This window comes from Vitiosangium sp. GDMCC 1.1324 (genome assembly GCF_003044305.1).
Classification (GTDB): Bacteria; Myxococcota; Myxococcia; order Myxococcales; family Myxococcaceae; genus Archangium.
Window position 1 is genome coordinate 1 of the sequence record NZ_PZOX01000031.1, and the last position, 113648, is coordinate 113648.

The 113648-nt window shown below is 68.1% G+C and carries 95 protein-coding genes (1 of these 95 running past the window's edge); 45 read left to right on the plus strand and 50 right to left on the minus strand.

The window, feature by feature from the left end; translation table 11 throughout:
• Window positions 1–123: 123 nt before the first annotated feature.
• Window positions 124–1113, minus strand: coding sequence for an IS4 family transposase (locus DAT35_RS51435; RefSeq protein WP_233262207.1), 990 nt, complete (start codon window positions 1111–1113; stop codon window positions 124–126).
• A 136-nt stretch (window positions 1114–1249) separates the two neighbouring features.
• Between DAT35_RS51435 and DAT35_RS51440 the strand changes: the two genes are divergently transcribed.
• A complete protein-coding gene (locus DAT35_RS51440; protein ID WP_108076839.1) occupies window positions 1250–2059 on the plus strand; it encodes an isocitrate lyase/phosphoenolpyruvate mutase family protein in 810 nt (269 codons plus the stop codon).
• Here DAT35_RS51440 and DAT35_RS51445 read toward each other — a convergent pair.
• Window positions 2051–3856 carry a hypothetical protein gene (locus DAT35_RS51445; RefSeq protein ID WP_108076840.1) on the minus strand — a complete coding sequence of 602 codons (1806 nt, stop codon included), beginning with the start codon at window positions 3854–3856 and terminating at the stop codon, window positions 2051–2053. The two genes, DAT35_RS51440 and DAT35_RS51445, sit on opposite strands and share 9 nt — an antisense overlap.
• 230 nt (window positions 3857–4086) lie before the next feature.
• On the opposite strand from DAT35_RS51445, the gene DAT35_RS51450 reads away from it, so the two are divergent.
• From DAT35_RS51450 to DAT35_RS51470, 5 genes are all read left to right on the plus strand, one after another.
• Window positions 4087–4875, plus strand: coding sequence for a serine protease (locus DAT35_RS51450; RefSeq protein ID WP_108076841.1), 789 nt, complete (start codon window positions 4087–4089; stop codon window positions 4873–4875).
• Window positions 4876–5020: 145 nt separating this feature from the next.
• Window positions 5021–5305, plus strand: a complete 285-nt coding sequence (locus DAT35_RS51455) for a hypothetical protein (protein ID WP_108076842.1) — start codon at window positions 5021–5023, stop codon at window positions 5303–5305.
• Between the two features lie 248 nt (window positions 5306–5553).
• Window positions 5554–7740 carry a TonB-dependent siderophore myxochelin receptor MxcH gene (mxcH, locus tag DAT35_RS51460; protein WP_233262208.1) on the plus strand — a complete coding sequence of 729 codons (2187 nt, stop codon included), beginning with the start codon at window positions 5554–5556 and terminating at the stop codon, window positions 7738–7740.
• Window positions 7741–7773: 33 nt separating this feature from the next.
• A complete protein-coding gene (locus DAT35_RS51465) occupies window positions 7774–9000 on the plus strand; it encodes an MxcI protein (protein ID WP_108076844.1) in 1227 nt (408 codons plus the stop codon).
• A gap of 25 nt (window positions 9001–9025) precedes the next feature.
• The gene (locus DAT35_RS51470) at window positions 9026–9676 is read left to right on the plus strand and encodes an MXAN_6652 family MXYO-CTERM-anchored protein (RefSeq protein ID WP_108076845.1); all 651 of its coding nucleotides are present in this window, start codon (window positions 9026–9028) and stop codon (window positions 9674–9676) included.
• Window positions 9677–9867: 191 nt separating this feature from the next.
• On the opposite strand, the gene DAT35_RS51475 is transcribed toward DAT35_RS51470, so the two are convergent.
• The 4 genes from DAT35_RS51475 to DAT35_RS51490 form a co-directional block, all read right to left on the minus strand.
• Window positions 9868–11532 (minus strand): triacylglycerol lipase, encoded by a 1665-nt coding sequence (locus DAT35_RS51475; protein ID WP_108076846.1) that lies wholly within the window; start codon window positions 11530–11532, stop codon window positions 9868–9870.
• Window positions 11533–11549: 17 nt separating this feature from the next.
• The gene (locus DAT35_RS51480; RefSeq protein WP_108076847.1) at window positions 11550–12227 is read right to left on the minus strand and encodes an FKBP-type peptidyl-prolyl cis-trans isomerase; all 678 of its coding nucleotides are present in this window, start codon (window positions 12225–12227) and stop codon (window positions 11550–11552) included.
• A gap of 321 nt (window positions 12228–12548) precedes the next feature.
• Window positions 12549–13883: an extracellular solute-binding protein gene (locus DAT35_RS51485; protein ID WP_158502229.1), complete on the minus strand. Its 1335-nt coding sequence runs from the start codon at window positions 13881–13883 to the stop codon at window positions 12549–12551.
• A gap of 436 nt (window positions 13884–14319) precedes the next feature.
• Entirely contained in the window at window positions 14320–14970 is a 651-nt protein-coding gene (locus DAT35_RS51490; RefSeq protein ID WP_146210222.1) for a S9 family peptidase, read from the minus strand.
• A gap of 97 nt (window positions 14971–15067) precedes the next feature.
• Between DAT35_RS51490 and DAT35_RS51495 the strand changes: the two genes are divergently transcribed.
• Complete coding sequence (locus tag DAT35_RS51495; protein ID WP_108076850.1) at window positions 15068–16363, plus strand: M20/M25/M40 family metallo-hydrolase; 1296 nt, start codon at window positions 15068–15070, stop codon at window positions 16361–16363.
• A gap of 42 nt (window positions 16364–16405) precedes the next feature.
• Here DAT35_RS51495 and DAT35_RS51500 read toward each other — a convergent pair whose 3' ends face one another.
• A complete protein-coding gene (locus DAT35_RS51500; RefSeq protein ID WP_108076851.1) occupies window positions 16406–16993 on the minus strand; it encodes a hypothetical protein in 588 nt (195 codons plus the stop codon).
• A 263-nt stretch (window positions 16994–17256) separates the two neighbouring features.
• Between DAT35_RS51500 and DAT35_RS51505 the strand changes: the two genes are divergently transcribed.
• Both DAT35_RS51505 and DAT35_RS51510 read left to right on the plus strand, forming a co-directional pair.
• Window positions 17257–17715, plus strand: coding sequence for an STAS/SEC14 domain-containing protein (locus tag DAT35_RS51505; protein WP_108076852.1), 459 nt, complete (start codon window positions 17257–17259; stop codon window positions 17713–17715).
• A 284-nt stretch (window positions 17716–17999) separates the two neighbouring features.
• Window positions 18000–20030: a hypothetical protein gene (locus tag DAT35_RS51510; RefSeq protein WP_108076853.1), complete on the plus strand. Its 2031-nt coding sequence runs from the start codon at window positions 18000–18002 to the stop codon at window positions 20028–20030.
• Between the two features lie 87 nt (window positions 20031–20117).
• Here DAT35_RS51510 and DAT35_RS51515 read toward each other — a convergent pair whose 3' ends face one another.
• The 3 genes from DAT35_RS51515 to DAT35_RS51525 all read right to left on the minus strand — a co-directional run bounded on the left by DAT35_RS51515 (window position 20118) and on the right by DAT35_RS51525 (window position 23217).
• Window positions 20118–20891 carry an SDR family NAD(P)-dependent oxidoreductase gene (locus DAT35_RS51515; protein ID WP_108076945.1) on the minus strand — a complete coding sequence of 258 codons (774 nt, stop codon included), beginning with the start codon at window positions 20889–20891 and terminating at the stop codon, window positions 20118–20120.
• A 26-nt stretch (window positions 20892–20917) separates the two neighbouring features.
• Window positions 20918–21940: a phosphotransferase gene (locus DAT35_RS51520; RefSeq protein ID WP_108076854.1), complete on the minus strand. Its 1023-nt coding sequence runs from the start codon at window positions 21938–21940 to the stop codon at window positions 20918–20920.
• A 65-nt stretch (window positions 21941–22005) separates the two neighbouring features.
• Entirely contained in the window at window positions 22006–23217 is a 1212-nt protein-coding gene (locus DAT35_RS51525; RefSeq protein ID WP_108076855.1) for an acyl-CoA dehydrogenase family protein, read from the minus strand.
• A gap of 320 nt (window positions 23218–23537) precedes the next feature.
• Here DAT35_RS51525 and DAT35_RS51530 point away from each other — a divergent pair, with 320 nt between their 5' ends.
• The 9 genes from DAT35_RS51530 to DAT35_RS51570 are packed head-to-tail and all read left to right on the plus strand — an operon-like array spanning window position 23538 to window position 35023.
• Complete coding sequence (locus tag DAT35_RS51530; protein WP_108076856.1) at window positions 23538–24380, plus strand: enoyl-CoA hydratase-related protein; 843 nt, start codon at window positions 23538–23540, stop codon at window positions 24378–24380.
• Window positions 24377–25060: a TetR/AcrR family transcriptional regulator gene (locus DAT35_RS51535; RefSeq protein ID WP_108076857.1), complete on the plus strand. Its 684-nt coding sequence runs from the start codon at window positions 24377–24379 to the stop codon at window positions 25058–25060. The genes DAT35_RS51530 and DAT35_RS51535 overlap by 4 nt, the downstream gene beginning before the upstream one ends.
• Window positions 25060–25887 carry an NAD(P)-dependent oxidoreductase gene (locus DAT35_RS51540; RefSeq protein ID WP_108076858.1) on the plus strand — a complete coding sequence of 276 codons (828 nt, stop codon included), beginning with the start codon at window positions 25060–25062 and terminating at the stop codon, window positions 25885–25887. The genes DAT35_RS51535 and DAT35_RS51540 overlap by 1 nt, the downstream gene beginning before the upstream one ends.
• A 46-nt stretch (window positions 25888–25933) precedes the next feature.
• Entirely contained in the window at window positions 25934–27772 is a 1839-nt protein-coding gene (locus DAT35_RS51545) for a long-chain fatty acid--CoA ligase (protein WP_108076859.1), read from the plus strand.
• 38 nt (window positions 27773–27810) lie between these two features.
• Window positions 27811–28950, plus strand: a complete 1140-nt coding sequence (locus DAT35_RS51550; RefSeq protein WP_108076860.1) for an acyl-CoA dehydrogenase family protein — start codon at window positions 27811–27813, stop codon at window positions 28948–28950.
• Window positions 28951–28978: 28 nt separating this feature from the next.
• Window positions 28979–30127, plus strand: a complete 1149-nt coding sequence (locus DAT35_RS51555; RefSeq protein WP_108076861.1) for an acyl-CoA dehydrogenase family protein — start codon at window positions 28979–28981, stop codon at window positions 30125–30127.
• Window positions 30128–30159: 32 nt separating this feature from the next.
• Entirely contained in the window at window positions 30160–31371 is a 1212-nt protein-coding gene (locus tag DAT35_RS51560) for an acetyl-CoA C-acetyltransferase (protein WP_108076862.1), read from the plus strand.
• A gap of 41 nt (window positions 31372–31412) precedes the next feature.
• Window positions 31413–33590, plus strand: a complete 2178-nt coding sequence (locus tag DAT35_RS51565) for a 3-hydroxyacyl-CoA dehydrogenase NAD-binding domain-containing protein (RefSeq protein ID WP_108076863.1) — start codon at window positions 31413–31415, stop codon at window positions 33588–33590.
• A gap of 26 nt (window positions 33591–33616) precedes the next feature.
• Entirely contained in the window at window positions 33617–35023 is a 1407-nt protein-coding gene (locus DAT35_RS51570; protein ID WP_108076864.1) for an aldehyde dehydrogenase family protein, read from the plus strand.
• Window positions 35024–35053: 30 nt separating this feature from the next.
• Here DAT35_RS51570 and DAT35_RS51575 read toward each other — a convergent pair whose 3' ends face one another.
• From DAT35_RS51575 to DAT35_RS51585, 3 genes are all read right to left on the minus strand, one after another.
• Entirely contained in the window at window positions 35054–35587 is a 534-nt protein-coding gene (locus tag DAT35_RS51575) for a DUF4334 domain-containing protein (RefSeq protein ID WP_108076865.1), read from the minus strand.
• The gene (locus DAT35_RS51580) at window positions 35584–36702 is read right to left on the minus strand and encodes an NAD(P)-dependent alcohol dehydrogenase (protein ID WP_108076866.1); all 1119 of its coding nucleotides are present in this window, start codon (window positions 36700–36702) and stop codon (window positions 35584–35586) included. The genes DAT35_RS51575 and DAT35_RS51580 overlap by 4 nt, the downstream gene beginning before the upstream one ends.
• A gap of 78 nt (window positions 36703–36780) precedes the next feature.
• Window positions 36781–37950 (minus strand): pectin acetylesterase-family hydrolase, encoded by a 1170-nt coding sequence (locus DAT35_RS51585; RefSeq protein WP_158502230.1) that lies wholly within the window; start codon window positions 37948–37950, stop codon window positions 36781–36783.
• Window positions 37951–38182: 232 nt separating this feature from the next.
• Here DAT35_RS51585 and DAT35_RS51590 point away from each other — a divergent pair, with 232 nt between their 5' ends.
• The 4 genes from DAT35_RS51590 (at window position 38183) to DAT35_RS51605 (ending at window position 41105) form a co-directional block, all read left to right on the plus strand.
• Complete coding sequence (locus tag DAT35_RS51590; RefSeq protein WP_199243257.1) at window positions 38183–38731, plus strand: helix-turn-helix domain-containing protein; 549 nt, start codon at window positions 38183–38185, stop codon at window positions 38729–38731.
• Between the two features lie 20 nt (window positions 38732–38751).
• Window positions 38752–39246, plus strand: a complete 495-nt coding sequence (locus DAT35_RS51595; protein ID WP_199243258.1) for a GNAT family N-acetyltransferase — start codon at window positions 38752–38754, stop codon at window positions 39244–39246.
• A 189-nt stretch (window positions 39247–39435) separates the two neighbouring features.
• On the plus strand, window positions 39436–40218 hold the full coding sequence (locus tag DAT35_RS51600; RefSeq protein WP_108076869.1) for an alpha/beta fold hydrolase: 783 nt from the start codon (window positions 39436–39438) through the stop codon (window positions 40216–40218).
• A gap of 182 nt (window positions 40219–40400) precedes the next feature.
• Window positions 40401–41105, plus strand: coding sequence for a hypothetical protein (locus DAT35_RS51605; RefSeq protein ID WP_146210224.1), 705 nt, complete (start codon window positions 40401–40403; stop codon window positions 41103–41105).
• 28 nt (window positions 41106–41133) lie between these two features.
• Here the strand turns inward: DAT35_RS51605 and DAT35_RS51610 are convergent, their stop codons facing one another.
• From DAT35_RS51610 to DAT35_RS51625, 4 genes are all read right to left on the minus strand, one after another.
• On the minus strand, window positions 41134–41673 hold the full coding sequence (locus DAT35_RS51610) for a hypothetical protein (RefSeq protein WP_108076871.1): 540 nt from the start codon (window positions 41671–41673) through the stop codon (window positions 41134–41136).
• A 145-nt stretch (window positions 41674–41818) separates the two neighbouring features.
• On the minus strand, window positions 41819–42910 hold the full coding sequence (locus DAT35_RS51615; RefSeq protein ID WP_108076872.1) for a peptidylprolyl isomerase: 1092 nt from the start codon (window positions 42908–42910) through the stop codon (window positions 41819–41821).
• A gap of 94 nt (window positions 42911–43004) precedes the next feature.
• Window positions 43005–44174, minus strand: a complete 1170-nt coding sequence (locus DAT35_RS60300) for a hypothetical protein (RefSeq protein ID WP_199243259.1) — start codon at window positions 44172–44174, stop codon at window positions 43005–43007.
• Window positions 44175–44480: 306 nt separating this feature from the next.
• Entirely contained in the window at window positions 44481–45182 is a 702-nt protein-coding gene (locus DAT35_RS51625; protein ID WP_158502231.1) for a sigma-70 family RNA polymerase sigma factor, read from the minus strand.
• Window positions 45183–45213: 31 nt separating this feature from the next.
• Between DAT35_RS51625 and DAT35_RS51630 the strand changes: the two genes are divergently transcribed.
• Window positions 45214–48099, plus strand: coding sequence for a serine/threonine-protein kinase (locus tag DAT35_RS51630; RefSeq protein ID WP_158502232.1), 2886 nt, complete (start codon window positions 45214–45216; stop codon window positions 48097–48099).
• A gap of 31 nt (window positions 48100–48130) precedes the next feature.
• Here the strand turns inward: DAT35_RS51630 and thiE are convergent, their stop codons facing one another.
• Genes thiE through DAT35_RS51645 form a run of 3 tightly spaced genes read right to left on the minus strand, consistent with a single transcriptional unit; the run spans window position 48131 to window position 50622 of the window.
• On the minus strand, window positions 48131–48781 hold the full coding sequence (thiE, locus tag DAT35_RS51635; RefSeq protein ID WP_108076874.1) for a thiamine phosphate synthase: 651 nt from the start codon (window positions 48779–48781) through the stop codon (window positions 48131–48133).
• A 13-nt stretch (window positions 48782–48794) separates the two neighbouring features.
• Entirely contained in the window at window positions 48795–49613 is an 819-nt protein-coding gene (gene thiM, locus DAT35_RS51640) for a hydroxyethylthiazole kinase (RefSeq protein WP_108076875.1), read from the minus strand.
• Between the two features lie 40 nt (window positions 49614–49653).
• Window positions 49654–50622, minus strand: coding sequence for a D-2-hydroxyacid dehydrogenase (locus DAT35_RS51645; protein ID WP_108076948.1), 969 nt, complete (start codon window positions 50620–50622; stop codon window positions 49654–49656).
• Window positions 50623–50719: 97 nt separating this feature from the next.
• Between DAT35_RS51645 and DAT35_RS51650 the strand changes: the two genes are divergently transcribed.
• Window positions 50720–51556, plus strand: coding sequence for an alpha/beta hydrolase (locus DAT35_RS51650; RefSeq protein WP_108076876.1), 837 nt, complete (start codon window positions 50720–50722; stop codon window positions 51554–51556).
• A 128-nt stretch (window positions 51557–51684) separates the two neighbouring features.
• The gene (locus DAT35_RS51655) at window positions 51685–53346 is read left to right on the plus strand and encodes a M14 family metallopeptidase (protein ID WP_108076877.1); all 1662 of its coding nucleotides are present in this window, start codon (window positions 51685–51687) and stop codon (window positions 53344–53346) included.
• A gap of 60 nt (window positions 53347–53406) precedes the next feature.
• Here the strand turns inward: DAT35_RS51655 and DAT35_RS51660 are convergent, their stop codons facing one another.
• Window positions 53407–53859 (minus strand): hypothetical protein, encoded by a 453-nt coding sequence (locus tag DAT35_RS51660; protein WP_108076878.1) that lies wholly within the window; start codon window positions 53857–53859, stop codon window positions 53407–53409.
• Between the two features lie 161 nt (window positions 53860–54020).
• On the opposite strand from DAT35_RS51660, the gene DAT35_RS51665 reads away from it, so the two are divergent.
• A complete protein-coding gene (locus DAT35_RS51665) occupies window positions 54021–55232 on the plus strand; it encodes an ABC transporter substrate-binding protein (protein WP_108076879.1) in 1212 nt (403 codons plus the stop codon).
• Window positions 55216–57213, plus strand: a complete 1998-nt coding sequence (locus DAT35_RS51670; RefSeq protein ID WP_108076880.1) for an ATP-binding protein — start codon at window positions 55216–55218, stop codon at window positions 57211–57213. The genes DAT35_RS51665 and DAT35_RS51670 overlap by 17 nt, the downstream gene beginning before the upstream one ends.
• Window positions 57214–57222: 9 nt before the next feature.
• Here the strand turns inward: DAT35_RS51670 and DAT35_RS51675 are convergent, their stop codons facing one another.
• On the minus strand, window positions 57223–58107 hold the full coding sequence (locus DAT35_RS51675; protein ID WP_108076881.1) for a LysR substrate-binding domain-containing protein: 885 nt from the start codon (window positions 58105–58107) through the stop codon (window positions 57223–57225).
• 135 nt (window positions 58108–58242) lie between these two features.
• Here DAT35_RS51675 and DAT35_RS51680 point away from each other — a divergent pair, with 135 nt between their 5' ends.
• Both DAT35_RS51680 and DAT35_RS51685 read left to right on the plus strand, forming a co-directional pair.
• On the plus strand, window positions 58243–59139 hold the full coding sequence (locus tag DAT35_RS51680) for a DMT family transporter (protein WP_108076882.1): 897 nt from the start codon (window positions 58243–58245) through the stop codon (window positions 59137–59139).
• A gap of 157 nt (window positions 59140–59296) precedes the next feature.
• Window positions 59297–60847, plus strand: a complete 1551-nt coding sequence (locus tag DAT35_RS51685) for an IMP dehydrogenase (RefSeq protein WP_108076883.1) — start codon at window positions 59297–59299, stop codon at window positions 60845–60847.
• A gap of 81 nt (window positions 60848–60928) precedes the next feature.
• Here the strand turns inward: DAT35_RS51685 and DAT35_RS51690 are convergent, their stop codons facing one another.
• Entirely contained in the window at window positions 60929–62143 is a 1215-nt protein-coding gene (locus DAT35_RS51690) for a serine hydrolase (protein ID WP_108076884.1), read from the minus strand.
• Between the two features lie 220 nt (window positions 62144–62363).
• Between DAT35_RS51690 and DAT35_RS51695 the strand changes: the two genes are divergently transcribed.
• Window positions 62364–62948 (plus strand): DUF2378 family protein, encoded by a 585-nt coding sequence (locus tag DAT35_RS51695; RefSeq protein ID WP_158502233.1) that lies wholly within the window; start codon window positions 62364–62366, stop codon window positions 62946–62948.
• Window positions 62949–63040: 92 nt separating this feature from the next.
• Entirely contained in the window at window positions 63041–63670 is a 630-nt protein-coding gene (locus DAT35_RS51700; protein ID WP_108076886.1) for a DUF2267 domain-containing protein, read from the plus strand.
• A gap of 1 nt (window position 63671) precedes the next feature.
• Here DAT35_RS51700 and DAT35_RS51705 read toward each other — a convergent pair whose 3' ends face one another.
• Window positions 63672–64604 carry an efflux RND transporter periplasmic adaptor subunit gene (locus DAT35_RS51705; protein WP_158502234.1) on the minus strand — a complete coding sequence of 311 codons (933 nt, stop codon included), beginning with the start codon at window positions 64602–64604 and terminating at the stop codon, window positions 63672–63674.
• 217 nt (window positions 64605–64821) lie between these two features.
• Here DAT35_RS51705 and DAT35_RS51710 point away from each other — a divergent pair, with 217 nt between their 5' ends.
• The 3 genes from DAT35_RS51710 to DAT35_RS51720 all read left to right on the plus strand — a co-directional run bounded on the left by DAT35_RS51710 (window position 64822) and on the right by DAT35_RS51720 (window position 68466).
• On the plus strand, window positions 64822–66066 hold the full coding sequence (locus DAT35_RS51710; RefSeq protein ID WP_158502235.1) for a type IV pilus twitching motility protein PilT: 1245 nt from the start codon (window positions 64822–64824) through the stop codon (window positions 66064–66066).
• A gap of 128 nt (window positions 66067–66194) precedes the next feature.
• On the plus strand, window positions 66195–68258 hold the full coding sequence (locus tag DAT35_RS51715; RefSeq protein WP_108076888.1) for a carbon starvation CstA family protein: 2064 nt from the start codon (window positions 66195–66197) through the stop codon (window positions 68256–68258).
• A gap of 28 nt (window positions 68259–68286) precedes the next feature.
• Window positions 68287–68466, plus strand: coding sequence for a YbdD/YjiX family protein (locus DAT35_RS51720; RefSeq protein ID WP_108076950.1), 180 nt, complete (start codon window positions 68287–68289; stop codon window positions 68464–68466).
• A 78-nt stretch (window positions 68467–68544) separates the two neighbouring features.
• Here the strand turns inward: DAT35_RS51720 and DAT35_RS51725 are convergent, their stop codons facing one another.
• The 5 genes from DAT35_RS51725 to DAT35_RS51745 all read right to left on the minus strand — a co-directional run bounded on the left by DAT35_RS51725 (window position 68545) and on the right by DAT35_RS51745 (window position 72235).
• The gene (locus DAT35_RS51725; RefSeq protein WP_108076889.1) at window positions 68545–69384 is read right to left on the minus strand and encodes a hypothetical protein; all 840 of its coding nucleotides are present in this window, start codon (window positions 69382–69384) and stop codon (window positions 68545–68547) included.
• A 140-nt stretch (window positions 69385–69524) separates the two neighbouring features.
• Window positions 69525–70058, minus strand: coding sequence for a thioredoxin family protein (locus DAT35_RS51730; protein WP_108076890.1), 534 nt, complete (start codon window positions 70056–70058; stop codon window positions 69525–69527).
• A complete protein-coding gene (locus tag DAT35_RS51735) occupies window positions 70045–70785 on the minus strand; it encodes a hypothetical protein (RefSeq protein WP_108076891.1) in 741 nt (246 codons plus the stop codon). The genes DAT35_RS51730 and DAT35_RS51735 overlap by 14 nt, the downstream gene beginning before the upstream one ends.
• Window positions 70782–71780, minus strand: a complete 999-nt coding sequence (locus DAT35_RS51740; protein ID WP_108076892.1) for an ABC transporter ATP-binding protein — start codon at window positions 71778–71780, stop codon at window positions 70782–70784. Before DAT35_RS51740 ends, DAT35_RS51735 begins: the two co-directional genes overlap by 4 nt.
• 56 nt (window positions 71781–71836) lie before the next feature.
• Window positions 71837–72235, minus strand: a complete 399-nt coding sequence (locus DAT35_RS51745) for a nuclear transport factor 2 family protein (RefSeq protein ID WP_108076893.1) — start codon at window positions 72233–72235, stop codon at window positions 71837–71839.
• Between the two features lie 80 nt (window positions 72236–72315).
• Here DAT35_RS51745 and DAT35_RS51750 point away from each other — a divergent pair, with 80 nt between their 5' ends.
• Window positions 72316–72816, plus strand: a complete 501-nt coding sequence (locus tag DAT35_RS51750; protein ID WP_233262209.1) for a MarR family winged helix-turn-helix transcriptional regulator — start codon at window positions 72316–72318, stop codon at window positions 72814–72816.
• A gap of 104 nt (window positions 72817–72920) precedes the next feature.
• Window positions 72921–73835, plus strand: a complete 915-nt coding sequence (locus DAT35_RS51755) for an SEL1-like repeat protein (RefSeq protein WP_108076894.1) — start codon at window positions 72921–72923, stop codon at window positions 73833–73835.
• A 5-nt stretch (window positions 73836–73840) separates the two neighbouring features.
• Here the strand turns inward: DAT35_RS51755 and DAT35_RS51760 are convergent, their stop codons facing one another.
• From DAT35_RS51760 to DAT35_RS51780, 5 genes are all read right to left on the minus strand, one after another.
• Window positions 73841–75148 (minus strand): hypothetical protein, encoded by a 1308-nt coding sequence (locus tag DAT35_RS51760; protein ID WP_108076895.1) that lies wholly within the window; start codon window positions 75146–75148, stop codon window positions 73841–73843.
• A 36-nt stretch (window positions 75149–75184) separates the two neighbouring features.
• Window positions 75185–76408 (minus strand): BMP family protein, encoded by a 1224-nt coding sequence (locus DAT35_RS51765; protein ID WP_108076896.1) that lies wholly within the window; start codon window positions 76406–76408, stop codon window positions 75185–75187.
• 42 nt (window positions 76409–76450) lie between these two features.
• Complete coding sequence (locus DAT35_RS59565) at window positions 76451–77185, minus strand: alpha/beta fold hydrolase (protein ID WP_158502237.1); 735 nt, start codon at window positions 77183–77185, stop codon at window positions 76451–76453.
• Between the two features lie 128 nt (window positions 77186–77313).
• Window positions 77314–78405, minus strand: a complete 1092-nt coding sequence (locus DAT35_RS51775) for an isopenicillin N synthase family oxygenase (protein WP_233262210.1) — start codon at window positions 78403–78405, stop codon at window positions 77314–77316.
• Between the two features lie 61 nt (window positions 78406–78466).
• Window positions 78467–78946, minus strand: a complete 480-nt coding sequence (locus DAT35_RS51780) for a hypothetical protein (protein ID WP_108076899.1) — start codon at window positions 78944–78946, stop codon at window positions 78467–78469.
• 126 nt (window positions 78947–79072) lie between these two features.
• On the opposite strand from DAT35_RS51780, the gene DAT35_RS51785 reads away from it, so the two are divergent.
• Window positions 79073–80059 carry an acyl-CoA desaturase gene (locus DAT35_RS51785; protein ID WP_108076900.1) on the plus strand — a complete coding sequence of 329 codons (987 nt, stop codon included), beginning with the start codon at window positions 79073–79075 and terminating at the stop codon, window positions 80057–80059.
• Here the strand turns inward: DAT35_RS51785 and DAT35_RS51790 are convergent.
• The 3 genes from DAT35_RS51790 to DAT35_RS51800 all read right to left on the minus strand — a co-directional run bounded on the left by DAT35_RS51790 (window position 79956) and on the right by DAT35_RS51800 (window position 83134).
• Window positions 79956–81017 (minus strand): hypothetical protein, encoded by a 1062-nt coding sequence (locus tag DAT35_RS51790; protein ID WP_233262211.1) that lies wholly within the window; start codon window positions 81015–81017, stop codon window positions 79956–79958. The genes DAT35_RS51785 and DAT35_RS51790 overlap by 104 nt on opposite strands.
• Before the next feature lie 38 nt (window positions 81018–81055).
• On the minus strand, window positions 81056–81799 hold the full coding sequence (locus tag DAT35_RS51795) for a polysaccharide lyase (protein ID WP_108076902.1): 744 nt from the start codon (window positions 81797–81799) through the stop codon (window positions 81056–81058).
• Window positions 81800–81946: 147 nt separating this feature from the next.
• The gene (locus DAT35_RS51800; protein WP_108076903.1) at window positions 81947–83134 is read right to left on the minus strand and encodes a hypothetical protein; all 1188 of its coding nucleotides are present in this window, start codon (window positions 83132–83134) and stop codon (window positions 81947–81949) included.
• Between the two features lie 157 nt (window positions 83135–83291).
• On the opposite strand from DAT35_RS51800, the gene DAT35_RS51805 reads away from it, so the two are divergent.
• A complete protein-coding gene (locus DAT35_RS51805) occupies window positions 83292–84440 on the plus strand; it encodes a glycoside hydrolase family 5 protein (RefSeq protein WP_108076904.1) in 1149 nt (382 codons plus the stop codon).
• 133 nt (window positions 84441–84573) lie between these two features.
• On the plus strand, window positions 84574–87735 hold the full coding sequence (locus tag DAT35_RS51810; protein ID WP_108076905.1) for an FAD-binding and (Fe-S)-binding domain-containing protein: 3162 nt from the start codon (window positions 84574–84576) through the stop codon (window positions 87733–87735).
• Window positions 87736–87811: 76 nt separating this feature from the next.
• Here DAT35_RS51810 and DAT35_RS51815 read toward each other — a convergent pair whose 3' ends face one another.
• Genes DAT35_RS51815 through DAT35_RS51830 form a run of 4 tightly spaced genes read right to left on the minus strand, consistent with a single transcriptional unit; the run spans window position 87812 to window position 95814 of the window.
• Window positions 87812–89347, minus strand: coding sequence for a NuoM family protein (locus DAT35_RS51815; RefSeq protein WP_108076906.1), 1536 nt, complete (start codon window positions 89345–89347; stop codon window positions 87812–87814).
• The gene (locus tag DAT35_RS51820; RefSeq protein ID WP_108076907.1) at window positions 89347–90768 is read right to left on the minus strand and encodes an NADH-quinone oxidoreductase subunit L; all 1422 of its coding nucleotides are present in this window, start codon (window positions 90766–90768) and stop codon (window positions 89347–89349) included. The genes DAT35_RS51815 and DAT35_RS51820 overlap by 1 nt, the downstream gene beginning before the upstream one ends.
• Window positions 90755–94141, minus strand: coding sequence for a YbcC family protein (locus DAT35_RS51825; protein WP_108076908.1), 3387 nt, complete (start codon window positions 94139–94141; stop codon window positions 90755–90757). Before DAT35_RS51825 ends, DAT35_RS51820 begins: the two co-directional genes overlap by 14 nt.
• Before the next feature lie 26 nt (window positions 94142–94167).
• Window positions 94168–95814 (minus strand): SulP family inorganic anion transporter, encoded by a 1647-nt coding sequence (locus DAT35_RS51830; RefSeq protein WP_108076909.1) that lies wholly within the window; start codon window positions 95812–95814, stop codon window positions 94168–94170.
• 351 nt (window positions 95815–96165) lie between these two features.
• On the opposite strand from DAT35_RS51830, the gene DAT35_RS51835 reads away from it, so the two are divergent.
• Together DAT35_RS51835 and DAT35_RS51840 are read left to right on the plus strand one after the other, a co-directional pair.
• Window positions 96166–96774 carry an RNA polymerase sigma factor gene (locus DAT35_RS51835; RefSeq protein WP_108076910.1) on the plus strand — a complete coding sequence of 203 codons (609 nt, stop codon included), beginning with the start codon at window positions 96166–96168 and terminating at the stop codon, window positions 96772–96774.
• Window positions 96771–97430 carry a hypothetical protein gene (locus DAT35_RS51840; protein ID WP_108076911.1) on the plus strand — a complete coding sequence of 220 codons (660 nt, stop codon included), beginning with the start codon at window positions 96771–96773 and terminating at the stop codon, window positions 97428–97430. The genes DAT35_RS51835 and DAT35_RS51840 overlap by 4 nt, the downstream gene beginning before the upstream one ends.
• 18 nt (window positions 97431–97448) lie before the next feature.
• Here DAT35_RS51840 and DAT35_RS51845 read toward each other — a convergent pair whose 3' ends face one another.
• Both DAT35_RS51845 and DAT35_RS51850 read right to left on the minus strand, forming a co-directional pair.
• On the minus strand, window positions 97449–98324 hold the full coding sequence (locus DAT35_RS51845; RefSeq protein WP_199243260.1) for an alpha/beta hydrolase: 876 nt from the start codon (window positions 98322–98324) through the stop codon (window positions 97449–97451).
• A 42-nt stretch (window positions 98325–98366) separates the two neighbouring features.
• On the minus strand, window positions 98367–99188 hold the full coding sequence (locus DAT35_RS51850) for a methyltransferase domain-containing protein (RefSeq protein ID WP_108076912.1): 822 nt from the start codon (window positions 99186–99188) through the stop codon (window positions 98367–98369).
• A gap of 268 nt (window positions 99189–99456) precedes the next feature.
• Here DAT35_RS51850 and DAT35_RS51855 point away from each other — a divergent pair, with 268 nt between their 5' ends.
• Entirely contained in the window at window positions 99457–100335 is an 879-nt protein-coding gene (locus DAT35_RS51855; RefSeq protein WP_108076913.1) for an alpha-ketoglutarate-dependent dioxygenase AlkB, read from the plus strand.
• A gap of 1 nt (window position 100336) precedes the next feature.
• Here DAT35_RS51855 and DAT35_RS51860 read toward each other — a convergent pair whose 3' ends face one another.
• Window positions 100337–101626, minus strand: coding sequence for an ATP-binding protein (locus tag DAT35_RS51860; RefSeq protein ID WP_199243261.1), 1290 nt, complete (start codon window positions 101624–101626; stop codon window positions 100337–100339).
• Window positions 101627–101840: 214 nt separating this feature from the next.
• Here DAT35_RS51860 and DAT35_RS51865 point away from each other — a divergent pair, with 214 nt between their 5' ends.
• On the plus strand, window positions 101841–104054 hold the full coding sequence (locus DAT35_RS51865) for a M4 family metallopeptidase (RefSeq protein WP_369946501.1): 2214 nt from the start codon (window positions 101841–101843) through the stop codon (window positions 104052–104054).
• Window positions 104055–104117: 63 nt separating this feature from the next.
• On the opposite strand, the gene DAT35_RS51870 is transcribed toward DAT35_RS51865, so the two are convergent.
• Window positions 104118–105098, minus strand: a complete 981-nt coding sequence (locus DAT35_RS51870; RefSeq protein ID WP_233262212.1) for a hypothetical protein — start codon at window positions 105096–105098, stop codon at window positions 104118–104120.
• A 112-nt stretch (window positions 105099–105210) separates the two neighbouring features.
• On the minus strand, window positions 105211–105975 hold the full coding sequence (locus DAT35_RS51875; protein WP_108076915.1) for a thioesterase II family protein: 765 nt from the start codon (window positions 105973–105975) through the stop codon (window positions 105211–105213).
• 164 nt (window positions 105976–106139) lie between these two features.
• On the opposite strand from DAT35_RS51875, the gene DAT35_RS51880 reads away from it, so the two are divergent.
• Window positions 106140–106934: a glucose 1-dehydrogenase gene (locus DAT35_RS51880; protein WP_108076916.1), complete on the plus strand. Its 795-nt coding sequence runs from the start codon at window positions 106140–106142 to the stop codon at window positions 106932–106934.
• A gap of 270 nt (window positions 106935–107204) precedes the next feature.
• Window positions 107205–107663, plus strand: coding sequence for an Imm26 family immunity protein (locus tag DAT35_RS51890; protein WP_108076918.1), 459 nt, complete (start codon window positions 107205–107207; stop codon window positions 107661–107663).
• A 103-nt stretch (window positions 107664–107766) separates the two neighbouring features.
• Here the strand turns inward: DAT35_RS51890 and DAT35_RS51895 are convergent, their stop codons facing one another.
• The 4 genes from DAT35_RS51895 to DAT35_RS51910 form a co-directional block, all read right to left on the minus strand.
• Entirely contained in the window at window positions 107767–108285 is a 519-nt protein-coding gene (locus DAT35_RS51895) for a hypothetical protein (RefSeq protein ID WP_146210227.1), read from the minus strand.
• A gap of 404 nt (window positions 108286–108689) precedes the next feature.
• On the minus strand, window positions 108690–109844 hold the full coding sequence (locus DAT35_RS51900) for an MFS transporter (protein ID WP_233262213.1): 1155 nt from the start codon (window positions 109842–109844) through the stop codon (window positions 108690–108692).
• Between the two features lie 64 nt (window positions 109845–109908).
• The gene (gene pbpC, locus DAT35_RS51905) at window positions 109909–112272 is read right to left on the minus strand and encodes a penicillin-binding protein 1C (protein ID WP_108076920.1); all 2364 of its coding nucleotides are present in this window, start codon (window positions 112270–112272) and stop codon (window positions 109909–109911) included.
• Window positions 112262–113648, minus strand: partial view of an MG2 domain-containing protein gene (locus DAT35_RS51910; RefSeq protein ID WP_108076921.1) — the 3' end only. Its footprint extends 4364 nt past the window's final position; only the last 1387 of its 5751 coding nucleotides appear in the window; its start codon lies beyond the right edge, outside the window; it ends in the stop codon at window positions 112262–112264. Before DAT35_RS51910 ends, pbpC begins: the two co-directional genes overlap by 11 nt.

Below are 113648 nucleotides of genomic sequence, written 5' to 3' on the forward strand. Positions count from 1 at the left end.
TATTACCAGGCTCTTCCCAACATGCCCGAAACCCGGTTGCGCCCTCTCATTGAACGCTTCGCCCAACTCGTCTACGAGCAGCTCGTTTTCCGTGAAGCCTTTGGCCTTTTATGAGGGGATGCCTCAGAACCCGGCCACCTCGCTTTGAAACACTGACTCCAGCCGGCCGAACATGCCCTCTATGCTCCAGCGGCGTCGGTAAAGTCTGGCCACGTCCTGCGCCGCCATGCGCTCCACCGGAACATTCGTCAACAGGCGGATGATTGTTTCTCCGTCCTCGGTGGGCTCATCCAAATGCAACTCCACGCGCCGCAGTGCCAACTGTCGCCCTGTCTCCTCCTCAATCCGGACATCTTGCTGGAAGACGAAGCCCGTCTCCACTCGCCCCACCTCCCGCGGGGGCCCCAACACTGTCGGATTGGGCGAGACTCCATGCTCACGGATGATGAAGGCTGCCTGCTTGTCATGCAAGGCAAAGAGGATGCCCGTGGTGGAGAAATTCCTGTCAGCCAACCACAGCTCTCCCTTACGCACCTGCTCAAGCACGGGCCCCATCAGGGCGCGCTCCTGTGCGTGAGCATCCTCGGCGGGCACCATATCCAGCACCAGGTCCAATTCCGGCGCATACACCACCAGCGACTGCCCAGGCAGGGCCGCACCACGGAAGCCTCGCAACGGCTTCAGTCGCTTTTCACTCGCCGCCAGGTGGTTGCCATCCAGCACTCGCATCCGATAGCCCGCGGCCCACGGTGTCTGCTGCGCCTTCATGAACTGGACCACCGGCGTCAGTTTCTCGGCTCCCCCGCGCACCAGCGCGCGTACAATCTCCGGCTCGGTGTGATTGACCTTGTCGTACAGGGCCGTGAGCGACACCCCCAGCTCAGAGCTCGCCTGGGCCGCCGCATGCAGCGACGGCCTGAGTCCCAGGGCCACCAACGCCATGAGGTCCACCACAGTGGAGAAGAACAACTCGCGCGTGTACTGCTTGTCGCGATGCAGCTCGAACAGCTCGTCCAGCCACTCACGGCTCAGTGCCTGCTGCATCAGCAGGCGCGCCATGACCGTCAACGGGCTTTTCTTCGTGAAACGCTCGAATACAGCTTCTAGGGCCATGGTCCTTCCCTCCGGAGTAGTCCCTGAAAGATGACCTCGGCGGTAGCCCGGTGCTGCTCCCTCGCTTTCCCGCCTGCTCCCTCGCTAGCTTTCCTTGCCGGGTAGCATCACCCGCTCGACCTTGAAAGTGGTGCCCATGAGAACCCGTCACGACGAGATATTCCATGCCCTGCATGCGGAAGGTTTGCTGATGCTGTCCAACTGCTGGGATGCGGGGAGCGCCCGCATTGCCGAAGCGGCTGGTAGCAAGGCGCTTGCCACGAGCAGCGCCGCCGTGGCGTGGTCGCATGGCTTTGCGGACGGCAGCCGGCTACCGACCGACTTGCTGCTGGCGACCGTGAAGGGCATCAAGCGCGTGAGCGAACTGCCCCTGAGTGTCGATATCGAGGACGGCTATGCGTCGGACCCGGAACGCGTTGCCGCGCTGGTGACGGAGCTGGTGCAGGCGGGCGTGGTCGGCATCAACATCGAAGACGGCGCCGAAGCGCCTGAGCTGCTGTGCCGGAAGATCGCTGCCGCGCGCCGGGCCGCAGCGGCTGCTGGGGTGAACCTGTACATCAACGCCCGCACCGATGTTTATCTGCGCTCGCTGGTCGATGCCGGTGCACGGGTGGTGGAAACGCTGCGTCGCGCCCAGCTCTACAAGGAAGCTGGCGCGAGCGGCCTGTTCGTGCCGGGTGTGCGCGAGGAAGCCGACATGTCCGCCATTGCCGCCGGCTGCACGCTGCCGTTGAACGTGCTGGTACGGCCGGGCTTCCCATCGCCAGAACGGCTCGCGCAACTGGGCGTACGGCGCCTCAGTGCGGGATCCGATATCTCGGAGACGATGTTCAGCTTTGTCTCGAACTCCATGCGGCACTTCCTGCAAAGTGGCGAAATCCTCGCGCCACCGGCGCCGACGCTGAACTATCCCAGCCTGAATGCGCTGATGTCGCGCTCAGTGTGACGCGCCCGCGAACACCTCGGACGTGACCTGATGGATGCCCAGGGCGCGCGCGTAGCCGTCGGGAGCGGCGGAGCCCGTGGTCGTCGCGGTACCCCGGGTGAGTGCCCCACAGCCTGGGGCGCGGAGCTCCACCGTCCCCTTCTTGATGCGGCCCGAGGGGCAGGACCACTCGATGGTGGCCGTGTACCACGTGGTGGAGTCACAGCCGAGCGGCGTCTCCTGACGGGTCGCCGCCGCCACCAGCTCACGGACGATGCGCTCCCCTTCACCGCGGGAGATCGTCCTCCGCTCGAGCTCGAAAGGTTTTTCCACGGTCCGCTCTCCCGAGAGCTCGGCTCTGTCCGGAGACAGCTTCACGGAGATCACGCCCGTGTAGGAATCGAAGCAGCCTTGGATGTCGAAGCGGACCTTCATCGATGCGGGCGAGGTGGTGAGCACGCAATCGAAGGGAGACTCGGCGGACGCGGTACGGCCCGAGGCGAGCGCGAAGTCGTAGGCATCCAGAGGACTCGTGCTCGGTGCCCAGGTGCGCCCGAAGTCGTCCGAGCGCAGCAGCGTTCCCGCGCCGCTCTCGGCCAGGACCGTGTCCTCTTTCAGGAAGGCGAGTGCCCGGAGGGGTGATTGGGGAACGCGGCCCACCCGGAACCAGGTCCGGCCCTCATCGTGAGAGGCGACAATCTGCTCGCCGACCCATCCCAGCCATGCATCGGGAGCCTTCCGGGCGATGCCTTCGAGTGGGGTGAGGACGTCTGAACCCTTGCCGACGGGGGGACCCGCGCGCAGCAATTGGCCCGAGACAAAGGTGGACAGTCCCCTCTGGCCCAGGGCCACGACGGTGTTCTCACCCAGCGGGGCCACACCTTCACTCTCACCGAGAAAGGGAACCCATTGCTCCACCGGAACGCCATCGCCGGCGGGCCCGACGGTGACGACCTGCTGGCCACCGGGAGTACGCGAAACCGCCAGGACAGCGTCCTTCTCGCTCTGGGCCGTGGGCTTGGAGTGCCAGGTCTTCCCACCGTCGGTCGTGAGGAACCGCCCGCCCGAGCCCTGGACCCAGGCGACCAGGGCCGTGAGGCGCACCACGTGGCGTAATTCTGGCGGGAGCGAGGAGGGGTCATCCCGGAGCGGTGCCTGCTCGGGAGCAGACAGGCGCTGCCAGCTCGTTCCGCCGTCCTCCGTGGCCCAGAGGGACCCATGCATTCCCACGGCCCATCCGCTCTCCGGGGAGAGAAAGGACATCTCCATGCAGCGGTCATCGCTATTGAATGGCGAGCCCTTCAGCTCCTGCCAGCTCGCCCCGGCGTCGTCACTGCGGAGGATGTGCCCGGACGAGCCACAGAGCCAGACCCGTTTGCCCGCGCGCTCCACTTCGTACACCCAGGGGTTGTCCGTGAGTGGAATGGCCTGCCAGGAGAGCCCCGCATCTGTCGTTCGTAGAACCCGCGCACCGAGGTAACCGGCGGCAATGCCAATCTCGGGTGTAACCCAGACGAGGTGGTCGATGGTGACATGCGAACTGGCGATGAGGGCACGCTCCAGGGCTCTGCTCGCCTTCGTGTCCACCTGCCACGAACGGCCGGCGTCCGCACTCCGTAGCACCTGGGAGGAGGAGCCCCTGCCGCTTGCGATGAGCCACACGTCCTCGTCTGTCCGGCTGGAGACGAGTTGGGCACGCAAGCCGAGCTCCCGGACGCCCAGGTCCACCCAGGTCAGCGGCGGTGGAACCTGAGACGACGCGGGAAGTGCCAGCAGAAGCGCGGCGAGTACGACGGGCATCCACGACACATGTCGCATGGCGAGACCCTCCAGGCCCCAGGATAGCGCTACCCATGGAGAAGTCAGCCCTGGTCGTGCCGTTGACGCGTCACCGCCTCGCTTGACACGTCACTGACACGCCACACCCCTGGCCGCCGCTGTTTCGTCCGCGAGCCTTCGCTGGGACGACGGCTCGTTTCGGGCGGCATGCTGCCTGCATACGCATCCCCGGGCACTTCAGGTGAACACGAGGAAGGGAGAAACACCGCATGCGTTTCATGTTTGGAATGGTTGTCGCGATGGGTCTGCTGGGTTGCGGTGGGGCGGACACGGACGACGTCAGCGGGCTCGAGAGTGTTGGAAGCGTGGGTGAAGAAATCGTCGGTGGGTATACGTCCCCAGCAGGCGAGGCTCCCTATCAGGTTTCCCTGCGGACGACTTCTCACATGTGTGGAGGTGTGATCTATAATTCCAGAACGGTGATCACGGCTGCCCACTGCGTGAGCGGAAAGCAACCTTCGTCGCTCTCGGTCAGATATAGCAGTCTGCAGCATGGGTCCGGGGGAACGCTCGTTTCCGTCAGCTCGATCGTTGTGCATAATTCCTACAATTCATCAACCATCGACAACGACATCGCGGTGGTCAGACTCTCCGCTCCTATGACCTTGGGCTCAACCCAAGCAAAGGCCGTCAATCTGCCTACTCAAGGTTCGGATCCTGCGGTGGGCGTGCTCGCACTGGCCTCGGGTTGGGGAGTGACCTCGTCAGGCAGTTCGTCGATACCGGCCAATCTGATGAGTGTAAAGGTCCCCATCGTCGCGCGTGCGACCGCGAGGGCGTCTTACGGAGCTTCGGCCATCACGGACAACATGATCGCTGCGGGGCTGACGGAGGGAGGCAAGGACACTTGCCAGGGAGACAGTGGAGGCCCCCTGGTCATCAATGGCGTGCTCGTGGGGATCTCGAGCTGGGGCCGGGGTTGCGCGCTGCCGAATTATCCGGGCATCTACACCCGGGTCGGCAACTACGTCGACTGGATCAAGAACAACGCTGGGTAGGGAAGGGGAGACGGTTGCTCTCCCCAGAGCGCCGGGTCTCCCCCCTGCCGGCTCCTGGGCCGGGAGCCCTCCGTACTTTCTCCTGAGTTCTGGATATACTCCTCGATTTACCGTATAACCACGGATTCCACTTCCAGGAGGATGTATGCGAGTGCCAATCATTGGCGGGCTGATGTTGGTGGCTGGGCTGCTCTCTGTCGGGTGCGGAGGCACCGAGGCCGCGAGTGTGGAGGAGCAGTCCAGCTTCGACACCCGAGCGGACGCGCTCCCGCCGCCGTGCGACACGTCGTATGACCTTCGGTTCTACAGCGAGCCGGAGATGATCAACCAGGTCGGCAGGGACCTTTGTAACTGCGGCGCTCCCTTTGTTCATCAAGGCACGCGGACCGTCTATTCCAAGTACATCCGCCCCGAAACCGAGTGCTTCTGAGCGCGTAACGGCAGCGCGCGGCCTGCTTCGGGACCGGAGCAGGCCGCTGTAGATGTTGTCGCGAATCCTGAAGACTGTTCCAAGGTCGAGCCAGGCCGTATCGGCTCCCGCCTGCTTCGAGGCAAAGCGGTTTGCTTCGCGGGCATGAGGCCGGACTTCGAAGTGCCTCTCCCACCATCTCCGGCTCCGAACGCTTCGTGCCGCTTGACAGCGGGCTCCTATGAGCATAAAGCGTTTTGAAAATGATAATGGTTATCATTTTCATGTTCCGGCGCTGGGCCGGAGGCGCCCGTCACGGGGTTGGCGCCCGCTGGGCGGTAGCCGCGCTGGTGGGGGGTCTCCTGGCCAGCCCGGTGCTGGCGCAAGAGCCGTCCGAGCCCACCCTGGAGGGGGAAGAGGCCATCGAGATCACCGTCGAGGGCACCTCCGAGGGACAGCGCCGGCGCCAGTCGGCCGAGTCGGTCCAGGTGCTCGACACGGAGCATGTGCGGCGCGAGGCGGCAGATCTGGGCGAGACCCTGGCGCGTACCGAGGGCGTAGGGGTGCGCCGCTCGGGAGGGCTCGGCAGCGCCACGCGCTTCTCGCTCGCCGGACTCACGGACGAGCAGATCCGCTTCTTCGTGGACGGCGTGCCGCTCGAGCTGGCCGGCTTCGGGCCCGAGCTCTCCAACGTGCCCGTGAACCTCGTGCAGGGGGTGGAGCTCTACCAGGGGGTGGTGCCCATCCGCTTCGGAACGGATGCCCTGGGCGGCGCGGTGCAACTGCTCACCGACTCACGGGTGCAGGGCACGGGCGCCGCCGTGTCCTACCAGTTGGGCTCCTTCGACACGCACCGCCTCACCGCGAGCGCGCGCCACCTGGATGAGCCGAGTGGACTGCTCCTGCGGGCCCAGGCCTTCCTCGACGACACCCGGAACGACTACCCCATCGACGTCGAGGTGGCCGACGAGTCTGGACGGCTCGTCCCGGCGCGCGTCCACCGCTTCCACGATGCCTACCGGGCGTGGGGTGGAGGCTTCGAGGCGGGCTTCCTGGACAAGCCCTGGGCACGGCGGCTGCTGCTGCGCGTCTTCGCGAACGCGTACGAGAAGGAGTTGCAGCACAACATCACCATGGATGTGCCCTATGGGGCCGTGACCACGGGGGCGCTCTCGGCTGGCGCCACGCTCCGCTATGGATTGCGCCTGTCCCGAGAGAGCTCGGCCGAGCTGCTGGCGGGCTACACCTTCCGGCACACGCGCTTCGACGACCTCGGCACGTGCGCCTACGACTGGTTTGGCCGCTGTGTCCGGCGGCGTCCCCAGCCCGGGGAGATCGAATCACGGGCGGTGGAGCGGCGGGTGGATCAGGGCACCGGCTTCGCCCGGCTCCATCTGGAGTGGGTGCCCTCGGATGCCCAGACACTGCGCGTCACGCTCGCGCCGACGTCCGTGACCCGCACGGGGGAGGATCTGCAGCTGCGCGCGCTGGGGCAGACGGATCCCCTCACTCCCGGGCGCGGGCTGTTCTCGCTCGTCACGGGCCTGGAGTACACGCTCGCCGCCCTCCAGGGTCGGCTGGAGAACGTCGTCTTCCTCAAGGACTACCTCCAGCTGGCGAGCGCTCGGAAGCTGCTCCCCGAGGGGATCTTCACGCCAGTCGACCGGGATCTGCATGGCGTGGGAGTAGGGGACGGGGTGCGCGTGCGGCTGGGGCACGAGCTGTACGCGAAGGCTTCCTATGAGCTCGCCACGCGCCTGCCCCGTCCGGACGAAATCTTCGGAGATGGGCTCCTCGTCAATGACAACCTCGACCTGAAGCCCGAGCACAGTCACAACCTCAATCTGGAGCTCGCCTTCGATGGCACGCCGGGCCGCGCGGGGACGATGAGCGCCAGCGTGGTGGGCTTCGGGCGGTTCGCCGACCAACTCATCGTCCTCATCGGCCGCGAGAACTTCTTCACCTACCAGAATGTCTTCATGGCCCGCTGTCTGGGCGTCGCGGGCATGGGGCGCTGGACATCTCCGGGGCAGTACCTTGCCCTGGAGGGCAACATCACCTGGCAGGACTTCCGCAACACCTCGAGCGAGGGGGCCTTCGGTTTCTTCGAGGGCCAGCGCATCCCCAACCGGCCCTACTTCCATGCCAATGGCTCCGCCCGGCTCCAGGCCAGCGGCCTGCTGAGCTCCCAGGACGAGCTGTCCCTGACCTGGCACGTGCGCTACGTGCATGCCTTCTTCCGCTCCTGGGAGGGCGTGGGCCAGAAGGACACCAAACAGGTGATTCCCTCCCAATTGCTGCACTCGCTGGCGCTCTCCTACGTCATCCGGGGAGCGGCCATGACCCTGGGCTGGACGGTCGACGTGGAGAACCTGACCGACGCGCCCGCGTACGACTTCTTCGGTGTGCAACGCCCCGGCCGGGGCGTCTTCGCCAAGCTCCTGTTGGAGCACTGACCCCGTTTCCCCCCCAGCAGAAAGGCAGTCCACATGAAGCGTCCTGTTTCGTTGCTTTCCTTCCAGCTCACCTCCGCGGCGCTCGCGCTCTCCCTGCTCGCCGGTTGCGGTGAGAAGGAAGACCCAATCAAGCAGTGCAACGCTGGCACCGGGCCGCTGTACGCCGTCACCACGCAGTTGCTCACCACGGACACGCCCCAGAGCTACGTCATCCTGACGGACAAGGCGGAGCAGGCGGGAACGCTCTCCCTGGACAACGCCACCGAGGTGCCCGGCCGCGCGCTCGGCGTGGGCATTCCCAAGTCCGGCTCCCTCTACGTGGTGAGCGACGAGAACGCGACGGTCACCCGCTACACCCTGACGAGTGGCGGATGCCTGGAGGAGTCCGGCACGGTGAGCTTCTCGGGCAAGGGCATCTCGTCGCTCGGCGAGTACCAGAACAACTTCCAGTTCGTCTCGGCGACCAAGGCGTACTACTTCGATGGGACCACGGCGCAGGTCGTCATCTGGAACCCCACCGAGATGAAGGTCACGGGCAGCATCGCTCTCGACGAGCTGACCATTCCGGGGACGACCATGGCCTTCTCGGGGGCGCCCCTGGTGCTCGATAACCAGATCATCATGCCCGTGGGTTGGCGTCCGACCTCGGGCGTGGGCATCACCAAGAAGGCGGCCGTCGTCACCATCGACACGCGGACCGATGAGGCCTTCATCACGACGGATAACCGGTGTGGCTACACGCACGATGCCGCCGTCGGTCCCGATGGGAAGGTCTACATCGCGACGGAGGTCTATGGCGCGGCGGTATACCGGGTGGCGGGCGGAGACACGCCGGTGCCGTGCCTGCTCAAGTTCGATCCCCAGTCGCACACCTTCGATGCCTCCTTCTACAAGGAGCTCAGTGCGCTGGTGGGCGGAGGCACCGCGGGCGCGCTGATTCCCGGCCCCCAGGGGACGGCGTATGTGCGCGTGCTCGACGAGTCCATCGCCCCAGTGTCCGAGGGCACCCATCCGCGCATCGTGGCGAGCGGGACCGGCTGGCAGTGGTGGCAATTGAAGCTCGACACCCTGGCCGCGACGCGGATGACCGACTTCCCGTCCACCACGGGCAGCGTCTTCCTCTATGAGTCGGAGAATCAGACGCTCTACACCGAGTTCGCCGCGGGCGCCGCGTCGACGACCCTGCACGTGCTGGGCGAGAGCGGCAAGGCCACCGTGTCCACGCAGGGCCTCTCCTTCTCCTTCCTCCAACTGCGCTAGCCAGAGCCAAGCTCCTGGAGGTCCCATGCGTTCTGATTTCCATCTCGCGGGGGTGGTCGCCCTCTCGTTGCTGGCGGCTCCGGCCTTCGCCACCAGCACGGGCATCACCGGTCAGTCCGGCAAGGACGGGCTGACGTGCAACACCTGTCATTCGGGGGGCGCGGCGCCCACGGTCGAGTTCTCCGGCCCCGCGACGCTCGCTCCGGGTGAGACGGGCCAGTACTCGTTCATCATCCGGGGGGGCGCCGCGAAGAAGGGCGGCGTGAACATCGCCGTGAGCCATGCGGCGGCGCTCCTCCAGGCCGGCGTGGGCACGAAGAAGCTGGGCGCCGAGCTCTCCCACTTCGAGCCCAGGGACTTCGTCGGCGACGAGCTGCGCTTCGACTTCTCCCTGGTCGCCCCCTCCACCGACGTCACCCTCACGCTCTTCGGCGCTGGCAACTCCACCAACGCGGACCTGGGCAGCAGTGGCGACAGGTCCTCGACCGCCCGGTGGAGCGTGGTCGTGGGCAACGGCTCGCCCGATGCGGGCACGGGCTCACCCGACGCGGGCACGGGCGGCGATCACGAGGAGGATGAGCCCGGTGGAGGCTGCTCCACCGCGGGGGGCGTGCCCGTGTGGCTCCTCGCGATGACCGGAGCCTTCCTGCCCTTGCTCCGCCGTCGTCAGGGCTGAGGCTCACGCCAGGAGCGCCGTCTCCTGTCCCGCCCATCAGGAGGAGGGCGGGACCCGGGGGGACGAGTGGACGTCAGTGCGAGGTGGCGTCCGTCTGGCCGGCCGCCTCGCGCACCGCCGTCGCCTGGATGTGACTCGGCTGCCAGGAGCAGCCGGGACAATCATTTCTTGTCACTCATGGCCATATCCTCTCAGAGCGCCGAGCAATCGAGCTTGATGGGCTGGCGGTTCAGGGCCTGACGGACGCCGCTGTAGACGACGCCATTCGACGCGAGCCCGACATGCTCGACGAGGTTGCCCGGGCAGTCCTCCTGCACGGTCACGTTGCACTTCAGGGTCTGGCCCTGCGCGTTCGTGCGGTCGCAGTTGTCCATGCGGCCGTTGGTGTAACCGTCCGTGAACACGTCGAGCGCCTTCACGCTGTTGATGTTGGTGTAGGCGATGTCATCGTCGGAGGCTCGCTTGTTGATCTCATCCAGGAAGGGGCCGGCGCGCAGCTGGGTGCAGATGGGCTTGTCCGTGGGCTGGCCCACGCACCCGACCAGCAGCGCGGCCAGCAGGGGGTCCGCGTGGGTGCCCTTGTGGGGCGTGCCCAGGCTGATGAGATTGTCGACCAGGCGCCAGCCGTAGTCGTGCACGTAGGTCCGGGCCGTGATGCCACCCTGGCTGTGGCCGATGAGGTTGACCTTCTCCGCGCCCGTCTTCAGCAGCACGTCCGCTATCCGGTACTTGAGCGCCTGCGCGCCCTCGCGGATGTCGATCAGCCCGCCTCCGGGCAGCTCGAAGAACTCGACGTAGTAGCCGTCCGCCCGGAGCCGTCCCTCGAGGACCCAGTAGATGATCTCGCTCGCCAGGGTGCCCCCGACGATGATGATCGGGTTCTTGCGCGTCGTCGGCACGGTCACTGGCGGTGGCAGGGTGCTGGTGGTGAGGTTGCAGCTCACCGCGCTGGCCTTCGCGGTGCCGGGGTTGGAGATGAGCGGGGGATCCGCGGCGAGACAGGCCCAGCTGCCGTCTGCCTGGGGCCCCTGCTGCACCATGAACTCCGCGTGGGCGGAGCCGTTGCCGGCGTAGGACAGCTCGCAGCCGCCGCCCAGCGCCTTGGACGCTCCCTTGGTGATGGACTTCGGATAGGCCCCCGTGCCCTGGGTGCCCTGCGTCACGGTGCACTGGAGGCTGGGCTTCGGGGTCACCGCGGTGGGGCCCACGCGGCAGGCGACGAGCGACGCCTCGACCGTGGCGTCCTGTCCGTTGTTCGGCGGATCCGCCGCCTGGCAGTACCAACCCTGGCCCCCAGGCGTGGGCCGGGAGATGACCACGTTCTCGGCATGCACGGAGCCGTTGCCGAAGTGCGAGGTGTCACAGCCTCCGGAGACCACGACGTAGCCGTCGGAGACGAGGGCCGGCGTGAGCGTCACCTCGACGGTGGGGTTGCGCAGGAGGCCCGTCTTCTTGGTGAGCGTCGTGCATTGCAACGGCAGCGTGGCGCCGCTCGCATCGGAGGCCCGGCAGTAGGTGACGGACGCACGCGCCCAGGCCGGATTGGAGACGAGCGCCGGATCCGCGCCCTTGCACCGCCAGCCGAAGTCCCCGTCCGGCGCGTTCTGGACCATCACCGCGGCGTGCACGGACTCGAAGCCGAAGCGGGACACCTCGCACCCGCCGCCCACCCGGACGTAGCCCGCCTTCTGCTTGTCGAGCGGCACCGTCGCCACTGACTTCGGATTGGGGGTCAGCCCCGAGGCGGGCATCCGCTCCTGGGTGGTCTGGCAGTCGAGCGTCTGTGCGGCGGCTGCCGTGCCCATCAACAGCAGCGCGGCGACCAGCCCGATGTATCTGTTCTGGAGGAAGGTCATGGAAGGTCTCCGTCCGCTCACTTCGCGATCTCGCGCAGCGTGATTTCGTAGACGACCGTCGCGTTCGGCGGGACCTTGCCGGGGATTCCTTGGGCGCCGTAGGCCAGCTGCGGCGGCACGGCGAAGCGGTACGTGCTGCCCACGGGCATGAGCTGGAAGGCCTCCGTCCATCCCTTGATGCCGTCGCTGACGCCCAGGGTGGCGGGCTTGCCACGGGAGATGGAGCTGTCGAACTCCGCGCCGCCGACCACCGAGGCCTTGTAGTCGAATACCACCCGGCTCGTGGGGCCGGGCTTCGCGCCTGTGGCGGGGGTCAGCACCAGGTACTGGAGACCGCTGGCGGTGGTGACCACGCCTTTCTCCGCCTTGTTCTTCGCGAGGAAGTCCTGGCCCGCCTTGCTGAACTTCGCCGAGTCCGCGTCGCGCTTCTTCTTGCGGTTCTGGAGCATCGAGTTCTGGACCCGGTCACGGGCCAGGGTGAGGTCCGCCGCGCTCACCTGCGGGGCCTTCCCTTCCAGGCTGTCGCGCAGGCCCTGGACCAGCGCGTTGACGTCCACGTCCACTTCGAGCTGCTTGACCGAGCTCGCGAGGTCCTGGCCGATGGAGTAGCTGTCCCGCTCCTTGTCGGTCGCGAACGGCGTTGCGGCATGCGCGGTCGCCGCGGTGAAAAGAAGGATGAACACGAAGTGTTTCATGGGGTCGGACTCCCTGGGGTGATGGAGGATGGAGGCAACAGCTCGCCCTGTGGCAGCGGCGAACCCATGCTCAATCAATCCCCGTGCCAGTGTCCGCGGTGGCCTCCGGGTGAGGTTCTCCCTCGGCGCCGCTCCGGGATCGGCGGCACGCGCGAGGCTCCTGACACGTCAGGGGTGGGCATGAACACGTCAGGGGTGGGAATGGACGTGTCAGGGGGGCCGGGAGGGCTCTGGCTTGCGGCCAATCGTTGGTGCTGAGAGGAGTTGGCGTGGTGTCTGTGATTGAGGCGAATGTTTTACCTCAAAGCGCTCACGGCAGGCTCACTCCTGAAACTGCTTGGGGCGCTGTCTCCGTTCCTCGAAGACGGCCATGATGAGAGCCATCTTGTCCAGGGTCACCTGCGCGGACTGCTGCCCTGTCGTCATCTTGCCCAGCTCGACTGTGAGCTCCGGGACGATGGAGGTCCAGGTCTCCATGTGCGGCTCCGAACCCATCCGATGGAGGATGGCGTCCAACGTGACGTCGAAGCACCGGGTGGAGCCGGGCATGACCTTCTTGCGCTCCAGGATGCGTGGGTCGCTGTAGTTGCTGCGGCGGATGGGGCTGCCGCCGCCGCCGAGAGTGGAGGCGCGGGTGGTGACATCCGCGCTGGTGGCCCATTGGAGGAAGACCCACGCTGCGTCGATGTTCTTGCTGTAGCGCGAGATGGCCAGACAGGAGCCACCCTGCCGGCTGCTTCCTGGCTTCTCGTCGAAGCTGCATTCCTCCTGGGGCCGGAGGGAAAACTCTCGAGGACAGGGCGCGGCCTCGACCAGGCCGACGACCTTGGAGTGGGCGGGGTCATCGAAGAGCGCAACCCACTCGCCGGCATGGATGAGCAGGGCGGACTGCCCCTGGGCGAAGCTCTGGACTTCGCCATACCAGTCCCAGGTGGTGACCTCCGGAGGCATGTAATGGCCGAGCTCGAGCATGTACTCCGCGGCGGCCAGCGCGTGCGCATCGTTCACCGCGGACTTGCCCTCGCGACCGTAGAAGGAGCCGCCATGAACCCAGAGGTAGGTGCTGAAGTCGATCAGGAGCGAATAGTGACCTGATTTCCACATTCCGGTGGTGCCATGCAGGCGCGGTGCGGACTTCGAGTCGATGATCTTCGCCACCTCCATGTACTCCGCCATGGTCCTGGGCAGCGGCAGCCTCATCTTCTCGAAGATGTCCCGCCGGTAGAGCATGATGTGAATGGGAATATCGAACGGGATGCCCATCAGCCATCCCTGGTAGGAGGCCGTGTACTTGACGAGCGGCTCCAGGATGTCCCCGAAGTCATAATCGGGATAGGCGAGGTCGGAGCGCTGCAGGAGCTCCTGGATGTTGGCCGTGTCCTTGACGAAGTGGCCGAGCCAGGAGCCGTCCAGGTAGTAGATGTCATAGGCTCCGCGCTGGAGCGCGGTGTCGGTGCTCACCATCGCGAGGACGCGGTCCAGGGGCTGCTGATCCCACTGCACCTCGATGCCCGTCAGGGGGACGAACTCCTGCTGGAGGAGCTGGAGGGTTGCCTGGGCGGGCGGAGTTGCCTCGCCAACAATGGACAGACGGGTGCCCTTGAAACGCTTGCCGGCCTCCTTGAGGAAGCGGTGCTGCTCGTTCCTCGGCTCCATGGCCGACAGCGGCCCCTCACCGCGCGCTGCAGGGCCGGTGGGGGCTGTCGGGGTCCTGTCACAACGACACGCGTTGAACGCAGTCAGGCCAAACCCCGTGGCCGCGGACAGCCGGAGGAAGTCTCGGCGGCGCATCCGCCCACCGCGGTACTCCTCGATGGCACGTGCCAGTGCAAGCCGTTGATTTCGCTCACCCTCGGTCATGAGAGCTCCCCTGCCACGCGACGAAGTCGGGCATTCATGGACCCTCGACCTCTACACCACGTACCCCTGGGAGGGCCTCTGGGCCGAAGTCTCGACGCTCAAGGTCCAACATCATGGGGGCGGCCGGTTCGCCCGGCTTGCCGCTCGCGGCTTCGATTGGAAATCTCGGAGCCCCGTGCTTCGTTCACCAGTGCACAATCCTGTTCATGGCACGGATTGCCATTGGGCCACGTCACGCGGTGAGCGCGATCCATCGCTCGAAGTTCTCCGCCGTCGCGGTATTGGACAATCGGTGTTGATCATCGACTTCGATGAGCTTCGCCGCGCTGCCGCGTACGAGCGCATGCGAATGCTCGAACGGCACGGTCTCGTCCTGCCGGCCATGCACCACCACGACATGTGACGCGTCATCCGGTAGCGCCGTTTCCGGAGACCCCGAACGCTGCGCCACCAGGCGCTGCGCGGGACACAGCAACAGCGTTCGGCCCTTCCACGCCCCGAGAGCGAGGAGTTCGAGGGTGATGGCGCCGCCAAACGAGGAGCCGACCACCACATCGACGGCATGCTGTTTCAACATGGAGAGCTGCACGTCGACGCAGCGGCGGACCATGTTCCTCACGAGGAGCGGCCTCGCGAAGCGCCGCAACACGAGGACCGCGACGATGCCGATGACGAAGCCGAGCGCGCCGCCCGCCCATGTCAGTGCCCCAAGCAACCCAAGCGCCGCGAGCACCATGAAGAGGAACGCGGGGGCCCTGAGCGTCGCAGCGCGATTGCAGGGCATCTGCGCGGACACCACCGTGAAACCCGCTGCTTCGAGTGTGCGCGCCTTGTTTCCGCGCGGGCCCGACTCAAGTCCGTGAACGTAGAGGACGGTGGTCATCGCGCGCCTTATACCCGGGCGGGCCATCGGGCCGCACGGACTGAAGCATCATGGTTTCCAGTGACTTCGCCGGGGGCCTGGGTTCCAATCCGCGCCCATGCACTCGCTCTCGCTCCGTGAAGACCGCTTCCTGGAAGTGCTCAGGCGTCTCATCGCCCTGACGCCGAGGCTGCAGAACAACCCGGGCGCGGGGCTGGTGCCCGAGGAACGGCTCGCCGCGCAGGTGGTGCTGGAGACGCTCGCACCGCACCTCCAGAGCGGCTTCATCCAGGCCGAGTCGCTGGCGGCTCCGGGCAAGGAGTCTCGGCCCAGTCTGGTGCTCACCGTGAAGGGCACGGGCGAGGGGGCGCTCGGCTTCGTGGGCGCGCACTTCGACGTCGTCCCCGCGGACGAGAAGGGCGAGGGTTGGGAGCGCAACCCCTTCGCGCTGTGGGAGGGGCCCGGAGGCGTCCTCTACGGTCGCGGCGTCACCGACTGCTTGGGCCACGTGGCGGTGCTGACGGACCTGCTGGCGCAGCTCGCCGAGCGTGGGGCGCGCCCGCGCCGGACATTGAAGGTGGTGCTCATCTCCAATGAGGAGTCCTCGGACCTGCCAGGCCTGGGCCTGGGCTACGTGGCCGAGCAGGGGCGGCTGAAGGACCTGGCCGGCGAGCCGGTGTATTGGCTGGACAGCGCCAACTTCGGCCCCACGCTGGGCACCGGCGGCATCTCGCTGTGGGAGTTGAAGGTGACGGGAGTGGGCGGGCACTCGGGGATGCCGCAGAACTGCGTCAACGCGCTGGAGCTGGGCATGGCCGCGTCGCTGGAGCTGGCCCGCTGGTTCCACGCGCGCTTCCCACCCACGGAGGATGAGAAGACATGGGGCTTTCTGTCCTCGTCCAGCCTCAAGGCCACCGTGGTGGAAGGCTCCAACACCAAGGAGACGAAGATTCCCGCCGACGTCACCCTGCGCGGTGACCTCCGCCTCACGCCCTTCTACGACATGAATGAAGTGCGCAAGGCGGTGACGGACTTCATGCGCGAGCTGGATGCCCGCCTCGAGCGCGACGAGGCCATCCCCGGCTTCCCGCGCACCCGCACGGCGGCGGGGAAGCGCGGCTCGCTCGAGTTCCGCTTCCAGGGCAGCGGCATGGAAGGCATTGCCTGCCGGCTGGACTCGCCGGGCCTCCGGGCGCTGAAGGAGGCGATGCAGGCGGTGCGCGGCGTGGCGCCCACGCCGTTCTCTCTCACCGGCTCGTTGCCGCTGGTGAGGGATCTGCAACGCCAGGGCTGCGACGTGCAGATCACCGGCTTCGGGGAGATGGCGTACTACCACGCGCCCAACGAGCAGGCCCGGCTGGAGGACTTCCGGCAGGGCTTCTCCATCCTCCGCGAGCTGCTCGTGCGGCTGTGAGCCGGTTCATTCGACGTCGGCGAGCTGGATGTTGTAGGCCACTCACGGGTGCGCCGGAGGCTGCTCCTCGGCGGATGCGCTGGTGATCTTCCGGGATCGCTCCAGGAAGTCGCGCCAGACCTGCTCGAACTGCGCCTTGGTCTCATCCCAGTTCTTGCTGCCCTCGGTGTGCCTCAATCGGGCGAGGAATTGCCGGACGGTGTTGAGCGAGCCCCGGATGAGCTCGAACTCCTGGCCCGTAAGCAGCAGGTCCTCGGCCGAGTTCCGCTTGAGCAGGGACGAGATCTGGTCAACCTGTGCATCGAACTGCCGGAGCTCGGCTTCGCGCTTCTGGGAGGAAACCTCCCGCCGCTGAGCGCTCCGTTGACGCTCTTTCTCGAGGGCACGAGCGTAGTCCTGGACGGCCGCGTCGACGTCTGCTTTCACCCCCTGCCAATATTCCTGGCCCTGAGCCCGGAACTCCTCGAGCTTCTTGGCGAAGGCCTCCCGCTTCTCCCGGGCCACCCGCAGGTCGTACAGCTTCTCATCGGCGGCATCGACGTCCTTCTGGGCCTCCATCTCGGCGAGTCGCGCATCCAGCGCTTGCTTCTCCCCTTCCAACTTCTGAGCGTAGAGTTCCTTCTCCGTCATGATGGCTCGCTCCTCGGGCTGGCGGCCACTCGGTGAGTGGCACGCAGGGCCCTGGCAATCCTTCCAGGGAAAGATACGGAGCGCAGGCGGACGACACTGGGAGTGGGCCGCGTCTGACAGAGGTGGGAGTGGGGTGGGAATCGCCTGCTTCCCGGGACACCTTCCCGGAGGGGGCTGCCATTGCAGGGAAGGCCGGGGGCAGTCAGAGTGCAGTGTGACACCGCGATACGGGGAGGCCCTCGTGCACCCTGGGGAGGTAGGGCATGGCTGGCCGTGTCGACTTCGATGACGAGTCGCTGTGGCCGCTGCTCCTGGTGCGCTACGTGGGCACTCCCTCGCCGGAGCAACAGGAGGAGTACCAGGCCCGTTTGAGCGCGTGCCTTCGGCGTGGGCAGAAGTACGTCAGCATCATCGACACCCGCTCCTTTGCTGGCATCCCCGCCGCGCAACGCCAGCGCATGGCGGAGTTCCTGCGGGAGCATGAGGAACTCTTCCGGCAGGTGACGCTCGGCACCTGCCTCCTCATCACCTCGCCCATGGTCCGGCTGGTCGTGAGTGTCGTCTTCCACCTCAAGCCCATGCCCACCCCGTACTTCATCGCTCCCTCCATGCAGGCGGCGCTGGACTGGGTCATCGGACGCCTGGAGGCCGCGGGGCTCACCGCGGAGGCCGCTCGCATCCGGCAGCACTCCGAGCGGCTCGTCCTCGGGCGGACGGGCTGAGGCCGCCCGTCTCCCTCTCAAAGCAGGGTCATGCAGGTTGTTTGCCATTGCCCTGCTCTCCAATGCCGCGTGAATCCAAGACATTTGCCGTGGCGATACGCATGAATCCAACCTGGCAGTGCCTTTTCTTCGGCCAACTGCATGGGTCGGCTTTCTCTGTTGTCCACCGGATGATGCGGTAAGCGATGGCGCTCGTTGACGCGCTGCGCATTGTGGACGCCCACCCCAGCGGCCTAAAGAACGCCTTGTTGGCACTGTGCCAATACGTAATGGAGGGCTGCGCCATGAGATTGCGGTGGAACCGTGAGTTGGCGTTTTCGAGTTTTCTGATCTTCGCCCTGAGCGCCCTGAGCGCCTCTCGGGCGGCTGCGGACCCGTTGCCGTTGTTGGAGTCGACAGCCATCCGGTCGCCGTTCGCGGCGGCATGTGCTGGGCAACCGGATTCCACTCCGTTGCCGGTGGATCCGCGCACCCTGGTGGTGCCCGGCGTCAACAAGCCTGGGGCCGCGGTGCAGTTCAATGCCTACTGGGTGGACCTGCACACGCCGCCGGCGCCGTTCGTCTCGAACCTGGCTCCGAATCCGAAGACCTGCGGCGAATTTCGCGCGAGCGTCGCTCGGGGCCGGACGAACATCGAGACCCGTGCCTACTTCCAGCCCTTCACCACCTCGCTCGCCTACTACAACCTCTATCTGCTCTGGGGCTACCTCATCCGCCCCGCCGACTTCGATGATCAGATCATCAAGCGCTATGGGCTCGCGAAGGCGCCATTCCGCAACCCCTACCCGCTGCCGTGGGAGAACCCCAACCTCACCAATGGCGGCAGCGGGCAGCTTCCGCTGGGAATCGTGCAGGAGCGGGACGAGAACGGGTTCTACACGGGAAAAATCAGCTCCGGCTGCTCGGGCTGCCACGATTCGCGGCTCGGGACCGAGCAGGAGGCCAGCTTCGTGTGGGGCCGTTCGAACGACGCGATCGATCCCGGCTTGATCCAGTCCGACTTCTTCCGGTCCACGGGCGTGGGGACGGTGCTCCAACTCGCGCCCGTGCCCTGGAGCGTGGGCCGCGGCACGAGTGACGCCATTGGCATCGTCGACCTCCTGCCCGCCCTCTTCGACATGGACTCGCTCGCCCTGGCACCGAGCCTGCTCGAGTATTTCCCGACCCATGCGGGAGGCATGTCCCGTGCGCCCAACTGGTGGTACCGCGCGTTCAAGACGCGCCAGTTCTGGGATGGGGCGCTCACCTCGGACAACGTCCGTTCGGAGATGGCATTTGGAATCGCGAACCTGGGCCGCACGCCCGCGCAGCGCCGCGCGCTGACCGCCGAGTTCGAGGACAACGACAACTTCTTCATCTCGCTCTCGCCCCCCGTCTATCCCAAGACGATCAACACCGCGCTCGCCGAGCAAGGAGCCGTGCTCTTTCACGAGCGTGACCTCTGGGCGAACGGCGCCAATGCCAACATCCCGAAGGCTGCAGGCAATGGCTCCTGCGCGAGCTGCCATGGCGTCTACTCGCCACGCTACGCCGCCAACCCCGCGTACCTGCCCGATCCCCGTCTCAAGGGCATTGCCGGCGTCATCACGCCCATCGAAACCATCCGGACGGATCCGGCGCGCGAGCAACTGATGGCCGACGAGCGTAAGCGCAGAGCCTGGAACACGTCCTTCCTCGCCTACAACGACCAGGCCCCAAACCACGGTCCCTTCTACGACGACCTCATCTCGAGCGCCCTGCGCCGCGTGCCGCGCAGCGCGTACGACAACGGCCTCGGGCCCGTCTACTCACCCGAAGGGCCGAACACGTGGATCGAGCCGTTCGGCTACATGGCGCCGCCGCTCTACGGCTCGTGGGCCTCCGCGCCTTATTTCCACAACGGAAGCGTGCCCACCATCTGGGAGGTGCTGAAGCCGTCGGATCGCCGGTCGGTGTGGAAGCGCCAGCAGACCTCCGCCAACGTGCTGGGAACCAACGCGGGTTACGACCCGAGCCATGCCTCGTATGACTTCGCGAAGCTCGGCTGGAAGGTGACGGCACTTGCCTGCGGAGATGTCCCGAGCAACGATCCGTTCATCCCCTGCAGCCAGGAGATGGCGACGGCCGACATCCTCTTCGCGAACATCGCCAACCTCGTCGCCAACTACAACTCGCTCGCATACCAGTCACCGCCGCCCGTCACCCAGAAGCAGATTCGCTCGCGGATGATCTTCAATTCGCATCTCTATGGGCTTGACAACGGCGGGCATGACTTCACGCAGTCGCTCACGGACGACGAGCGTTGGGCCGTCATCGAGTACCTGAAGACGCTCTAGAGCTCCGGGATGACGCCTTCCAGGCCAACTGGAACCCCTGAAGAGAGCCGCTGCCTCCGGCTCAATCCGGGCCAGAGGCAGCGGTGGTTATAGCGAGTGCAGCAGATGACCGCCATCGACGGGGAGTGCGACACCGGTGATGAAGGCGCCGGCGCCGCTGGCCAACAGCAGCAGTGCGCCTGAGAGGTCTTCCATCGAACCCAGCTTCTTCGACGGGATATTGTTCTTGAGGTAGGTCTGACCCCGCTCTGACTTGAAGTAGTCGGAATTGAGCTCGGTTTCGATGTAGCCGGGGCAGAGTGCGTTGACGCGGATGTTGTTGCGCATCAACTCCAGCGCCATGTGCCTGGTGAGCTGGATCAGGCCCGCCTTGGACGTGGCATACAGCGATTCGCCATAGCCGACACCGAGGCCGAGGATGGACGAGATGTTGACGATGCTGCCGGGCCTACCGGCCATGCTCAGTTGATCGACAAACGCACGGGCGACGCGCCACGCCGCTTTCAGGTTGGTGTCGACGACGTAGTCCCAGTCTTCTTCCTGCGTCTTCGCGAAGAGCATCGATCGGGCGACGCCGGCGTTGTTGATCAGCACATCGATGGGGCCGAAGAACCTGCCCGCCTCCGCGAACGCGGCGTTCACGCTGTCGCGATCGGTGACATCCATCGTCACGGTCGCGGCATCACCACCGGCAGTCTTGATGCGATCGGCCAGCTGCCGCAGGCGATCGACACGGCGCGCGGCGACGACCACCTTGGCGCCGGCTTCGGCCAGTACCTGCGCGAAATGCTCGCCGAGACCGCTCGACGCGCCGGTCACCATCGCCACGTGGCCCGTCAGATCAAAACGATTCTTGTTCATGGAGTCCTCCTTCGTGTCGGCTGGTGTCATTTGATCATCGCCGCGGCCATCTCCGCGATCGGACCGGCCAGCGCGCCGTAGTCCATCGCCTTCTTGCTCGACGCATTGCCGTCGAGGGCACGCTTGTAGACGCCCTGCAGAATCGCGGCGATGCGGAAGAAGCTGAAGATGATGTAGAAGTCCCAGTTCGGGATGGCCTTGATGCCGGTCAGCTCGCAATAGCGCGCGACATACTCTTCTTCCGAGGGAATGCCGAGTGCCTGGCGGTCGAGACCGCCGAGACCAGGGATCGCCGCATCCGGTGGCAGGCGCAAATGCATGCATTGATACGCGAGATCCGCCCACGGGTGGCCGAGCGTCGACAGCTCCCAGTCGAGCACCGCGACGATGCGCGGCTCGGCGGGATGGAACATGACATTGTCCATGCGGTAGTCGCCGTGGTTCAGCGCGACCTGTCCGTCGTCGGCCGGCATGTTGCGGGGCAGCCACTCCATCAGCTTTTCCATTGCCGGCAGGGTGCCGGTCTGGCTGGCTCGGTATTGTTCGGTCCAACGCTTGATCTGCCGCTCGAAATAGTTGCCGGGGCGGCCGTAGTCGGTGAGCCCGACCTGCTCCAGGTTGACCGTATGCATCGCGGCGAGTACGCGCACCATCTCATCGTAGATGGCGCGGCGTTCGGCCGGTGTCTGTTCCGGCAGCGCGCTGTTCCAGAAAATGCGGCCCTCGACGAATTCCATCACATAGAACATCGAGCCGATGACGCTGTCGTCGTCGCACAGTGCGAACATCCTCGGCACCGGCACCCGGGTCGCAGCCAGCGCCTTCATCACGCGGTATTCGCGGTCGACCGCATGCGCCGATTTCAGCAGCAATCCGGGCGGCTTCCGGCGCAGCACGTATCTGCTCTTCTCGGTGCGCACCATGAAGGTCGGATTGGACTGACCGTCCGCGAATTTGGTGCATTCCTGAATCGTGCCGAAATCGGCAATCCGCGCAGCCAGATACTTCTGCAGATTTTCGACATTCAGCGTGTCGACTGCCTCGGACATGAATATGCCTCCTTGAAAATTCGTGAACCCACTGACTGCGATGCCGGACGAAGTCGCTTCCCTGTTCAAAGCGCCGACAGCTCCTGGATGACCTGCTTGCCGAGCGCCATCATGTGGACCTGATCGGGACCATCGGCAATGCGGCACCAGCGTGCGTAGTTGAACGCCTCGGCGAGGAAGTAGTCCCCGGTCAGACCGCCGGCTCCGTGCATCTGGATCGCCATGTCGATGACTTCGAAACCGAGCTGCGGCACCATGATTTTCGCCATCGCAATCAGGTCCTTCGCATCTTTATTGCCGACGCGATCCATCTTGTCCGCCGCGCGCAGCGTCATCAGACGGCACATTTCGACCTTGGACGCCATGACCGCGATGGCCTCGCGCACCGAGCCCTGGGTGCTCAGCTTCTTGCCGAAGGCCACGCGATTCTCCACGCGTTTGCAGGCGTATTCTAGTGCGCGCTGGGCGGCGCCGATCACGCGCATGCAGTGATGGATGCGGCCTGGGCCAAGGCGGCCCTGGGCGATCTCGAAACCGCGGCCCTCGCCGAGGAGGATGTTCGATTTCGGCACGCGCACGTTGTCGAACACGATTTCGGCGTGGCCGTGCGGCTCCTCCCAGTAACCCAGCGTCGACAGCGGACGCTTGATGCGCATGCCCGGCGTGCCGCGCTCGACCAGTACCTGGGATTGCTGCAGGTGGCGGTTCGGATTGTCCGGATCGGTCTTTCCCATGACGATGAAGATCTGGCAGTTCTCGTGCATCGCGCCGGTGGCGAACCACTTGGTGCCGTTGATGACGTACTCGTCGCCTTCCGCGCGGATCGAGAGCTCGACGTTGGTCGCGTCGCTGGAAGCCACATTCGGCTCCGTCATGACATAGGCCGAGCGGATCTTGCCTTCCAGCAGCGGTTCCAGCCATTTCTTCTGTTGCTCGGGCGTCGCGTACCGCGCGAACACTTCCATGTTGCCGGTGTCGGGCGCGGAGCAGTTGAAGACCTCGGGTGCCCAGAACACGCGGCCCATGATTTCAGCCAGCGGCGCGTACTCGAGGTTGGTCAGGCCGGCGCCGCCATGCTCGGTGCCCGGCATGAACAGGTTCCACAGCCCTTGCGCTTTCGCCTTGGCCTTCAACTCCTCGATGATCGGCGGCGACGCCCAGCGGTTCTTCTGCACCTGCTGCGCGAACGTGTGTTCGTTCGGATAGACGTGCTCTTTCATGAAGGCATTGAGCCGATTCTGCAGCTCCGTGACGCGGGGCGAATGTTGGAAGTCCATGGGGTCTCCTTTGAAAACGATCAGGTGTATGAGCGCAGGTGTTCAGCATCCGGGCCCCCAACTGCGGCAGCGCATTTCGGGGCGGCTCGACCGGGCGCTACTCCAGTGGCCCGGTCGTACTCATCCCTGGCCGCGCGTGTCCAGCCCCCGACATCCCGCCAGCACATGGGCCGTTTTACCGGCCGCAACGAGAAGAATGCGACCAGGATGACGCAACACGTCGGACACCAGGCATGGCTTCACAGGGAGTGCGTCAAAGCCTGTTGTTGTTGACACAGTGCCAACAAGCCACCATCATCACGCGGATAGAGGCCCCACTCATGAGCTACCAACACATCCGGTCTTCGGTTGCGGATCGGGTCGCTACCCTGGAGTTGCACCGTCCCGAGGCGAGGAACGGATTCACCGTGACCATGGCGGACGAGCTCAGCGACGCGCTCAGCCACGCCGACGCAAATGAAGACGTGCGCGTGGTCGTCCTCACCGGCGCCGGCAAGGATTTCTGCGTGGGCGCGGACTTGAGCGGCCGCTCGTTCGAAGTGTCGAATATCGAGCACCTGGAGCGCGGCTGGGTCGAGCCGGCGACCCGGGTGACTCGCAAGCTGTTCGCGCTGCGGAAGCCGGTCATCGCCGCCGTCCGCGGCGCCGCGGTGGGCGTGGGCTCGACGATGATCCTCCCCGCGGACTTCCGCCTCGCCGCGAAAGACAGCCGCTTCGGTTTCGTCTTCAGTCGGCGTGGCATCTATCCGGAAGCGGGCTCGTGCTGGTTCCTGCCACGTATCGTCGGAATGGGGCGTGCGCTCGATTGGATGGTGAGTGGCCGTCTGATTCCCGCGGAAGAGGCGCTCGGCGCGGGACTGATCAAGTCCCTCCACGAGCCTGAGGCTCTGCTCGATGCCGCCTATGCGCTCGCCCGCGAACTGGTCGAGACGACCGCGCCAGTGTCCGTGGCCGTCATCCGGCAGGCACTCTACCGGATGAGCGCGCTCCCTTCGCCCGAGCCCGCCTTCGCACTCGACAGCCAGCTCATCGCGAGCTGTGCCCAGAACGCGGACGCGGAGGAAGGGGTGATGTCGTTCCTGCAGAAGCGGCCCGCGAAGTTCCCTCGAACGTTGGAGCGGGACCTGCCGGCGTTCCTGCCCTGGCGGGAGCAGAAGTCATGAGCCCGGCCGCAGCTCCTCGCTGGAAACGGCTCGAGCCTGACACGCGCAGGGAGCAGATTCTGGAGTGCGCCACGCGGATGTTCGGCGAGCGCCCGTACGCGGAAGTCTCCACCACGGACATCGCCCGGGAGGCGGGCGTCGCCCGAGGATTGCTCAATCACTACTTCGGGCAGAAGCGGGATCTCTATTTGAAGGTCGTGAAGAGAATGCTGCTCATGCCCGGCCTGGACGAGAGTGTGCCCATGACGGGAACCTTGCGGCAGCGGGTGGAGCGCAGTGTCGAGTGGTACCTCGATACGGTGGCGACCCACGGAAAGACCTATGTGGCGGTTACCGGCGCGGGGGGCATCGGCGCGGATCCGGAGGTCGAGCGCATCATCTCGGAGGCGGACGACGTGGCCGCTTCGAAGACGCTCGAGTTCCTGGGTCTCAAGGTCGAGGTCGGAAGTGACGCGCGGCAGCGGGCGATGATGCGCTCCTATGGTGGTCTGGTGAAAGCCACCATCCGCGAGTGGATCCGCGGCGGGACACTCTCGCGAGAGGACGCGCACCTGCTCTTGAGCGAAGCGCTCATCACGATCGTGCGTGACGTGTTCCCCCAGCTTCATCAAGACGCCCACCCCGAGCGCGGCGATTCCCGGGGGGCAGGGGTAGGGCGCAAGCGAGGAAAGGACGAGTGATGACTTCGAGGCCTCTTGCGGGACGCACGCTGTTGATGTCCGGAGGAAGCCGCGGAATCGGGCTGGCGATCGGCGTCGCGGCGGGGCGCCTGGGGGCCAATGTCGCGCTCCTGGCGAAGACCGACACGCCGGATCCACGGCTGCCCGGGACGGTGCACACGGCGGCCGCGGAGATCGAAGCCGCGGGCGGCCAGGCGCTCGCGGTGGTGGGTGACGTGCGCGACGAAGCGGCCGTGCAGCGGGCCGTGGATGAGACCGTGGCGCGCTTTGGCGGCATCGACTTCTGCGTCAACAACGCGAGCGCCCTCGCTCCGCTCAAGACCGAAGAGCTGCCGGTCAAGCGTTTCGACCTGATGCAGCAGATCCAGCTGCGGGGGACGTTCCTCCTGACACGCGCGGCGATTCCGCACCTGCGGAGATCCCCCCACCCGCACATCCTCTCGCTCTCGCCACCGGTCAACCTCGCGCCGCGCTGGATGGGCCTGCATCCGGCGTACACACTCGCCAAGTACGGGATGACCCTGCTCACGCTCGGTTGGGCCGCGGAGCTGGCCGAGGCCGGCATCGCCGCGAATGCCCTCTGGCCCCGAACGCTCATCGCCACCGCCGCCGTGAAGAACATCCTCGGGGGCGACGCATCGATGGAGCGGGCCCGCTCGCCGGAGATCATGGCGGACGCGGCCGTGGCCATCCTCCAGCGCCCGCCGCGCGATTGCACGGGGCAGACCTTCATCGATGAGGACGTCCTCCGCTCCGAGGGCATCACCGACTTCAGCCGCTATGGGGGCGGCCCTGACGTCTTGCTCGACCTCTACGTCGACCCCTGAAGAGGAACACAACAGCACGTTTGTCCATTGACTCGAGGAGGTTCCCATGGGTCCGCCGCTCGCAGCCTTGGAAGCGCAGTGTCAATCACAGGCAAGCAAGCTCACGCTGCCGCTGCTCCTCAAACGCAATGCCGAAGAATACGCGGGCGCTCCCGCTCTCAGCTCCGGAGACAAGACGCTCTCCTGGGCACAGCTGCGCGAACAGACCGCGGCGCTCGCCCGCGGGCTCGGCGCGCTCGGGCTGACGCGAGGCGAGCGGATGATGATCATGATGTCCAGCCGGCCCGAGCACTGGCTCATCGACTTCGCCGCAGTCCACCTCGCCGCCATTCCCTGTACCGCGTACCAGACCCTGAGCACCGAGCAGGTGGGTTACGTCGCGCGGCACAGCGGGGCCACGGTGGTGGTGCTGGAGGGCGCGGAGGAGGTCGCACGGTGGCGGCCGGTGCTCGAAACGCTCCTGACGCTCAAACGGATCATCGTCCTCGATTCATCAGCCATCCCCGCCGGGGATGCGCGCTTCGTCTCCTTCGCGGAGGTCGAGGCCGAGGGACGCAGGTTGCATCAGGCGGATTCACGGGTCTTCGAGGACGGCTGGAAAACCATCCGGCCCGAGGATCCGATCGCGATGATGTACACCTCGGGCACCACGGGCGATCCCAAAGGCGTGGTGCTGAGCCACCGGAATGCCTTCTATGAGGCGATCTCGGTGGACCTCGCCGCCCCCGTCCCCATGCAGTCCCCGTCGATCGCCTATCTCCCGCTGGCGCATATCGCGGAGCGCGAGCTCGGCTTCTACCGTGCACTCTACAAGGCGCTGCATGTGCACATCTGCGCGGATCCGGCGGGCGTGGTGCCGCTGATGGCCAAGGTGTCTCCCCCCGCGTTCTTCGGAGTGCCGCGCGTCTGGGAGAAGCTCGCCGGGGGCCTGCGGGCGAAGCTGGGCACGCTCGAGTCTTCTCAGCGCGAGGCCATCCTCGCCGCTTATGCGGTGGTCCTGGAGGCCTTCCGGCTCGAAGGCGCCGGAAGAGCCGTGCCCTCGGAGCTCCAGCAGAAGGCCGCGGAGGTGGATGCCAGGGTCCTCAAGCCCCTGCGCCGGACGCTCGGATTGGACGCGCTCCAGTGGGCGAGCAGCGGCTCGGCGCCCATCCCCGTCGACATTCTCGAGTACCTCGGAGGCTTCGGGATCAAGGTGCTCGAGGTCTGGGGCATGAGCGAAACCACAGGCTGTGCCACCATCAACACGCCCGCGGACTTCCGCGTTGGTGCCGTGGGCCAGCCCATTCCCGGAATGCAGCTCCGGCTGGCCGAGGACGGTGAGATCTTCGTCCGTGGCCCCGTGGTGTTCCTCGGCTATCTCGCCGCGGAGGGCCAGATCGTCAGCGCCGTCGACGCGGACGGCTGGCTCGCCACCGGCGACATCGGCACGCTCGACGCCGACGGATTCCTCACCATCACCGACCGCAAGAAGGAGCTCCTCATCACCTCGAGCGGGAAGAACATCGCGCCATCCCGGATCGAGGGCATGCTGCGTGCCCATTCACTCGTCGGTCAGGCGATCGCGATTGGCGACCGCCGGCCCTACGTGACGGCACTCGTCTCGCTCGACCCGGACGCCGCGCCGCTCTGGGCCAAGGCCCATGGCCTCGCGCCGCGGCCGCTCGCCGACCTCTCGCGTGAGCCAGCGATTCTCGCCGAGCTCGAGTCGCTCGTTGCCTCGACCAACGCCCGGCTTTCCCGCGCGGAGCAGATCAAACGCTTCGAGGTGGTCCCCGAGGCGTGGTCTCCCACGACGGGCCAGCTCACGCCCACCCTCAAGCTCAAGCGCCGCGTCATCCTCGAGCAGTACGCCGAGCGCATCGCCACGCTCTACGCGAACGCCTGATTCCCCACCTCCTGGAACCACCACCCAAGAGACTCCCCATGCATGTGAGAACACCGGAGCAAGCCTCGTTCGCCGCCGCCATCGACGCGTTCTGCCGCGACAAGACGGGTACGCGCGCGCAGCGCGACGCCCTGACTCATCACGGCGCCGAGGCCCACAACGCCGCCCTCTATGCGCAGATGGCCGAGCTCGGCTGGCTCGGAGTGGGCATCCCGTCGACGTATGGCGGCTCGGACGGTGGCTTGTCCGACATGTGTCTCTTCGCCGAGCGGACCTCGTACGGACTCGCCCCGGTGGGTGGCTACGTCACCACGGCGGTCGCCGCCGGTCCGTACATGAAGTTCGGGACCGAGAGCCAGCGCGAGACGATCCTCGGCGGCATCATCCGCGGCCGCGTGGAGGCGATCGCCATGTCCGAACCCGGAGCCGGCTCGGACGTCGCCGCGCTCACCTGCCGCGCGACCCGGACCTCGGGAGGATTCATCATCAACGGGCAGAAGACCTGGTGCTCGAACGCGCACATCGCGGACCATATTCTGCTCGTGGCTCGCACCAACCCCTCGGGCGGGCGGCACGAGGGCTTCACCATGTTCTGTGTCCCCGCGGGCACGCCGGGGATGGAGATTCGCGGTATCCCCACCCTGGGCGGCAAGGACGTGAATGACGTCTACTTCACCGACTGCTTCCTGCCCGAGAGCGCCGTGGTCGGAGCCGTGGACCAGGCCTGGCGCCAACTGATGGCGGGGCTCAACTGCGAGCGACTCATCCTCGCCGCGGCCATGCTCGGCCGCGGCCGGCGCGCCTTCGATGACGCCGTTGCGTACGTGAAGGAGCGCAAGCAGTTCGGCCAGCCGATCGGTTCCTTCCAGGCGCTCAAGCACCGGATCGCTGACCTCGCCACCGAGCTGGATTGCTGTGAGCTGCTCATCTACCGCGTGGCCGCGATGGCGGACGAGGCGCCCGAGCGGATGCTCCCTCGCGAGGCGTCGATGGCGAAGCTGAAGACGACCGAGACGGCCAAGCGCGTGGCGCTCGAAGGCATGCAGATGATGGGGGGCTACGGCTATGCCCTCGAATACGACATGGAGTCGCATCTGCGCGCCACGGTGATCTCCACCGTCTATGGCGGCACGAGCGAAATCCAGCGCGACATCATCGGCAAGACGTTCGGGCTCTAGAGCGGAACCTGAGAGGAGGGAGGCAGACATGACGAAACGTTCCCCATGGAGCTCGGACGAGCTCGAACAGGTGCGCGGGCTCGCGGCCAGCTACTTCACGAAAGAGGTCCTTCCCAACGTGTCCAAGCACGTGGCCCAGGGTTATCCAGACAAGGCGCTCTATCGGCGAGCGGGCGAGCTTGGGCTCCTGTGCATGTCCATTCCGGAGGCCTACGGCGGAGGAGGCGGCACGTTCGCGCATGAGGCGGTCCTCATCGAGGAGCAGATCCGCGCCGGGGACCCCTCGATGGGCTTCTCGGTGCATTGCTCCATCGTCGCGCACTACATCCTCGCCTATGCGTCCGAGGCTCAGAAACAGAAGTGGCTGCCCAAGCTCGCGAGCGGCGAGTGGGTGGGAGCCATCGCCATGACCGAGCCGGGGACCGGTTCGGACCTCCAGGCCATCACCACCCGTGCGGTTCGGGACGGCGATTTCTACCGTGTGAGCGGCGCGAAGACCTTCATCTCCAACGGCCATGTCTGTGACTTCATCATCATTGCCGTGCGGACGGGGGACGCGAAGGGTCACGCCGGCATCTCGCTGTTGTGCGCCGAGGTCTCCGACACGACGCCCGGCTTCGAGCGGGGCCGTATCCTCGACAAGCTCGGCGGCAAGGGCCAGGACACGACCGAGCTCTTCTTCGATGACCTGAAGGTCCCCGCGGTCAACCTGCTCGGTGGCGAGGAGGGCCGTGGTTTCGTCCAGATGATGCAGCAGCTGCCCCAGGAGCGGCTGAGCGTGGCACTCATCGGGATGGCGAGCCTCGAGCGTGCCGTGGAGTTGACGGTCGAGTACACCAAGCAGCGTCGCGTCTTCGGCAAACCCCTCCTCGAACTGCAGAACACGCGCTTCGAGCTCGCGGAGTGCGCGACCCTGAAGCGTGTCTGCCGCACCTTCATCGATGACTGCATCCAATCCCACCTCGAGGGACAGCTCGACGTGACCACGGCGGCCATGGCCAAGTACTGGGTGACCGACCAGGCCTGCATCGTCGTGGACCGCTGCCTGCAATTGTTTGGCGGTTATGGGTACATGAAGGAATACCCCATTGCCCACCTGTTCGCCGATACCCGCGTGTTGCGGATCTTCGCCGGCGCGAATGAGATCATGAAAGAGCTCGTCGCCCGTTCCCTCTGAACCACTCCCATCGTTTCGCAAGGAGGCTCTCCGTGAGCCAGGAAGCTTTCATCTTCGACGCTGTTCGCACTCCCCGCGGCAAGGGCAAGAAGGGCGCACTGCACGGAACCAAGCCCATCTCGCTGCTCGTCGGCCTGGTGGATGCGCTCAAGAAACGCCACCCGAACCTGGATCCCCAGCGGATCGACGACGTGGTGCTCGGCGTGGTCTCTCCGGTCGGGGAGCAGGGCGCGGACATCGCCCGGACCCTGGTGCTCGCGGCCGGACTCCCGGAGACGACCGGTGGAGTCCAGCTCAACCGCTTCTGCGCCTCGGGCCTGACCGCGGTGAACATGGCCGCCCAGCAGGTGCGCTCGGGCTGGGAGCACCTGGTCATCGCGGGCGGAGTGGAGAGCATGTCGCGCGTCCCGATGGGCTCGGACGGTGGCGCCTGGGCCCAGGACCCCGCCACCAACTATGACACCTACTTCGTGCCTCAGGGCATCTCCGCGGACCTGATCGCGACGATGGAAGGCTTCACCCGCGAGGACGTGGACCGCTATGCCGTGCAGTCGCAGGAGCGAGCGGCCAAGGCCTGGGCCGCCGGATACTTCAAGAACTCCGTCATTCCGGTGGTAGACCAGAATGGACTCACCGTGCTGGAGCGCGACGAGCACATGCGCCCGGACTCCACCGTGGCCTCGCTCGGTCAGCTCAACCCGTCCTTCGTTGGGATTGGCGAGGCCGGCGGCTTCGACGCGGTGGCGCTGCAGAAGTACCACTTCGTGGAGAAGATCCACCACGTGCACACGCCGGGGAACTCGTCCGGCATTGTGGACGGCGCGGCGCTCGTGCTGCTGGGCTCGGAGAAGGTCGGCAAGGCGCTCGGACTCACGCCGCGGGCGCGCATCGCCGCCGTCGCCACGTCCGGTGCGGACCCCACCATCATGCTCACCGGCCCGATTCCGGCCACCCGCAAGCTGCTCGAGATTGCCGGCCTCTCCATCCGGGACATCGACCTCTTCGAGCTCAACGAGGCCTTCGCCTCCGTGGTCCTCAAGTACCAGAAGGACCTCGCCATCCCGAGCGAGAAGCTCAACGTCAACGGCGGTGCGATCGCCATGGGCCACCCGCTCGGGGCCACTGGCGCGATGATTCTCGGGACCGTGGTGGACGAGCTCGAGCGGCGGAAGGCGCGCCGCGCGGTCGTCACCCTGTGCGTCGGCGGCGGGATGGGCGTGGCCACCCTCGTCGAGCGCGTTTGAACCTCTTCCCCCTCTTCTTACGACAACATTCGAGCGAACCCATGAGCGAGCAGAACACCATCCGCTGGGAGCGAGACGCCGACGGCATCGTGGTCTTGACGTTGGATGATCCGGGCCAGTCCGCCAACACGATGAACGCCGCATATGTGAAGTCCATGCGCGCGACCGTGGACCGTCTGGTCAAGGAGAAGGACACCGTCACGGGCGTCATCATCACCTCGGCGAAGAAGACATTCTTCGCGGGGGGCGATCTGAACGACTTGCGCAACGTGAAGAAGGACGAGGCGAAGCCGGTCTTCGAGCTCGGACTGGAGATCAAGGCGCAGCTGCGGGCGCTGGAGACCCTGGGCAAGCCCGTGGTCGCGGCCATCAACGGCGCGGCGCTCGGAGGCGGGCTCGAGATCGCGCTCGCGTGTCACCGGCGCATCATCGCCGACGTCAAGGGCGCGCAGGTCGGGCTGCCGGAGGTGACGCTCGGGCTGCTTCCCGGAGGCGGAGGCGTGGTGCGTACGGTGCGCATGCTCGGCATCGTGGACGCGCTGATGAAGGTCCTCCTCCAGGGCCAGCGTTACCGGCCGCAGGAGGCGAAGGAGATAGGCCTCGTGCACGAGGTGGTGGAGTCGGTGGACGCACTCCTGCCCGCGGCCAGGGCCTGGGTGAAGGCGAACCCCACGGCGCAGCAGCCGTGGGAGCAGAAGGGCTACAAGATTCCGGGCGGTACCCCGTCCTCGCCCTCGCTCGCGGCGAACCTGCCCGCGTTCCCCGCCAACCTGCGCAAGCAACTCAAGGGCGCGAACATGCCCGCGCCGCGCGCCATCATGGCGACGGCCGTCGAGAGCACGCAGGTGGACATCGACACCGCGTTCACCATCGAGTCGCGCTACTTCACCGAGCTCGTCACCGGCCAGGTCGCGAAGAACATGATTCAGGCGTTCTTCTTCGACATGCAGCACATCAGCTCGGGCGGCAACCGCCCCAAGGGCTTCCCGCAGCACACGGCGAAGAAGGTCGGTGTCCTCGGCGCCGGGATGATGGGCGCCGGCATTGCCTATGTGTGCGCCAAGGCCGGCATCGACGTGGTGCTCAAGGACGTGAGCCTCGCCTCCGCCGAGAAGGGCAAGCAGTACTCCGTCAAGCTGGTGGAGAAGGCCATCCAGAAGGGCCAGTCCACGAAGGAGAAGGGCGACGCGCTCCTCGCTCGAATCCAACCCGCCGCGGATGCCGCCGCGCTCGCGGGCTGTGACCTGGTCATCGAAGCGGTCTTCGAGGACGTGAAGCTCAAGCACCAGGTCTTCCAGGAGATTCAAGGCGTGGTCGCCCCGGACGCGGTGCTTGCTTCCAACACCTCGACCCTGCCCATCACCCTGCTCGCCGAGGGCGTGAAGCGGCCGGCCGACTTCGTCGGGATGCACTTCTTCTCCCCGGTGGACAAGATGCCGCTGCTCGAGCTCATCGCGGGCAAGACGACGAGCGACGCCACGCTGGCGAAGGCCATCGACATCGCGGTCCAGATTGGAAAGACGCCCATCGTCGTCAACGACAGCCGGGGCTTCTTCACCAGCCGGGTGATTGGCACGTTCCTCAACGAGGCCATCGCCATGGTGGGCGAGGGGATTTCGCCCGCCTCCATCGAGCAGGCGGGCCTCCAGGCGGGCTACCCCGCGGCTCCGCTCCAGCTGGTGGACGAGTTGACGTTGACCCTGCCGCGAAAGATCCGCCTCGAGACCAAGGCCGCCGCCGAGGCCGCTGGCCAGCCGTGGATGGACCATGGCAGCTACGCGGTCATGGACGCGATGATCGACCAGTACCAGCGCAAGGGCCGCTCCACCGGGGGTGGCTTCTATGACTACGTGGATGGCAAGCGCACGGGCCTCTGGTCGGGGCTCGCCCAGCACTACACCAAGCCCGGTTACACCATCCCCTTCGAGGACATGAAGGAGCGGATGCTGTTCGCCGAGGCCATCGACACGGTGAAGTGCTTCGACGAAGGCGTCCTCCGCTCCGCCGCCGACGCGAACGTGGGCTCCCTCCTCGGAATCGGCTTCCCGCCGTGGACGGGAGGCGTCGTGCAATACATCAACGGCTACGAAGGGCCTACCGGCACGGGGCCGCGCGGCTTCGTCATCCGCGCACGCGAGCTCGCGGAGCGCTACGGGAAGCACTTCCTGCCGCCCGCGTCGCTCGTCGCGAAGGCCGAAAGAGGCGAGCTCCTGAAGTAGCCCCCTCCCACTGAAGGAGAAGTCCCATGGCTCGGAGTCTCAGCAACCTCGCCGCCGTTCCGCCTTCGTTCGACACGAAGGCGCTCGTCGATAAACAGCGTGCCTATTTCGAGACCCGCGTCACGCTCCCGCTCCACTGGCGGCGGGCGCAGTTGCAGGCGCTCGACCGGGCGGCGCGCAAGTACGAGGCGGAGATTCTCGCCGCCCTCAAGTCGGACCTCTCGAAGAGCCCGGAGGAGGCCTACCTCACCGAAGTCGGGAACATCTACGGCGAGATCAAGAACGCGCTCAAGAACGTGAAGGCGTGGATGGAGCCGCGGCGGGGGTCGGCGCCTCTCATCATCCAGCCGGCGCGGGCCTACCAATACGCGGATCCGCTCGGCGTGACGCTCATCATCTCGCCCTGGAACTACCCCTACCAGTTGGCGATGGCGCCGCTCATCGGAGCACTCGCCGCGGGCTGCACGGCCGTGTTGAAACCCAGCGAGCTGTCACCCGCGACTTCGGGGGTGCTCAATCGGATGCTGGGCGAGGCCTTCCCGGCGGAAGTCGTCTCGGTCGTCGAGGGGGGCGCGGAGGTGAGCAAGGCGCTCCTCGCGGAGCGCTGGGACCTCATCTTCTTCACTGGTGGAACCCAGGTGGGCCGGGTGGTGGCCGAAGCCGCTGCCAGGCACCTCACGCCCACTGTTCTCGAGCTGGGAGGAAAGAGCCCCTGCATTATCGACAGGAGCGCGGACCTCGAGGTCACCGCGCGACGCATCGCCTGGGGCAAGTACGTCAACGCCGGACAGACATGCGTCGCGCCGGACTACGTGCTCATTCCTCCCGAGCTCAAGGGCCGCTTCATCGACCTGGTCCAGAAAGCCGTCAGAAGCTTCTACGGTGCCGATGCGCTCACGAGCGGCGACTATGGCCGCATCGTCAGTCATCGCCACTTCGAGCGCATCTCCGCGCTCGCGGCCGACGGTCAGATCGCCTTCGGCGGCGAGCGCGACGCGCCCAGCCGCTACTTCGCGCCCACCGTCATCACCGATGCACCGTTGTCGAGTCCGCTGATGCAGGAGGAGATCTTCGGTCCCCTGCTCCCGCTCGTCGACTGTCCGAGCATCGACGACGCCATCCGCTTCGTGCGCTCTCGTCCGAAGCCGCTCGCCCTCTACAGCTTCGCGCGCGACGCGGCGGTGAATGAGCGCGTCCTCAAGGAGACCTCGAGCGGCGGAGCGGTCACCAACGACGTGTGCGTCCACTTCGCCGCCGAGGGGCTTCCTTTCGGGGGCGTAGGCGAGTCTGGGGTTGGCGGCTATCACGGCCAGTCCAGCTTCGATGCCTTCAGTCACAAGAAGAGTGTGGTGAAGCGGCCCTTCGCGCTCGACATGAAGCTGCGCTACCCGCCCTATGGCGGGAAGCTCGGCCTCTTCAAGCGCTTCTTGTGAATGGGCAGCGGGGGTAGGGGGGCCTGGAACCTATGCGCCGTCCCTCACCGAAAGGGGAGGGACGCCGGAATCGCGGCGCAGGACGAAGAAGTACGGCACCGCCATTCCTCGCGCGTCCATCGCGCCGAGCACCGTGTCCGCGTCGACCTTCCGGAACACGTCGAGGGTGGGCCGGTCATCGTAGATCATCGTCGCGCTGAGCTTCCCGCGGTACTCCGTCATGCGCAGCCGCGCCTTGAACTTCCCGGTCTCCACATCGGCCCGGTGCGGGCCCACGAAGCCTCGAATCCCCGGCGACGGCCACTTGCGTGGATCCACCGGGAACACCGACGCGCGGTCCTCCGTGAAGAACAGCAGCGGGTGCACGCTCTCGGTGTCGATGAACTGCTTGCCGTACCAGCCGGTCGCGCTGAGCATTCCGTCCATCGGGTGTCCCGTCTGGAGCTCGCTGCCCTTCCACCTGCCGCTCATGAAGGCGAGCTCCACCGTGGGCAGGCTGTCGAACAGCGAGAGCGCTGCTTCGGTGCTGAGCTTCCCTGCCTTCACTGCTTCGTCGAACGTCATGGCGTCCTTCCACCGTGCATGTGCAGCACCGGCTTGATTGCCGTGCGCGTCTCCATGTCGTGAACCGCGTCGTTGATGGCCTCGAAGGCGTAGGGGCGGCTCAGCTTCTCGATGGGAAACCGTCCTTCCGCGTGCAGGGAGACCAGGCGCGGAATGAAGGTCTTCGGGTCGGCATTCCCCTCCAGGATGCCCACCAGCTTCTTCCCAGAGAGGAGCGGGGTCATCGGGAGCGAGACTTCCGCGCCGCGACCCGGCAGGCCGAGCAACGCGCAGGTGCCCAGGGGCCTCGTCACGTCGAACGCCTGACGCAGCACCTGGGGTGAGCCCACGCACTCCAGCGCGAAGTCCACGCCGCCCCGGGTTCGCTTCAGAATCGTCTTCGTGAGCTCGGGCTCGTGCGCCAGGAAGGTGTCGGTGGCGCCCAGTTCGCGCGCCAACTCGAGCCGCTCCGCGTTGATGTCCACGGCGATGATGCGCGCCGCGCCGGCGACTCGCGCCGCCATGATGGCCGCGAGGCCAACGGCGCCCGCTCCGTACACCGCGAGCTGCTGCCCGGCTTCGAGCCGGAACGCCTCGAGCACCGCGCCCGCGCCGGTCTGGAACCCGCAGCCCAGCGGCGCGAGCAGCTCGAGCGGCGCGGACGCGTCGACCTTCACCGCGTTGTGCTGGTGCGCCAGCACGTGCGTGGCGAACGAGGACTGGTGGAAGAAGCTGGAGCGAATCGGCTCACCGTGCCACCGCATGGGGAAGGAGCCATCCGGCCTGGCACCGGAGAAGTTCCCCGCGTACCCGTGCTCGCAATACGCGGGATGGCGGCGTGCGCACGTGCCACACGCGCGGCACGAGAAGTAGCTGAGCACCACCGCGTCGCCGGGCGCGAAGTCCGTCACGCCGTCACCCACGGCCTCCACGATGCCCGCGCCTTCGTGGCCGAGCACGGCGGGGAGGGGGAAGCTGCCCGCGCCCGCCCGGTAGGTGAGGTCGGTGTGACAGATGCCGCTCGCCGTCACCCGTACCCGCAGCTCGCCCGTCCGCGGCGAGTCGAGCTCTACTTCGTCGATGGCGAAGGGACCATTCGCCACCTGCAACACCGCGGCACGCACCGGAAGACTCATGGGGCCATATTATTGGCAACCTGCCAATAGTGCACTGCAATGTTCTCGGCCCCGCACCGGGAGGCTCCGCAAGAGCCGCTATGGCTGCTCGATGCGCTGGAGCATCGAGTTGCACGGGTCGCGGTACCAGGCTCCGATGGCGGCCGGCAGCAGCGTGCCATTGACGATGGAGGCATTCCACTCGTCGGTGTCGTTGATGACGCCGTGTTCGGTGTCGAGCGGCGCGAAGACGGCCACCTGTTGGAGACCGGACAGCCGCGCACGCATGCTCTCCGTGAAGCGCTGCCGGTAGGCATTGGCGTTCGCGTCGTTCTCGCTCGGGGGAATCAGTCCCTTGAGCTGCACGCCATCCGCCTGGGACTGGCGGATGAAGAGGGGGCTCGAGATGTACCCGCCGCCGATGACCTTCTCCGGGCTGCGGCACATCAGCTTGGAGGTGGCGTCGGTCGCGGCCGCCTCACAGCTCCAATCGCCTCGGGCAGCCCACACCGTCGCCGTGGTCGCCAGCTCCTGCTCGCGGGTGGTGGGAATCGCGGTGCTCTCGCTGTGGGTGTCGAGGTCATACGCCGGGTAGTCGATGATGAAGCCCGCATCCATCAGTGCGACGAAGCGGACCGAGGCGGGCAGACGGGCATGGACGGCATCGACGTTGTTCATGACCCCGACGCCTCCCGCGGACGAGCCCAGGAGGAAGACCTCTTCCGCGCTGCTGAACCCCTGCGACTGGAGCTCGGTGAAGACGGCCTCGAGGATGCGGCGCCCTCGGAAGTGCCAGCGCGCCAGGTCTCCCGTGGGGAGCTGGTCATTCCCCGCGCGATCTCCGGACCACGAGTCACTCGAGCAGTAGATGAGCTGCACGAAATTCGCGTCGTAGAAGTCGGGGTTCTCGCCCGGCAGCGGTGACTTGATGCCCTCGAGCGGAGTGGTGAACGGCTGGTGATCCACGGGGTCTCCACTCGACATGAGGGAGCGCTGCTTCTTGTATCGCTCCTGGCAGTCGGCGGCCGTGCTGCAACTGCCGCCCCCCTCGAGATAGATGAGCCACCGCTTCGCGCCCGCGCCGACGCCGGGGCGGAAGAGGTAGGTCGCAGGGGTGCCGTCATTGCAGATGGCGAGCGGGTACACGGACTTGGGCACGACCCGCACCGTCACGTCATTCGTCACCGTCGAGGTATGGGTCAACTGCACGGGGGGAACAGCACACTGGGCGGTGCCGCTGACGCTCTCCTGGGCCGACACGGAGGTCACTGTTTGGTCATCGGGCCCGCCTGGTGAGAGCGAGCCAGAGCCACAGGCGCACAGACAGATTGCGCTCGAGAGGGCGAGCAGGTGAAGGGGGTTGGACGAGAAGCGGTGCACTGAGGAGGCTCCTGGAAAAAGGGATACGCCTGAGAACACGAGAGCCCTGGATTGGTTGCGCCGGTCCGTTGCGCTTGATTCGTCTCGAATTTGAGATATTCTCTCAAATGTGGGAGACGACTTGGAAGACAGGCTGGTGCAGCGGCTGGCGGCATTGCGTGAAGAGCGCGGGATGTCGCTGGAGGCACTGGCCACGGCAAGCGGTATCAGCCGCGCCACCTTGTCGCGGCTGGAGCGTGGCGAAACCAGTCCGACGGCCGCGCTGCTGGGCAAGCTGTGCTCTGTGTACGGCATGCCGATGTCGCGCCTGATCGCAGAGGTCGAGGTGCAACCCGCGCAGCTGATCCGCGCCGCGGAGCAGGCGGAGTGGAAGGATCCGGCCACCGGCTTCCGCCGCCGCATGGTGTCGCCGCCTGCCAAGGGCTTCCGCGTCGAGCTGGTCGAGGGACGTCTGCCTCCGGGCGCCGTGATCGATTACGAGCAGCCACCCGTGCGCGGCCTGGAGCAGCACATGTGGATGCTGGGCGGCGTGCTCGAATACACCGTAGATGGCGTGCGGCACCGCCTGCAGCGTGGCGACTGCCTGCGTTTCCACTTGTTCGGCGCCACGCGCTTTGTGTGTCCCGGGCCGGCAGAGGCCCATTACCTGATTGCGATATGCGAGCCATAGACGAACTGGACGGTGCGGGCTTGCGCGCCGAAGCGGACGCACTGGCGGAAGTGCTGCGCGACTGCGTGCTGAACGGCGCGAGCGTCGGCTTCGTGCTGCCGTTCCCGCACGAAGAGGCGCGGGCCTTCTGGCTTGGCCTGGTGCCGTCGCTGGAGCGCGGCGAACGCAGGCTGTTCGTGATGCGCGACAGCTCAGGCGTGGTGTGCGGCACGGTGCAGTTGGTGCTGTCCGGAATGCCGAACGGTGCGCACCGTGCGGAGATCTCCAAGATGCTCGTCCATTCGCGCGCCCGGCGTCAGGGCATCGCGCAGGCGCTGATGCTGCATGCCGAGTCTCATGCGCGCGAGCTGGGGCGCACGCTGCTGGTGCTCGATACCTGCACCGGCTACGAAGCCGAGAAGATGTACGCCAGGTTGGGCTTCAAGCTGTGCGGCACGATCCCGAACTATGCGGCGATGCCGGATGGGTCGCTGGGGTCGACCAGCGTGATGTACAAGCCCCTCGCGCCCGCGTAGCGCCACGGCAGATGCGGCGGGGCACGTGCCAGCGGCCGTGCTGTACCTGTTCGAGACGGGGCCGCGCACTCTGTTCGGCAGTGGGCGCGAGACGCCCGGCCGCAGCGCGTTCCAGGGGGGAGTCGGTCAGACTTGGGAGAAAGGCCCTGGAGTGGGCAGTGCCCGTTCCGGGGGCCGGGAGCCAGACCGATGAAGCGCAAGGACCCGACGACGGTGGCCGTCCCCGGACCCGCTGGGCGGCTGATGGCGACGGAGGAGGGCCTCGGCGGTGTGCCCGTCCTCTTCGTGCATGATCTCGCCGGTGACCGGACGCACTGGACCGAGACGCAACATGGCCTCGCGACCCGCAGCGTCGCGTTCGACCTGCGCGGGCTGGGCGAGAGCGGTGGTGCCCACGGCCCCTTCGGCGTGGAGGCTGGAGTGGAGGATGTCGCCGCCGTGGCCGACGCGCTGCTGCCCCAGCAGTTCGTCCTGGTAGGCCATGGCTTCGGGGCCGCGGTGGCCGGCGCCTTCGCCTCGTACTTCCCCGAGCGGCTCGCCGGGCTGCTCTATGTCGAGGCGGCGGGAGACATGCGCCGCTGGACGAAGTCCGACGCGGAGGCATGGCTCGAGAACTTCAGCCCGGCGAAGTACGGCGCCTTCCACGAGCACTGGTTGGCGCCGCTGCTCCTCGAGGCCCGGGAGAAGACGCGCACGCTCGTGATGAAGACGCTGCGCACCTCGCGACGGGAGGTCATCGCCGGAAACCTGGAGTCGCTCTTCGGCTACGACCCGGGCGAGGCCTTCGAGCGTTTCACCGGGCCCACCCACGCGCTGGCGGCGGCCACCGGCTCGGAGACGCTGGTGGCCCAGCGGCCCACGCTCTCCCACTCCGTGGTGCCGCACGCGAGCCACTGGCCCATGCTGGACTCGCCGCAGTGGTTCCACACCGAGCTGGTCCACTTCCTGGGCCGCTGCAAGCCCGGGCACTGAGCCGCTCCCCGGCCCGGGGTGTCGGGTGGAGGACATCCTCCCCGTCTCGCGGGGGCCCCGCCCGGGGTCTCATTGCACTGCTGGACTGGCCAACACTTCCCTTCCGGGAACCCCATCCCTACCTCTTCGCCCCATCCACGGCAGCGGGACGCGAGACCTCGCCGCACGTGAGGGAGGCGACCATGAGGGCAGTGCTGAAGCACATCCGCGTCCGGCAGTCCCGGTTCCAGGCTCACCCGCTGTTCGACGAGCTCCGGCCGGATCGGCCCCTCGGGGAGATGCTGGCGTTCGCCCCGCGTCTGTCTTTCTGGGTGATGTGCTTCCAGGACGTGCTGCGCCTCAACGCCCAGCGGGTGAAGGATCCGGAGCTCGCCCGGCTCATGCGCCGCCACCGCGCCGAGGAGCGTGGTCATGACCACTGGTTCTTCGAGGACCTCGCCCTGTTGACGGGGCGCTCCCTGACGCTCGACGAGCCCTGGGACCTGGCACACGAGTGCACCCGGGATGCGAGCTATGCCCTCCTCGCCGAGGTGCTCCGTCCGATGGATGACCGGCTGCGGGTGGTGCTGGTGCTGGCGCTGGAGTCCACCAGTCATACCTTCTTCAGCCGTGTCTCCTCCGTCACCCAGGCGCTCGGTGCCGGCAAGCGTCTCAAGTACTTCTCCGGCCACCACATGGAGGCCGAGGAGCAGCACGAGGTCTTCGAGGCGCAGATGGAGGCGATGTTGAACGGCATCGAGCTCTCACCGGCGCTGCGGGCCGAGGCCCTCGGGCTGGTGGACCGCGTCTACGCCGCCTTCCATTCCATGTTTGACGGGCTGTGCGCCGGGCCTGGCGCGCACCTTGCCGCCGTGTCGGGCAGGGCGATGCTCTCCACACACGCCTGAGCCCAGGCCCTCCGCCAGGGCCACCCGTTCACCACTTGAGCTGATAGGTGCAGGCCTCGGCTCCCGTGGACCGGCAGCCCGAGCCGTCGTGCTCGATGCGCAGCAGGATGGAGCCCTTGGGCTTGAAGCGCTTGTAGAGGGCTTCCAGCAGGCCCAGGTCGAACTCGCACGGATAGGGGTTGTCACACACCATGCGTGCGGTGCGCTCCGTTTCGGGGTGGTAGTGGTAGCCGCCGATGTCCCCGGTGCCCCGGTGGTTCAACCGGTAGGCCGCGTCGAGCCCGGCGAGCGCCGACGTGAACGAGTGGATGCCGGGAGGGAAGACGGCATTCTCGGGCACGGCATGGCCGATGGCGCGGGTGGTGTGAGGCCCCACCTGCTTGAGGATGTCCTCGAAGCTGTCGAGGACGCTCGGCAGGGGATACCACTTCTCCGGCTCGAGCGGCTCAATCCCATGGGCGGCCAGCACCCGGTGCGCCTTGAACTCGAAGAACTCCATTGCGTTGAGGAGGGCCTGGACACTTCTTCCGTACACCTCGACCTGATCCGAACGCGTACTGCGAGCCATCGCGGTTCCTTTCTGGCTGGCGCGCCGTACTCAAACACGCGACGCATCCACCCTCAAGCCACCGCTTGTCTGTCCGCTGGGAAGAGCCGCGGCCCGGGCTGTTCCACCGGGAAGTCCCTACGCCGCCGTAGCGGCGCCGGCCGCGTCATCCGACGGTGACCTCCACCTTCGAGAGGACATGGTCCAGCGTCGCCGCGTGCATGACGAGGTTCTCGAATCGCTGAAGCACCGTGGGGCTGGTGTCGAACAGCTTCTCCAACTCCTCGGAGGACACCTCCGTGCTCCCGGTGATGGCATCGTGGAACGCCTCCGCGTCCTCGAAGGTGGGCCGGACCTCGTCCCGCTCGGCGATGGCCTGGAGCGCCAGCGCCCCTCTCAGCCGCCACTCGGCGTCGAGCCGCGTGGCGATATCGGTCCGCCAGCCATCCCACGCCTCGTCCAGCTCCTCGGGGGTGAAGCCCTTGCCGACGAGCACCGGGTACTCCACCACCGCCCATTGGTGGCGGATCTCCTCGTCGATCAGACCCTGGGACAGCGCCACGTGCGTCCGCTCGATGAGCGCATCCATCACCCGCTCCTGGAGCTCCCGCTGGGCCTCCGTCTCACGCTCCTCGAAGAGCTCCTCCGCCAGCCGCTGCAGGACGTCCTCGATCGTGGCTCCAGCGTCGAGCAGGGTGAGCAACTCCGGCGAGTCCGCCTCCAGGGGCGTCACCTCGTGCGCTGCCTTCACGTCGACGATGAACCGGGCGGTGGCGCCTCGCAGGGAGGCGACGGCATACGTCTCCGGGAGAACCAGCTCCACTCCGATGGAGAGGCCTACCGTGGCTCCGACCAGCGCCTCGAAGAAGCCGGGGAGGAGTGGCTCGGGCGCCACTTCCACCGACCAGTCCGTGCGGACGGAGAAGGGGATGAGCCTGCCGTCGGCGTAGCCCAGGACGTCCAGCAGCACGTCGTCTCCCTCCGCCACCTCCTCTCCGGGCGTGCGCTCCCGGCGTGGCGCGCGTTCGCGGCACAGCGCATCGAAGCGCTCCATGATGTCGTCTTCCGTGACGGGCGCGGGGGCGGGGACCGCCACGGAGAGGCCCTCCAGGGAGGGGGCCTGGATGGAGGGGAGCCGGATCGCGGCGGTGCCGTCCAGCGCGAGGGCGCCAGTGGAGCGCTTCAACAACATCAGGCCCTGGAGGTCGCCCAGGGAGTACTCCGCACCGGCAGCGGAGGCGTCAGGTTGCGTCGGCATGGGACTTCCTTCCTGAATCGTGAGGACGTGCGGCTCGTGCGCCGGAAGCAGGGACCGGCCCTCATCGGACCCGTCCCCGCCTCATTCGGGACGCTCACCAGAACTTGAGCTTCTTGAGCGCCTTCTTCGCGCCATCGGCGATCTTCTTCGGACCGACGGCCCCCACGATGCTCGACACCGTGGAGATGGCTCCACCCACCTGGGAGACGACGGGGATGTTCGTCGCCGCCAGGACCGAGCCCGCCGCGGTGATACCCGCGGTGACCTTCTTGCCCACGGACGCGTTCTTGTCGCGCATCGTCGAGACGAACGCGGCGGTGTCGGCAGCGGCGATGGCGACGTTGGCTCCGGGGACGAAGCGGCCACCCGCCTTGCTCGCTAGCTTCGCGGCCTTGAGCCCACCGGTCGCCATCTTCTTCGAGACGCCGCCGGCGACGGCGCGTTTCATCCGCGAATCGGCGATGTGCTTGAGGTCCCGGACCGACACGTCACTGCCCGCCCGGAGGTACTTCTGGGCCATCGCCTTCGCCGTGCCGGAGGCCTTCGTCCGGATGGTGTGCCGGTTGTGCGCGGCCGTATCCCCGGCCACGTTCAGCTGCCGCGAGCCCACCTGACGGTCGATGGCGTTACGGAAGCCCTTCGTCACGTCCTTCACCTGCTTCCGGGCCTCTCGAAGCTCCGCGAAGCCCTTCGCGGTGTTAAGGCCCACGGACGCGAAGCTGGCGGTCGAGCCCAGGGCCTTGTTGGCGCGCTCCTTGTTCCACCCCTGGCGGAAGCCCGCGCGCACGTCGCTGATCATCGAGGCCCCGGCGAACGGAAGCTGGACGGCGCCGAGTCCGCCACCCAGGCCCGAGGAGAAACGCGTGAATCGGGTGTTGCGCGCCGTGACCGTCTGGCGGGGCTTGTTGTTGACGAGCGGGAGGTTCCAGTCGCCGAACTTGAGCTTCTCCGTTCGCACGTCGCGGCCGCCCTTCGCGATCATCCCAAGGTCGGCGAAGCTCTTCACGCCGTTGGCGCGGAGGCCATTCCCGTCGTTCTTGTCCGCCAGGCGGTCGATGGCGTCCTTCTTGGGCTCTTTCTTGGGCGCGGCCTTCGCCTTCGCCGGATCCCTGCGTGCGTCGTAGGCGTCCATGGCCCTCTGCTTCGCCGCCTGGGCCGCCACCGTCAGGGCGGAGGGCTTCGGCGGGGACTTGGGCTTGGGCTTCGACTCGGCCTTCTTGACAGGCTTGTGGATCTTCCTGGGGGCATCCAAGACGGGTCGCATGAGAGGCTCCGGGGGGGAGAGGTGATTTCGAAATGGATTGTCGCTTGTCGGGATTTTGAGTTGCGTAAATCCTCTCAATCCCAAGCAGCTCCACCTGGGCAGCTCATCAAAGACAATGCAAAGCCATACACTCGCGCCCGGGTACTTCCGGAAGGGGCGTGAGCGCTCGGTGCGCGGAGAGCTGTGGGGACCTCGATTCCAGGACACACGTAGGGCCCGGGTGGCGCATTTCGGCCGGAATAATTCCCGGGCCGCGTGCCAACCCCATGGAATCAGGGCACTTCTGGTGTCCGGCGCGGCCCTCCGTCAGGAGGAAGTCGGGTCGCGCATGGCGGAGCGGATGCTCAGGTCGAGCTGGCTCTGGAGCTCGAGCAGGAGGCTGCCGAGCGCGGGCGTGTCCACGCCGATGCGGGCCGCGAGGCGCACGCGGACCTCGTCGCGCAGCCACTCGCGGGACTGGGCGAGCCAGCGCTTCACCGTGGAGCGGTCCACCCGGTAGACGCGGGCAATCTGCGCCGTCCCCAGGCCGTCCACCAGGTGCAGCCGCAGCAGGGTCCGGCCCCGGGGCTCCAGGTCCTTCAGCGCCTCCTGGAACACCTCGGTGAAGTCCTTGCGGTAGCGCTCCTTGATGAAGCGCCGGTCGGCCTCGTCGAGGGGCGCGGCGGCCTCCTCGAGCCGGGTGTCGTCCAGGTCGAACGACAGCTTCCGCTCGCGCATCATGTTCAGGGCGGTGCGCAGGGCGGCCACGCGGAGCCAAGCCAGCAGCGAGCCCTGCCCGCTGTAGTCAGCGATGCGCGGGGGCCGCTCTCCGCTGGGGAGGAAGAGCTTCACGCGCAGGAGCTGGAGGGCCTCGTCCGCCGTGGCCACGTCCAGCCCCCGCTGCACCAGGGCCTTGCGGAGCGAGGGGACGAAGCGCACCTCGAACTCCGCGAGCGCCTCCGCCTCTCCCCGCGCGCATGCGTGCGAGAAGGCCCGCTCTTCCTGGTGGTTCGTGTCGCTCTTCGTCATGGCCGCCCGCGTCGGATATTGTATTCCTGGCATGGACTGCTTCGACACGCGACAACTCTTCGCCTTCGCACAAGGTGAGCTGGACGCCGAAGCCGCCGGGTCGGTGGAGAAGCACCTTGATTTCTGCTCCGTCTGTCGAGCGCTCATGGCGGAAGCCGCACGCTCGAGCGGCGGCCCGGAGTCCCAGCACTCCGAGTCCGGGCAGCCAGCGGGAGGGCCGGTGCACCCCTTGCTCGCGCGGGGCTCCCTGCTGGGGCGCTATGTGGTGCTCGACCGCATCGGGGCGGGAGGCATGGGCGTCGTCCATGCCGCGTACGACCCCGAGCTGGACAGGCGCGTCGCGCTCAAGCTGATCCGCATCGACTCGACGAGTCCCGCACGGCGGGAGCAGGCGCAGGCCCGGCTGTTGCGGGAGGCCCAGGCCACCGCCCGCGTCGTCCACCCCAACGTCATCACGATTCACGACGTGGGCCGGTTCGGCGAGCACGTGTTCCTGGCCATGGAGCTCGTGGATGGCACCACCCTCCGCGCGCACATGGCGCCCCTCAAGGAGCGGCGGGACTGGCGCGAGGTGCTGGGGCTGTTCCTCCAGGCGGGACGGGGGCTCGCTGCGGCACATGCGCAGGGGCTCGTCCACCGCGACTTCAAGCCCGACAACGTCCTGGTGGGCCGGGATGGGCGCGCCCGCATCACCGATTTCGGCCTCGCGCGCACCGCCGAGGACCTGAGTGGTCCCCACGAGTCCGCGCCCCCGCTGGCCTCGGGGGACCTCCACGAGGCATCACTCACGCGCTCGGGCGTGGTGCTGGGCACGCCGGCGTACATGGCCCCCGAGCAGAAGCGCGGGGAGCTGTCCGATGCTCGGAGCGACCAGTACAGCTACTGCGTCGCGCTCTACGAGGCGTTGTATGGGAAGCGCCCCTTCACCCCGGGCTCGGCCGTCCCGCCGCGCCCCCCGCGTGAGTCCGGAGTTCCGGCCTGGGTGCATCGGGCCATCCTCCAGGGGCTCTCGGAGTCACCGCAAGCGCGCCACGCCTCCATGGACGCGCTCCTCCGGCGGCTCAGCGACGCGCCGGGTGCGACGTGGCGCCGGGTGGGCATGGCCGCCGCCGCGGGCCTGGTGCTCGTCGCGGGGGGAGCGGCGCTGCATCGGTCCACGTCGGGAGACCCCTGCGGAGGGAGTGAGCAGTCGCTCGTCGGCGTCTGGGACGCGCCCCGGAAGAGCACGGTCCAGGCCGCCTTCACGGCGAGCCCGCTTCCCTTCGCGGCGAGTGCATGGCGCGAGGTGGAGCGCACGTTGGACTCCTACTCGCGGGACTGGGTGGAGGCGAGCCACGAGGCGTGTGTCGCCACGCGCGTGAAGGGCCACCAGCCGGAGCGGCTCCTCGATCGGCGTGTCATCTGCCTGGACCAGCGGCTCAAGGACCTGTCGGCCGTGGTCGACACGCTGGCGGCGGCGGATGCCGATGTCATCCAGAACGCGGTGCGCGCGGCCCATGGTCTGGAGAGCCTGGCTCCCTGCTCGGACATCTCGACGCTCGCCTCGCCGGAGCCGCCCTCCTCGGAGGAGGGGACGCGGCGCCGGATGGAGGAGCTTCGCGTGCGGCGCGCCGCGGTGCGGGCGAAGCTGAACGCCGGTCAGGTGAAGCCCGCGCTGGAGCTCGCCACGGCGGTGGCCCGGGAGGCCCACGACGTGGGCTATGAGCCGCTGGAGGCCGAGATCCTCGACCTCCTGGCGGAGGCGCAGGGTCAGGCTCGTCAGCCCCGGGATGCCATCCGCACGCTGCACCGGGCCATCCAGGCCGCGGAGTCGAGCCGTCACGACCGGCAGGCCGCGGAGTCATGGGCCGGGCTGGTCCGCCTGCTCAGCTTCGTGGACGCGGGCCTGGATCCTGACGAGGAGACTCCGCGTCATGCGGCGGCTGCGCTGAAGCGCCTGGGTGGAGATGCCCGCATCGAGGCCATGCTCTCCCGGAATCTCGTCAGCCTCCACCGTGCCCGGGGCAGGCTGAACGAGGCACTGGCGGAGAGCCAGCGCGCGCTCGCGATGGCTCGGAAGACCTACGGCCCGGAGGAGCCGGAGCTCGCCACCGCCCTGCTCAGCGCCGGACAGATTCTCGGGCTCCTGGGCCGTCACGAGGAAGGACTGCCCTTCCTCCGGGAAGCGGAGTCCATCTACCGGAAGACGTACGGCCCGGAGCACCCCAACCTGGCGGTCGTCCTGGACTCCCTCGCCGTGCATGAGGTGCGGTCGGGCAACGCCGCGAGCGCGTTGGCGTACGCGGGCCAGGCCCTGGCCATCTTCCGGCGGGTCCATGGCGACGAGCACCTGATGACGGCGGGCACGCTCCACAACCAGGGCGGCATCCTGCTCGAGCTGGGCCGGGCGGAGGAGTCGTTCCGGACATTCGAGCGCGCGGCCCGGATTCGAGAGAAGCAGCTGGGGCCCGCGGACCCGAAGTTCGCGTCCTCCCTGTCCGGCATGGGGCGTGCGCTCGCGAAGCAGGAGCGCTACCGGGAGGCGGCCGAGTACCACCAACGCGCGGTGTCCATCCGGGAGAAGGCCCTGGGGCCGGAGAGTTTCCAGGTGGGCATCGACCTGCTGGGGCTGGGCGGAGACTTCGTGGGGATGAACGCGCCGGCCAAGGCGTGTGCCCCGCTGGAGCGCGCGGTGGCCATCTTCGAGCGTGAGGCGGCTGGGAAGGCGGATGAGAACCTGGCGGATGCGCGGTTCGCGCTCGCCCGGGCGCTCGCGAGCGAGCCGCGAGACCTGGAGAAGGCGCGCCAGCTCGCGGGCGTCGCCCTCGAGGACTACCGAAGACTCTCCCGGACGCGCGCCTCGGACATTCAGCAGGTCGAGCAGTGGCTGGCCGAACATGGCGGCTTCCCCCGCCGCCCCATCGCGTCGCAGCGGTGACGGGCTCCTGGCGCGGGGCGGCCTCGCTTCGCTACGTCCGGCGGTGGCGCCCCTCCCGGACGGCCCTGACGAGGGCGCTCGCGGCCACCTCACAGTCATCCGCGGAACAGATGGCGGACACCACCGAGACTCCGTCCGCCCCCGCGGCGATGACGTCCGCGGCGTTGTGGGTGGTGATGCCGCCGATGGCCACGACCGGCACGGGCAGCAGGCGCCGCAGCCGGGCGAGCTCTTCCAGCCCGAGGGCCGGGGTGGCATCCGCCTTGGAGCCGGTGGGGAAGATGGGACCCACGCCGGCGTAGTCCACCACCGCCGGGTCCAGCGTGGGCAGGTCTCCTGGCCCGGTGATGGACAGGCCCACCAGCGCACCGGGTCCCAGCAGACGTCTGGCCACTTCGGGCGGCAGGTCTCCCTGGCCCACGTGCACTCCGTCCGCCCCCAGAGCCAGCGCCAGGTCCACCCTGTCATTGACGATGAGCGGCACCCCGAGCGGCCGGAGCCGTTCGAGCAGGGCCCGGCCCAGCTCCAGCGTCTCGCGCGCCGAGGCCTCCTTCTCGCGCAACTGCACCACGGTCGCCCCACCGCGCACCGCGGAGAGCACCACGTCCACCAGCTCGCGCCCCCGTGACAGCAGGCGGTCGGTGACGAGGTAGACGGACAGGTCGGGCACACGGCGGGACATGGCGGAGGTCTCCTCAGCGCACGCGGGCGCGGGCCCGCACAGTGGCCTCGTCCAGGGTGTGGAGCACGTCCAACAGGTGCATCTGCAACGAGCCCGGCCCCTTGGACTGCTCGGCGGCGAGCTCCCCGGCCAGGCCCAGCACGACGAGGGCGCGCGCGGCGGCCAGCACCGCATCGGGCTCCACCGCCAGGAAGGCGCCCACGAGCGCGGACGCCGTGCACCCCATGCCCGTCACCCGGGCCATGAGCGGATGGCCGTTGTCCACCGCCACCACGCGGGAGCCATCGGTGACGTAGTCCGTCTTGCCCGTGACGGCCACCACGGTGCCCAGGCTGGAGGCCAGCCGCCGTGCTGCCTGGAGTGAGGCCTCGGAGGACTGGGTGCTGTCCACGCCTCGCGTGGCACCGGCCTCGCCCGCCACCGCGAGCACTTCCGAGGCGTTGCCGCGGATGACCGCCGGCGCCTGTCGCGCCAGCTCGGCCGCGGTGGTGGTGCGGTAGCGCGTGGCCCCGGCGCCCACCGGATCCAACACCCAGGGTACTCGAGACTGGCGCGCGGAGTGGATGGCCAGCCGCATGCCCTCCACCCAGTCCGGCGAGAGCGTGCCGATGTTCACCACCAGTGCCTGCGAGATCGCCGCGAAGTCCGCCACCTCCTCCCGTGCATGCACCATGGCGGGCGAGGCCCCCACGGCGAGCAGGGCGTTGGCCGTGTTGTTCATCACGACGTAGTTGGTGATGTTGTGCACGAGCGGCGAGCGCTCCCGCACCGCCTTCAGCGACTCCCACACGCCTGAGATCAGATCCACCGTGAGCTCCTCATGCCGGGCCATCTACCATTCTCTCTCCTCCGGACCCAGGGCCGGGTGCTGCTCAATAACCCGCCTCCTTGTCGACGATGTTCACCAGCGGCTCTCCTTTCTCGAAGCGGTCGAGGTTGCGCAGGAAGAGCGCCATGGCGTCATCCCTCCAGGTGGGCGTTTGATCGGCACAATGGGGTGAGAGCAGGACGTTCTCGAGCCTCCAGAAGGCATGCCCCGCCGGCAGCGGTTCGGTCTCGAAGACATCCAGTGCGGCCCCTCCGAGACGTCCTTCTTCCAGGGCCTTCACCAGCGCCACTTCGTCAACGGTGCTGCCGCGGCCGATGTTGATCAGCACGGAGTGCGGCTTCATGGCCCGCAGCTCCGCTTCACCCATCAGCCGATAGGTTCCGGGCGTGTGGGGCATGGCCAGGAGCAGGTAGTCCGAGGCGGCGATCATCTCCAGCCTCCGCTCGAGGGGAAACACCTCGTCCACGAGCGGATCCCCCTCGCTCAGCGATGGCCGGCGCCGGCAGGCCAGGATGCGCATGCCGAAGGGTCTGGCCCGTTCCGCGACGGCGCGGCCGATGTCTCCGTACCCGAGGATGCCCAGTGTCCGTCCACGGAGCTCCACGGGCATGAATTGGTCCCACCGTGCCTCGGCTTGCTGGCGCACCAGGCGGCGCAGCTCCTTGGCGAAGAACAACATGGCGGCCAGGGCGAACTCGCCGAGCGAACCGCTGTAGACCCCTCTGGAATTGGTGAGGGGAAGTGGACTGTGGATGAACTCCTCGAAGAGGAGATTCTCCACACCCGCGGAGAGGGCGTGGATCCATCGAAGGGCTCTGGCCCGTGGCAGCAGCGTGCGCAGCAGATCCCTCTTCGGCGCACCTATCAAGAGGACCTGGGCTCGTTCAATGGCCGGACCCAGGCGTTCCTCGGAGAGGCCGACGGTGACCGTGGTTCCCGGCGCCAGCCGCTCGAGGTGGTTCAGATAGGGCGATGTGGGCTCCGCCAGGACCAGGAGGTGCTCGACTTTCATGTGGCCGCCGAGCATATCAACCCCACCCGTACCGGCCGCTGCATGGACGAGTAACGTCTCACCCTCACGCGCCGGTGCTCCAAGAGGAAGGGTTGTGATGCGACTGTCGATCAATCTGGCTTGTCTGTTTCTGTTCGCCGTGCTCTCCACCGGAGGGAGCGCTGCCGCCGATGAACCGGTGCCAGCGCACCAGACGTTCACGCTCAAGTCCGCGACGCTCAAGGAGACCCGGCGCATCAACGTCTACACGCCGCCCGGCTACGATGCGGCCGGTGGCACGCGCTATCCGGTGCTGTACATGCCTGACGGCGGCTTGCAGGAGGACTTTCCGCACGTCGCCAGCGACATCGACACCGCGATCCGGGCCGGCGAGATGCGGCCGGTGATCGTGGTCGGCATCGAGAACACCGAGCGGCGGCGCGACACCACCGGGCCGACCTCCGTCGATGAGGACCGGAAGATTGCCCCGCGCGTTGGAGGCTCGGCCGCGTTCCGCGCCTTCATCCGCGACGAGCTGATGCCGCAGGTGCGCCGCCGCTACCGCGTGACGAACGAGACCGGCATCATCGGCGAGTCCCTCGTGGGTCTGTTCATCGTCGAGACCTTCTTCCTGGAGCCGAAGTTGTTCGACACGTACATCGCCCTCAGCCCGAGCCTGTGGTGGAACAACGAGGAACTGGTGCGCAAGGCGAGCGAACGTCTCAAGGCCCAGCCGGGGCTGCGCAACGGCCTGTACCTGTCGTCCGCGAACGAAGACAACATCGCCCCCGCGGCGGCACGCCTGGCGGACACGCTGCGCGCGAATGCGCCGGCAGGGCTGCGCTGGCAGTACGAGCCCCGGCCCGACCTGCGCCACGACAACATCTACCGCACGGTGTCGCCCCAGGTGCTACGCCGGTGGTTCGCGCCCGAGGGAAAGGGTCGCGGTCCGTAGGCCCGGCCAGGCTGAGCGCCGTGGGTCCAGAACCCTCTCGAGGCAGGGCACGGGTCAGGATAAATAGCTGGATAAACGGAAAAACTGGAATTATCCTGCGAGCCCTCCCTTGCAGTGGAGGATCCCCCATGCCGTCGCTTGCTACTGGAGTTCTCGCAGCTGCAGCGCTTGCCCTCTCTCCGCTCGCCGCTCAGGCAGGAGCCCCGTCAGAGGGCTCCGCGCCGTCCCGCCCGTCCGTCATCGTGGCCCGGGTGCCGTTCAAGTCCCGGGCGGACCTGGATCGGCTCGCGGAGAGACTGGATCTCAGTGCCGCGGTGGACCATGAGCGGAAGACCGTGGAAGCGGTGCTGTCGCCCGAGGAGTACGACGCGCTGGTGAAAGAGGGCCGCCGCGTGGAGCTCCTCGAGGAGCCGACGCGGAGCATGAACGCGTCTCGCGAGGGGCTCGTGTCCCTGGCGGGTGGCATCCCGGGCTACTCGTGCTACCGCACCGTGGATGAGAGCTACGCCGCCATGGCGCAGCTTCCCATCACCTACCCGAACCTCGCCTCGTGGAATGACATTGGCGACACCTGGGACAAGGTGACGGCCGGCGGCAAGCCGGGGGATGACATGCGGGTGCTGGTGCTGACGAACAAGTCGCGCCCGGGCCCCAAGCCGCGCTTCTTCCTGATGGGCGGCATCCACGCCCGCGAGTACACGACGGCGGAGCTGGCCACGCGCTTCGCCGAGCAGCTCGCGAGCCGCTACGGCACGGATGCCGACGCCACCTGGCTGCTCGACTACTACGAGCTGCACGTGGTGGTGCAGTCCAACCCGGATGGCCGCCGCGTGGCCGAGACGGGTGTGTCCAAGCGCAAGAACACCAACACCAACGAGGGCTCCTGCTCCACGGCGACGTACGGCGTGGACCTCAACCGCAACAGCAGCTTCGACTGGGGTGGCGCGGGCGCGAGCACCAGCGCGTGCAACGACACCTACCGCGGGCGCTCGGCGGCCTCCGAGCCGGAGACGCAGACGCTGGAGAACTACATCCTCTCCATCTTCCCGGATCAGCGCGGTCCTGGCGCCAACGATCCCGCCCCCGCGGATGCCTCGGGCCTGATGCTCAGCCTCCACAGCTATGGCGGCTACGTGCTCTATCCCTGGTCCGCGACCACGGCGGCACCGCCGAACGCCACCCAGCTGCGCACCCTGGGGCGCAAGTTCAACTACTTCAACGGTTACCAGGCGTGCCAGGTGAGCTTGTGCCTGTACTCGGCCTCGGGCTCCACGGATGCGTTCGCCTACGGGCAGCTCGGCGTCGCGGCGTTCACCTTCGAGATGGGCGGCGCCTTCTTCGAAAGCTGCACCACCTTCGAGAACACCATCGTCCCCAAGAACATGCCGGCCCTCTACTACGCCTTCAAGGCGGCGCGGCGGCCGTATCAGGTGGCGGCGGGCCCGGACTCGATCAACCTCGCGCTGTCAGCGGCCACCGTGACGCAGGGCACTCCGGTGACGCTCACGGCTCGGGCGGATGACACCCGCTACGGCACCAATGGAGGCACCGAGGCCTCGCAAGCCATCGCCGCCGCGCGCTACTCCATCGACGCGCCGTCGTGGGAATCGGGGACACCCACGTACGCCCTGAGCGCGGTGGACGGCGGCTTCAACAGCACGGCCGAGTCGGTGCAGGCCACGGTCTTCACCTCCGGGCTGGCTCCGGGCCGGCACACGCTCTTCGTGGAGAGCCAGGACGCCAGCGGCAACTGGGGCGTGCCCACCGCCATCTTCCTGAACGTGCAGTAGTTCGCTGTCCCCTCGAGCCCGGGGAGCTTCGCGAGAGGTTCCCCGGACGCGGCCGAGGGCTCAGCCCACCCGGCTGCTGGGAGCGGCGAGGTGCCGCCGGATGCGCTCGGCTTCGGCGAGGAATCCCGCCTCCCTCAGCTTGCCGGTCACGAAGTCCACGGCCGAGTCCATGTTGGAAACCGCGACGTGCGGCATGGGCGGTGGCTTGAGGTGGAAGACGAGGCTCATCGACAGGCGGAGGGGTGCCGTGGTCACGAGGACGGCATTGCCGAGGACCCGCTCGTGTAGCGCTGCGTCATGGGTGCGGATCCACTCCGCCAGCCGGCGGCACTGCGCGAGCGGGGGAAGGCCCGCCTGGCTCACGTCCGTGATGCACACGTACTTCTCCCCGCGCTCCAGATAGGCGCTCGAGCGGGTGAGGAACTGCTCGTACTGCGGTCCCGTCATCACTCCGGTGAAGCGAAAGACGATCAGCGGCCAGAGCGAATCGTCGAAGGTGAGGGTGGCGCTCATGACGGTTCGCGCACCTTAACAGCCGAGCCCCCGCCGGACACGACTCTCTCCCGGACGCGCGGAGCTCGGATTGTGTCCGTCGATCGTCAACTCCCTTTCGGGATTCGTTTCGAGGGTTCCCGCCGCGCTACGCTCGTTTCATCACGAGGTTCTCCCTGCCTATGTCCCATCACCTCCGGCGGTTCATCGGCACCATCGTCCCGCTGCTCCTGGTCCTGGCGGGTGCGTGGGCTCATGCGGCTCCGGCGCCCGAGCGGCCCACCTCCTCCGCTCGCTCGGACAGGCCGATGCGGGTGGTCCTCCTCAATGCCATGGGGCCGCCGGAGAATCCCTGGCTGCGCGACATCCTGGGCGTCATGCGGGCCGCCGCCCATGATCTCGGCATCCACTTCGTCGACTACAGCGCCGGGTCCGGGCAATGGCCGGGATCGCTCCTCGAATTGGCGCGCCAGGTGGTGGCCGCGCCCGACAAGCCCGACTACCTCATCATCTCCATCCATCGTGGCATCGGCGTGCGCGTCCTGGAGGTGGCCGAACAGGCCGGCATTCCGGTGTTCGTCATCAACTCCGGTCTTCCGCCCGCGGAGCAGGCCCGCTATGGGGGGCCGCGCCAGCACTTCAAGCAGTGGATTGGCCAGATGTTGCCGGATGACGAGGGGGCGGGTTACCAACTGGCCTCGCGCCTGATCGACGCGGCCACCGCGTCGCGCGGAGCCTCTCCGGACGCTCCGGTGCGGCTCGTCGCGCTCGAGGGCGCCCGGGGAGACATGTCCGCGACACTTCGTCTCGAGGGCTTGAACAGAGCCCTGGCTGAGCGGAAGAACGTCGAGCTCCTCCAGAGTGTCTCCGCTTCCTGGCTGCGCGATCTGGCCCAGCGCAAGACGACGCTCCTGCTGCGCCGCTTTCCGGAGGTCCAGGTCGTCTGGGCCTCCAACGATGACATGGCCCTGGGTGCTCTGCGGGCCTTGAAGGAGTCCGGCCGCCGTCCCGGCGTGGACGTGCTGCTGGGGGGCATCGACTGGATACCCGAGTCGCTCCAGGCCCTGCGCGAGGGCGAGCTGGTGACGAGCGTCGGCGGGCACTACCTGGAGGGGGCCTGGGCGCTGGTGCTCCTGTACGACTATCACCACGGCGTGGACTTCGCGTCCGAGCGGCTCAACTGGCGCTCGGAGATGGTTCCCCTCACCCGTGTCGACGTCGAGGCGTACCTCCGCTTCCGGGAGCCGGACTGGGAAGGGCTCGACTTCCGCGCCTTCTCGAAGGTGGCCAACCCCCGCTTGAAGCACTACGACTTCTCCATCAAGACCTTGTTCGCGCAGCGGCGAGGCCGCTCGCCGGACCGCCTCCCGGACACGCATGGACAGCAACCCTGAGCGGCCTGACCACGTGCCGTGGTGGTTTCCGGGCTCGCGGTGGTTCCGCGAGCGCAACCGGCTCGGCCGTCGGCTGCTCCTCGACATCATGCTCTTCAGCGCCATCGTCAGCCTCCTCGGCACGTTGGTGCAGCTCGTCACCGACTACCGGCGCGATATCCGGGCCCTCGAGGATCAGCTCGAGGAGATCCGCTCCAGCTATGCCCAGAGCCTCGCCTCCAGCCTCTGGTCGCTCGACGAGGCCCAGCTCCAGATTCAACTCCAGGGCATCACGACCCTGCGGGGCATCACGTACGCCCGCGTGGACAGCACGCTCGACACCCACTACGAGGCCGGTTCCGCTCCCAGCTCCTCGGCGTGGATGCTCACCCGCGACTTCCCGCTGTCCTACGAGTCGCTGCACCTCGGGACGCTCCGGGTGAGCGCCACCCAGAGGGAGATCCTCGCCCACCTGCGCAGCCGGGTGCTCGTCATCCTGGCCACCCAGGCGGCCAAGACCCTGCTCGTCGCCCTGTTCGTCCTGTTCATCTTCCAGCGCCTGGTGACCCAGCACCTGACGACCATGGCGGCCTACACGCGCGGCCTGGATGTGGGGCACCTGGACTCGCCGCTGGTGCTCCATCGTCAGGCGCCGAGAGGCGGCGGCCCCGACGAGCTCGACGAGGTGACCTCGGCCATCAACGAGATGCGTGAGTCCTTACGCAAGGAGCTGGGTGAGCGCCAGCGTGCCGAGATGGCTGCCGCCTTCCTGTCCGAGGCTGGCGAGGTCCTCCTGGAATCGCTCGACCTGGGGAAGGTGCTCCCGCGCATCGCCTCCCTGTGCGTGGGCTCCCTGGCCGACTGGTGCCTCATCGACCTGGTGGAGGACGGGGAGCTGCGCCGGGTCTGCGGCGCGCACGTGGACGCGGCGAAGGTGCCCCTGCTGGACGAGCTCCAACGCCGCTACCCTCCCGGAAAGGGCTCGGCGTCCCCGGTGGTCAAGGTCGTGCTCTCCAGCAAGCCGGTGCTGGAGCCTCGGGTTTCGGAGGCCAGTCTTCGTACGATGGTCAGGGACGACGAGCACTTCCGGCTCGCGTCGGCACTCGGCACCCAGAGTCTGCTGATCGTTCCGCTGGTGGCTCGAGGGCATGTGATGGGCTCGATCTCGCTCATCTCCGCGAAGCCGGAGCGCTATGGGCCCGCCGAGCTCTCGCTGGCCCAGGAGCTGGCGCGGCGCGCGGCCATCGCCATCGACAACGCGCGGCTCTACTGGCGGGCGGATCAGGCCATCCGGCTCCGGGAGACCTTCCTGTCCGTGGCCGCGCATGAGCTCCGCACGCCCCTGCTGCCGCTCCAGCTCCGATTGCAGAGCCTGCTGCGCAGGAGCCGGGGAGGTTCCCCCGTGGAGTTGTCCATGTTGCTGGGCGAGGTCGCCGCCGCGGAGCGGCAGACGAAGCAGTTGGGACAGTTGGTGGACGAGCTGCTGGACGTGTCCAACCTCAGCGTGGGCAACCCGTTGACGCTGCGCCGCGAGCGCGTGGAGCTGTGCGAGGTGGTGGCCGGCGTGCTCGACGAGATGAAGCGGCAGCTGGACGCGAGTGGCTCGGAGGTGAGGCAGGAGCTTCATGCTCCAGCCGTGGGCTCGTGGGACCGGCGCCGGCTGGAGCAGGTCGTGAAGGGCCTGCTGCGCAACGCGCTGAAGTTCGGCGAAGGCCGCCCGATCGACGTGAGTGTGAAGCCGCGGGATGGCTCGGTGCTCCTGGTGGTGAGGGACCGGGGCATTGGCATGTCCGAGCACGACAGGGCCCATGTCTTCGACCGCTTCAGCCGCGGAGTGTCGGAGCAGCACTATGGGGGGTTGGGGCTCGGGCTCTACCTCGCGCGGCAACTGGTGGAGGCCCACGGGGGGACCATCTTCGTCGAGAGCCGTCCGGGAGAGGGCTCCACGTTCACGGTGGTGCTGCCGGTGGAGGCGCCGTCTGCACAGGGCGCCCGAGCATGACATGAGCGCTCACCGGACCGCCTGCGCGAGCAGCCAATCGACGAAGGTCCGGGCCTCCGGCCGCAGCCGCCGGTGTGCCGGATAGACCACGTAATAGCTGTAACGCGTCGGCATGGCCGGCCCGGGCAACCGGATGAGGCGGCCGCCGGAGAGGTAGGGCTCGGCGATCTGCTCGCGTGCGAGCACGGCGCCGAGGTCATGCGTCGCGGCCTTCATCGCATCGGTGGTGTCGCTGAAGCTGTAGCGCTCCTCGAACCGCGCGCCGCGCACGCCAGCGGCGCGGAACCAGTCCTGCCAGCCCTGACGCGCGAGGTCCGCGATCAGCGGTAGCTTCGTGATGTCGGCTGCTTCGTGGACGTCGCCGATACCGGCCAACGTCGGCGAGGCCACGGGGAACATCGCGTCGTCCATCAGGTGGTGCGTGGTCACTCCCGGCCAATGGCCCTGGCCGTAGCGGATGCCGACGTCGGGGCCTCCTTCATCAAAGCGGGTCAGCGCCGCTTCCGTGTCGACATGGAGGAGGATATGAGGATTCGCGGCGGTGAAGCCCGGCAGGCGCGGCAGCAGCCAGGCGTAGGTCAGGGAGTGCAGGGTGGTGATGCGCACGCGAGCGCGCTCGTCACGCGCGGTGCGCAGTCCACGCAGGACTCCTTCCATGTCGGCCATCGCACTGCCGGCGGCATCGGCGAGCTGGCGGCCTTCCGCGGTCAGCGATACGCCCCGCGCGTGCCGCTGGAACAGGGCCACGCCGAGCCGCGCTTCCAGCTTGCGCACATGGTGGCTGACCGCGCTGGCGGTCAGATGCAGCTCTTCCGCCGCGTGGGCGAAGTTCTGGTGGCGGGCGGCGGATTCGAACGCCGCCAGGGCCGGGAGCCATTCCGTCCGATGGAGCATGGCGAGCCTCAAATCACACTTGTGGCTGACCGCAAAAGGATGCGCTTGTGAGGACAGCCCGGGTGGCGACAATAGAGCCCAGACAACAGCCACATTGATGGCTCGGCTCCTCCATCCCAAGGATCTGGCACCGCCATGAGCTCTCCCGCGCTTGCCCGTACGACCTTTCCCTCCCACGCAGGTGCGTGGCTCACGCCGCTCGAGCTGGGGCTGCTGGCCGCGATCTGGGGCGCGTCCTTCATGTTCATGCGCATCGCCGCCAAGGACTTCGGGGCGCTCCCCCTGGTGGAGATCCGGCTCGCGCTCGGAGCGCTCGTGCTGTTGCCTTTCCTGTGGCGAGCACGCGCGGCCTTCACTCTGAAGTTGTGGCCGAAGCTGGCGCTGATCGGCGCGATCAACTCGGCGGTGCCGTTCGTGCTGTTCGCCTGGGCCGCGCAGCGCGCACCGGCCGGCGTCGGAGCCATCACCAACAGCATGGCGGTGCTGTTCACCGCCCTGGTGGCGTTCCTGTTCTACGGCGAGCGCATCGGCACGCGGCGTGGAGTGGCGCTGTTCGCGGGCTTCGTCGGCGTGGTGGTGCTGGCCAGCGGCAAGGTCGTGGGCGCGAGCATCGGCTGGGCGGTGGTGGCGGGCACGACGGCCGCGTTCCTGTACGGCATCGGCGCGAACATGGTGCGGCGCCATCTCACGGGCCTGCCGGCTGGCGCGGTCGCCGCGGCCACCTTGTCCTGCGGGGCGTTGCTGATGCTGCCGTTCGCAGCCGCCACATGGCCGTCGCATTCCATTCCCGTGGTGTCGTGGCTGTCGGCCTCGGCGCTCGGGGTGATCTGCTCCGGCTTCGCCTACACCGTGTACTACCGGCTGATTCAGCGCATCGGCGCGGCCCGGGCGGTCACCGTCACCTATCTCGTGCCGCTGTTCGCCGTGGCCTGGGCCTGGCTGCTGTTGAGCGAGCCGCTCACGCTCTCCATGTTGATCGCGGGCGCGTTGATTCTGGGCAGCGTGGCGCTGAGCCAGCGGCCCTCCGCGTAGGTGGGAGAAGGCCTTGCGGGCGGTGAGGGGGGAGGCCACTCGGCCGCCGACCGTGGACCGCCCGGCTGCCTGCTGGCACAACCCTCGGGAAGCCCTACGGAATCCAGGGGGCGAAAACAGGATTTGACAATCCGGTGCCGCCGCAATAGCTGCGGCCATGGCACTGATCTACGACGAACCGAGCAGGACCTTCGGCGAGTACCTGCTCATCCCGAACCTGACGACCAAGCAGTGCGTCCCGGCCAATGTGGACCTCGTCGCTCCTGTGGCCCGCTTCAAGGCGGAGCCCGGTGGAGCGCCACTAGACCCGAGGAAGTCTCCGCTCACCGTCAACATCCCCATCACGAGCGCGATGATGCAGTCGGTGTCCGGCGCGGAGCTCGGCATCGCGCTGGCGCGGGTGGGCGGGCTCAGCTTCATCTTCGGCTCGCAGTCCATCGAGTCCGAGGCGGAGATGGTCCGCCAGGTGAAGAACTACAAGGCCGGCTTCGTGGTGAGCGACTCGAACCTGCGCTCCGACGCGAGGCTCCTGGACGCCATCGCCCTCACCGAGCGCACCGGACACTCGACGGTGGCCATCACCGAGGACGGCACGCCCACCGGCAGGTTCCTGGGCATCCTCACCAGCCGAGACTACCGCATCGGACACACGCCGCTCGACACCACCGTGCGCGAGCTGATGACTCCGTTCGAGGCCATTCACGGCGGCCGCGCGGGCATCACGCTCCAGCAGGCCAACGAGCTCATCTGGAAGCACAAGCTCAACTGCCTGCCCATCATCGATGCGCAGCAGCGCCTGGTCCACCTCGTCTTCCGCAAGGACCACGACGCCCACCAGGAGTACCCGCTGGAGAACGTGGACTCGGAGAAGCGGCTCGTCATCGGCGCCGGCATCAACTCCCGCGACTTCTCGGACCGGGTGCCCGCGCTCATGGAGGCGGGCGCGGACGTTTTCTGCATCGACTCGTCCGACGGCTACTCCGAGTGGCAGCGGGACACCATCGAGTTCGTGAAGTCCCGCTATGGGGCTCGCGGCCTGGTGGGTGCTGGCAACGTGGTGGATCGCGAGGGCTTCCTCTACCTGGTGGAGGCCGGAGCGGACTTCGTCAAGGTGGGCATCGGCGGCGGCTCCATCTGCATCACCCGCGAGCAGAAGGGCATTGGCCGCGGCCAGGCCTCGTCCGTCATCGAGGTGGCGCGGGCGCGCGACGAGTACTTCCAGAAGACCGGGCACTACGTGCCCATCTGCTCGGATGGCGGAATCAGCCAGGACTACCACATCACCCTCGCGCTCGCGATGGGGGCGGACTTCGTGATGATGGGCCGCTACTTCGCCCGCTTCGACGAGGCGCCCGGCCGCAAGGTGCGCATCAACAACCAGACCATGAAGGAGTACTGGGGCGAGGGCAGCAGCCGCGCACGCAACTGGCAGCGCTACGACCACGGTGGGGCGAGTGGTGCCGGCAAGAAGCAGCTGGAGTTCGAGGAGGGCGTGGACAGCTACGTGCCGTACGCCGGCAAGCTCAAGGACAACCTGGACGTCACGCTCGCCAAGGTGCGCAGCACGATGTGCAACTGCGGCGCGCTCAACCTCCGCGAGCTCTACCAGCGCGCACGGCTCACGGTGGCCTCGGCCGTGAGCATCCACGAGGGCGGTGTGCACGACGTCATCCTCAGGGACATGCGCAGCGTCCCGCGCGAGGACTGAGCCGCTTCGTGTGTCGCTTCGGGTACGGCACCCCTCCCATGCCTCGGCGGGGGAGGGGGCCGGTTGCCCTGCGCGTCTGCTTCAGTGGGGCGCGAAGGTGGCCATGACGATCCGGTCGGCGATCTCCGGCCGATCCTGGCCCATGTGGGTGGTGTTGACCACGTAGACGATGCGGCGCCGCAGGTCCCGGGTGGCTCCCATTCCGCTGTTGTAGCCGGGCCGGTCGCCGCTCTTGGCCCACAGGACGATGCCGTTGAGGGTGTAGCGCATCAGTCCCGCGCTGTAGTAGGCGCGGCCGCCCGTGGGATCCTGGGGGGTTCCGTTCCACGTGGGCACGTCCGGAACGGTGAACATCTCCTCGAGCTGGGCGGGGGGCAGCAGCTCTCCCCTGAACAGGGCGGTGAGGAAGCGGTCCAGGTCGGCCGTGGTGGAGATCATCTCGGCCGCGGACCATCCGAGGGTCGGGTTGGCCTCGGTGATATCGACGAGCTGGGTCGTTCCATCCGGTTGCACCACGGCTTCGTAGCCACGGGCGTGCGGCCCGGGAATCGTCGTGTCGGTTCCGGGGACGGAGGTGTTCCGCAGGTGCAGGGGACGCAGGATGCGGTCGCGGACCTCCTGCCCGTAGGGGTGTCCGGTAACCTTCTCGATGAGCAGGCCCGCGACGATGTAGCCGATGTTGCCGTACTCCTGCTGGGTGCCTGGATCGAACCTGGGCCCTCGAGAGACGGACAGGGCGACCACCTCGGCCGGCGTCCAGGTGCGGAACCGGTTCTCGAAGAACCACTGGGGATCCTTCGAGTCCAGGGGCGTCTTCGGAATGCCGTGGGTGTGGTTGAGCAGATGCCGGACGGCGATGGGCTTGTAGTCCACGGGCAACAGGCCAGGCAGGTACTCCTGGATGGCCCGGTCGAGATCGACCTTGTGCTCGGCCGCGAGCTGCAGCACGACCGTGGCGGTGAACGTCTTGGTGATGCTGCCAATCCGGAACCGCGCGTCGATGGGCACCCGCGCTCCGGTGTGGATGTCGGCGACCCCGGACGTGCCGAGCCAGTGCCCATCCCTGCCGCTCACTCGCACCAGGGCCGCGGTCGTCTGTTCATCCGGCAGGTTCGCGATGGACTGGCGCAGGGCCTCGCGGTCCAGAGGGGGCAATGACTCCTGACGGACCTCCAGGGCCGTCTGACGGGGGTCCACGCCCGTCGCGGCCGGCTCCTCCGGTCCGCAGCCTCCTCCGGTAAGGCCCACCACCAGCAGCGAAGCGCCCAACCACAATCCTCGATGCAAGACATTCATGTTCCAACTCCCAGGGGGAAGGTTTCAGCGCCGGCACTGGTGGATGGAACACCGTCGCCGTCAGCCGCTGTCACTGGAATGAGGAAGCTGATTTCGTGCGACGCAGTGGGAACCTGGACCTGGAATGGCCCTGCTCTATGCTGGCGCGCTCCCCTCGAGACGGAAGACGGGACAGGCGGGTAGGGAGGACATGAGCACGAGCCGGTGGAACACGATGCCAATGGATTGGGTCAAGGCGCTGGAGCAGATGATGGAGCTGGCGACTTCCGAGGACACCGCGCGTGGGCTGTTCCTCTCCCGCACGCTGGATGCAGTCCGGGAACTCGGCGACGAGCAGTCACTGGCCCGGTGCCAGTCGGTGCTCGGCTCGCAACGGCTGCTGGATTTCGTCAATTACCCCGTCACCCTGCTCGTCCGGTTGACCATTGCCGCGGTGCAGGAGCTGGGGCCCCGGAATGGAGGCGCGGAGCAGGTGCTGCGCATGTTGGGGCAGAAGGCCGCGGTGGGCGTCATGACCTCGTCCGTGGGCTCCGCGATGCACACGCAGGCCGGCGGTGGCAACGAGCACATCGCCTCCAGCATCCAGGCCATCTACAAGGTGATCTCCAATTACGGGGAGCGCTCGGTGGAGTGGGTGGGCCCCGCTCGTGGCCGCCTCACCGTGCGGCGCAGCTTCCTGCCCATGCCGTACCACGAGGGCGCCATGCTGGAGGCCCTCGCGCGGCTGGGTGCTCAGGACGCGCGGGTCCAGGGCCGGGTGCTGGGGCCGCTCGACAGCGAGTACGACTTCTCCTGGAGGACGTGAAACCCGTCCCCGGGGGCTTGCCCGACGGGCTGGCGTGCGCATGCCGGGCGCATGTCTTGCTCCTCGTGAGCAGGTTCTCCAGGAGGACGACCATGACGTACGACGAATTCTTGTCCTATGTCGCCGAGCGCGCCGGGCTGCCTGGTGTGGAGGCGTCGGAGTGTACCATTCGCGCGGTGCTGGAGGTCATCGGCGAGCGGTTGAGCTGGCCCATCATCCAGGCACTGGCGGAGGACCTTCCCGATGCCTTGGCCGTGAGCCTGCGGAGGGTCATTCCGCATCAGGTCTTCAATCTCGCGGAGCTCCATGCGCGCGTCGCGGCCCGGACCCAGGTGCGGCTCGGGCTCGCCGTGGAGCACACGGGCGTCGTCTGCCAGGTCATCGCGGAGGCGGTGTCTGCCGGGACGTTGCACCGGCTGCGCGAGGCCCTGCCCGAGCCGATGAGCGCCCTCTTCGTTCCCCGTGAGCCCGAGGAGCTGCTCGAGCACGTCCACCTCGACCCGAGCCGTCACACGCTCGCCGAGGGCCGGCCGGGAAGTCACCACCCCTTGTCCGAGGCCCGGCCCGAGCGGGCGCACTCGCACTCCGTCATGAGGGCGGACAACCCGCACGAGGACACGAAGCTCTCCAGTGCTTCCGGGTTCACGCAGGAGCGGGAAGGGGAGACGCTCGCGGCCGGGCATCCGGGCTCGAGCCGTCCCCTGAGCGAAGGGGAGGAGTGAGCTACTCCCTCGCCGAGTGCTCCTGCCCGGCCACGGCCGACACCCGCACCACCGTGCCCGCGGGCAACGGAGTGCCCTGCGCCTCCAGTTCGGCAAGGGCGAAGATCATCAGCGAGGCGACATCCACCTCGGGCGCCACCTGCGCCACCCGTCCCCCGAGCACCACGCCTCGTTCCGGCACTTCCACCCGCACCGGGCTTCCCACGGAGAGGTGATGCTCCTGGGCCGCGGGGATCGCGAAGCGCACTTGGGGCGTCCCCCGGTGCAGCAGGTGGACGATGGCCTGTCCCGCCTGCACCAGGGCCCCCGGGTGCGCGAAGCGGCCCGCCACCACCCCGTCGAAGGGGGCGCGCAGGGTGGTCTCCTCCACCTCCTGACGGAGCTGGGCCACCCGGGCCTCCCGCTCGCGCACCTGGCTCCGGGTCATCTCCAGCTTCGCGCTCGCCATGCGGTGCTCGTAGCGCGCCGCGGACAGCTCCTCCTCGGAGATGGCACCGGTGCTCAGCTGGCCCGGCGCTTCCCGCCGCTTCAGCTTCTCTCCGGCCTCCTCCAGGGACAGCTCCGCCATCTGCTGCTCGGCCTTCCGGGAGAGCAGCTCCGCCTCCGCGATGGCGAGCGCCTGCTGGCGCGTCTTCGCGTCCAGTGTGGCCACCACGTCTCCCTTGTGAACCTCCGACCCGACCTGCACGCGGACGCTCTCCACCCGGCCCTCGAATCGCGTGGCCAGGTCCACCGACTCGTCCGAGGTGACGACGCCCAGGAAGCCGCGCTCGGTGGGGCCGGCCCGGAGCCCACTCCGCTCACCCTGCCCAGCGGGGGGCGGTGGCCGTGTGGCCCCGGTCGCCACGAGGGGTTTTTCGCGCAGGGCGGCCAGCCCGCCCACGCAGGCCAGCAGCACCAGGCCGAGACCCGCAACCAACGTTCGTGGCGCCATTCGGGGGGGCACTATACGGGCTCGCGTGCCATCGGGGGGGCCTGTTCGCCCGGTGGGGGCGCTGCCGGGCGGCACCTCGGCCCGGGACAAAGTGTCGTCGCGCTCACGCGTGCCGCGGACATCTGGGCAGCCCTGGGCGCTTCTCGCCCTACGCTGGTCCCTGGCCGGAGCACGGCATGTCGGTTGCTTGATGAGCGCCTGGCAGGAGGGGACACCCGTGGGACTCGAAGCCTTCATCCGACTCGCCCGTGAGCAGGGGGCGAGCGACATCCACCTCGAGGGAGACATGCCCATGGCGCTCCGCGTTCGCGGCGTGCTGAAGCTCGTGGGCGAAGCGGTCCCGGCGGCGACGCTCATCGCCATGGCGCGTGACGTCACCGGCGATGCCGGTTGGTCCGAGTTCATCGAGCGCGGCTCCCATGATGTCTCGCGCACGGTGGAGGGCCAGCGCTGCCGCATCAACATCCTGCGCAGCGCACGCGGTGTGGGTTTCGCCATCCGCCTGCTGTCCTCCGCCCAGGCCACGTTGAAGAAGCTCAACCTCCACCCCGAGCTGCGCCGCCTCGTCGAGTCACCTCATGGGCTCGTCCTGGTGTGTGGACCCACCGGGGTGGGCAAGACGTCCACGCTCGCGGCGCTGCTGCAGGAAATCAATCTCAGCGAGGCCCGGCACATCATCACGGTGGAGAGCCCCATCGAGTACGCGCTGGTGCCACGCCAGTCCTTCATCCGCCAGCGCGAGGTGGGCCGAGACACGCCGTCCTTCGCGCAAGCGCTCGTGGATGCACTTCGGGAGGATCCGGATGTGCTCATGGTGGGGGAGATGCGCGAGCCGGAGGTGATGCGGCTGACGCTGAACGCGGCGGAGACGGGACACCTCGTGCTCGCGACCGTGCACTCCGCGAGCGCCCCCGAGGCGCTCCAGCGTGTGGTGTCCGCCTTTCCCCCGGAGATCCAGGGCGCGGTGTGTGCCCAGCTCGCGGACTGCCTCGTCGGCGTGGTGTGTCAGCGATTGCGCCACCGCCCGGACCTCGGCATCCGCGTGCCCGAGTGCGAGGTCCTCATGGCCAGCACGCCGGTGAAGAGCCTCGTGCGCCAGGGGTTCTTCTTCAAGCTCCCCTCCGCCATCGAGACGGGGGCCGCCGATGGCTCCTGGACGTTCACTCGCTATGCGGAGTGGCTGGGCCGGAAGACGGACTGGCACCTGCCTTCCACTGCGGAGGACGTCCCCGCCGAGCCTCCTCCCACGCCTGTTCCGCAGCTCCGCGTCCCGTCTCCGGCCCATCCCGAGCCGCTCCCACGGCCGCCGCCTCCGTCCAGGCCGAAGCGTGTCGCGCAGGAGTCTGCCCCCTCCCGTCCACCTTCGGCCGAGGACGGCGTCTTCGTCATCCAGGAGGCGGACGACGATCTGTCGGACATCATCCGCGAGCTCGAGCGCGGTGGCTCCGGAACCGAGGAGTAGGGCTGCCCGCACGCGCCGAGGCCCACCCGGCGGTTGCTACCGCTGGAGCACAGGTGGACGCTCTCGGACATTGACCCGGCCCGGCTCCGAGGCGAACGTTGCCGCGATCAGCTCGAGTGGAGGGGTCCATGGGTAGCGTCGTGAGCAAACTGGGATGGGCACTGGTTGCCATTGTCGGTGCGTTCTGTCTGGGAACGGTGGCGCTGCATCGGGGCGAGACCATCAACGCCACCTGGCTGGTGGTGGCATCCGTCTGCGTCTACCTGATCGGCTATCGCTTCTATGGCCGGTTCATCGCCAACAAGGCCTTGCAGCTGGATCCCACCCGAGCGACGCCCGCGCAGCGCCGCAACGATGGCCTGGACTACGTGCCCACCGACAAGTGGGTGCTGTTCGGCCACCACTTCGCCGCCATCGCGGGTGCCGGACCCCTGGTGGGTCCGGTGCTCGCCGCGCAGATGGGTTACCTGCCGGGCACGATGTGGATCCTCTTCGGCGTGGTGCTGGGCGGCGCGGTGCAGGACTTCGTGATCCTGTTCCTGTCCATCCGCCGCGATGGCAAGTCCCTGGGCGACATGGTGCGCATGGAGATGGGGCCGGCCGCCGGAGTGGTGGCGATGATCGGCGTGCTGATGATCATGATGATCATCCTCGCGGTGCTGGCCCTGGTGGTGGTCAAGGCGCTGACCGGCAGCCCCTGGGGCACCTTCACCGTTGCCATGACCATTCCCATCGCGCTGCTGATGGGCCTCTACCTCCGCTACGTCCGTCCAGGGCGCGTGCTCGAGGTGTCCATCATCGGCTTCGTGCTGCTGATGCTGTCGATCGGGATGGGGGGCAAGGTCGCCGACATGCCGGCCCTGGCGCCGCTGTTCACCTATGACAGCCGGGCGCTGGCCTGGATGCTGATCGGCTACGGTTTCTGTGCCTCGGTGCTGCCGGTGTGGCTGCTGCTGGCGCCGCGCGACTACCTGTCCACCTTCCTGAAGATCGGCACCATCCTGGTGCTGGCGGTGGGCATCATCCTGGCCGCGCCGGAGCTGAAGATGCCGGCGGTGACCCGGTTCGTCGATGGCTCCGGCCCGGTGTTCTCCGGCAACCTGTTCCCCTTCCTGTTCATCACCATCGCGTGTGGCGCGGTGTCGGGCTGGCACTCGCTGATTGCCTCGGGCACGACGCCGAAGATGCTGGCCAACGAGCGCGAGGCCCTCATGGTGGGCTACGGCGCGATGTTGATGGAGTCCTTCGTCGCCATCATGGCGCTCATCGCCGCCACGGTGTTGCAGCCGGGGGTGTACTTCGCCATGAACTCTCCGCCGGGGCTGATTGGCACCACCGCCGAGCAGGCGGCTCGGACCATCAGCCAGTGGGGCTTCGTGATCACCCCCGAGATACTCACCCAGACCGCCCGGGAGATCGGCGAGTCGTCCATCCTGTCGCGAGCGGGTGGTGCGCCGACCCTGGCGGTGGGCATGGCGCAGATCCTCCACGGGTTGATGGGCGGAGAGGGGATGATGGCCTTCTGGTACCACTACGCCATCCTGTTCGAGGCGCTGTTCATCCTCACCACGGTGGATGCGGGCACGCGGGTGGGCCGCTTCATGATTCAGGAGCTGGCCGGCCTGGTGTACGCGCCGCTGCGGAAGACCGAGTCCTGGAGCGCCAACCTGATCGCCACGGCCATCTGCGTGGCGGGCTGGGGCTACTTCCTCTATCAGGGCGTGGTGGATCCGCTGGGCGGTATCAACACGCTGTGGCCGTTGTTCGGCATCGCCAACCAGATGCTGGCCGCCATCGCGCTGACGCTGTCCTGCGTGGTGCTCGTGAAGATGAAGCGCGAGCGCTACCTGTGGATTCCCGCGATTCCGACGGTGTGGCTGGTGTGCTGCACGCTGACCGCCGGCTGTCAGAAGGTGTTCGGCAGTGACATCAAGGTCAGCTTCGTCGCCCACGCGCGAGCGTTCGCCGCGGCGGCCGCGGAGGGCAGGGTGCTCGCACCGGCGAAGTCCGTGGAGGACATGCAGCGGGTCATCACCAACGACTACGTGGATGCCTCGCTGACGGTGCTGTTCATGCTGCTGGTCGTGACGACCCTCGTGTTCGGCCTCCGCGCCGCGCTGGCGGCCCGTCGTGCGGCGACGCCCACCGCGCAGGAGTCGCCGTATGTCCCCGTGGCGACGGCGGGCCCGTGAGATGAGCCCCACCCTGAATGACAGGTGGATGAGGCTCTGGCGCCGGGCGGTGCAGACCGCCCGCCTGCTCATCGGCGTGCCCGACTACGACACCTATGTCGAGCACATGCGCCTGCATCACCCGGAGCGGCCCGTGATGAGCTACGAGGAGTTCTTCAACGAGCGCATGCGGGCGCGCTACCGAGGCGGCGGCGGACGCTGCTGCTGAGCGGGAGCACCGGGACCGCCTGGGCCCGGGGGCACCGTGGCTCGCCTGTCGGCCGAGACGGTGCCCCGGTCACGCAACTCAGTCTTCGCCGCCGTCGCTCTCGTAGACCGGGTCGAGCACCGGCACGCTGCCGTGGATGCGGTTCTGTGCCTGGCAATCCTGGACGCACGCCGTGGCCGGCGGGGACGACTCGATCGCGTCCTCGCCGAGCACTCCGCCCATGCGGCCGCCGGACGCGACGCTCCACACCGTCTCGAACTCGTTCTGGGAGAGCTTCGCGGCCACCTGCGGGCTGTCCTTGCCGCGGATGAGGTCCGAGTTCCCGAAGTTCACCTTCCCGGTGTACGGGTTGGTGAAATAGAAGATGCCCGGCGACGCCAGCGTGTGGGTGATGACGACGTCCGCCCCGCTGTTGGTCTCCGGCTCCATCTGGAAGATGCCGCCCTGGGCACAGTCCTTGGCCTGGATCTTCATCTTGAGCGCACTCCCCTGGCGGCGGAACTCCAGGTCGGGAGCGGAGAGCGTCACCTCGAAGTCACCCGCGTCCACCTTCTGCCCGCCCAGGTTCGGCTCCTTGCGCGTGAAGAGCACCGTTCGCACCCCGCCCGTGATGTCCAGGGGGTTGGACGCACCCGTCAGCGTGTAGTTGTAGACCGCGAACGTGGAGACGTTCAGGTCGAACTCGATATAGCGGCCCCGCACGCGCACCAGGCTGTTGGTGGGCAGCGCCGAGCGGGAAATCTTGTAGCCGCTCTTCGCGGACAGCACCTGGCCGCTGGGCAGGGTGATGGTGAATCCTCCATTGGTGCACGCCGCGGAGGTGGCGGCCTGAGCGGAAGTGGGAATGCTCAGCGCGCAGAGCCCCAGGGAGAGCGCAGCGAGGAGCAGGCGGGAACGAAGCGACTGGATGATGGACATGGTTGTGGTCTCAACTGGAATTTGGCGCTAAAGCCGGATTCCAGGTGCTTCACAACTAAGCGGGCGCTTGCCCGAGCGCCAGCCAATATGCGTGTGGGACGTGGGGTGGGGTTTCACCTGAGGTCAATCCCGCGGCCCCCTCACGGAGAGCCTGGACGGCTGAGCGGTGCGGAGCGCCTGCCGCTGGACGGCGTCGGGATGCGGAGGAACTTCAGCGTCTCCGTGTAGCCGTCATAGCTTCGCTTCTGCCTCACGTTCTTTCCGTCCGGAGGCACGACGACGAGGCTGGGGAAGCCGAGGATCTGGTACTTGCGCAGGAGGGCCTGCACCGCGGGGTGGTTCTCGCCCTCCTCCTCCCTGCGGTCCGTCACCCGCACCGGGATGTAGCGCGCGTTGATGTAGCGGGCCGCGGTGGCGTCTTCGAACACCTCGCGATCCATTACCTGGCACGGCATGCACCAGTCGGCGGAGAAGTCATAGAGGATGGGCAGTCCCCGCTCGACGGAGAGGGCCTCGGCTTCCTCCAGGGGAGCCCAGACCACCAGGCTCGCGGGGTTGGAGGGGTGCGCCTTCTCGTAGAGGCCGCTGGCCACGCGGGCTCCGAGCAGCAGGGGGACGGCCACCACCAGCCAGCGGGGCAGCGCGCGGGTGGAGCCGGACTCATCGCGATGCATAGGACACCTCGCGCCGGTTGAAGACGTAGATGGCGAGCAACAAGAGCAGCGAGACGTTGGAGGCGTAGGTGGTGAGCCGGAACCAGGAGATGGGCGTGGCGGCGAACGTCCTGCGGAAGTCCAGCTCGGGCAGGAGCAGCCCCTTGAGGTACTGGCGCGCCGTGAAGGTGAACTCGAGGATGGAGGGGGTCTGTCCGAAGCCGGGCAGCACCTGATCCATCAGGTAATACAGCACGCCCCACAGAACGAGGTTGCCGAAGGCGGGCAGCCGCGAGGAGAAGCACACCAGGGTGGCGGCCATGCCGAAGCACAGCGAGACCCGGCCGAGGGCGTTGTACAGCAGCTCGATCGAGTGAGGGGGCTGGTAGGTGGCGATTTGGATGAGCCCCCACTGCAGCAGCAGATGGAGCAGGGCCCAGAAGGAGGCCACGGTGCCCAGGGCCGCCCAGTGACTGAGCACATACGAGGATCGCCGCATCGGGCGGGTGAGCAGCACGGGCAGCAGACCCTCGGAGACGTCCCGGCCGATGGTGCCCATGCCCAGGCAGAGGGGAATGAGGAAGATGTCCCCGGGCCGCAACAGCAGCGGGGGGGCATTGAACTTCGTGTACAGCAGCATCGACACGTCGACGGACAGCCACGTGAAGACGAGGGCGAGCGGCAGGCCGAGCGTGAGCAGCCGGTGGAAGCTCTGCCGGACGCGGGCCTGGTAGAGAATGAAGCTCATGGGGTCCGGGCTCCGTTCTGCTGGAAGAAGCGCTCCAGCCGCCCTTCCTCGCGGGAGGCACTGGCCACGGGGAGTCCGGCTCGCAGCAGGGCTCCCAGGAGGCGCGAGGCGCCCCAGTCATCCTCCACGGAGAAGCGCAGCGAGTCCTCCGAGGTGTCCAGCAGCGTGGCGCCCGCTTCCCGGGCCACGGAGGCGAGCGTGTCGGGCGGAAGGGGATTGTCGCCGGCCCAGCGCACCACGAGCTCATGGCGGGTGATGGTGGGGTGGGGCGAGCTCAGGTCCTCGATGGCCTCCACGCGGCCGGCGCGGAAGAGGGCCACCCGGTCGCATACGCGCTCGAGCTGCGCCAGGTCATGCGAGTTGATGATGAGGGTGACGCCGCGGGACTTGATGTCGCGCAGCAGGGCGCGCAGGTGCAGCACGCCCTCGGGGTCGATGCCCAGCGTGGGCTCGTCGAGGAAGAGGAAGCGGGGTTGTCCGACGAGCGCCTGGGCCAGGCCGAGCCGCTGGATCATGCCGCGGGAGAACTTGCGCGTGTTGCGGTCCCACACGTCCTTGTCGAGCCCCACCTGGGTGAGGAGGGCCTCCACCTCGTGGGGGCACTCCCGGGAGGGGCGGCCAGCCAGGGCGTGGTGGAAGGCGAGGAACTGCCGCGCGGTGAGCTCCCGGTCGAAGGTGAGCCGCTCGGGGAGATAGCCGGTGGCGCGGCGCACCTCGAGGTGGTCTGGCGGCAGGCCCGCGACGCGCACGGAGCCGGTGTCCGGCCACAGCAGGCCGAGCATGCACCCGAACAGGGTCGTCTTTCCGGCCCCGTTGGGCCCGATGATGCCGAAGCTCTCTCCGGCGCGGATGTGGAGATTCACGTCCGACAGCACGCGCTGGCCCCGGCGGTAGGACTTGCTGACGCCCACCACTTCGACGCCGGACGAGGCGGGGGAGAGGGGCTCCGGGGCGGCGGCGTGCGATTCGGGCCGCGGCGATCTGGCTGTGAACATGGGGCGGCTGGCTTCCTGGCGGGAGGCCAGCCTAACAGCCTTCGTCTGGGCCTTCGCTAGAACGGCTCGAAGCAGTCGTAGTTGTGCTGCTCGATGATGCGGCCGTCCCGGAAGGAGAGGAACACGCCGAACGAGGCCCGCATCGTTCCTCCGATGGGCAGCGAGCCGATCGGCACCTTGAGCGTGGCGCTCCACTCGACCCGGAGCGCCACGTGGTCGCCCTCCGCCACGGTGTGCTTCACCTCGAAGCGCTGGCTGGAGACCACCTTCTGTCCCTTCTCTCCCGACTCGATGAGTCCCCGCAGGTCCCTCGTGACCCCGGAGGGGACGAGCCGGTTGGGGTACTCCCGCTGCATCACCTCGGGGTGGAAGAAGGCGAGCATCGCGTCTCCCGTCTTCCCCTCCTCGAGGGCCCTCAGGTAGCGGCGAGCGGTCTCGAGATTCGTCTGGGACATGGCTTCCTCCTGTCTGATGCACAACCGTGGTTGTGAAATGCAATTTGCACAACCCAGGTTGTGAATGCAAGATGATCAGCATGCCGCGCCGGAAGGAAGCCGACACAGCGACCGTGGAGCTCGAGTCCCTGGACCTGGGGCACCTCGCCCTCTTCGTGGGGATGCGGGTGAACGACGTGGTCCTGGAGGAGATTCACGCGGCGGGCTTCACGGGCCTGCGCTACGCGCACGGGTTTGTCTTCCAGCACCTGCTCGGTGGCCCCCGGTCCATCAGCGAGCTGGCGGCGCTGCTGGAGGTGACGCAGCAGGCCGCGTCGAAGACGGTCGCCGAGCTCGAGAAGCTGGGCTACGTCGAGGAGACGGAATCCGACGATGCGCGCGTGCGGCGGGTGCGGCTGTCGGCGCGAGGACGTGCCGCCGTGGACAAGGGCCGGGCGGTGCGCGCCGGGCTCGAGGAGCGCTTGCGGCGCCGCCATGGGAGCCGTGCCGTGGAGGAGGCGCACAAGCTCCTGGCGGACGTGCTCGAGTCCCTGGGCGGCACGGAGGCCGTGCGGGCCCGGCGCGTCCGGTTGCCGCGCTGAGGGAATCCGGCGGAGGGAGGAACTCCCGGTCTCTTCGCGGGAGTGGGGATCCTGGGTATATCCCTCCTCCCACGACGGGCTCTCACGCCCGGGAGGACTTCCGCATGTTTCGCTCTGGAATCGAGGACGGCCGGCGCCCGTGGGTGATCGGTCTCACCCTGGCCATCACCCTGCTGGGAGCGCCCGGTGTCGCGCAGCAGGCGCCGAAAGAGGCGTCAAAGCCGGCGGCACCGACGAAGGAGGCGGAGAAGGCGGAAGGGTTCTTCGGCCATGAGGAGCTGGTCCGCCAGTTCAAGGCCCACGAGGCGGGTTGCAAGAAGGGCGACGCGATGGAGTGCTTCAACCTGGCGCTGGCGCATGCGCAGGGCGTGGGCACGGCCCGGGACGAGGCCCGCGCGGCCACCTTCTTCAAGAAGGCGTGCGACAAGGGCTATCAGGACGCATGCAACAACCTGGGCATCGCCTACGCGGAAGGCACGGGCGTGAAGAAGGATCCGAAGCAGGCCCTCGCCCTCTTCGAGAAGAGCTGCAAGGCCGAGGACGCGAAGGGGTGCTTCAACGCCGGCCAGGCCTACGAGTCGGGTCTGGGCGTGGAGAAGGATCCATCGCGCGCCGTCACCTCTTATGAGAAGGCCTGTGGCAAGGGGCACGCCGATGGGTGCTTCCGTCTCGGCATCGCCTACGCGAACGGGACCGGGGTGAACAAGGATCCGGCGCGCGCCACGACGCTTCTCTCACAGGCGTGCGATGCGGGGAACATGGCCGCGTGCAACAGTGCCGGTGTGTCCTATATGGCGGGCAATGGCGTGGCGCGGGACATGAAGCGGGCCGTCACGTTCTTCGAGAAGGCCTGCGGCGCGGAGGTGCCGGGCGGCTGTCTCAACCTCGGCATCGCCCACAAGAATGGCAATGGCGTGGCCAAGAATCCCGAGCGCGCCCGGGAGTTCATCCAGAAGGCGTGCGGGCTCGGGCTTGCTCCCGCATGCCAGGCGCTCGGGGCCGCTCCGAAGGCTCCCTGAGCCCGTCACTGAGGAGCGAAGTGCTCCCGCATCCACGGCTCGTCGAACACCTCCCGGACGCGCTGCCCGAACGCGTTGGGCCGTGGATCCGCCTTGGGGTGCGAGCGCTGGAAGCCGATCTGATAGAGCGTGGCGAGGATGTCGGGCTGGTGCCGGATGCCCCAGTCGGCGTTCGCCGTCTCCCATTGCGTCGCGTAGAGATCGAGCAGGAAGGCGCAGAGGGCGATGCCTTGCTTCGGGTCGAGCAGCGCCTGGACCACCTCGGGCTTGCGCGCAGCGCTCGAGATCACGGGGTGTTGGACCTTGCGCAGGCCCGGGGAGGGGATCCGCTGATGGGCATCTCCCTCGTCCGGCACGTCGCGATAGTGCTTGTTGGGCATGCCCGGCACCCCATCGCTCGCGCGGCGTATCCAGAGGGCCGTGAGCATCGTCTTGGGTTTGATCTGCGCCAGCCCCAGGGAGGGATCGAGCGCCTTGGAGATGAGCGCATGGCTCGTTGGATCCACCAGCCATGCTCCGGCCACGGTCTCCTCCAGCGCGGAGTGGAAGGGCGTGGTGTGCTCCCGCTGGATGACGAAGAGAATCGAAGCGACGAGGCGTGGGTCCACGTTGGCCCGGGCCGAGGCGGAGAGGATGTCGTCACGATGCGCGAGGAGCAGCTCGCGCGTGGTGCGCTCGGAGGGCCGCCAGACCGCGGCCAGACACATCAGGACCACCCCCAGCACGCCGAGCACCACGGCCACCCGGGAGAGGGCCGAGGACAGGAAGAACGCATCGGTTCTGGTCCAGCTCTCGGCATCACGCGTCCACCGGCGTTGCCGCTCGGCGATGGCGATGGGCATGAGGTAGAGCGGGAAGAGCGGGCTGAGCCCGAGGGCCGCGTACCAGGGGCCGGTCGGGTTCGAGAAGAGGTCCCGGAGGCCCATGATGAGGACGAGCCCCATGCATGCCGTGAGCAGGAGCCGGATCGGTGACCTCAGCGACTCACGCGGGATGGGAAGCAGGCGGCCGATGAGCCGAAGGCCCCAGTACCCGATGAGGAGGCTCCAGCAGAGCGCCGCCAGCCACACGGAGGACACGGAGCGGAGGAGCGCCGGCTCGAAGACGAGCAGGTACAACACCGGGTTGAGCAGCCCGTAGATCAGCTCCAGGGCGGTGTGGATCCACAAGCCCGGCTTCCGCGTGACGCTCCAGAAGTAGCCCAGGAGCAACAATACATGAGGCCCCAGGCATCCGAGCCAGAGGCCAAATGTGTAGATGAAGTAGGCGTCACCGAGGAAGTCACCCAGCTTCAACCAGAGGCTCGTGCTCATGCGCCGCGAGCATATCAACCGCTCCCCGGTTCCGGCTCAGTGGCTGCCGTTGCCCGCCTTGGCCGTCTGGAGCTGATCCGGGTGGGTGGGCACCTTGATGTCGCCGGAGATGATCTTCGCCTTCAGCTCCTCCAGCTTGCGCAGCGCCTCGTCCTTGCCGGGGAAGTCCAGCCGCACCGGGGCGTAGGCGATGCCACCTTCCTGGAGACCCAATGACAGATTGCCTCCCTGGAAGTGACCCTGCACCTGGTCGCGAATGGTCTCGTACACCACCAGGTCCACGCGCTTCACCACCGCGGACAGCACGGCCTTGGGCGCCAGGTGCGACGGGTCCGAGTCCACGCCGATGACGTAGACGGGCTTGCCCTCGTCGCGCGCCTCCTTCACCGCCTGGATGGCACCCAGGCCGTCTACGCCCGCGGCGGCGAAGACGACGTCCGTGCCCTTCACCAGCAGGTCCTGCCCCACCTGCTTGCCGAGGGCGAAGTTGGTGAAGCTCCCCGTGTAGTTGGCCACCACCGTGGCCTTGGGGTTGGTGGCGGCCACGCCCGCGCGGAAGCCCGCCTCGTAGCGCTTCACGAGCGGAATTTCCATGCCGCCCACGAAGCCCACCTTGCCCGTCTTCGTCACCAGCCCCGCCAGCGCGCCCACCAGGTAGCAGCCCTCCTCCTCGCGGAAGACGACGGTGCGCACGTTGGGCAGTGTGTACGGCTCGTTCTGGGCGGACAGCAGCGGGCTGTCCACCAGCAGGAAGTGCATCTCCGGATTGCGCTTCGCCGCCGCCTCCACCGCGTTCTCCAGCATGAAGCCCACGCCGAGCGACAGCGACACCCCCTGGTCCACCAGCAGCTGCAGGTTGGGTTCGTAGTCCTCGGCCACCCGGCTCTGGAGGACGACCGGGGTGATGCCGAGCGGAGTCACCTGGAGGTTGCGCCGCGCCTGGTCCTGCCCGAGGGAGTCCTGGATCGAAGCCTGGCGCTCCTCGGCGGAGGCGTCCTTGTACCCACCCTCCTCGTACTTCACGCCCGCGGCCCACACCTCCAGCCCGCGCAGGGCCGAGTCATTGAAGGCCTGGTCCCCGCGTCCACCGAGCCCCAGCACGAGTCCGATCTTCGGCTTCTGGGCGGCGGGCGGGGCGGTGGGGGCCGCCGCGGCGGTAGCGGGCTTCGCGGGAGCAGCGGGAGCCTCCTCCTTCTGACTCTTGCAGGCCGGCAGCAGGGACAGGGCGAGGAACAGGGCGAGCAGGGAGCGCAGGCGCATGGCCCTGTCCTAGCACGGTCCGTGCGGGTTTGCCGCCGTGCGTCAGGCCCGCGCCACGACGTCGAGCAGGGCCCGGGCGGTGAGCTCGGGCTCGGCCACCATGGCGTCGTGGCCGACGTCGATTTCACGGAAGTGGAAGCCGCGCTGGTGTGCCTTCTCGAAGAAGGGCGTCAGCGGGTCCGTGCCGAACGCCTGGATGAGCCCGTTGCGCTGGGTGCAGCGCACGTAGGTGGAGGGCAGGGGGCAGGGCCCTCGGGTCAGGTACAGGGGCTCGTTGAGGGTGCGCAGCGGATGGGGAACCCGGTGCGGTTGTGCCCAAGCCACGTCCTGGGGCCGGGTGACTCCCATGGCGTGGAGCGGGAGCGGCGGCAGGAGCCAGGCATCACCCTGGGCCTGTGAGAGCGACTGGAGCACGTCGCTGGTCCCCTCGGAGAAGGCCCCGCTGGCGGCCTGGCCGCTGTCCGGCAGGTGCGCGTCCAGATAGACCAGGTGCCGGAGCCGCTCGGGCACGCGGTCGGCCACCCCGGTGATGACCATGCCGCCGTAGCTGTGGCCCACCAGCACCACCTCGCGCAGGTCCTCGTACTCGAGCACGTTGAGGATGTCCTGGATGTGGGTGGCGAGTCCCACTTCCCGCGTGAGCAGGTGGTGGCGCTCCCCCGCGCCCGTGAGCGTGGGGGTGGCGACCTCGTGGCCGGCCTCGCACAGCAGGCGCCGGACGCGCTTCCAGCACCAGCCTCCGTAGAACGCTCCGTGGACCAGGACGAATGTGGCCAAGGTTCCCCCCTCCGGTGAGGTTGTCAGCACAGACGCCGATGCCCATCCGGGCGAAGCGTTGCGCCGGGTCGTCCATTCCCCAACTGCCGGGCTGTGGCCTCGTCCGCGGGCCCTGGAATCATTCGCCGCTATGCGCCCGCGCGCATGCGGTTGAGCCGGTCGTAGTGGCGGTAGCCGAGCTGGTCGAGTGCGCTCGTGGGCGCCAGGCCGATGTCCACCAGGGTCTTGATGTCGTACGTGCCCGCGAGCACGGGCGGCGCGTAGTTCTGGATGGCCTCGGGGGTCCGGAACTTCGAGAGCGGGAAGAGCACCGTGCTGGTGTGCACGTGCATGAAGTGGGCGGCCGACTGACGCTGCCAGCCGGGCACACCGGGCGCGGTGATGACGTGCGGCGTCGCGAGGAACGTGCCGCCCGTGAGGATCTCCAGCTGCTGGCCCACCTGCGCGACGATGCACCCCGCGGGCGCGGTGCCGCGCACCATCTGCCCCTTCGGGTCCTCGGGCGTTGCGCGCGTGCGGAGGTAGAGCCCGCTCTTGTCATCCGGCCCGCTCTTGGATGGCTGTCCCTGGGGATCCAGGAACCGGCCCCCGGGCAGGAGCGTGAGCAGGTTGAAGTCCGTGTGCTCCTCGCCCCAGAGGATGCCCGTGTTCACCTGCGATGGGCCGAGCGGCAGGTACTGCAGGGCGCGCGTGACGTGCGGACCCCGCTGGCAGGCGTCCGTGAAGGTCGTCTCCGGCAGCCCGAGCGCCACCGCGGCACCGCGCAGCAATTGGAGCCCGGCCTCGTGGAGCGACCGGCCGAGCGTGAGGAGTCCCTCCTGGAAGTACGGCGGCGCATCCGAGGGCCACACGTTCTCGGGGTAGATGTGCGGGAACTCGAGCGCCGAGCTCTCGTCGGTCGGGTAGGGCGCGGCGAAGTAGCACTCCTTGAAGTCCGGCTGGCCGTTGCTCGCGACGGCCACCTCGGTGTTCGGAGGCGTCCAGCCGCGCTGGTACCAGATGTCCGCGCGGCCGTAGGGCCGCTTGGCCTCAAGCGGCCGGGCGACGAACTCGCCAAACGCGTCGTAGTACCGGGCGAGCGCCTGGGCATCGACACCGTGGTTCTTCACGTACACGAGGCCGAAGACACCAAAGGCCTCCCGGAGGGCCGCCGCGCCGCGTTCGACGCGGGCGGGGTCGTTCGACGAGAGGTCGGTGAGGTCGACGGTGGGAATGTTCATCGGGGTCTCTGCCATGGCGACCCCAGGTGTATCGCGCCTCGCCTTTCAGAGGAACACGCTCTCAGTAGAGAGGCTCATCTCCTTCGAGAGGCAGCGGTTCGATGGGTTGCTGGAGGTAGTAGCCGCCGAAGGGGGTCTGCACGAAGTCATAGCCATAGGGCCCCCCCTGCAGGAGGTAGTAGCCGCCGGGGGGCGCCTCCTGGATGTAATAGCCCTCCGGGAGAACCTGGGCGCCATTGTCGCCACCGAGCGGCTGCTGGAGTTGGTAGGTGCCGTAGAGCGGTTGCTGGAGCTGGTAGGTGCCGTAGAGCGGTTGCTGGAGCTGGTAGGTGCCGTAGAGCGGCTGCTGGAGTTGGTAGGCGCCAGCGGGGGGCTGCTGGAGTTGATAGGCGCCAGCGGGGGGTTGCTGGAGTTGATAGGTGCCGGCGGGGGGCTGCTGGAGTTGGTAGGCGCCAGCGGGGGGTTGCTGTTGGGCGCTGGCTGTTCCCGCCACTCCCCACGACACCGCGGCGATCGTGGCTGCCAGGATGCTCTCGCGCATGTGTCCTCCCTCTTTCCGCGATGCGCACCGCGGTCACAGGTTGATCTATCCACGAGGGGGGCCACCGAGAAGCGTTCGGCCCGCAACCGCGGCCACTTCTTCCGGTACTGCCGGGCGGAGGTGGCCATGTCTGGTGCGAACACGATGGGTTCAGGAGACGGGCGGGTGCGGTGGAGCGCGGGGCGGTCGCTCTGGTTCGGACTCATCACGCTGGTGGCGCTGGTGGGGGCGGTGCCCACGTTCACCCTGTCGGCCTTCGTGCTCTTCGCGGTGAGCACGGCGCTGACGCTGTGCGTGGGGCATTCCGTGGGCATCCACCGGGGGCTCATCCACCGCTCCTACCGGGTGCCCTGGTGGCTGGAATACACGCTCACCTACCTGGGAGTGCTGGTGGGCCTGGGCGGACCTCGAGGCCTGGTGCGCATGCACAACACGCGCGACTTCCACCAGAACCAGCCCGACTGCCACGACTACTTCGCGCATCGCCAGTCCGCCTGGCGCGACTACTTCTGGAACCTGCACTGCCGCTTCGAGTTCGCCCGGCCCTTCGAGCCCCGCCTGGACGCCCGAGTGGAGGCGGATGCCTTTCACGGCTTCCTCGAGCGCACCTGGATGTTGCAGCAGTTGCCCTGGGCGGTGTTGCTGTGGGCCCTGGGGGGACTGCCCTGGCTGGTGTGGGGCAGCTTCGTGCGCGTGACGGTGAGCACCACCGGTCATTGGCTCGTGGGCTACGTCACGCATCGGAGCGGCTATCGCGACTGGCACAACGCGGGAGCGGCCGTGCAGGGATTCAACAGCCTGCTGTTCGGCGCCCTGAGCATGGGGGAGGGCTGGCACAACAACCACCACACCTTCCCGCGCTCGGCCCGGCTGGGCATCCGCTGGTGGGAGCTCGACCTGGGGTGGGGGTTCCTCGCGCTGCTGCGCGCGCTGGGGTTGGCCACAGACATCCTCCTCCCGGGTGAGGGCACGCGCGCCCACCACGCACGGCCCCATTCCGAGGGTGGACTCATTTCGGCCAGAACGTCACCGCCCGCGCGGTCTCCGAGCTCCAGACGAGCTTCCTGCCTCGGTACATGCGCGGATGTCCGCCGGAGTCCGCGAGTGACATGAGCAGGAAGGGCCCTCGGGACTGGATGCTGATCAGGTCGTTCGCGCGGTAGGTGAAGCCGGGGAGTGGGATGGCCTTTCTCTTCTCCACCCGCCGGAGCAGGCCGGTCGCCAGCAGTCCGTCGCCGAAGGGCGTGCCCCACAACGCCAGCGTGTTGCCGCCGCGCTCGAGCCTGACCCACTCACCATCGGGCTGCTCAGGGGTGAAGGCATACAACTGGTCGAGCACCGCATCGTCCTCGATCTCCTCGGGGGAGATGCGTGGATCCAACGAGCGGCTCGCGCGTTCACCGAGCTCCTTGCGGAGCGCGAGGACCCCGGTACCGCTGCTCTCGTTGGTCGCCTTCACGTCCAGCCGTGTCCACGCTCCCCCCTGCCAGGTGAAGGCGTGGGCCAGCAGCGGGTGCCCCCTGCTGTCGAGGTCGAACAGGATTCGGGTGCCATCGACCTCCACCGCGCCCGCCCGCTCCTGCTCTGGCGTGGGTTTCTGGATGCTGAGCCCGAGCAGCCGGCCTCCGGCATCGAAGCCGAACTCGATGAGCTCGCCCGAGGACGGCAGGGGAAGCTCCTCGACACCTCCCGTGACCAGGTCCACGAGGAACAAGCGGTCGCGGAAGGCGGAGGAGGGGAACTTCTCGGGGTACGTGGGCCTGCCCACCACGGGGGCACTGACACCGCCTCGCCAGAACCGCACCGCGCCGCGCTTGCCATCCCGGCTCAACGCGGTCGCTCCGCCCTGGCAGTCCACCGCGAGCTTCGCGAGGACCTGGCGCGCCGAGGAGAGGGGCTCGAAGCGGGCCCACTCGCAACCGTCGCCCGAGGGCTCGAGCAGCGAGAGGGAGGCATCCGTCACGGGGGGCGCCGGTGCCGCGGTCCCGGCGGGGCGTGTCTCCTGCGCGAGGGTCGGAGCCGCGGGAACGAGCAGGAGCGTGGCGAACAGAGAGGCGCGGAGTGTCTTCACGATGCCCGCCATCCTCTCACGAAGGCAGGCTGGACAGGTCAGTTGGTCGCGGCGGTCGTGGTGGGGGGGAGCACGTCCGCCAGATCCGTGGCCACGGTGAAGCCGTCGTGGAACACTACGCCCTCGGGCGCGATGGTCGCGTTCCGGTAGAGGCCCTGCTTCACATAGACGCCCTGGCCCGGGTACAGCGTGGCCATGGGCGTGAGCGGAACGACCAGCTGGCCATTGTGGTACAGCTCCACGAAGCCCGCGTTCGGGTCGGAGCTCCACTTCACGTGGACCACGAAGTCGTTCCAGACGCCGCGCTGCAGAGGGGTCTTCCACAAGTCCTGCGCCCGCTCCCCGCCCACGCGCATCCTCATCTCCTCGCCCATGACGTAGAACTCCATCGGCGGCGAGCCGTTCAGCCCCGTGTGGTGCCACTGGGTGAAGACCTGCCACGTGTTCTCGCTGGGGTAGCTCTCGTCGAAGAGCGTGCTCCAGCTGTAGTACCGCTCGGCCCCTTCGGCCCTGCCGTCCAGGAGCGAGTCGTCCATGTAGACCAGCTCATTGCGGTTGCCGCTGGCATGGATGGGGTTGTCGCCCTGGTTCACCTGCGCGCGCAGGGCGTAGGTGCCCTCGCGCACCCGGTCGGTCTCCACGAGGAGCCGGTTGCTGCTGACGCTCTCCTCCTTGCTCCACTGCGAAGCGTTACCCGTCTCGAAATCGCCCTTCCACAGCACACTCGCGCTCGCCATCGTGGGGAGCAGCAGGAGACCGGAGAGCATCCAGGACTTCTTCAAACGGCGTTCCTTTCGTTCGAGTTGAGTAGGGGGGACAACTCGCGGCACCGGGAGCTTCCGCCCTGCTCGTCTGTCCCCTCTCGGTGCATGCCGCCCGCCTGCCCTCCGGCGGGGGCTGGGAGCCTCGGGTTTCTCCTCCGGGGAGGCTCAGGGCCTGCCCGCGAGTGCCTTCACCTCGTACGCGTCCGGGTAGGACCGGAACGTGGCCTCCAGCTGGCCGGGCGCGAGCCGCCCATCGCGCAGCAGACCCAACAGGAAGTCCTCATATCCCTTCCAGGTGGACCAGTCCCGGACGCGCCGCAGCTCCTGGTACAGGATGAAGGCCACCACGTGGATGCCGTCGTCGTGGCGCGCGAAGAACTGTGCGCCCGTGAGGGACTCTCCGGTCTTCGTCCGCAGCAGGCCGAGCCGCTCCGCGTTGAAGACGTCGATGGCTTCGGCGCAGTCCTCCTCGGTGAGGCCCTCGGGCGTGGTGTAGCCGAAGGCCGGGTCGTGCTCCTTCACCAGCCGTTGGAAGAAGGGGTCCCGCTCCATCGCGGACAGTCCCGTGTGCAGCTCCCCCGTGCGCGTGAAGGGCGGATGGAGCAGTTCGTGGAGCGCCGTCTTCACCGTGACCTCCAGCGGATAGGTGACGTCCGTCACGAAGCGCCAGCCCGCCACCCGGATGCCGTGAGGTTTGGCGTAGCGCAGCACGTAGGCGGTGATGCCCTCGGTGGGCAGACGGCGCCCCAGCACTTCCTCGTCCAGGGCGATGACGTCGTAGGCCGAGAGCCGCGGCTGGCTCTCCTCGATGAAGCGTTGGAGGGCGGGCAGATCCTCCTGGGTCCACGTCTGGGCGAAGCCGATGTCCCGTAGGTAGCGCAGGAGGACGCGCAGGTCCTCGCGCACGTCGTTCATCTCGGAGAAGTCCTCGCCCTCACCGTAGGACGTGGCGAGATAGGCCTGCCGCAGCCGCCCCCACGCGGCATCGTCCTCCACCGTGCGCACGAGGTCCTCCAGCGTGGCCACCTGTGCGGTGGAGAAGACGAGCATCAGCTTCGCGGGCACCACCTCGCCCGCCTGTACCTTCAGACGTTGGGTGAGGTGCTCCAGGGCACGGCGCTCGGTGGGGCCGAGCCTCTCCGAGAATCGGCGCGCGGCCTCCGGGTAGCGGGTGACGTAGAACGGGTCATCGCGCAGCAGGTTGACGACGGCCAGGGCATCGAAAGCCTGGGAGGGCTCGAGCGTCCAGTGTGTCCGCGGGGCCTGGGGCGCGACAGGGCGCGTGGAGCCGATATGCCGCGCGCAGCCGGCCATACCGAGCGTCAAGGTGAGCAGCAGGAGGGGAACTCGCATGTTCCCATTCACGCATGGTGGCGGAATCGATTGCCGCGATACAGCGAGGGGAGAAGGTTCCACGAGCCCCGTCGGGAAACCCGGTTGGACAGCGCATCTCGGCGAGCACTACGGTGGTGGCCCAGGTGGGTTCCCCTCGCTCGAGGAGTGATTGCCAATGCGCCATCTGCTCATCCTGGGACTGTTGTTGAGCTCGGCCTGTACCGAGGTGTCGCGGCCGGCAGGCGATGGCTCGGGTTACCTGCACACGCAGGGCAGCCGCATCCTGGACTCCTCGGGCAAGGAGGTGCGGCTGACGGGAGTGAACTGGTTCGGGTTCGAGGGCCCCTCCCGTGTGCCCTATGGGCTGCACCAGCGCTCGTTGGGGAGCGTGCTCGATCAGGTGAAGTCGCTCGGCTACAACGTGCTGCGCATTCCCTATTCCAACGACATCCTGCGCCCGGGCGTGTCTCCGGATCCAACCTATATCAATTACAGCACCTACAACCCCGAGCTCTCCGGGCTCACCTCGCTCCAGGTGCTCGACAAGCTCATCGACGGGGCTCGGGAGCGAGGGCTGCGTGTCATCCTGGATCGCCATCGTCCGGACTCCTCGGGCCAATCCGAGCTCTGGTACCGCAGCAACCGCGCGGCCGAAGAGGCGGTGTGGATCGAGGACTGGAAGACGCTGGTCCGGCGCTACAAGGGAGACGCGACGGTGGTGGCTGTCGATCTGTACAACGAGCCGCACGGCGCGGCGACCTGGGGCGACGGCAACCTGGACACGGACTGGCGGCTGGCCGCGGAGCGTGTGGGCAATGCCATCCTCGAGGAGAACCCGCACCTGCTCATCATCGTCGGGGGCATCGAGGTCCACGAGGGGCAGTGGTACTGGTGGGGCGGCAACCAGCGAGGGGCGCGTGCTTTTCCCGTCCGGCTGAGCGTGCCTGGGCAGCTCGTCTATTCCACGCACGATTACCCCGAGAGCGTCTTCGCCCAGCCGTGGTTCAAGGACAAGGCGTCCACCGGTTACCCCGCCAACCTGCCCGGTGTCTGGGATGCCACCTGGGGTTATCTGGCGAAGGAAGACATCGCGCCCGTGTTCGTGGGCGAGTTTGGCTCGAAGCTGGAGCTGCCATCGGATGTGCAGTGGATGCAGACGCTCACGGGCTACATCCGGGACAACCGATTGAGCTTCACCTTCTGGTGCCTCAATCCGAACTCGAGCGACACCGGCGGGCTGCTGAAAGAGGATTGGGTGACGGTGGAGCAGGCCAAGCAGAACCTGGTTGCGCCCTCCCTGGCCCCGCTCCTCCCACCGCCGTGAGCGTCGCCGGTGGGACGGGCGGGCGAGCGCGCGCCCCGGGTCTCGCCTGAGCCCTTCCTGGGCGCCGGGTGCCTAGCTTCACTCCCGTGCCCGCACGTCGCGAGGCACCTGCTGGACGGGGGAGGAGCCAGGCATGCGGCCCATGGACGCCATCCAACGCACCCTTTCGAAGGTCTCACTCAAGCGGCCGGGTCCGCGCTCGCTCCCAGGCTCGCAGGGCAGTGATGTCACGGTGGATGTGCGTGGCCTGGAGGCGGAGCTGCGCCGCTCCGTGGAAGGCGAGGTCCGCTTCGACGATGGCAGCCGCGCGCTCTACGCCACCGATGCCTCCAACTACCGCCAGGTGCCCATCGGCGTCGTCATTCCGCGCAGCATCGCCGACGTCCTCCAGACCGTGCGCGTCTGCCGGCGGTACGGCGCCCCGCTGCTGTCGCGCGGCGGCGGAACCAGCCTCGCCGGACAGTGCTGCAACGTGGCCGTGGTCATCGACTGGATGAAGTACCTCGACAAGGTGCTGGAGATCGACGCGGGCACCAAGACGGCCCGCGTCCAGCCCGGCACCGTGCTCGATACCCTGCGCAACGAGGCCGAGAAGTACCACCTCACCTTCGGCCCGGACCCGGCTACCCATGACCACTGCACGCTGGGCGGCATGCTGGGCAACAACTCGTGTGGCTCGCACGCGCAGATGGCCGGGCCCGTCTCCCACAACGTGTTGGAACTGGACGTCCTTACCTATGACGGCTTGCGCCTCAAGGTGGGTCCCACCTCCGAGGCGGAGCTCCAGGCGCTCATCCGGGCCGGCGGCCATCGCGGTGACATCTACCGCAAGCTGCGCGACCTCCGGGATCGCTACGCGGATGAAATCCGGCGCCGCTACCCACGCATCCCCCGGCGCATCTCCGGCTACAACCTCGACTCGCTGCTGCCCGAGCACGGCTTCAATGTGGCGCGCGCCCTCGTGGGCTCAGAGGGCACGTGCGTCACCATCCTCGAGGCGAAGCTGAGGCTCGTCCACAGCCCGCCGCACCGGGTGGTGGTGCTGTTCGGCTACCCTGACGTCTATGAGGCGGCGGACCACGCCGCCGAGTTCTCCGAGCGGTTCAAGCCGCTCGCACTGGAGGGGCTGGACCAGAAGCTCATCCATTACGTGCTGCTCAAGGGCGACATCACCCGGATGGAGTCCCTCCACCCCAAGAGCTCGCACGCCGAGTTCGTCCGCCTGCTTCCGGAGGGCAAGGGCTACCTGATGCTCGAGCTCGGCGCGGACACGAAGGAGGAGGCGGTGGAGAAGGCGCGCGAGGTGATGGACACCGTGAAGCGGGAGCGCCTCGCGTCCACCATGAAGCTGTACTCGGAGATGAAGGACATCGAGCACGTGTGGAAGGTGCGCGAGTCCGGACTCGGAGCCACCGCGCGCGTGCCCGGTCAGCCAGACAACTGGCCCGGGTGGGAGGACTCGGCGGTGCCTCCGGAGAAGCTGGGCGATTACCTCCGGGGCGTCCGCAAGCTGTACGACAAGTATGGCTATGACGCCTCGCTCTACGGCCACTTCGGCCAGGGGTGCCTGCACACCCGCATCAACTTCGACCTCGTCTCGTCCAAGGGCTTGCGCGACTTCCGCTCCTTCATGAGCGATGCGGTGGACCTGTGCGTGTCCATGGGGGGCTCGCTGTCGGGCGAGCACGGCGACGGCCAGGCGCGTGCCGAGTTCCTCCCGCGCATGTTTGGCCCGGAGCTCGTGCGCGCCTTCCGCGAGTTCAAGAGCATCTGGGATCCGCTCGGGAAGATGAACCCGGGCAAGGTGGTGGACCCCAACCCCATCGACCAGGAGTTGCGCCTGGGCCGGGACTACAAGGCGCGGACGTGGAAGCCCCGGACGCACTTCCAGTACCCGGATGACGACGGCCGCTTGCACCGCGCCACCGAGCGCTGCGTGGGCGTGGGCAAGTGCCGGCGCGAGAGCGGCGACACCATGTGCCCCAGCTACCGGGTGACGAAGGAGGAGAAGCACACCACTCGAGGCCGGGCGCACCTGCTGTTCGAGATGTTGCAGGGCGAGGTCGTCAAGAAGGGCTGGCGCGACGAGAACGTGAAGGAATCGTTGGACCTGTGCCTGGCGTGCAAGGGCTGCAAGGGGGACTGCCCGGTGGAGGTGGACCTGGCCACGCTCAAGGCGGAGTTCCTCTCGCATTACTACCAGGGGCGCCTGCGCCCGCGGCCCGCCTACGCAATGGGCCTCATCATGTTCTGGGCCCGAGCGGCCATGTTCGCGCCGGGGGCCGTGAACTTCCTCACGCAGCATTCGCCGAGCAAGGAATGGCTCCAGAAGCTGGGCGGCATGACAACGGAGCGGAAGATGCCCCGCTTCGCCCCCGAGTCCTTCCAGCACTGGGTGGCGCGCCGGCCGGTGTCGCGCGGCAAGGGCCGGCGGCGGGTGATGCTGTGGCCGGACACCTTCAACAACCACTTCTTCCCGGAGACGGCGGCGTCGGCGCTGGAGGTGCTGGAGGACGCGGGCTTCGAGGTGGTGGTGCCCCAGGGCTTCCTGTGCTGCGGCCGGCCGCTCTACGACTTCGGCATGCTGCCCACGGCGAAGTGGTTGCTGCGGCGCACGCTGAAGAGCCTGCGCAAGGAGATAGAGGACGGGGTGCCGCTCGTGGGGCTGGAGCCGAGCTGCGTGTCCGTGTTCCGCGACGAGCTGCGCAACCTCTTCCCGGACGCGGGGCTGGCCGAGCAGCTGAGGCGGCAGACGTTCCTCTTCAGCGAGTTCCTCGACAAGTATGCCCAGGGCGCGCACCTGCCCCGCCTGGAGAAGAAGGCGGTGGTGCATGGGCACTGTCACCACAAGTCGCTCTTCCAGCTCATCGATGAGACGTCCCTGCTGGACAAGCTGGGCCTGGATTATGAGGCACCGGAGACAGGCTGCTGCGGCATGGCGGGCTCGTTCGGCTTCGAGGCGGGAGAGAAGTACGAGATCTCCCAGAAGGTGGGGGAGCGCGTGCTGCTGCCGAAGGTGCGCGAGACACCCAAGGACACGCTCCTCATCGCCGATGGCTTCAGCTGCCGGGAGCAGATCGCCCAGAACACGGATCGCCAGGCTCTGCACGTGGCGCAGGTGGTGCGGATGGCGAAGGCGTATGGGGCCTCAGGCCCCTCGGGCGAATACCCCGAGCGCGGCTGGGTGACCAATGGCCTGGGCAGGCCTCCCCCGCGCTGGGGCCTGCGCATGGCCGTAGTGGGGGTGGGACTGCTGCTCGGTGGCCTGCGCCTGCTGTCCCGGGCTCGCGAATGAAAACGGGCTGGAGACCCGAAGGACTCCAGCCCGCCATTCCATTCGAGACTTGTTCAGGGAGTCCCGCTCCGCTGCCTCACGGCTCGGCGTGGGCTCCAGCGGAGAGGCTCTCTCCGTGAGCCGCTGCGGAGGGCGGGGCCACGCGCTCCACCAGTGACTCCACCTGGGACTCGCGCAGGCGGAGCAGCGGCCCGGGCATCAGCCCGCCCAGGAACACCAGCGCGAACATTCCGAGCGCCGCCCACCGCTCGCGCGGCAGCAGGTCCTCCACCGTCTCCAGCGCGGTCGCATGTCCGTGGGCCGGCGCCCCGAGGAAGGTGCGCTGGAAGGCTCGGAAGAAGGTGATGCCATTGATGGCGGTGGCCAGCAGCATGGGGAGCGCCACCAGCGGGTGGGCCCCGAGGACTCCGTGCAGCAGCAGGTCCTCGCCCACGAAGCTCATCGTCCCCGGGAAGCCCAGGCTCGCGAAGCCCAGCAGGAAGAAGAAGGCCGCCATGCGCGGGCTGCGGCGCACCAGACCGCCCAGCCTCGTCATGTCCGTGGTGCCGGTGCGCGCCTCGATGGACCGCACCACCAGCTTCAGTCCCGTGAGCGCGATTCCGGCGGCCACGCTCTGCAGCAGTGCTCCGGCGATGCTCTGGGTGTTCCCCATCGCCAGCCCCGTCAGCAGCAGGCCCGCCTGGCTCACCAGCAGGAAGCCCACCATGCGCCGCAGGTCCACCTGCGCGAGCGCCAGCACCGCGCCGTAGAGCGCGCCGCACAGGCCCAGTGCTGCCAGCAGCGGTCCAGCGTGGGTCCACTGCGCCGGCAGCAGGGGCATCGCCACGCGCACCAGCAGGTACAGCCCCGCGTGCACGTTCACCAGCAGCAGGCTCAGTCCGAAAGGCCCTCGCGTCATGAGGACGGGCAGCCACGAGTGGAAGGGCACGGCCGCCATGCGCACGACCGCCGAAAGCAGCAGCAGCCCGAAGAGGGCCTGCTGCCATGAAGCCGGCACCCCACGCGCGACCAGCTCCGTCAGGGCGAAGGGAGTCTCCGCTCCCGCCCGCCAGCCCGCCACGCCCACCATCACCGTGGCCGCCACCAGCGGCAGCGTGCTCGCGAGCATGTAGGTCCGGAAGGTGCGCAGCGCTCGTGCCTCCGGCCGGGCCCGGGCACTGCGCGAGACGAGCACGCTTCCCGGCACCAGCGCGGCGATGAAGAAGGCGAGCATCAGCGCCAGGTCCTGCGCGCAGAAGAAGCCCAGCGTCGCGCTCTCGGTGAGCAGCAGCACGGCGAGCGTGCTCCGGTCCATCGACTGGCGCGGCCCGGCCGCCACCAGGCCCAGGGTGAGCAGCGCGGTGAGCGGCAGTGCCAGCACGCTCGCTCCGTCCACGCCCATCCGGTACACCATGCCGAGCAGCGGCACCCGGAACCACGACTCCAGCAACTGCGGCCCCGGCTGTCCGCTCCGGAAGAGGAGCACCCCGGCGGCCGTCAGGGCCAGGGTGAGTGCCGCCACGCCCGTGGTCACCTGCCGGGCCCGCGCGGGCTGACGCACCCACCGCAGCGCCACCGCGCCCAGTGCTGGCAGTGCCACCAGCATCGAGAGAAGAGGAACGGTCGTCTGCATCACACGGCTCCTGTCGACTGGCCGCCCGACGACTGCTCCGCGGGCCGCATCTCGGGCTGCTGCTGGGGAAGCGTCGGCTCGTTGCGCGGCATCCACCCGCTCAGCGCGCCCACCCAGCGCCGCTCCATCCTGTCCATCCACTGGCCGCCGCGAAGCAGCGGTCCCATCGCCCACCGCTCGTGCAGCACCTCCAGCGAGAAGCGCTCGAGCGCCAGACGGTAGAAGCGCCGCAGCAGGCCCTCGGGCAGCACCTGGTGGGCCACCGCGACGCTGGGAGGCTTCGCCGCGCGCAGGGCCGCACGCCGCGCCTGCACCTCGCGCAGGGCCGACGGCGCCCGCAGCAACTGCAGGCACCGCAGGCACGCGTGCGCCACCAGGTGCACCAGCGCCAGCCGGTACAGCCCCAGGCCCACCTCGGCGAACATCAGGCCCACCTGCGTGAGGACGCCATAGGCCAGCGAGCTCTTCACGTCCGTCTGCACGCGCCACACGAGCGTGGCGTGCACGGCCGTCAGCAGACCCACAATCACCAGCGCCGCGCGGGCCACGGGCGCGCTCTCCAGCAGGGGGGCCACGCGCAGCAGCAGGTACAGACCCGCGTGCACCGAGAGCGCACCGTAGAAGAGGGCGCTCGAGGGCGTGGGCCCCTCCATGGCTCGGGGCAGCCAGCTGCTGAAGGGCAGCTGCGCCGACTTGCCCATGGCCGCCAGCATCAGGCATAGCGCCAGCACGGTCGCTGGCACCACGCCCAGCGCCACCGCCGGTCCCGGCCAGGCCCTCTCTCCGAGCGCGTCCGCCCACTCGGCCGAGCCCGCGAAGTGGTGCAGCAGCACCGCGCCCACCAGCAGGCCCATGTCACACAGCCGGTAGATGGTGAAGGCTCTCAGCCCCGAGCGCACCGGCGTCGCCCGCTCATGGAAGAAGCCGATGAGCAGCGCCGACGTCAGGCCCACCAGCTCCCAGCCCACGAAGAGCAGGTCGATGCTGCCGCTCTCCACCAGCAACAGCATCCCCGTGGCGAACAGCGCCAGCAGCAGGAAGAAGCGCGCGAAGCCGGGCTCGCGGTGCAGGTAGTTCACCGAGAACCACCCGATGAGCAGGGTGATGGCGCTCGTCAGCACCATCATCGTCGCCGACAGCCGGTCGACGAAGAGCGACACCAGGAAGGAGTAGTCGCCAGCGGAGAACCACCGGCCCACCTCCACCTCCAGCACGTCCTCGTGGTGCAGCAGCCGGCTGGCCGCCGTCACCACCGAGCAGCCCAGCGACAGCCACAGCGCTCCCAGGACCCACCGCGCCACCGTGCGCTCGCTCGGCGTGCGATGCACGAGCATCACGCCTCCCAGCACCAGGAAGGCCAGCAGGGGCCAGAGCGGCACGGTGGCCGCGAGCCACCCCACCTCGAGTTCAGTGAACGGCATGGACGGGCTCTCCAGAATGCGAGGGGACGCGGCGCGAGGCGGCCGGGCGTCCCTGGGATTTGTCGATCAGCGCCGGAGGCAGGAAGTCCCGGTGCCCGCGGTACCACTCGGGCGAGGTGCCCACCACCGGCAGCGGCTTCTGGGACGGGGTGACCGGCTGGAAGCCCCGGGGCGTGAAGCGCTGCTGCTCGCCCGTCACCGGGTCCACGCTCACCAGTTGCACCCACTCGTTGCCGATGAGCTCGCGCAGCATCGGTTGGCGCGCGTAGATGGCCGACAGCATCGCCACGCTCGCGTCCACGACGATGAGCAGGCGCACCGGCTCGTGGATTTCGATCATCTGCCGCGGCAGCCCCGTGCGCAGGTCGCTCTCCACGCCATCCATCACCCCGAGCATGCCGGTGAGGTTGTGGGGCAGCTTGGTGCCGGAGCCGTAGCGGTCGTTGTCGACGCAGGAGAAGTAGTACTCCAGGTTGATGCCCGCACCCACCGGGCCCGCCGCGAGCAGGATTCGCTCGAGGATGGTGCCGTTGGCATCATCGCGACTCGGGTCGTACGAGACGAGGAAGGCGCGCCGATCCAGGAACAGGCCATGGGTGAGGGAGCGGCGGCCCACGATGCACGCGGCGTTGGTGACGTGGCCGAGCTCGGGACGGGCCTGGCTGAGGTCCGCCGCGCGCTCCTCCACGTGCCGCAGCGCAGCCGTGGGGGAGATGCTGAGCGGAGCGGACTCGAAGCGCCGGCAGCGCTCGTGAGCGGACAGGGTGCGCGCGGTGTCCATGACCCCGCGCAGGGCCGCGAGCTCACCGTGCAGGGCCGCGGGCAAGGTCTCGGTGTCGTAGAGCACCACCTCGTCGGTGGTGGTGTTGTGCAGGCCTCCGATGAACCACGTGGTGTCGGGGATGTGGATGCCGCGCTCGCGCAGCTTCGCCCGCACCTCGGGCCGGTTGGCCATCTCCGCGAAGAGGCGTGCATTGGGGCCACCGTGGCGCCCGCCGCAGGCCCCGCAGTCATAGGCGGACTGGTGCGGGTTGTTGACGCTCACCGCGCCGTGCCCCAGGAACACCACCAGCGGGGCGAAGCCGTCCACCAGCCCCATGTTCTCCAGCGTGGCGGCCACTCGCGCCGTCTTCTCGGCGATGGTGAAGCCTCTCGCCTTCTCGCTGACGGCGGCCGTGGCGGCCTGCTCCTGCTCGCGCAGGCTCGCGAGCCGCGTGCGTGGCGCGGGCAGCATCTTCGCGGCGAGCGCCCGGCGCATCCGGCTCACGGTGAGCGGGAAGAAGATGTGCAGGGGCAGCAGCAGCGCGGAGAGCAGGCCCAGCAGCGGTGTCAGCAGCCAGCCGAGCTCCAGCGCGTGCGTGCCGTTGTGCAGCCCGTGGTCGAAGCGGGCCCACAGGGCGCGCAGCCGCGCGCGGGCCTGGGCCAGGTGCCCGTGCTCCGGGTGGGGGTGCTCCTCCACCACGTGCGCGGGGGTGACGACCACGGGGCACAGCGAGACCAGCTTCGCGTCGTCCAGGCCCTGGTAGTCGATGGCCACGCCGAAGAAGCCCGCCACGCCGAACGTCTCGTGCCGGGGATCCAGCTCCTCGAAGTGCCGGCGGATGGCCTCCTCGCGGTCATCGATGCAGAAGATCGCCTGGAAGCGTGCGTCCTTCACCGTGCGTGCCGACTCCGGACGGAGCCGGTTCTGCGCGAGGCCCTGGAGGACGTCCATCCGGTAGTGGTGCTCGTAGGCCTCCTGCCACACACGACGGCGGGCGTGCTCGTCGAACGCCTCCAGCCAGGCGAGCAGCGCCTGACGCCGGGCCAGCGGGAAGTCCGCCACCTCCATCGCGGAGAGCCCCGCGAGCTGCAGGAGCTGGAAGAGACGCCAGCTGCCCTCCTCCGCGGCCCGCTCCAGGGCCGGAGGCTGGTGGGCGGTGGCGCGCCGTGCGTGCTCCATCAGTCCCGAGAGGGGCCCCCGGTAGTCCAGCCGCCGCCGGGCCACCGCGCGCAGCGCATGGCGCTCGAGGGTGAGGCGCACGGCGAGGAAGTCCATGAGCCGCGCGGGAGGCGCCCCGGCGGGACGATCCGCGGGGGTGTGCTCCAGCCGGTGGAACATGCCGGCCCACCCGGGCAGCGCGAGCAGCACGCGGGTGAGGTAGGGCTCCCACTGCGCCTCGGGGACGCCGAGCTCGTCGAGCGCGGCGAGCACCACGTCCCGTGCGGAGCGCTGGGCGTGCTCGGCCTGCTCCAACTCCTTCTCCAGTCCCTCGAGCCAGTCCGGCAGCACGCCGAGTCCCGTGCGCTTCAGGGCGGACCAGGCGGCGTACAGCCCGTGCTCGCGGCCGGGCATGTTCCAGTGGGACACGCCCTCGTCCAGGAAGGCCGAGCAGGCGCGGATGAGGTGCGGGTGGACCAGGTCATTCACGTCCTCCCCGGTCGCCGTCCGCAGCACCTCGCGATGGCTGCGCACCGCCCCGGGCTCCACCGTCTCCCCGGCCCCGGTCTTCGCCGGGAGCAGTGGAGCGCGGCAGGCGGCCCAGAGGGCGCTCACGGCGAAGGGCTCGGGCTGACGCTCCAGATGCTCGCGCAGTGAGCGCAGACTCCCATCTCCACCGAAGGCGGCGGCCAGGGCGTCCATGACGAGCGTCGCCTCGGCCCCGAGCCAGCCCTCCACGGTGAGCACCGTCGTCCCACCGAGGCGGGCCTTCACCCGCTCGAGGTAGGCCGCGGCGCGCGCGTCGGGGATGCCCAGACGGCGCAGCGCGGCCTCGGAGGCCATGGCCCGGTGGGGCTCGGCGGCGGCGGCGCGGACGGACGCCTCCATCGAGGGCTCCAGCAGGGCCACCGCCAGGTCGGTCATCGTCCAGTCCCGTCCCACGCGCTCCATCCACGCGCGCAGGCCCTCGGTGGAGCGCTTCAGCAGGCGCTGGCGGGCCGCCTCCGGCACGTCGGGCCGGAGCCGGTACGAGGCGGACAGCTCCGCCAGGCGCCAGCGCAGGGATGCGGCCGTCTCCTCGGGCAGGGGGTGGAGCAGGGCCAGCAGCTCCAGCTCCATGCGCGAGAGCGACACCGGCGCCATGTCCACCTGCGTCTCCCCCGCCTCACGCTCGGCCAGGGCCGCCTTCAGGTCCTCGTCGGTGATGCGGCCGCGCCGGTACAGCTCGCGGTAGCGCGACTCGGGAAGGTAGGCCTCGGTCTCGAACGTGGCGCTCGCGGTGGCCAGCGCCTCGTGGAAGGGCAGGTGCTGGAAGGCGTGCAGCGTGTTGTGGTGCACGAACACGCCAATGGGACCCTGCGCCGGCAGCAGGTGGCCCGCGTGGGCCAGGACATCGCTCAGCCGCTGGCCGCGGTCCGCCGCGGGCGGGGTAGGGGAGGGGGAGTGGCTCATGGGTGTCTTTGGAAAACGGGTTCAGCTCAGGAAGAAAGTCCCAGGGTGCTCTTGGGTCCCTTCTTGCGCGCGGACAGCGGGTGCGCGGAGAGGCTGCGGTGCTGGTCGAGCCCGCGGATGTGCAGGTGGCGGCCCTCGCGGGAGAACTCACCCTCCAGCTCGTGCAGCCGCTCCATCACCGTGTGGTCCACCAGCTTCGCGTCCGTCAGGTCCACCTCGACGTGCCGCGCCTGGGCGTGCCGCGCCAGCTGCTTCTTGAGCTTCAGGAAGTTGGTGAAGACGGCCGCGTGCCGCACGCGCAGCACCACCTGGCCTCCGGCCTCGTGCTCCTCGATGAGGGGCCGGAAGAGGCCAGCCACGGGCGCGCCGTTGATGAGGTGCACCACCACCTTCAGGACGATGCCCGAGGCCACGCCCACCAGCAGATCCGTCGCCAGCGTCACGCCCAGCGTGAAGGTGAAGATGAGCAGCTGCTCGGCGCCGATGCGGAACGTCTTCACGAACTCGCTGGGCGAGGCCAGCCGCACGCCCGTGAAGATGAGCATGGCGGCCAGCGCGGCCAGCGGAATCCGGTGGATGAGCATGGGCGCGAACGCCACGAACAGCAGCAGGAACAGGCCGTGGAAGAAGTTGGACAGCCGGCTCTTCGCCCCGTAGCCGATGTTGGCCGAGCTGCGGACGATCTCCGAGATCATCGGCAGGCCTCCCAGCAGGCCGGCGATGAGGTTGCCGGTGCCCGTGGCGAGCAGATCCTTGTCCAGGTCCGAGCGGCGCTTCTCGGGGTCCAACATGTCCACCGCCTTGGCGCTCAGCAGCGACTCGATGCTGCCCACCAGGGCGAACATGGCGATGTACTTGATGGAGACCGTGGAGAAGACGGCGGAGAAGTCCGGGAAGGTGACAGCTGACATCAGGTTGCCCGGCAGGTTCACCAGGAACTTGGGCCCCACCGTGAAGACGTCACGCGAGAAGCTGAAGGTGTGCTCGTGGTCCAGATCGAAGTACAGGCCCATGGGCACCGCGAAGAGCAGCACCAGCAGCGGCCCCGGTACGCGCTTGAGGATCGCCACCCGCTTGGAGAGCGCCGCATGGCCGAAGAGGAGGGCCAGGCTGACGACACCGATGATGGCGATCTCCGGGTTCATCCTCGCCACGCTGTGGGGAATCTCCGCGAGCAGCGGCAGCGGCTCCTTGGCCGTCGGCGCCACGCCCAGCAGCGTGTGCGCCTGCTTGGAGCAGATGATGACGCCGATGGCCGCGAGCATTCCGTGGACCACCGACGAAGGGAAGAAGTCCCCCAACGTTCCGGTGCGCAACACCGCGAAGAGGATTTGAACGATTGCTGCCACCACGATGGTCGCCAGCGCCCGGCGGTAGCCGAGCTGCCCATCGCCCGCTCCCAGCTCCGTCACCGCGCCCAGCGCGATGACGATGAGGCCCGCGGCGGGCCCCTTGATGGTCAAACGAGCGCTCCCCAGCCACGAGGAGACGACACCGCCGATGACCGCGGTGAGGATGCCGGCCACGGGCGGAAATCCGCTGGCCATGGCGATGCCCAGACACAGGGGCAGGGCGATGAGGAAGACGAGGAAGCCGGAGACGATGTCGCTCTTCCAGGTGGAGCGCTCCGCCGGCTCGGCACCGGAAGACGAAGGGGTCTGCTGCGGATGCATGGGGGTCGAACCTCCTGATTCATGCAGGCCGCTGTCCGCTGAGCGCAGCGCCTGCCATACGAAAACGGAGGGACGGAACGAGCCACACGCGGGTTCCCGCACTCACTATTTCTGAATGTTTTGCGGTTTTGGCTGCTTGCTGTGTTTAGAAACGAGCAAGCCATGTCTGCCTTGCCCTGCAGGCGGCTTCTCATCGGTTGGGAAGTTGGTTGAAAGGTTGGCGTGGCTCGGATGTGGACTCGAAATGAACGAAAACGAAATTCGGGAACCAGCGCGCGGGTCATTCCATCTCATGGACAACGTCGTGACACAGCGCCGTGACAAGCGCGGTACGCCCGGGGTGGATCGGTGATGAGCGGGGGCGTGAGCAGTGCAAAGGATGAGCTAGGCGGGGAGCGGGCGCGCTTCGAAGCGGAGGTGGAGCCCCTGTTGCCGCGGCTTCACCGGCTCTGTTTGACCTTGTGCCGAGACAAGCAGGAGGCGGAGGACTTGCTTCAGGACGCCCTGGTACGTGCCTACCTCCATCAAGACAGCTATCAGCAGCGGGGCTCCTTCTTTGGCTGGTTGTGCGGCATCGTGCGCAACCAGTTCATCGAGAACCGGCGCGCGGTGGCCCGGCGCCGTTCGCTGCTGGACTCCGTGCTCGAGGGCGCCACGTCGGTGCTCGGCTCCCTCTTCACGGGAGGGGTGGAGCAGCCGGATCCCGAGGCGCAGGTGTGCCAGTCGGAAGAGGCGGAGCTGATGATGCGCTGCCTGCACACGTTGCCGGAGAAGTTCAGATTGGTGGTGCTGCTCTGTGACGTGGAGGAGCTGGGTTACGAGGAGGTGTCGGAGGCCCTCGGCATTCCGATGGGGACGGTGAAGAGCCGCCACCACCGCGGACGCGCCCAGTTGGGAGAGTGCTTCCGGGCCCTGGTGGCCCAACAAGCGCAGATTGTCAGCGCAGGAGGTCGTCCATGAGCTCGAACGATGGCAAGAACCTTCCGCCGCTGCCCGAGGAGGCCCACTCCGCCCTCTCCGCGCTCCGGGGTGAGCGGCCCTCCCCGCGGTTTCAGCACCGCCTCCAGACAGCGCTCCAGGCGGCCGAGGCAGCCCGAGCCTCTGGCGCGGCTTCCCGGTCGGGGTGTCGCAGGGGATTCCTCATGCGCACCCACGCCTATCATCCCCAGGCCCGGATGCTCATGGGGGCGGCCCTGGCCATCGCGCTGCTCGTGGTGGCGGGGCGGATGGATGGGGTCGACGGTCTGGGTGGAGGCACGGGGGTCTACCGGGAGGAGTTTCCGTCCCGGCAGGTCTCCTTCCGGCTTCCCGGGGAGGGGGCGGGCTGGCTGGAGCTTCCCTGGAGCCGGAGCGTGCACTCCGGCGAGCCGGCCATGGTCCGCCTGGAGACTCCCGCCGGGCTCGACTTCCACCAGCACACCCGGACTCTTCCCTCGATGCAGCTGGTGGGCTGTGACGCCGAGCGCTGCATCCACGAGTTCACCGCCGACACCGGGGCGACCGCCGAGCCGCTGCGCGTGCGCATCGACAAGCCCGGGCGGTACGAGTTCCGGCTGTGGCACATGTCGGACGTCCGGCACGTGCACGAGCGCTTCGTCGTGGTCGCGGACCACTGAGCGCGGGACCGCGGCCGCTCAGGCGGTGCTCACGCTCCGGGGCCGGGCCGTCGTCGGCGCGTGCGACAGCAGGAACTCCTCCACCCGTTGCAGCACCTGCTCGTGGCCGGGGTCGTTGTGGGGCTCGTGGTAGCCGCCCGGCAGCACGTACAGCGCCTTGTCGGGGAAGGTCACGGACTCGAAGAAGCGGCGGGTGCCGGCGGCGGTGTTGATGCGATCCTCCTCGCCGTGCAGCAGCAGCAGCGGCACGCGCAGGTCCGTCGCGTGGGCCTTCACCCAGAGGTTGGCGTCGATGGCCTCCGCGGCCCAGCGCGCCGAGCACTTGCGGTGGACGAGCGGATCCTCCAGGTACTGGGTGACCATCGCGGGCTCCCGGCTCAGCGCCGCGGGCTCCAGGGGGACCTCCAGGCTGAAGGTTGGCCAGAGGCGCGAGAGGATCCGCGCCGACGCCACCATCAGCGGGGTCGCCACGCCCACGGACTCGAAGGGGGGTCCGCTGATGATCGTCCCGCTCAGGCCCTCCGGGTGGCGCAGCACGTAGTCCAGGACGATGAGCCCTCCCATGCTGTGGCCGTAGATGAAGAGGGGACGGCCGGGCTCCCGGGCGGAGACCTTCTCCAGGAAGGCCTTCACGTCCTCCCGGTACTCCGCCCACGACAGCAGGTGTCCCCGCTGGCCCGGGGAGCGCCCATGGCCCCGCAGGTCGATTGCGTAGACCGCGTGGCCTCGTGCCACGAGGTGGTGGACGATGTTCTTGAAACGGCCGCCGTGCTCACCGATGCCATGGACGATGGCCACCACCGTGCGCGGCTCTCCCGGGGGCCGCCACACCTGGGCGTACAGCTTCAGTCCGCCCGTGCTTTCGACAGTCTCTTCCGCGTGCTCCATCACCATTGCGGCCATCTTAGGCGAGCACGCCGGGTTCGGGGGATGGGCTCAGGGGATGGGTTTGATGCCGCGGACCACCATGCCCGCCATCGCACCGTAGAAGCTCCCCGTGCGCTCGCCCTCCTTCATGAAGTGGACCCAGTCAGCGACCTCCTGCTCGGTCGCCACCCCTGCCTGGATGGCCTTCTCCAGCACCTGGTAGATGCCGAATGTCTCCAGCATGCTCAGCACCCAGGTGCCGACCACGGGGGTGATCGACAGCTCCTTCACCCCCAGGGAGCGGAACAGGCCTGGAATCCGCCGGCCAATCCAGGGATTGCGCAGCTGATCCGCCCAGAAGTGGACCAGCTTGCGGACCACGTTCCTGTCCGGCCCGTCCAGCACCCAGCTGTCCAGCTCCGGCTCGAAGAGCACCACCGCTCCGCCCGGCCGTGTGAGCCGCAACAATTCGCTGAGTCCCTGGCGAGGGTCCTCCAGGTAGATGAAGACGCGGGAGGCGCGGCAGCCGTCGAAGCTCTCCGAGGGGAAGTCCAGCTGGTGGATGTCTCCCTGGTGGTAGTCCACGGGCAGCCCCGTGTCCTCGGTCCTCCGACGGGCCTCGGTCACCATGTTCTCGCTCAGGTCGACCCCCGTGACACGGCCCGTCTTTCCCACCAAGGCGCCCAGCTCCCGGGTGACCTCGCCTACCCCACAGCCGGCATCCAGGATGCGAGCCCCCTCACACGCCCCCAGAAGGCGGTGGGTCAGCCGCTGCATCTCCTGCACCTGCTGAGTGGTGTTGAGGGCGTCCAGGAAACGGACTGCCTCGGTGGAAGTCGCGGCCCGATCGATGTTGTGGAAATCCAGTGCAAGGTTCGAGCTCTCTCCCACGGTACTCCTCCCTCGGCTTAGCGCGGCATCCCGGATTATGGCTTGGACCCATCAACGAGGGCTCGGCCCCCCTCGATTCCCCCCCGGGAGCTTCACTCCGGGTGCTCACACGCCTTGGATACCGCGGTCGCTGCCGATTCTACCTTGAGCCGGAGGGGCCGTTCTGGATCGCCTCGGTGACCAGCCGGTTTTCAGGCGGGGAGTGTTCACAATCGCCCGGAATTCCAATGGAATTCACCGTGGGTGGAGTGTTAGTGCGAGAGCGATCATGGCGCGTCCTCCCCCCTACGGCCGCTCGCTGGCGCTCAAGGCCCGCCAGCGCACGCCGGGCCACCACTACAACGCGAGCTTCCTGTCGGCAGCGGATCGCACGGAGATCCTCGCCTGGCTGGGCTCCCTGCACCCGCTGTGGGAGGAGCGCTACTCGAAGCACTTCCCGCCACCGCCGGGGCAGGCGCAGCGGCGGTTGTTGCGGCCGGTGTACTGGTTGGGCAACTGGCAGTTCGCGTGCCTGGACTACTACCGGCCGCCCAAGGGCGTGAAGGACCGCTGCGTGAAGGCCGAGCCCTTCCCGGCGGTGCTCCAGCGCCAGGTGGACAAGGTGGAGGAGCTCGCGCGCCGCATGTTCCGCGGCCCGGACATGCCCCCGGGCTGGCACCTCAACACCTGCCTGGTGAACTTCTACGGCAGCCGGCTCGAGGACGGGCGCTGGGTGGACACCGCGCGGGTGGGCGAGCACAAGGACTTCGAGCCGGGACCGGTGGCCTCGCTGTCCTTCGGCGAGCGTGCGCTCCTCCAGTTCGTCACCTCCACCCGCCCGGGCGAGCGCGATGAGGTGGTGCTCGAGCAGTGGCTCGACGACGGTGCGTTGCAGCTCTTCGGGGGCGCGCGCTGGAAGGATCAGACCTTCCACCGGGTGCAGCGGGTGGACACGCGGGCGGGCCACCTGCTCCCGCCCGAGATGCCGGACTTCAGGACCCGGCGCATCAACCTCACCTTCCGCTATGTGCCGGACGCGCACGTGACGCCCTTCGCGCTGCTGTCCCCGGAGGCCCGCGAGGACGTGCGGCCCTACATGGAGACGCTCGCCCAGCACAGCGCCTTCTTCCGGGCGGAGCTCGAGCGGGAGCGCAAGGCCGGGGGCTGACTCACCACAGTCCGTGCGTGCGCAGCAGCGTGCCCAGGGGCGTGTCTCCCCGCTGGTACGCGCCGAAGAGCCGCGTGGCCGTCTCCGCGGCCGGATGGGCCCAGACCTTCCACTCGCGGCCCTCGCGCAGCGCCGTCTCACAGTGGATGAGCGAGGTGCGCACCTCCTCGGCGGACCCGAGCGGGACGTGCTCGAACGGGAGCGGATTCTGGCTGGTGAGGAAGGACTGCCGCGTGCCCAGGCCTCGCAGGCAGGCCTCGACGAGGCGCGGGTGCAGGCCATTGGCCAGCTCGTCGGCGATGACGAAGTCGTCGTTGAGGTCCAGGTAGTACAGGAAGGACAGCAGCCGCTTGTGCCCGTAGCCGAGCTGCTCCTGAGAGAGCTCCACGCCATCCCGCCGCGTGAAGCGGAAGCCGAAGCGGCCGAATTCCAGGCGCCCGCCGTCCTCGTAGCTGCGCCGCTGCAGCAGCTCCACCCGGAACCGCCCCGAGGTGAACCCGGCCAGGGAGACGAACCTCGCGAGGAACCCCTGCTCGACCTCGTCGTGGCGGAACTCGAGGAAGCCGGCGGCGCTGGCCTGCTCGGCCCGCTCGCGCAACAACCCCGGCAGCCACCGGGGCAGCGCCATCAGACCGAGGGGGAACACCTCGTCCCCGTGCATCTCCATTCCATACTGCGTGGTGCCCATCTGCTGGAACGTCCCGAGCGACTCGTCGAACCGCGTTGGGGCGAGCAGGAAGGTGCGGCGCAGCAGCTCCTTGAGCCGCTCCTTGATGTCGGGCTCGAGCCGCTGGGCCGTCATGAAGAGCACCACCCACACGGTGCGATCCAGCAGCGACCAGTGCATCGTCTGCGACCAGGTGGGTTGTCCCTCCACCTCCCAGGACACGCCCTCGGCATCGGCGCGCATCACCAGCAGGGAGGAGGGCGCATCGAGCTGGAGCCTCAGCTCCATGAAGGGCTCCAGCCCGGTCTCGCTCTCCGGGGGACGCAGGGGCAGGAGCGCCGAGGTGCCGTGCGCGGCGGAGGGCCTCGAAGCGGCGGAGGGCCGCGCGTTGTGGACGCGGACGTGGAGCTCCATCCCGGGGAAGGTGAGGGCGTACTCGAGGGAGAACTCCTCGTGGATGAGCCCGGAGAAGTCCGAGGCGAGCACGCGGGAGAGCAGCTCCAGCAGCTGGGTCCTGCCGCTGCCGTTTTCTCCGAGCACCAGGTTGAGCGACGGGCTGAACACGAGCTCGGTGCCGGGCGCGACGTCCCGGTACCCGTGGATCTTGAGCTGCGTGAGCTTCATGGCGGGCTCTTCGACTCCCAGTGTGGCCGGGGAAGGGGAGGGGCGGGACTGTGTAAAACCGTTCACCGTGTCACCGCGCACGCGCTCGGCCAAGTGAACTCGCGTTCGCGTTTACACACCGTAATCAGAAAAATTCCTGAAAAACATCAAAACGCCTTGAAAGCCAAGCAGTGCGCATGTCAAGAAAGAGCCCTCTTCTTCAGAGGAGTGCTTCGTGAGCAATCGGTTCTCGAGAATGTTCTGCGCTGCGTGGCTTGGCGCCAGCCTGGCCGCGTGCGGTTCCATGCAGGAGGGCACGTCACCCGTACAGGGAGGCGATGACTCGGACGTCCAGTCCGCGCTGGCCCGTATCCAGGGCGCCCGGGTGCTCGGCACTGAAGGCGAGGTCCCCTATTCCATCCGCGGCCAGCTCGGCCGGGCGTCCCAGGTGCAGGGCGCGCTGCGCTCCTCGGCGGACGTCGACGTACGCGAGGCGCTGGGCGTCGTCGCTCCGGTGTTCCGGCTGAACCAGAACGACCTGGTGCTCAAGCGCACCACGGTGGACGCGAAGGGCCACCGGCACCTGCGCTTCCAGCAGACCAAGAACGGGCTCCAGGTGGTGGGCGGCGAGCTCATCCTCCACGTGGACGAGGCGGGCAATGTCTACGCCGCCAACGGCTCGGCCCGCGACGGCTCGAAGGCCTCCGCCGAGGCGAAGGTGGCCCCCGAGTCCGCGCTGAAGGTGGCCCAGGACGGCTCCTCCGCGCGGGGCGCCTCCGCCAGCGGCGCGAAGCTCGTCTACCTGCGCTCCGAGGGCAGCCAGGAGCCACGGCTGGCCTTCGAGGTGCGTGTGAAGGGCGAGCGCGACGGCATGCCCGCCGATGACCTCGTCTACGTGGACGCGGAGCGCGGCGGCATCCTGCTGGTGAACCCGCGCATCCACACCGCGATCAACCGCAAGGTGTACAGCGCCAACAATGGCAGCACCACGCCGGGTACCCTCAAGCGCTCCGAGGGCCAGGCTCCCGTGGGCGACAACCACGTCGACACCAACTACGACAAGCTCGGCGAGACGTACAACTGCTACAAGACGCTGTTCGGCCGCGACTCGTTCGACAACGCGGGCGCCACGCTCATCAGCACGGTGCACTACAGCACCAACTACGTGAACGCCTACTGGGACGGCACCCAGATGGTGTACGGCGACGGCGATGGCGTGGACTCCATCGAGCTGGGCCTGGACTCGGACGTCACCACGCACGAGCTGACCCACGCGGTGACGGAGCGCGAGTCCAACCTCACCTACTCGGGTGAGTCCGGCGGCCTCAACGAGTCCATGTCCGACATCTTCGCCGGCGTGTGCGAGAGCTGGACGCGCAACTGGGCCACGGACGCGGACGTCTTCAAGGTAGGCGAGGACATCTGGACGCCGGGCACCGCCGGTGACGCGCTCCGCTACATGGACGACCCGGCCAAGGACGGCGCGTCGCTCGACTTCTACGCGGACTACGGCGGCCAGGACGTGCACTACAGCTCGGGCATCAGCAACCTGGTGTTCTCGCTGCTGTCCAAGGGCGGCGTGCACCCGCGCGGCAAGACGACCAACACCGTGCCCGCCATTGGCCCGGAGAAGGCCGGCCGCATCTTCTACAAGGCCAACACGGACCTCTTCACGGCCTCCACCACCTTCGAGCAGGCCAAGACGTACACGGTGCAGGCCGCCGAGGCGCTCTACGGCACGGGCTCCGCTGAGGCCGCTGCCGTGACCGAGGCCTGGAAGGCCGTGGGCGTGCCTCCTCCGCCTCCGGTGGTGGACCCGCTGACCAACGGCGTGCCGGTGACGGGCCTCTCCGGCAGCTCCGGCAACAAGAAGTACTACGCGCTCGAGGTGCCCGCCGGTAAGCCGAGCCTGTCGTTCGCGATCAGCGGTGGTACGGGTGACGCGGACCTCTACGTGCGCTACGGCGCGGTCCCGAGCTCCAGCACCTACGACTGCCGCCCGTACGCGAGCGGCAACGCGGAGAACTGCTCCTTCACCAACCCGCAGGCGGGCACCTGGTACGTGATGGTCAACGCCTACTCGGCCTACTCGGGCGTGACGCTCAAGGGCTCGTACGACGGGACCGGCGGTGGCACGGGCACGCCGACGACCGAGACGGCCAGCGGCACCGTGACCAAGAACGAGAACGACCCGTTCGGTCCGTACAGCGTGCTGGCCGGCACCACCTTCACGGTGACGATGACGGGCACGCGCAACCCCGACCTGTACGTGCGCTTCGGCACGGCGCCCACCACGAGTAAGTACGACTGCCGCTCGAACACGTCCGGCGCCTCCGAGACCTGCACGCTGACCGTGCCCGCAGGCCAGAGCGTCGCGCACGTCCTGGTTCGCGGCGCTGGCTCGGGCACCGCCACCTACAACCTGACCGTCAGCTACACCAAGCCGTAGTCTCGAAGGACAGGATGGGTTGAACGGCGGGCGGCTCTCCTCGAGGGGGCCGCCCGTCGTGTTTCAGGGGGCATCGAGCCGCACCTTGCCGGGGAGCTGGCGCAGCAGGTTCAGCAGTCGGAGTGACGAGTGGATGCTGCCTTGAATCTCCCAGGGGTCGATCTTGTCTCCGCCATTGGTGAACTGGGGCGAGAGCACGAAGACCCGCACCCGGGCGTTCTCCATCATCCCGTGGAAGCGCGGGTCGCGCAGCAGGCCGCCACACAGCCGGAGCTGCGGCGAGGGCTGGAAGTAGTCCAGGTCCAGTGAGAGCCAATCCGCCTGGGTGACGCCGGGCTGGGCGAGCACCTGCGGCCAGTGCAGTGCCGAGGTGTCCACGAACCAGGGCACCACGGTGGAGAAGCCCACGTCGCGGCCCGTCATCCTGGACGTCGGCTCGGCCTTCGCCGTCGTGAAGAAGATGTCCTGCTCGTTGAGCACGGGGGCCCGGTCGCCCGGCCGCTTCAAGCCTTCGAAGAGCCTCCACCAGGTGGCCGCCTGCGGAGGCACGCGCGCTTCCAGGTAGCTGTCCTTGCACCAGTCCGAGTGGCGATCCGCGTGGAACAGGGTCCGCGGCAGCTCTCCCGTCGTCCGGTAGTGGTACAGGGCCACGTCGAGCATGTGGTGATCGCGCAGCAGGTAGTCGGCCTGGCCCGAGCGGCCACGCATCACCCGGATGTTGCCCCGGAGCACCGCGTCGATGTCTCGCATCGTGAGCGTGCCGCTCCAGGCGGACTCCTCGAAGGTGAGCTGCTGGCCCTCGTAGGGCTTCTCGCCCGCGTCTCCCACCACGTCTTCCGGGCCGGACCACCGGTGCACCCGCCGCTCGAAGCGCTCCGCCTCCTCCTCCCCGAGGACCTCGCGGGCGACCTCCCGAATGTCACGGCGCACGCCCAGGCCGGGAATCTCCGGAGTGAAGCCGCCCGCCTCCCCGGAGCCCGAGGGACGGAGCTGGAACGCGTACGCCGCGTCGGTGGGCTTCTTCCACTCGGAGTACCTGAGCACGGGGGTCCTTCGCAGGCCGCCTGCCGGGTGACCCGGGAGGCTCGGGGGCGCGGGCGGTAGATGACCGGAAACGCCGGTGCCGTCACGGAAATTGCGGAGCCCCACCGCTGCTTCAGGCCTTGAACTGGAGATCCTCGACGATGGCCTGGTGCAGCCGGCGCCGCTCGGCCGCGAGGAAGAAGTGGTTGCCCGGGAACATGCGCAGGCGGAAGTCCGCCGTGGTCTGATGGCGCCAGGCCGCTGCCTCCTCTTGACTGACCTCGGGATCCTCCAGCGCGCCGAAGGACGAGATGGGCACGTCCAGCGGAGGCTCGGGCTGGTAGCGGTAACTCTCACCGACCTGGAGATCCGCGCGCAACGCGGGCAGCACCGTGTCCCGGACGTCCTCGCTGGTGAGCACCTCCCGGGGAGTGCCGTACCGGGTGGCGACCTCCTCCAGGAACTCCTGGTCCGACAGGTGGGTGATGCGAGGCGCGGGCTGCTGGCGGATGTGCAGCGCTGGACAGGCCGAGAGAAAGAGGCGGGTTGGCAGGGGCTCCCCGTTGCGGCGCAGCCAGCGCGTCAGCTCGAAGGCGGTGATGCCGCCGAAGCTGTGCCCGAAGAAGGCGAAGGGGCGCGGCTTGACGAAGGGGCGCACCATGCTCGCCAGCTTCTCGAGCAACTCGGGGAACCGGGTGATGGGGGGCTCGGTGCGGCGCGTGGCGCGGCCCGGCAGCTCGATGGGGCAGACCTCGATGGACGCGGGGAGCTTGGTGGTCCACAGCCGGAAGATGGAGGCATCCCCTCCCGCGAAGTGGAAACAGAACAGGCGCAGACTCGCCTTGGGGCGAGGCTCGGGGCAGGTCACCCAACGGCGGTAGACGGGGGGTACTTGCATGAGTTGACCTCATGCTCCGAAGTGAGGGAGGGCCGCGTCAATCCCCCCCCGCCAGACCTCTGTCATCCGGCCCGGCTACGATTCGCCTCCGCATCACCGGGGGCCTGGCTGCGCATCGCCGTGGCACCCGCTCACACGCCGTGCATGGGTAGGGGAGGACCAACATGGGCATGTTGAAGGACAAGGTGATCCTCGTAACAGGAGCGAGCTCGGGTATCGGTTGGGCAACGGCGCTCGCGCTGGCCGGGGCGGGAGCCCGGGTCGTCGCGAGCGCAAGACGGGAAGCCCGGGGCCGGGAACTCGTGGCGCGAGCCAAGGAGCGTGGTGGAGAGGTGACCTGGGTCAACGCGGACATGACGGTCGAGCGCGATGTCGAGGCGCTCGTGCGCACGGGACTCGACACGTATGGACGCATCGACGGAGCCTTCAACAACGCGGGAGGCGGCATCATGAAGCCACTCGCCGAGGTGACGAATGAGGAATACGACTACCTCATGAACACCAACCTCCGCGGGACGTTCTGGTGCATGAAGCATCAGATCAACGCGATGCTCGCGAGTGGCGGAGGCTCCATCGTCAATTGCGCGTCCGTGGGGGCCTCGAGGGCCCTGCCCGGAATCTCCATCTACAGCGCCACCAAGGCGGCCATCGTGTCGCTCACGCGCAGCGCCGCCATCGAGTACGCACAGAAGGGCATCCGGGTGAACTCGGTGAGCCCCGGCGTCATCGAGTCGGAGATGGGCACCTCGGGATGGCGGCTCGATGATCCCCAGGGCCGGGCCTTCGCCGCGTCGCTCCACCCGATGAACCGCGTGGGAAGCCCCGAGGAGGTGGCCGAGCTCGTCGTCTTCCTCTTCAGCGACAAGGCCTCGTTCATCACCGGCCAGGACTTCCCGATCGACGGTGGCCTCACCTCGGGGGCGGGAGTCTCGCTCGTCACGCTGGGCCGGGCGGGCTGAGTCACTTCCGGGCAGGAATCCTCACAGCCGCTCCGCTCCGTGCGAGGGGAGCGGCTGGTCCTACCGCTCGACGTCGCCTACTGGCGGATCCGCGGGAGAGAGCAGCAGTTGATGGATTTCCATGGGGGCGCTCAGTCCGATAATCCAGCACCGTATCGCACCGAGAACGTCCAGCGCGGCGTGGCGAAAGACAATCCGCTGGGCAGGTTGTTCCACGATGCCGCCACGAAGCACAGGGGGCAGCTCCACCCCTACACCGGAAACTGAGAGATGGGCAAACAGAAATACAAGACAGGCACATTTGTCAGACTGGAGCTCGCCGATGGCTCCTTCGGATACGGAAGACTGCTTGAATCACCCTATGTTGCCTTCTACAATCACAGAACCACGAACCCAGACTTTGATTTGGACGGGATTGCGTCAAAGCCCGTCCTCTTCAAGATTGCTGTCAACCTGCTGGCCCTGAATGCGTGGGAGTTCATCGGATGGAGAACGCTCGAGGAACACCTGACTCAGCCACTCGTTCAGTTCAGGCAGGACGTGGGAGACTTCCGTCGCTGCACCATCTTCGACACCGCTGGCAACAAGAGAGCCGCCGAGCCCCAGGAATGTGTGGGGCTCGAGCGGGCCGCGATCTGGGAACAAGATACTGTCGAAGAACGCCTGCTCGATGCCTTCCTGGGGCGGCCCAACGCCGCTGAGGAGCACCTGAAGGTACGCCTGAGCTAATGAGCTTCAGGTAGGGCGGTGAAGGAATCGGGTGGGCTGAGCCGCTTCCGGTTCGGTCTCTCGGCCGCTCCGCTCGGCGTGAGGGGAGCGGCTGGCGGGGGGTTCAATCCCAGGCGGAGAGCCGGTCGAAGTCCTCCGACGTGTAGTGGATGCTGTCCAGGCCGTTGGTGAGCCATGCCCCCTTCAGGCCGAAACGCTCGCGCATGTTGCGGTAGGCCTGCACGTCCGTGAGGCTGGGGGCGAGCGCTCCGCCGATGTCATTCTTCGAGTCCTCGGTGGTGTACAGGCGATCGCCCGGCTTCCGGTCGAACATGAAGGGGTGGTTGTGGAGGTGGGCCACGGGCTCGAAGCCGTTGGCCACGTCGGCCACCACCCGGTCGCTTACCTCGTGCCGCAGCCGCCCGCCCACGCTGTCGCCTCCCGAGAGGTACACCCGGAGGCGGCCGTGGCCGCGCAGGATGTAAGCGCCGAGCTCGGTGGGGTGCTCGATCATGGGGTAGCGGTGTGCCTGACGCTGGAACAGCCGCCACTCCAGACAGTTGGCGGGGCCTGGTTGGCCGGCGCTGCCATCGAGGACGCGCCCGGTGTTCTCCGCCTCGCGCTGCATGGGCTTGCCGACCATCGCGGCGTGGACGGCGTTCTGCCGCTGGAGCAGGGCGCGCTGCTGTAATCCCTGCTCCCCTCCGAGCCGGGCCACGAGCGCCACGCGGTACTGCTCGCGCTCGGCGTCTATCGGAGCCGGGGCCCACCACGCGGGCGAGTCGGGGAGATCGAAGAACTCATTCAGTTCGCCCGGTTTGGGATCCTCCACCACGATAACTTCGGGCTGTGCATCGAGCGCGCAGGCCGGGGGTTCACTCGGGGCGGTGCCCGCTCGCGGGGCGTGACAGGCTGTGAACAAGACTGCACCCAGAAGCCAGGGAATCACTCTCATGGTCCGGCAGCCTAACCATGTCCGACGGGGCCGCAATCCCTGTCATGTGTGTGACGTGTCATCCACGGAGGGCCTGGGAGTTTCTTCGACCGTCACGCCGGTCTGCGGCTGCCCAGCACCGCCACGCCCAGACCCAGCAGGGCGACGAGGCTGAACGAGCCGCGCAGACTCGTCACGCCCGCCACCAGACCGATGAGCGGAGGGCCCACCAGGAAGCCCAGGAAGCCGATGGAGGACACCGCGGCCAGGGCCATTCCCGCGGACATCGTACGCGACCTGCCCGCCGCTCCGTACACGAGCGGCACCACGCTCGACACGCCCAGGCCTACCAGCATGAAGCCCACGATCGCCGTGGGCAGACGCGGCAGCACCACCGCCAACATGAGCCCCAGCATGATGAGCACGCCGCTGACCTGGAACACCCGCCGCGAGCCGAATCGGCGCGTGAGTTCGTCCGCGAGGAATCGCCCGGACGCCATCATCGCCATGAACGCCGCGTAGCCCGAGCCCACCCAATCCTCATCCGCGCCCACCACCCGCTGGAAGTACACTCCGCTCCAGTCGAACATGGCGCCCTCGCAGATCATGGAGCAGAAGGCCATGACGCCCAGGCCCAGCAGCTCCCGGTCCGGCACCACGAACACCCGATTCCCGGTGGTATCTCCAGTCGAATCCGAGAGCAGGAAGCGCGAGCACGCGGCGAGCACCGCCAGCATGAACAGCCCCATTCCCAGGAAGTGGGGCAGCGGTGGCACTCCGGTGCCGATCATCCCCGCTCCCACCCCCGAGGCGACGAAGCCCGCGAGGCTCCAGAGCCCGTGGAAGGACGCCATCACCGAGCGCCCATAGAGCGCCTCGACGCCCACCGCCTGCGTGTTCACGGCGATATTCACGACGTTGCCCATGAAGCCAAACACGAACAGCACCGCGAGCAGCGCTGGGAGTGATCCCGCCAGGCCCAGCCCCACGAGCGCCAGTCCATAGAAGACCAGCGCCGAGAGCGCCACCATCGCACTGCCCCAGCGGGCCACCCACCAGCCCGAGAACAGCAGGGAGGTCATTGACCCCACGGGCAGCGCCAGCAGCACCAACCCCAGCGCCGCCTCGGTGAGGCCCAGGCGTTGCTGGATGCTCGGAATGCGCGACGCCCAGCTCGCGAAGCACACCCCATGGAGGAAGAACAGCGCGCCCGCTGCCATGCGGTGGACGTGGCGCGGATACCCCGTTTCCGTACCCTGGAGAATCATCTCGGCTTCCGGAGTGACACGGTGCATTCGGGAATGCAACCCCCCTCAACGGGGTCTGATCAGGTCAGTCCTCCACCACCACCGTCACCGGCTGGCTCACCTGGGGACGGTGCACCATGGCCGCCGTGATGACGTGCTGCCCCGGTCGCAGGCTCCAACGGAACTCGTGGGGGTATCCCACCGTGGCCACCGGCACTCCATCCACCAGCCACACGATGGGCTCAGTGCTCGGTGTCACGTCCGCCGCCAGCCGCAGTGTCGAGGCCGATGCCGGCGTCCCCGGATCGTAGAGCAGCCGCACCAGTCCTTTCGGCTCGCGGATGGCCACCTTCGGCTCCAGCTCCTCGGGCCGGCTCGGGCAGAGCGGGCTCTCCCGCAGCGGCGCGATGTCCAGGTGCTGCTTGCGCGCCCACTGCTCGTACTCCTCGGGCAGGGCCAGCATCACCCGCGTCACCACCTCCCGCTCCGCACAGGTGGGGCCCGCTCGCAGGCCATTGCGCCTGTCCAACCGGACATGCGTGTGGAAGGGGCATGTCTGGGTTGGCGCGGTGCCGGGGACGAACCACTCGCTCTTGCGGTGGGGGCAGTCCGGCCCCGCCAGCCGGCCCGACAGCGGGCACACGTCAATGGCCAGTGCCCCCGTGGGTGGCGGGAAGCTGTCGAGCACCGGCCGGTACGGGCGCCACCCGGGCATCACCGCGTCGAGAATCTCGTGCACCGCGCCCGCCGCCCCGAGCAGTCCGCCCACTCCGTTCATCCGGCGCCAGTCATGGTTGCCCACCCACACCACCACGAGCAGCCGGTCGCTGAAGGCCGCCGCCCATGCATCCCGGTAGCCCTGGCTGGTGCCCGTCTTCACCGCCACCGCGTACGGGAAGTCCAGCGCGCTGCCCACGGGGAACGACGGTCGCCTCGCCAGCGGATCCCCGAGGATGTGGCGCACCAGTTGTGCTGCCTCGCGCGTCATCAACCGGCGCGAGGGCGCCATCGGCTCGTCCGCGAAGCGCCGCAGCGGGCGCGTCTCTCCCTCGTGGGCGAGCACCATGTACAGCCCCGTCAGTTCCTCCAGTGTGACGTGCAGGTTGCCCACCGCCAGCCCGAGCCCGTAGCGATCCGGGTCGTACGAGATGCCCCCCACGCCCGCCTTCTCCAGGAAGCGCAGCGCGGGCTCCACCCCCACCTGCTCCAGCACGCGCAGGGCGGGGATGTTGCGCGAGTTGCCCAGTGCCTCGCGCAGCAGCATGGGCCCCAGGAAGGCGTGGTTGATGTTCTCCGGGACGTAGCTCCGGCCGTTCTCCACCCTCACGTCCATGGGTGTATCCGCCAGCTCGGTGGCGGCGGTGACGATGCCCTTCTCCAGTGCCAGTCCGTAGAGGAAGGGCTTGAGCGTGGAGCCCGGCGAGCGCCTCTGCTTCACGAAGTCGATGGCTCCCCGGTGCTCCTCGCTGAAGAAGTCCCGCGAGCCCACGTACGCGAGGATGTCGCCCGTCTCCGTGTCCACCACCAGCGCGGCCGTGTTGCCCGCCCCCGAGCCGTCCAGTTGGTTCAGGTTGCGCTGGAGGATGTGTGCCACCTTCGATTGGATCTCCAGGTCCAGCGTCGCCGTGGAGATGGGCTGCGGACGGGAACGGGCCAGCTCGCTCCACTCCAGCACCGCGTGCAGTGCCTCGGGCATGCGCCGCGGCCGAGGCACCAGCCCCAGGTTCGCCTGGAGGGATTGTTCCAGCTCCTCGCGAGAGAGGGCTCCCTGGGCGTGCAGTGCCCGGAGGATGCGGTGGCTGCGCTTGAGGGCTCGCCGCAGGCCGTCCTTGTCATACGGGTTCATCCGCCCGGGGAGTTGTGGCAGGCCCGCGAGGAAGGCGGCCTGGGCCCACGACAGGTCCTCCACCGGCTTGTCGAAGTACAGGCGCGCGGCGCGCACCACCCCATGCACCCGGTTGCCATAGGGCGCGATGGCCAGGTACTGGCGGAGCACCCGCTCGTGGCCGTGTCCGTGCACGAGCAGCAGCGCCTCCACCGCCTCGCGCACCTTGCGCCATGCGGTGCGCTCGCCGGGCGTCTGCATCCGCGCCACCTGCATGGCCAGCGTGGACGCTCCGGAGATGATGTGCAGGTTGCGCACGTTCTGCAGCAGGGCCCGCCCCACCGAGGGCAGGTACACGCCCGGGTGCTCGTAGAAGTGCCGGTCCTCCGTGGCGAGCGTGGCCTGGACGATGCGCTCGGGCAGCACGTACGGCACTGGCCAGTAGCCGAGCTCCCCGCCCGCTCCGGGCACCTCGCCCAGGTACGCGCCCCGCCGGTCCAGCACGAGGCGCGAGGGCTCATAGCCGAGCAGCCCGTCCTGGAGGCTGGAGGCGAACCACGCGCCCGCCGCCAATACCACGGCGAGCGCCGCCGCCCACCTCCAGCGTGTCCTCCTACTTCTCATGCTCTCCCTTCACCTGGATGCGCAGGCCCTCGCCCCGGCCGCGCACCGACTCGCGGTACATCAGCTCGGCGTAGGGCGCCGGGTGCACGAAGGAGCCCTCGGTGGCGGCGCGCACCCGGAAGTGGAAGGTGTGCGTGCCGCGCGGCATGCGCAGGAAGTAGTAGCGCACTTCGTTGTCCAGCCGCTGCACGTACGCCGGTGAGAGCGAGTCCGACTGCGAGGGCTTCGCGTCCGACGAGGCGTTCGCCAGTTCCGGGTTGAGCGGCTCGAGGCCCGCGGCGAAGGGCACCACCAGCGCCACGTGGTTGCGGTCCTCCTCGGTGACGATGCGCGCGTGCAGCTCCAGGATGTCGCCCACCTTGAGTGCCTGCACGTCTCCGGCCTTGTCGTCGAAGCGTGTCTCCTCGGAGCCATCCGCGTGCAGCCAGGTGGCGCTGCGCGACACGATGAAGCCCTGCTTGAGCGGGGCCACCTTGTCTCCCGGCGTGGCCGGCACGTACCGGGTCTCGGCTCGCAGTCCCACCGGCCCGCCCTTCACCGTGGCGGTCAGCGTCGCGTCGCTGGCCACCTCGGCCCGGGCCGTCTTCGCGTCCTTGCCCACCTTGAGCGTGGCTCCCGAGGACAGCGTCACGGAGGTGTCCGGCACCTCCGGCTTCGCCTTCTCCAGGTACAGTGCCAGCGCGGCGATGGCCCGGCGGTTCTCATAGGTGCTGCCGAAGCCCGTCTCCGCGTTCGCATACGAGAGGAGCGCGTCGCGCAGCTGGTCCAGCCGTGGCTCGGACGGGTCCAGCCGGATCAGCGCCTCGAAGACGGCCGCCACGCTCGACGGCTGCGAGCTCAGGTAGCCGTAGCCCCACCACGAGGCGCGGCGCCACTTGAGGCCCTCGAAGACGGGCTTGCCGCGGTTCAGCTTGATGATGACGCTGTCCCACAGCTCCTTGCGCAGCACCTCCAGGTTGGCGCGGTACACCGAGGGCTGCGTGGACATGGTGGAAGCCAGGTCCGCCAGGCTCTCGATGTCCAGGCGCTCGCGCAGCTGGAAGAGGTCGATGAGGTAGTGCTCGTCCAGCGAGCCCACGCGGGTGAGGGCGCGCAGCGCCGCCGTCTGCTGGTTGTAGCGCCACTCCTGCACGAGGCCCGGGTAGTCGCTGCGCAGCGAGCGCTTGAGGGACTCCACCCCGCGCGTCTGCAGCTTCTCGTCCACCTTCAGGCCCGCGCGCCGCGCCGCGTCCAGGAACTCCACCGCCTGCGCCGTCACCTGCACGTCGCCCGGTCCTCCTGGCCAGAAGGCGAACAGGCCCTGCTCGTCCTGGTAGAGGCCCATCTCCTCCTGAATCCGCTGCACGTTGCCGGAGATCTGCTTGCCGAAGGGCGTA

Excerpts from the sequence above, each read along its gene's own strand:
- DAT35_RS51820 (WP_108076907.1), bottom strand. The coding sequence starts at position 90,768 with ATGCCGTTCACTGAACTCGAGGTGGGGTGGCTCGCGGCCACCGTGCCG.
- DAT35_RS51495 (WP_108076850.1), top strand. The coding sequence starts at position 15,068 with ATGCACTCGCTCTCGCTCCGTGAAGACCGCTTCCTGGAAGTGCTCAGG.
- DAT35_RS51520 (WP_108076854.1), bottom strand. The coding sequence starts at position 21,940 with ATGTCCGAGGCAGTCGACACGCTGAATGTCGAAAATCTGCAGAAGTAT.
- DAT35_RS51740 (WP_108076892.1), bottom strand. The coding sequence starts at position 71,780 with ATGTTCACAGCCAGATCGCCGCGGCCCGAATCGCACGCCGCCGCCCCG.
- DAT35_RS51615 (WP_108076872.1), bottom strand. The coding sequence starts at position 42,910 with ATGCCGACGCAACCTGACGCCTCCGCTGCCGGTGCGGAGTACTCCCTG.
- DAT35_RS51755 (WP_108076894.1), top strand. The coding sequence starts at position 72,921 with ATGTTTCGCTCTGGAATCGAGGACGGCCGGCGCCCGTGGGTGATCGGT.
- DAT35_RS51815 (WP_108076906.1), bottom strand. The coding sequence starts at position 89,347 with ATGCAGACGACCGTTCCTCTTCTCTCGATGCTGGTGGCACTGCCAGCA.
- mxcH (WP_233262208.1), top strand. The coding sequence starts at position 5,554 with ATGGTTATCATTTTCATGTTCCGGCGCTGGGCCGGAGGCGCCCGTCAC.
- DAT35_RS51665 (WP_108076879.1), top strand. The coding sequence starts at position 54,021 with ATGTCCCATCACCTCCGGCGGTTCATCGGCACCATCGTCCCGCTGCTC.
- DAT35_RS51515 (WP_108076945.1), bottom strand. The coding sequence starts at position 20,891 with ATGAACAAGAATCGTTTTGATCTGACGGGCCACGTGGCGATGGTGACC.
- DAT35_RS51610 (WP_108076871.1), bottom strand. The coding sequence starts at position 41,673 with ATGGCTCGCAGTACGCGTTCGGATCAGGTCGAGGTGTACGGAAGAAGT.
- DAT35_RS51700 (WP_108076886.1), top strand. The coding sequence starts at position 63,041 with ATGACGTACGACGAATTCTTGTCCTATGTCGCCGAGCGCGCCGGGCTG.
- DAT35_RS51730 (WP_108076890.1), bottom strand. The coding sequence starts at position 70,058 with ATGCATCGCGATGAGTCCGGCTCCACCCGCGCGCTGCCCCGCTGGCTG.
- DAT35_RS51760 (WP_108076895.1), bottom strand. The coding sequence starts at position 75,148 with ATGAGCACGAGCCTCTGGTTGAAGCTGGGTGACTTCCTCGGTGACGCC.
- DAT35_RS51645 (WP_108076948.1), bottom strand. The coding sequence starts at position 50,622 with ATGAAAGTCGAGCACCTCCTGGTCCTGGCGGAGCCCACATCGCCCTAT.
- DAT35_RS51600 (WP_108076869.1), top strand. The coding sequence starts at position 39,436 with ATGAAGCGCAAGGACCCGACGACGGTGGCCGTCCCCGGACCCGCTGGG.
- DAT35_RS51545 (WP_108076859.1), top strand. The coding sequence starts at position 25,934 with ATGGGTCCGCCGCTCGCAGCCTTGGAAGCGCAGTGTCAATCACAGGCA.
- DAT35_RS51465 (WP_108076844.1), top strand. The coding sequence starts at position 7,774 with ATGAAGCGTCCTGTTTCGTTGCTTTCCTTCCAGCTCACCTCCGCGGCG.
- DAT35_RS51505 (WP_108076852.1), top strand. The coding sequence starts at position 17,257 with ATGGCTGGCCGTGTCGACTTCGATGACGAGTCGCTGTGGCCGCTGCTC.
- DAT35_RS51455 (WP_108076842.1), top strand. The coding sequence starts at position 5,021 with ATGCGAGTGCCAATCATTGGCGGGCTGATGTTGGTGGCTGGGCTGCTC.
- DAT35_RS51450 (WP_108076841.1), top strand. The coding sequence starts at position 4,087 with ATGCGTTTCATGTTTGGAATGGTTGTCGCGATGGGTCTGCTGGGTTGC.
- DAT35_RS51675 (WP_108076881.1), bottom strand. The coding sequence starts at position 58,107 with ATGCTCCATCGGACGGAATGGCTCCCGGCCCTGGCGGCGTTCGAATCC.
- DAT35_RS51555 (WP_108076861.1), top strand. The coding sequence starts at position 28,979 with ATGACGAAACGTTCCCCATGGAGCTCGGACGAGCTCGAACAGGTGCGC.
- DAT35_RS51680 (WP_108076882.1), top strand. The coding sequence starts at position 58,243 with ATGAGCTCTCCCGCGCTTGCCCGTACGACCTTTCCCTCCCACGCAGGT.
- DAT35_RS51575 (WP_108076865.1), bottom strand. The coding sequence starts at position 35,587 with ATGACGTTCGACGAAGCAGTGAAGGCAGGGAAGCTCAGCACCGAAGCA.
- DAT35_RS51605 (WP_146210224.1), top strand. The coding sequence starts at position 40,401 with ATGAGGGCAGTGCTGAAGCACATCCGCGTCCGGCAGTCCCGGTTCCAG.
- pbpC (WP_108076920.1), bottom strand. The coding sequence starts at position 112,272 with ATGAGAAGTAGGAGGACACGCTGGAGGTGGGCGGCGGCGCTCGCCGTG.
- DAT35_RS51570 (WP_108076864.1), top strand. The coding sequence starts at position 33,617 with ATGGCTCGGAGTCTCAGCAACCTCGCCGCCGTTCCGCCTTCGTTCGAC.
- DAT35_RS51435 (WP_233262207.1), bottom strand. The coding sequence starts at position 1,113 with ATGGCCCTAGAAGCTGTATTCGAGCGTTTCACGAAGAAAAGCCCGTTG.
- DAT35_RS51855 (WP_108076913.1), top strand. The coding sequence starts at position 99,457 with ATGGCGCGTCCTCCCCCCTACGGCCGCTCGCTGGCGCTCAAGGCCCGC.
- DAT35_RS51470 (WP_108076845.1), top strand. The coding sequence starts at position 9,026 with ATGCGTTCTGATTTCCATCTCGCGGGGGTGGTCGCCCTCTCGTTGCTG.
- DAT35_RS51780 (WP_108076899.1), bottom strand. The coding sequence starts at position 78,946 with ATGCGCGAGAGCATCCTGGCAGCCACGATCGCCGCGGTGTCGTGGGGA.
- DAT35_RS60300 (WP_199243259.1), bottom strand. The coding sequence starts at position 44,174 with ATGCGACCCGTCTTGGATGCCCCCAGGAAGATCCACAAGCCTGTCAAG.
- DAT35_RS51540 (WP_108076858.1), top strand. The coding sequence starts at position 25,060 with ATGACTTCGAGGCCTCTTGCGGGACGCACGCTGTTGATGTCCGGAGGA.
- DAT35_RS51625 (WP_158502231.1), bottom strand. The coding sequence starts at position 45,182 with ATGACGAAGAGCGACACGAACCACCAGGAAGAGCGGGCCTTCTCGCAC.
- thiE (WP_108076874.1), bottom strand. The coding sequence starts at position 48,781 with ATGTCCCGCCGTGTGCCCGACCTGTCCGTCTACCTCGTCACCGACCGC.
- DAT35_RS51690 (WP_108076884.1), bottom strand. The coding sequence starts at position 62,143 with ATGAATGTCTTGCATCGAGGATTGTGGTTGGGCGCTTCGCTGCTGGTG.
- DAT35_RS51880 (WP_108076916.1), top strand. The coding sequence starts at position 106,140 with ATGGGCATGTTGAAGGACAAGGTGATCCTCGTAACAGGAGCGAGCTCG.
- DAT35_RS51800 (WP_108076903.1), bottom strand. The coding sequence starts at position 83,134 with ATGCGAGTTCCCCTCCTGCTGCTCACCTTGACGCTCGGTATGGCCGGC.
- DAT35_RS51765 (WP_108076896.1), bottom strand. The coding sequence starts at position 76,408 with ATGCGCCTGCGCTCCCTGCTCGCCCTGTTCCTCGCCCTGTCCCTGCTG.
- DAT35_RS51875 (WP_108076915.1), bottom strand. The coding sequence starts at position 105,975 with ATGCAAGTACCCCCCGTCTACCGCCGTTGGGTGACCTGCCCCGAGCCT.
- DAT35_RS51655 (WP_108076877.1), top strand. The coding sequence starts at position 51,685 with ATGCCGTCGCTTGCTACTGGAGTTCTCGCAGCTGCAGCGCTTGCCCTC.
- DAT35_RS51775 (WP_233262210.1), bottom strand. The coding sequence starts at position 78,405 with ATGAACATTCCCACCGTCGACCTCACCGACCTCTCGTCGAACGACCCC.
- DAT35_RS51830 (WP_108076909.1), bottom strand. The coding sequence starts at position 95,814 with ATGCATCCGCAGCAGACCCCTTCGTCTTCCGGTGCCGAGCCGGCGGAG.
- DAT35_RS51670 (WP_108076880.1), top strand. The coding sequence starts at position 55,216 with ATGGACAGCAACCCTGAGCGGCCTGACCACGTGCCGTGGTGGTTTCCG.
- DAT35_RS51860 (WP_199243261.1), bottom strand. The coding sequence starts at position 101,626 with ATGAAGCTCACGCAGCTCAAGATCCACGGGTACCGGGACGTCGCGCCC.
- DAT35_RS51835 (WP_108076910.1), top strand. The coding sequence starts at position 96,166 with ATGAGCGGGGGCGTGAGCAGTGCAAAGGATGAGCTAGGCGGGGAGCGG.
- DAT35_RS51900 (WP_233262213.1), bottom strand. The coding sequence starts at position 109,844 with ATGATTCTCCAGGGTACGGAAACGGGGTATCCGCGCCACGTCCACCGC.
- DAT35_RS51720 (WP_108076950.1), top strand. The coding sequence starts at position 68,287 with ATGAGGCTCTGGCGCCGGGCGGTGCAGACCGCCCGCCTGCTCATCGGC.
- DAT35_RS51725 (WP_108076889.1), bottom strand. The coding sequence starts at position 69,384 with ATGTCCATCATCCAGTCGCTTCGTTCCCGCCTGCTCCTCGCTGCGCTC.
- DAT35_RS51525 (WP_108076855.1), bottom strand. The coding sequence starts at position 23,217 with ATGGACTTCCAACATTCGCCCCGCGTCACGGAGCTGCAGAATCGGCTC.
- DAT35_RS51750 (WP_233262209.1), top strand. The coding sequence starts at position 72,316 with ATGCCGCGCCGGAAGGAAGCCGACACAGCGACCGTGGAGCTCGAGTCC.
- DAT35_RS51480 (WP_108076847.1), bottom strand. The coding sequence starts at position 12,227 with ATGAAACACTTCGTGTTCATCCTTCTTTTCACCGCGGCGACCGCGCAT.
- DAT35_RS51535 (WP_108076857.1), top strand. The coding sequence starts at position 24,377 with ATGAGCCCGGCCGCAGCTCCTCGCTGGAAACGGCTCGAGCCTGACACG.
- DAT35_RS51475 (WP_108076846.1), bottom strand. The coding sequence starts at position 11,532 with ATGACCTTCCTCCAGAACAGATACATCGGGCTGGTCGCCGCGCTGCTG.
- DAT35_RS51810 (WP_108076905.1), top strand. The coding sequence starts at position 84,574 with ATGCGGCCCATGGACGCCATCCAACGCACCCTTTCGAAGGTCTCACTC.
- DAT35_RS51825 (WP_108076908.1), bottom strand. The coding sequence starts at position 94,141 with ATGAGCCACTCCCCCTCCCCTACCCCGCCCGCGGCGGACCGCGGCCAG.
- DAT35_RS51565 (WP_108076863.1), top strand. The coding sequence starts at position 31,413 with ATGAGCGAGCAGAACACCATCCGCTGGGAGCGAGACGCCGACGGCATC.
- DAT35_RS51630 (WP_158502232.1), top strand. The coding sequence starts at position 45,214 with ATGGACTGCTTCGACACGCGACAACTCTTCGCCTTCGCACAAGGTGAG.
- DAT35_RS51510 (WP_108076853.1), top strand. The coding sequence starts at position 18,000 with ATGAGATTGCGGTGGAACCGTGAGTTGGCGTTTTCGAGTTTTCTGATC.
- DAT35_RS51745 (WP_108076893.1), bottom strand. The coding sequence starts at position 72,235 with ATGTCCCAGACGAATCTCGAGACCGCTCGCCGCTACCTGAGGGCCCTC.
- DAT35_RS51530 (WP_108076856.1), top strand. The coding sequence starts at position 23,538 with ATGAGCTACCAACACATCCGGTCTTCGGTTGCGGATCGGGTCGCTACC.
- DAT35_RS51580 (WP_108076866.1), bottom strand. The coding sequence starts at position 36,702 with ATGAGTCTTCCGGTGCGTGCCGCGGTGTTGCAGGTGGCGAATGGTCCC.
- DAT35_RS51805 (WP_108076904.1), top strand. The coding sequence starts at position 83,292 with ATGCGCCATCTGCTCATCCTGGGACTGTTGTTGAGCTCGGCCTGTACC.
- DAT35_RS51650 (WP_108076876.1), top strand. The coding sequence starts at position 50,720 with ATGCGACTGTCGATCAATCTGGCTTGTCTGTTTCTGTTCGCCGTGCTC.
- DAT35_RS51685 (WP_108076883.1), top strand. The coding sequence starts at position 59,297 with ATGGCACTGATCTACGACGAACCGAGCAGGACCTTCGGCGAGTACCTG.
- DAT35_RS51500 (WP_108076851.1), bottom strand. The coding sequence starts at position 16,993 with ATGACGGAGAAGGAACTCTACGCTCAGAAGTTGGAAGGGGAGAAGCAA.
- DAT35_RS51490 (WP_146210222.1), bottom strand. The coding sequence starts at position 14,970 with ATGACCACCGTCCTCTACGTTCACGGACTTGAGTCGGGCCCGCGCGGA.
- DAT35_RS51890 (WP_108076918.1), top strand. The coding sequence starts at position 107,205 with ATGGGCAAACAGAAATACAAGACAGGCACATTTGTCAGACTGGAGCTC.
- DAT35_RS51445 (WP_108076840.1), bottom strand. The coding sequence starts at position 3,856 with ATGCGACATGTGTCGTGGATGCCCGTCGTACTCGCCGCGCTTCTGCTG.
- DAT35_RS51785 (WP_108076900.1), top strand. The coding sequence starts at position 79,073 with ATGTCTGGTGCGAACACGATGGGTTCAGGAGACGGGCGGGTGCGGTGG.
- DAT35_RS51735 (WP_108076891.1), bottom strand. The coding sequence starts at position 70,785 with ATGAGCTTCATTCTCTACCAGGCCCGCGTCCGGCAGAGCTTCCACCGG.
- DAT35_RS51840 (WP_108076911.1), top strand. The coding sequence starts at position 96,771 with ATGAGCTCGAACGATGGCAAGAACCTTCCGCCGCTGCCCGAGGAGGCC.
- DAT35_RS51895 (WP_146210227.1), bottom strand. The coding sequence starts at position 108,285 with ATGGTCGGCAAGCCCATGCAGCGCGAGGCGGAGAACACCGGGCGCGTC.
- DAT35_RS51550 (WP_108076860.1), top strand. The coding sequence starts at position 27,811 with ATGCATGTGAGAACACCGGAGCAAGCCTCGTTCGCCGCCGCCATCGAC.
- DAT35_RS51485 (WP_158502229.1), bottom strand. The coding sequence starts at position 13,883 with ATGGAGCCGAGGAACGAGCAGCACCGCTTCCTCAAGGAGGCCGGCAAG.
- DAT35_RS51705 (WP_158502234.1), bottom strand. The coding sequence starts at position 64,604 with ATGGCGCCACGAACGTTGGTTGCGGGTCTCGGCCTGGTGCTGCTGGCC.
- thiM (WP_108076875.1), bottom strand. The coding sequence starts at position 49,613 with ATGGCCCGGCATGAGGAGCTCACGGTGGATCTGATCTCAGGCGTGTGG.
- DAT35_RS51715 (WP_108076888.1), top strand. The coding sequence starts at position 66,195 with ATGGGTAGCGTCGTGAGCAAACTGGGATGGGCACTGGTTGCCATTGTC.
- DAT35_RS51845 (WP_199243260.1), bottom strand. The coding sequence starts at position 98,324 with ATGGTGATGGAGCACGCGGAAGAGACTGTCGAAAGCACGGGCGGACTG.
- DAT35_RS51695 (WP_158502233.1), top strand. The coding sequence starts at position 62,364 with ATGGATTGGGTCAAGGCGCTGGAGCAGATGATGGAGCTGGCGACTTCC.
- DAT35_RS51440 (WP_108076839.1), top strand. The coding sequence starts at position 1,250 with ATGAGAACCCGTCACGACGAGATATTCCATGCCCTGCATGCGGAAGGT.
- DAT35_RS51660 (WP_108076878.1), bottom strand. The coding sequence starts at position 53,859 with ATGAGCGCCACCCTCACCTTCGACGATTCGCTCTGGCCGCTGATCGTC.